At 71.5% G+C, this 109,913-nt stretch carries 122 protein-coding genes, 2 pseudogenes and 2 riboswitches (1 of these 126 running past the window's edge); of the genes and pseudogenes, 63 read left to right on the forward strand and 61 right to left on the reverse strand.

Annotation, left to right across the window (positions count from 1 at the left end):
* Positions 1–213: 213 nt before the first annotated feature.
* The 4 genes and pseudogenes from QWU11_RS39480 to QWU11_RS39495 form a co-directional block, all read left to right on the forward strand.
* Positions 214–503 (forward strand): annotated as a pseudogene (locus QWU11_RS39480) (response regulator transcription factor); the annotation flags it as partial.
* Between the two features lie 141 nt (positions 504–644).
* Positions 645–2,987 (forward strand): annotated as a pseudogene (locus tag QWU11_RS39485) (phosphoketolase family protein); the annotation flags it as partial.
* A 1-nt stretch (position 2,988) separates the two neighbouring features.
* Positions 2,989–4,008, forward strand: a complete 1,020-nt coding sequence (locus QWU11_RS39490; RefSeq protein WP_290119674.1) for an acetate/propionate family kinase — start codon at positions 2,989–2,991, stop codon at positions 4,006–4,008.
* An 88-nt stretch (positions 4,009–4,096) separates the two neighbouring features.
* Positions 4,097–4,936: a siderophore-interacting protein gene (locus tag QWU11_RS39495; protein WP_290119675.1), complete on the forward strand. Its 840-nt coding sequence runs from the start codon at positions 4,097–4,099 to the stop codon at positions 4,934–4,936.
* A gap of 147 nt (positions 4,937–5,083) precedes the next feature.
* Here QWU11_RS39495 and QWU11_RS39500 read toward each other — a convergent pair whose 3' ends face one another.
* The 5 genes from QWU11_RS39500 to QWU11_RS39520 are packed head-to-tail and all read right to left on the reverse strand — an operon-like array spanning position 5,084 to position 9,680.
* Positions 5,084–6,037, reverse strand: a complete 954-nt coding sequence (locus tag QWU11_RS39500; protein ID WP_290119793.1) for a proline racemase family protein — start codon at positions 6,035–6,037, stop codon at positions 5,084–5,086.
* Between the two features lie 44 nt (positions 6,038–6,081).
* Positions 6,082–6,987, reverse strand: a complete 906-nt coding sequence (locus QWU11_RS39505; protein ID WP_290119676.1) for a dihydrodipicolinate synthase family protein — start codon at positions 6,985–6,987, stop codon at positions 6,082–6,084.
* The gene (locus tag QWU11_RS39510; RefSeq protein ID WP_290119677.1) at positions 6,974–8,302 is read right to left on the reverse strand and encodes an NAD(P)/FAD-dependent oxidoreductase; all 1,329 of its coding nucleotides are present in this window, start codon (positions 8,300–8,302) and stop codon (positions 6,974–6,976) included. Before QWU11_RS39510 ends, QWU11_RS39505 begins: the two co-directional genes overlap by 14 nt.
* Complete coding sequence (locus QWU11_RS39515) at positions 8,299–8,547, reverse strand: (2Fe-2S)-binding protein (RefSeq protein WP_290119678.1); 249 nt, start codon at positions 8,545–8,547, stop codon at positions 8,299–8,301. Before QWU11_RS39515 ends, QWU11_RS39510 begins: the two co-directional genes overlap by 4 nt.
* The gene (locus QWU11_RS39520; protein ID WP_290119679.1) at positions 8,544–9,680 is read right to left on the reverse strand and encodes an FAD-binding oxidoreductase; all 1,137 of its coding nucleotides are present in this window, start codon (positions 9,678–9,680) and stop codon (positions 8,544–8,546) included. The genes QWU11_RS39515 and QWU11_RS39520 overlap by 4 nt, the downstream gene beginning before the upstream one ends.
* Before the next feature lie 147 nt (positions 9,681–9,827).
* Between QWU11_RS39520 and QWU11_RS39525 the strand changes: the two genes are divergently transcribed.
* On the forward strand, positions 9,828–11,141 hold the full coding sequence (locus tag QWU11_RS39525; RefSeq protein WP_290119680.1) for a tetratricopeptide repeat protein: 1,314 nt from the start codon (positions 9,828–9,830) through the stop codon (positions 11,139–11,141).
* Positions 11,142–11,189: 48 nt separating this feature from the next.
* On the opposite strand, the gene glgC is transcribed toward QWU11_RS39525, so the two are convergent.
* Positions 11,190–12,425: a glucose-1-phosphate adenylyltransferase gene (gene glgC, locus QWU11_RS39530; RefSeq protein WP_290119681.1), complete on the reverse strand. Its 1,236-nt coding sequence runs from the start codon at positions 12,423–12,425 to the stop codon at positions 11,190–11,192.
* 71 nt (positions 12,426–12,496) lie between these two features.
* On the opposite strand from glgC, the gene glgA reads away from it, so the two are divergent.
* From glgA to QWU11_RS39555, 5 genes are all read left to right on the forward strand, one after another.
* Positions 12,497–13,672, forward strand: a complete 1,176-nt coding sequence (gene glgA, locus QWU11_RS39535; protein ID WP_290119682.1) for a glycogen synthase — start codon at positions 12,497–12,499, stop codon at positions 13,670–13,672.
* 112 nt (positions 13,673–13,784) lie between these two features.
* Positions 13,785–14,153 carry an SPW repeat protein gene (locus tag QWU11_RS39540; protein ID WP_290119683.1) on the forward strand — a complete coding sequence of 123 codons (369 nt, stop codon included), beginning with the start codon at positions 13,785–13,787 and terminating at the stop codon, positions 14,151–14,153.
* 77 nt (positions 14,154–14,230) lie between these two features.
* On the forward strand, positions 14,231–14,809 hold the full coding sequence (locus tag QWU11_RS39545; protein WP_290119684.1) for a TetR/AcrR family transcriptional regulator: 579 nt from the start codon (positions 14,231–14,233) through the stop codon (positions 14,807–14,809).
* A 104-nt stretch (positions 14,810–14,913) separates the two neighbouring features.
* Positions 14,914–16,455, forward strand: a complete 1,542-nt coding sequence (locus QWU11_RS39550; RefSeq protein WP_290119685.1) for a DHA2 family efflux MFS transporter permease subunit — start codon at positions 14,914–14,916, stop codon at positions 16,453–16,455.
* Between the two features lie 104 nt (positions 16,456–16,559).
* Positions 16,560–17,378 carry a PhzF family phenazine biosynthesis protein gene (locus tag QWU11_RS39555; protein WP_290119686.1) on the forward strand — a complete coding sequence of 273 codons (819 nt, stop codon included), beginning with the start codon at positions 16,560–16,562 and terminating at the stop codon, positions 17,376–17,378.
* Here QWU11_RS39555 and QWU11_RS39560 read toward each other — a convergent pair.
* Positions 17,347–17,931, reverse strand: coding sequence for a dihydrofolate reductase family protein (locus tag QWU11_RS39560; protein WP_290119687.1), 585 nt, complete (start codon positions 17,929–17,931; stop codon positions 17,347–17,349). The two genes, QWU11_RS39555 and QWU11_RS39560, sit on opposite strands and share 32 nt — an antisense overlap.
* A 113-nt stretch (positions 17,932–18,044) precedes the next feature.
* Here QWU11_RS39560 and QWU11_RS39565 point away from each other — a divergent pair, with 113 nt between their 5' ends.
* Positions 18,045–20,699: a LuxR C-terminal-related transcriptional regulator gene (locus QWU11_RS39565; RefSeq protein ID WP_290119688.1), complete on the forward strand. Its 2,655-nt coding sequence runs from the start codon at positions 18,045–18,047 to the stop codon at positions 20,697–20,699.
* A gap of 41 nt (positions 20,700–20,740) precedes the next feature.
* On the opposite strand, the gene QWU11_RS39570 is transcribed toward QWU11_RS39565, so the two are convergent.
* From QWU11_RS39570 to QWU11_RS39580, 3 genes are all read right to left on the reverse strand, one after another.
* The gene (locus QWU11_RS39570) at positions 20,741–21,061 is read right to left on the reverse strand and encodes a hypothetical protein (RefSeq protein ID WP_290119689.1); all 321 of its coding nucleotides are present in this window, start codon (positions 21,059–21,061) and stop codon (positions 20,741–20,743) included.
* A 98-nt stretch (positions 21,062–21,159) separates the two neighbouring features.
* Positions 21,160–22,023 carry a hypothetical protein gene (locus tag QWU11_RS39575; RefSeq protein WP_290119690.1) on the reverse strand — a complete coding sequence of 288 codons (864 nt, stop codon included), beginning with the start codon at positions 22,021–22,023 and terminating at the stop codon, positions 21,160–21,162.
* Complete coding sequence (locus QWU11_RS39580; RefSeq protein WP_290119691.1) at positions 21,951–23,087, reverse strand: GTP-binding protein; 1,137 nt, start codon at positions 23,085–23,087, stop codon at positions 21,951–21,953. Before QWU11_RS39580 ends, QWU11_RS39575 begins: the two co-directional genes overlap by 73 nt.
* 210 nt (positions 23,088–23,297) lie before the next feature.
* Between QWU11_RS39580 and QWU11_RS39585 the strand changes: the two genes are divergently transcribed.
* Positions 23,298–24,149, forward strand: a complete 852-nt coding sequence (locus tag QWU11_RS39585; protein ID WP_290119692.1) for an SMP-30/gluconolactonase/LRE family protein — start codon at positions 23,298–23,300, stop codon at positions 24,147–24,149.
* Here the strand turns inward: QWU11_RS39585 and QWU11_RS39590 are convergent.
* Positions 24,146–24,547 carry a nitroreductase family deazaflavin-dependent oxidoreductase gene (locus tag QWU11_RS39590; protein ID WP_290119693.1) on the reverse strand — a complete coding sequence of 134 codons (402 nt, stop codon included), beginning with the start codon at positions 24,545–24,547 and terminating at the stop codon, positions 24,146–24,148. The two genes, QWU11_RS39585 and QWU11_RS39590, sit on opposite strands and share 4 nt — an antisense overlap.
* 107 nt (positions 24,548–24,654) lie before the next feature.
* Between QWU11_RS39590 and QWU11_RS39595 the strand changes: the two genes are divergently transcribed.
* From QWU11_RS39595 to QWU11_RS39625, 7 genes are all read left to right on the forward strand, one after another.
* Positions 24,655–25,161: a universal stress protein gene (locus QWU11_RS39595; protein WP_290119694.1), complete on the forward strand. Its 507-nt coding sequence runs from the start codon at positions 24,655–24,657 to the stop codon at positions 25,159–25,161.
* Between the two features lie 240 nt (positions 25,162–25,401).
* Positions 25,402–26,265: a sigma-70 family RNA polymerase sigma factor gene (locus tag QWU11_RS39600; RefSeq protein WP_290119695.1), complete on the forward strand. Its 864-nt coding sequence runs from the start codon at positions 25,402–25,404 to the stop codon at positions 26,263–26,265.
* A 267-nt stretch (positions 26,266–26,532) separates the two neighbouring features.
* Positions 26,533–26,769: a hypothetical protein gene (locus QWU11_RS39605; protein ID WP_290119696.1), complete on the forward strand. Its 237-nt coding sequence runs from the start codon at positions 26,533–26,535 to the stop codon at positions 26,767–26,769.
* An 18-nt stretch (positions 26,770–26,787) separates the two neighbouring features.
* A complete protein-coding gene (locus tag QWU11_RS39610) occupies positions 26,788–27,681 on the forward strand; it encodes an acyl-CoA dehydrogenase (protein WP_290119697.1) in 894 nt (297 codons plus the stop codon).
* Positions 27,675–28,364, forward strand: a complete 690-nt coding sequence (locus tag QWU11_RS39615) for a PIG-L family deacetylase (RefSeq protein WP_290119698.1) — start codon at positions 27,675–27,677, stop codon at positions 28,362–28,364. Before QWU11_RS39610 ends, QWU11_RS39615 begins: the two co-directional genes overlap by 7 nt.
* Positions 28,348–28,938: an SAM-dependent methyltransferase gene (locus QWU11_RS39620; RefSeq protein ID WP_290119699.1), complete on the forward strand. Its 591-nt coding sequence runs from the start codon at positions 28,348–28,350 to the stop codon at positions 28,936–28,938. Before QWU11_RS39615 ends, QWU11_RS39620 begins: the two co-directional genes overlap by 17 nt.
* The gene (locus QWU11_RS39625; protein ID WP_290119700.1) at positions 28,935–29,558 is read left to right on the forward strand and encodes a glycosyltransferase; all 624 of its coding nucleotides are present in this window, start codon (positions 28,935–28,937) and stop codon (positions 29,556–29,558) included. The genes QWU11_RS39620 and QWU11_RS39625 overlap by 4 nt, the downstream gene beginning before the upstream one ends.
* Position 29,559: 1 nt before the next feature.
* On the opposite strand, the gene QWU11_RS39630 is transcribed toward QWU11_RS39625, so the two are convergent.
* On the reverse strand, positions 29,560–30,003 hold the full coding sequence (locus QWU11_RS39630; protein ID WP_290119701.1) for a hypothetical protein: 444 nt from the start codon (positions 30,001–30,003) through the stop codon (positions 29,560–29,562).
* Positions 30,004–30,134: 131 nt separating this feature from the next.
* On the opposite strand from QWU11_RS39630, the gene QWU11_RS39635 reads away from it, so the two are divergent.
* Positions 30,135–31,115 (forward strand): Ppx/GppA family phosphatase, encoded by a 981-nt coding sequence (locus tag QWU11_RS39635; protein WP_290119702.1) that lies wholly within the window; start codon positions 30,135–30,137, stop codon positions 31,113–31,115.
* 1 nt (position 31,116) lies between these two features.
* Here QWU11_RS39635 and QWU11_RS39640 read toward each other — a convergent pair whose 3' ends face one another.
* On the reverse strand, positions 31,117–31,776 hold the full coding sequence (locus QWU11_RS39640) for a SigB/SigF/SigG family RNA polymerase sigma factor (protein ID WP_290119703.1): 660 nt from the start codon (positions 31,774–31,776) through the stop codon (positions 31,117–31,119).
* On the opposite strand from QWU11_RS39640, the gene QWU11_RS39645 reads away from it, so the two are divergent.
* Entirely contained in the window at positions 31,771–31,905 is a 135-nt protein-coding gene (locus QWU11_RS39645; RefSeq protein ID WP_290119704.1) for a hypothetical protein, read from the forward strand. The genes QWU11_RS39640 and QWU11_RS39645 overlap by 6 nt on opposite strands.
* A gap of 94 nt (positions 31,906–31,999) precedes the next feature.
* Here the strand turns inward: QWU11_RS39645 and QWU11_RS39650 are convergent, their stop codons facing one another.
* Positions 32,000–32,341 (reverse strand): hypothetical protein, encoded by a 342-nt coding sequence (locus tag QWU11_RS39650; protein ID WP_290119705.1) that lies wholly within the window; start codon positions 32,339–32,341, stop codon positions 32,000–32,002.
* 5 nt (positions 32,342–32,346) lie between these two features.
* Positions 32,347–33,360: an SDR family oxidoreductase gene (locus tag QWU11_RS39655; RefSeq protein ID WP_290119706.1), complete on the reverse strand. Its 1,014-nt coding sequence runs from the start codon at positions 33,358–33,360 to the stop codon at positions 32,347–32,349.
* A 150-nt stretch (positions 33,361–33,510) separates the two neighbouring features.
* Here QWU11_RS39655 and QWU11_RS39660 point away from each other — a divergent pair, with 150 nt between their 5' ends.
* The 3 genes from QWU11_RS39660 to QWU11_RS39670 all read left to right on the forward strand — a co-directional run bounded on the left by QWU11_RS39660 (position 33,511) and on the right by QWU11_RS39670 (position 35,628).
* Positions 33,511–34,056: a hemerythrin domain-containing protein gene (locus QWU11_RS39660; RefSeq protein ID WP_290119707.1), complete on the forward strand. Its 546-nt coding sequence runs from the start codon at positions 33,511–33,513 to the stop codon at positions 34,054–34,056.
* Between the two features lies 1 nt (position 34,057).
* Positions 34,058–34,567, forward strand: a complete 510-nt coding sequence (locus QWU11_RS39665) for a DinB family protein (protein ID WP_290119708.1) — start codon at positions 34,058–34,060, stop codon at positions 34,565–34,567.
* 203 nt (positions 34,568–34,770) lie between these two features.
* Complete coding sequence (locus tag QWU11_RS39670) at positions 34,771–35,628, forward strand: chitosanase (RefSeq protein WP_290119709.1); 858 nt, start codon at positions 34,771–34,773, stop codon at positions 35,626–35,628.
* A 54-nt stretch (positions 35,629–35,682) separates the two neighbouring features.
* Here the strand turns inward: QWU11_RS39670 and QWU11_RS39675 are convergent, their stop codons facing one another.
* From QWU11_RS39675 to QWU11_RS39690, 4 genes are all read right to left on the reverse strand, one after another.
* A complete protein-coding gene (locus tag QWU11_RS39675; RefSeq protein WP_290119710.1) occupies positions 35,683–36,489 on the reverse strand; it encodes a MerR family transcriptional regulator in 807 nt (268 codons plus the stop codon).
* A 427-nt stretch (positions 36,490–36,916) separates the two neighbouring features.
* Positions 36,917–37,972 (reverse strand): methyltransferase domain-containing protein, encoded by a 1,056-nt coding sequence (locus QWU11_RS39680; protein ID WP_290119711.1) that lies wholly within the window; start codon positions 37,970–37,972, stop codon positions 36,917–36,919.
* A gap of 90 nt (positions 37,973–38,062) precedes the next feature.
* Positions 38,063–40,663, reverse strand: coding sequence for a LuxR family transcriptional regulator (locus tag QWU11_RS39685; protein WP_290119712.1), 2,601 nt, complete (start codon positions 40,661–40,663; stop codon positions 38,063–38,065).
* A gap of 69 nt (positions 40,664–40,732) precedes the next feature.
* Positions 40,733–41,335 carry a hypothetical protein gene (locus QWU11_RS39690; RefSeq protein ID WP_290119713.1) on the reverse strand — a complete coding sequence of 201 codons (603 nt, stop codon included), beginning with the start codon at positions 41,333–41,335 and terminating at the stop codon, positions 40,733–40,735.
* 69 nt (positions 41,336–41,404) lie between these two features.
* Between QWU11_RS39690 and QWU11_RS39695 the strand changes: the two genes are divergently transcribed.
* The gene (locus tag QWU11_RS39695; RefSeq protein ID WP_290119714.1) at positions 41,405–42,178 is read left to right on the forward strand and encodes an SDR family oxidoreductase; all 774 of its coding nucleotides are present in this window, start codon (positions 41,405–41,407) and stop codon (positions 42,176–42,178) included.
* Between the two features lie 12 nt (positions 42,179–42,190).
* Positions 42,191–42,499, forward strand: a complete 309-nt coding sequence (locus QWU11_RS39700; RefSeq protein WP_290119715.1) for a nuclear transport factor 2 family protein — start codon at positions 42,191–42,193, stop codon at positions 42,497–42,499.
* On the opposite strand, the gene QWU11_RS39705 is transcribed toward QWU11_RS39700, so the two are convergent.
* A complete protein-coding gene (locus QWU11_RS39705; RefSeq protein ID WP_290119716.1) occupies positions 42,496–43,620 on the reverse strand; it encodes a winged helix DNA-binding domain-containing protein in 1,125 nt (374 codons plus the stop codon). The genes QWU11_RS39700 and QWU11_RS39705 overlap by 4 nt on opposite strands.
* Before the next feature lie 20 nt (positions 43,621–43,640).
* On the reverse strand, positions 43,641–45,053 hold the full coding sequence (locus tag QWU11_RS39710; RefSeq protein ID WP_290119717.1) for an MFS transporter: 1,413 nt from the start codon (positions 45,051–45,053) through the stop codon (positions 43,641–43,643).
* Positions 45,054–45,148: 95 nt separating this feature from the next.
* Here QWU11_RS39710 and QWU11_RS39715 point away from each other — a divergent pair, with 95 nt between their 5' ends.
* Positions 45,149–45,574, forward strand: a complete 426-nt coding sequence (locus tag QWU11_RS39715; protein ID WP_290119718.1) for a hypothetical protein — start codon at positions 45,149–45,151, stop codon at positions 45,572–45,574.
* A gap of 140 nt (positions 45,575–45,714) precedes the next feature.
* Here QWU11_RS39715 and QWU11_RS39720 read toward each other — a convergent pair whose 3' ends face one another.
* Both QWU11_RS39720 and QWU11_RS39725 read right to left on the reverse strand, forming a co-directional pair.
* Positions 45,715–46,830, reverse strand: coding sequence for a serine/threonine protein kinase (locus tag QWU11_RS39720; protein ID WP_290119719.1), 1,116 nt, complete (start codon positions 46,828–46,830; stop codon positions 45,715–45,717).
* Between the two features lie 28 nt (positions 46,831–46,858).
* Entirely contained in the window at positions 46,859–47,383 is a 525-nt protein-coding gene (locus QWU11_RS39725) for a hypothetical protein (RefSeq protein WP_290119720.1), read from the reverse strand.
* Between the two features lie 88 nt (positions 47,384–47,471).
* Between QWU11_RS39725 and QWU11_RS39730 the strand changes: the two genes are divergently transcribed.
* From QWU11_RS39730 to QWU11_RS39740, 3 genes are read left to right on the forward strand one after another with little or no spacing between them, the layout of a single operon-like run.
* Positions 47,472–47,786, forward strand: coding sequence for a hypothetical protein (locus tag QWU11_RS39730; protein WP_290119721.1), 315 nt, complete (start codon positions 47,472–47,474; stop codon positions 47,784–47,786).
* 10 nt (positions 47,787–47,796) lie between these two features.
* Positions 47,797–48,132, forward strand: a complete 336-nt coding sequence (locus QWU11_RS39735; protein WP_290119722.1) for a hypothetical protein — start codon at positions 47,797–47,799, stop codon at positions 48,130–48,132.
* Positions 48,132–48,914, forward strand: coding sequence for a hypothetical protein (locus QWU11_RS39740; protein ID WP_290119723.1), 783 nt, complete (start codon positions 48,132–48,134; stop codon positions 48,912–48,914). Before QWU11_RS39735 ends, QWU11_RS39740 begins: the two co-directional genes overlap by 1 nt.
* Before the next feature lie 48 nt (positions 48,915–48,962).
* Here the strand turns inward: QWU11_RS39740 and QWU11_RS39745 are convergent, their stop codons facing one another.
* From QWU11_RS39745 to QWU11_RS39755, 3 genes are all read right to left on the reverse strand, one after another.
* The gene (locus tag QWU11_RS39745) at positions 48,963–50,192 is read right to left on the reverse strand and encodes a serine hydrolase domain-containing protein (protein WP_290119724.1); all 1,230 of its coding nucleotides are present in this window, start codon (positions 50,190–50,192) and stop codon (positions 48,963–48,965) included.
* 121 nt (positions 50,193–50,313) lie between these two features.
* Positions 50,314–51,252 (reverse strand): exonuclease domain-containing protein, encoded by a 939-nt coding sequence (locus tag QWU11_RS39750; RefSeq protein WP_290119725.1) that lies wholly within the window; start codon positions 51,250–51,252, stop codon positions 50,314–50,316.
* A 142-nt stretch (positions 51,253–51,394) separates the two neighbouring features.
* Positions 51,395–52,099 (reverse strand): CDP-alcohol phosphatidyltransferase family protein, encoded by a 705-nt coding sequence (locus QWU11_RS39755; RefSeq protein ID WP_290119726.1) that lies wholly within the window; start codon positions 52,097–52,099, stop codon positions 51,395–51,397.
* A gap of 97 nt (positions 52,100–52,196) precedes the next feature.
* Here QWU11_RS39755 and QWU11_RS39760 point away from each other — a divergent pair, with 97 nt between their 5' ends.
* Genes QWU11_RS39760 through QWU11_RS39780 form a run of 5 tightly spaced genes read left to right on the forward strand, consistent with a single transcriptional unit; the run spans position 52,197 to position 56,399 of the window.
* Complete coding sequence (locus tag QWU11_RS39760; protein ID WP_290119727.1) at positions 52,197–53,174, forward strand: dehydrogenase; 978 nt, start codon at positions 52,197–52,199, stop codon at positions 53,172–53,174.
* A 3-nt stretch (positions 53,175–53,177) separates the two neighbouring features.
* The gene (locus QWU11_RS39765) at positions 53,178–53,576 is read left to right on the forward strand and encodes a 6-carboxytetrahydropterin synthase (protein WP_290119728.1); all 399 of its coding nucleotides are present in this window, start codon (positions 53,178–53,180) and stop codon (positions 53,574–53,576) included.
* The gene (locus QWU11_RS39770; RefSeq protein WP_290119729.1) at positions 53,573–54,613 is read left to right on the forward strand and encodes a glycosyltransferase family 4 protein; all 1,041 of its coding nucleotides are present in this window, start codon (positions 53,573–53,575) and stop codon (positions 54,611–54,613) included. Before QWU11_RS39765 ends, QWU11_RS39770 begins: the two co-directional genes overlap by 4 nt.
* A complete protein-coding gene (locus tag QWU11_RS39775) occupies positions 54,610–55,401 on the forward strand; it encodes a class I SAM-dependent methyltransferase (RefSeq protein WP_290119730.1) in 792 nt (263 codons plus the stop codon). The genes QWU11_RS39770 and QWU11_RS39775 overlap by 4 nt, the downstream gene beginning before the upstream one ends.
* Before the next feature lie 5 nt (positions 55,402–55,406).
* On the forward strand, positions 55,407–56,399 hold the full coding sequence (locus QWU11_RS39780) for a lysylphosphatidylglycerol synthase transmembrane domain-containing protein (protein WP_290119731.1): 993 nt from the start codon (positions 55,407–55,409) through the stop codon (positions 56,397–56,399).
* A gap of 7 nt (positions 56,400–56,406) precedes the next feature.
* Here QWU11_RS39780 and QWU11_RS39785 read toward each other — a convergent pair whose 3' ends face one another.
* Entirely contained in the window at positions 56,407–57,129 is a 723-nt protein-coding gene (locus QWU11_RS39785; protein ID WP_290119732.1) for a DUF2470 domain-containing protein, read from the reverse strand.
* Between the two features lie 50 nt (positions 57,130–57,179).
* On the opposite strand from QWU11_RS39785, the gene rpsD reads away from it, so the two are divergent.
* Positions 57,180–57,788 (forward strand): 30S ribosomal protein S4, encoded by a 609-nt coding sequence (gene rpsD, locus QWU11_RS39790; protein ID WP_290119733.1) that lies wholly within the window; start codon positions 57,180–57,182, stop codon positions 57,786–57,788.
* Here rpsD and QWU11_RS39795 read toward each other — a convergent pair.
* The gene (locus QWU11_RS39795) at positions 57,776–58,324 is read right to left on the reverse strand and encodes a DUF302 domain-containing protein (protein WP_290119734.1); all 549 of its coding nucleotides are present in this window, start codon (positions 58,322–58,324) and stop codon (positions 57,776–57,778) included. The two genes, rpsD and QWU11_RS39795, sit on opposite strands and share 13 nt — an antisense overlap.
* Positions 58,325–58,604: 280 nt before the next feature.
* Between QWU11_RS39795 and QWU11_RS39800 the strand changes: the two genes are divergently transcribed.
* On the forward strand, positions 58,605–60,764 hold the full coding sequence (locus tag QWU11_RS39800) for a discoidin domain-containing protein (protein WP_290119735.1): 2,160 nt from the start codon (positions 58,605–58,607) through the stop codon (positions 60,762–60,764).
* A gap of 93 nt (positions 60,765–60,857) precedes the next feature.
* On the opposite strand, the gene QWU11_RS39805 is transcribed toward QWU11_RS39800, so the two are convergent.
* A complete protein-coding gene (locus tag QWU11_RS39805; RefSeq protein WP_290119736.1) occupies positions 60,858–62,060 on the reverse strand; it encodes a cytochrome P450 in 1,203 nt (400 codons plus the stop codon).
* A gap of 15 nt (positions 62,061–62,075) precedes the next feature.
* A complete protein-coding gene (locus QWU11_RS39810; protein ID WP_290119737.1) occupies positions 62,076–63,332 on the reverse strand; it encodes an ROK family transcriptional regulator in 1,257 nt (418 codons plus the stop codon).
* Positions 63,333–63,461: 129 nt separating this feature from the next.
* Between QWU11_RS39810 and QWU11_RS39815 the strand changes: the two genes are divergently transcribed.
* The 5 genes from QWU11_RS39815 (at position 63,462) to QWU11_RS39835 (ending at position 68,504) form a co-directional block, all read left to right on the forward strand.
* Positions 63,462–64,775: a sugar ABC transporter substrate-binding protein gene (locus QWU11_RS39815; RefSeq protein ID WP_290119738.1), complete on the forward strand. Its 1,314-nt coding sequence runs from the start codon at positions 63,462–63,464 to the stop codon at positions 64,773–64,775.
* Between the two features lie 10 nt (positions 64,776–64,785).
* Complete coding sequence (locus QWU11_RS39820; protein ID WP_290119739.1) at positions 64,786–65,787, forward strand: sugar ABC transporter permease; 1,002 nt, start codon at positions 64,786–64,788, stop codon at positions 65,785–65,787.
* Complete coding sequence (locus tag QWU11_RS39825; RefSeq protein ID WP_290119740.1) at positions 65,780–66,643, forward strand: carbohydrate ABC transporter permease; 864 nt, start codon at positions 65,780–65,782, stop codon at positions 66,641–66,643. Before QWU11_RS39820 ends, QWU11_RS39825 begins: the two co-directional genes overlap by 8 nt.
* Positions 66,640–68,034: a GH1 family beta-glucosidase gene (locus QWU11_RS39830; protein ID WP_290119741.1), complete on the forward strand. Its 1,395-nt coding sequence runs from the start codon at positions 66,640–66,642 to the stop codon at positions 68,032–68,034. Before QWU11_RS39825 ends, QWU11_RS39830 begins: the two co-directional genes overlap by 4 nt.
* A 95-nt stretch (positions 68,035–68,129) precedes the next feature.
* On the forward strand, positions 68,130–68,504 hold the full coding sequence (locus QWU11_RS39835) for a hypothetical protein (protein ID WP_290119742.1): 375 nt from the start codon (positions 68,130–68,132) through the stop codon (positions 68,502–68,504).
* A gap of 34 nt (positions 68,505–68,538) precedes the next feature.
* Here QWU11_RS39835 and QWU11_RS39840 read toward each other — a convergent pair whose 3' ends face one another.
* Positions 68,539–69,150 carry an RDD family protein gene (locus tag QWU11_RS39840; RefSeq protein WP_290119743.1) on the reverse strand — a complete coding sequence of 204 codons (612 nt, stop codon included), beginning with the start codon at positions 69,148–69,150 and terminating at the stop codon, positions 68,539–68,541.
* Positions 69,151–69,262: 112 nt separating this feature from the next.
* Between QWU11_RS39840 and QWU11_RS39845 the strand changes: the two genes are divergently transcribed.
* Positions 69,263–69,820 carry a class I SAM-dependent methyltransferase gene (locus QWU11_RS39845; protein ID WP_290119744.1) on the forward strand — a complete coding sequence of 186 codons (558 nt, stop codon included), beginning with the start codon at positions 69,263–69,265 and terminating at the stop codon, positions 69,818–69,820.
* Positions 69,821–69,828: 8 nt separating this feature from the next.
* Here QWU11_RS39845 and QWU11_RS39850 read toward each other — a convergent pair whose 3' ends face one another.
* Positions 69,829–70,563 carry a TetR/AcrR family transcriptional regulator gene (locus tag QWU11_RS39850; protein ID WP_290119745.1) on the reverse strand — a complete coding sequence of 245 codons (735 nt, stop codon included), beginning with the start codon at positions 70,561–70,563 and terminating at the stop codon, positions 69,829–69,831.
* Positions 70,564–70,673: 110 nt separating this feature from the next.
* Between QWU11_RS39850 and QWU11_RS39855 the strand changes: the two genes are divergently transcribed.
* The 3 genes from QWU11_RS39855 to QWU11_RS39865 all read left to right on the forward strand — a co-directional run bounded on the left by QWU11_RS39855 (position 70,674) and on the right by QWU11_RS39865 (position 73,282).
* Positions 70,674–70,850, forward strand: a complete 177-nt coding sequence (locus QWU11_RS39855) for a hypothetical protein (protein ID WP_290119746.1) — start codon at positions 70,674–70,676, stop codon at positions 70,848–70,850.
* A 124-nt stretch (positions 70,851–70,974) separates the two neighbouring features.
* Complete coding sequence (locus tag QWU11_RS39860) at positions 70,975–71,763, forward strand: alpha/beta fold hydrolase (RefSeq protein WP_354670938.1); 789 nt, start codon at positions 70,975–70,977, stop codon at positions 71,761–71,763.
* Between the two features lie 124 nt (positions 71,764–71,887).
* Positions 71,888–73,282, forward strand: coding sequence for a solute carrier family 23 protein (locus QWU11_RS39865; RefSeq protein ID WP_290119748.1), 1,395 nt, complete (start codon positions 71,888–71,890; stop codon positions 73,280–73,282).
* Here the strand turns inward: QWU11_RS39865 and QWU11_RS39870 are convergent.
* A complete protein-coding gene (locus QWU11_RS39870) occupies positions 73,272–74,114 on the reverse strand; it encodes a CbtA family protein (RefSeq protein ID WP_290119749.1) in 843 nt (280 codons plus the stop codon). The genes QWU11_RS39865 and QWU11_RS39870 overlap by 11 nt on opposite strands.
* Positions 74,115–74,136: 22 nt before the next feature.
* The gene (locus QWU11_RS39875; protein ID WP_290119750.1) at positions 74,137–74,352 is read right to left on the reverse strand and encodes a CbtB-domain containing protein; all 216 of its coding nucleotides are present in this window, start codon (positions 74,350–74,352) and stop codon (positions 74,137–74,139) included.
* Positions 74,353–74,384: 32 nt separating this feature from the next.
* Positions 74,385–74,534: riboswitch (cobalamin riboswitch) on the reverse strand.
* Positions 74,535–74,566: 32 nt separating this feature from the next.
* Between QWU11_RS39875 and QWU11_RS39880 the strand changes: the two genes are divergently transcribed.
* The 5 genes from QWU11_RS39880 (at position 74,567) to QWU11_RS39900 (ending at position 77,930) form a co-directional block, all read left to right on the forward strand.
* On the forward strand, positions 74,567–75,121 hold the full coding sequence (locus QWU11_RS39880; protein ID WP_290119751.1) for a histidine phosphatase family protein: 555 nt from the start codon (positions 74,567–74,569) through the stop codon (positions 75,119–75,121).
* 4 nt (positions 75,122–75,125) lie between these two features.
* Positions 75,126–75,617, forward strand: a complete 492-nt coding sequence (locus QWU11_RS39885; protein WP_290119752.1) for an isoprenylcysteine carboxylmethyltransferase family protein — start codon at positions 75,126–75,128, stop codon at positions 75,615–75,617.
* Between the two features lie 79 nt (positions 75,618–75,696).
* Positions 75,697–76,779 carry a DUF6745 domain-containing protein gene (locus tag QWU11_RS39890; RefSeq protein WP_290119753.1) on the forward strand — a complete coding sequence of 361 codons (1,083 nt, stop codon included), beginning with the start codon at positions 75,697–75,699 and terminating at the stop codon, positions 76,777–76,779.
* A 10-nt stretch (positions 76,780–76,789) separates the two neighbouring features.
* Entirely contained in the window at positions 76,790–77,227 is a 438-nt protein-coding gene (locus tag QWU11_RS39895; RefSeq protein WP_290119754.1) for a hypothetical protein, read from the forward strand.
* Between the two features lie 64 nt (positions 77,228–77,291).
* Positions 77,292–77,930: a hypothetical protein gene (locus tag QWU11_RS39900; RefSeq protein ID WP_290119755.1), complete on the forward strand. Its 639-nt coding sequence runs from the start codon at positions 77,292–77,294 to the stop codon at positions 77,928–77,930.
* An 11-nt stretch (positions 77,931–77,941) separates the two neighbouring features.
* On the opposite strand, the gene QWU11_RS39905 is transcribed toward QWU11_RS39900, so the two are convergent.
* Positions 77,942–78,223 carry a flavoprotein gene (locus QWU11_RS39905; RefSeq protein ID WP_290119756.1) on the reverse strand — a complete coding sequence of 94 codons (282 nt, stop codon included), beginning with the start codon at positions 78,221–78,223 and terminating at the stop codon, positions 77,942–77,944.
* A gap of 49 nt (positions 78,224–78,272) precedes the next feature.
* A riboswitch (cobalamin riboswitch) is annotated at positions 78,273–78,425 on the forward strand.
* Positions 78,426–78,651: 226 nt separating this feature from the next.
* Here QWU11_RS39905 and QWU11_RS39910 point away from each other — a divergent pair.
* Positions 78,652–79,458 carry a siderophore-interacting protein gene (locus tag QWU11_RS39910; RefSeq protein ID WP_290119757.1) on the forward strand — a complete coding sequence of 269 codons (807 nt, stop codon included), beginning with the start codon at positions 78,652–78,654 and terminating at the stop codon, positions 79,456–79,458.
* 3 nt (positions 79,459–79,461) lie between these two features.
* On the opposite strand, the gene QWU11_RS39915 is transcribed toward QWU11_RS39910, so the two are convergent.
* Both QWU11_RS39915 and QWU11_RS39920 read right to left on the reverse strand, forming a co-directional pair.
* Complete coding sequence (locus tag QWU11_RS39915) at positions 79,462–79,941, reverse strand: hypothetical protein (protein WP_290119758.1); 480 nt, start codon at positions 79,939–79,941, stop codon at positions 79,462–79,464.
* A gap of 382 nt (positions 79,942–80,323) precedes the next feature.
* Entirely contained in the window at positions 80,324–80,488 is a 165-nt protein-coding gene (locus QWU11_RS39920; RefSeq protein ID WP_290119759.1) for an FAD-dependent oxidoreductase, read from the reverse strand.
* A 54-nt stretch (positions 80,489–80,542) separates the two neighbouring features.
* Between QWU11_RS39920 and QWU11_RS39925 the strand changes: the two genes are divergently transcribed.
* Entirely contained in the window at positions 80,543–81,118 is a 576-nt protein-coding gene (locus QWU11_RS39925) for a TetR/AcrR family transcriptional regulator (RefSeq protein WP_290119760.1), read from the forward strand.
* 5 nt (positions 81,119–81,123) lie between these two features.
* Positions 81,124–82,065: an NADP-dependent oxidoreductase gene (locus tag QWU11_RS39930; RefSeq protein WP_290119761.1), complete on the forward strand. Its 942-nt coding sequence runs from the start codon at positions 81,124–81,126 to the stop codon at positions 82,063–82,065.
* On the opposite strand, the gene QWU11_RS39935 is transcribed toward QWU11_RS39930, so the two are convergent.
* Positions 82,052–83,443, reverse strand: coding sequence for an MDR family MFS transporter (locus QWU11_RS39935; RefSeq protein WP_290119762.1), 1,392 nt, complete (start codon positions 83,441–83,443; stop codon positions 82,052–82,054). The two genes, QWU11_RS39930 and QWU11_RS39935, sit on opposite strands and share 14 nt — an antisense overlap.
* Positions 83,444–83,538: 95 nt before the next feature.
* Here QWU11_RS39935 and QWU11_RS39940 point away from each other — a divergent pair, with 95 nt between their 5' ends.
* Positions 83,539–84,105, forward strand: a complete 567-nt coding sequence (locus QWU11_RS39940; protein ID WP_290119763.1) for a TetR/AcrR family transcriptional regulator — start codon at positions 83,539–83,541, stop codon at positions 84,103–84,105.
* A 352-nt stretch (positions 84,106–84,457) separates the two neighbouring features.
* Positions 84,458–85,060, forward strand: a complete 603-nt coding sequence (locus tag QWU11_RS39945; RefSeq protein ID WP_290119764.1) for a methyltransferase domain-containing protein — start codon at positions 84,458–84,460, stop codon at positions 85,058–85,060.
* Between the two features lie 73 nt (positions 85,061–85,133).
* Here QWU11_RS39945 and QWU11_RS39950 read toward each other — a convergent pair whose 3' ends face one another.
* From QWU11_RS39950 to QWU11_RS39960, 3 genes are all read right to left on the reverse strand, one after another.
* Positions 85,134–85,703 (reverse strand): MerR family transcriptional regulator, encoded by a 570-nt coding sequence (locus QWU11_RS39950; RefSeq protein ID WP_290119765.1) that lies wholly within the window; start codon positions 85,701–85,703, stop codon positions 85,134–85,136.
* Positions 85,704–85,756: 53 nt separating this feature from the next.
* Positions 85,757–87,172 (reverse strand): MFS transporter, encoded by a 1,416-nt coding sequence (locus tag QWU11_RS39955; protein ID WP_290119766.1) that lies wholly within the window; start codon positions 87,170–87,172, stop codon positions 85,757–85,759.
* Between the two features lie 82 nt (positions 87,173–87,254).
* On the reverse strand, positions 87,255–88,868 hold the full coding sequence (locus QWU11_RS39960) for an AMP-binding protein (protein WP_290119767.1): 1,614 nt from the start codon (positions 88,866–88,868) through the stop codon (positions 87,255–87,257).
* 189 nt (positions 88,869–89,057) lie between these two features.
* Here QWU11_RS39960 and QWU11_RS39965 point away from each other — a divergent pair, with 189 nt between their 5' ends.
* The 4 genes from QWU11_RS39965 to QWU11_RS39980 all read left to right on the forward strand — a co-directional run bounded on the left by QWU11_RS39965 (position 89,058) and on the right by QWU11_RS39980 (position 91,382).
* Positions 89,058–89,795 (forward strand): DUF429 domain-containing protein, encoded by a 738-nt coding sequence (locus QWU11_RS39965; protein WP_290119768.1) that lies wholly within the window; start codon positions 89,058–89,060, stop codon positions 89,793–89,795.
* Positions 89,796–89,819: 24 nt separating this feature from the next.
* Positions 89,820–90,365 (forward strand): GNAT family N-acetyltransferase, encoded by a 546-nt coding sequence (locus tag QWU11_RS39970; RefSeq protein WP_290119769.1) that lies wholly within the window; start codon positions 89,820–89,822, stop codon positions 90,363–90,365.
* 65 nt (positions 90,366–90,430) lie between these two features.
* Complete coding sequence (locus QWU11_RS39975) at positions 90,431–90,691, forward strand: hypothetical protein (RefSeq protein WP_290119770.1); 261 nt, start codon at positions 90,431–90,433, stop codon at positions 90,689–90,691.
* Positions 90,692–90,899: 208 nt separating this feature from the next.
* Positions 90,900–91,382 (forward strand): hypothetical protein, encoded by a 483-nt coding sequence (locus tag QWU11_RS39980; RefSeq protein ID WP_290119771.1) that lies wholly within the window; start codon positions 90,900–90,902, stop codon positions 91,380–91,382.
* Positions 91,383–91,433: 51 nt separating this feature from the next.
* On the opposite strand, the gene QWU11_RS39985 is transcribed toward QWU11_RS39980, so the two are convergent.
* The 15 genes from QWU11_RS39985 to QWU11_RS40055 all read right to left on the reverse strand — a co-directional run bounded on the left by QWU11_RS39985 (position 91,434) and on the right by QWU11_RS40055 (position 102,315).
* Positions 91,434–91,595, reverse strand: coding sequence for a DUF5670 family protein (locus QWU11_RS39985; RefSeq protein WP_290119772.1), 162 nt, complete (start codon positions 91,593–91,595; stop codon positions 91,434–91,436).
* A gap of 103 nt (positions 91,596–91,698) precedes the next feature.
* On the reverse strand, positions 91,699–92,229 hold the full coding sequence (locus QWU11_RS39990) for a DUF6328 family protein (RefSeq protein WP_290119773.1): 531 nt from the start codon (positions 92,227–92,229) through the stop codon (positions 91,699–91,701).
* A gap of 6 nt (positions 92,230–92,235) precedes the next feature.
* Positions 92,236–93,753 (reverse strand): CYTH and CHAD domain-containing protein, encoded by a 1,518-nt coding sequence (locus tag QWU11_RS39995; RefSeq protein ID WP_290119774.1) that lies wholly within the window; start codon positions 93,751–93,753, stop codon positions 92,236–92,238.
* 71 nt (positions 93,754–93,824) lie between these two features.
* Complete coding sequence (locus tag QWU11_RS40000; RefSeq protein ID WP_290119775.1) at positions 93,825–94,151, reverse strand: gas vesicle protein K; 327 nt, start codon at positions 94,149–94,151, stop codon at positions 93,825–93,827.
* On the reverse strand, positions 94,148–94,414 hold the full coding sequence (locus tag QWU11_RS40005) for a gas vesicle protein (RefSeq protein WP_290119776.1): 267 nt from the start codon (positions 94,412–94,414) through the stop codon (positions 94,148–94,150). The genes QWU11_RS40000 and QWU11_RS40005 overlap by 4 nt, the downstream gene beginning before the upstream one ends.
* A complete protein-coding gene (locus tag QWU11_RS40010; protein ID WP_290119777.1) occupies positions 94,399–95,193 on the reverse strand; it encodes a GvpL/GvpF family gas vesicle protein in 795 nt (264 codons plus the stop codon). The genes QWU11_RS40005 and QWU11_RS40010 overlap by 16 nt, the downstream gene beginning before the upstream one ends.
* Entirely contained in the window at positions 95,186–95,614 is a 429-nt protein-coding gene (locus QWU11_RS40015) for a gas vesicle protein (RefSeq protein ID WP_290119794.1), read from the reverse strand. The genes QWU11_RS40010 and QWU11_RS40015 overlap by 8 nt, the downstream gene beginning before the upstream one ends.
* Positions 95,615–95,637: 23 nt before the next feature.
* On the reverse strand, positions 95,638–96,045 hold the full coding sequence (gene gvpO / locus QWU11_RS40020; RefSeq protein ID WP_290119778.1) for a gas vesicle protein GvpO: 408 nt from the start codon (positions 96,043–96,045) through the stop codon (positions 95,638–95,640).
* Entirely contained in the window at positions 96,023–96,292 is a 270-nt protein-coding gene (locus QWU11_RS40025) for a gas vesicle protein GvpG (RefSeq protein WP_290119779.1), read from the reverse strand. Before QWU11_RS40025 ends, gvpO begins: the two co-directional genes overlap by 23 nt.
* Before the next feature lie 3 nt (positions 96,293–96,295).
* Positions 96,296–97,093: a GvpL/GvpF family gas vesicle protein gene (locus QWU11_RS40030; protein ID WP_290119780.1), complete on the reverse strand. Its 798-nt coding sequence runs from the start codon at positions 97,091–97,093 to the stop codon at positions 96,296–96,298.
* Complete coding sequence (gene gvpJ, locus QWU11_RS40035; RefSeq protein WP_290119781.1) at positions 97,090–97,515, reverse strand: gas vesicle protein GvpJ; 426 nt, start codon at positions 97,513–97,515, stop codon at positions 97,090–97,092. Before gvpJ ends, QWU11_RS40030 begins: the two co-directional genes overlap by 4 nt.
* Positions 97,516–97,546: 31 nt before the next feature.
* Positions 97,547–98,929 carry an SRPBCC family protein gene (locus tag QWU11_RS40040; protein WP_290119782.1) on the reverse strand — a complete coding sequence of 461 codons (1,383 nt, stop codon included), beginning with the start codon at positions 98,927–98,929 and terminating at the stop codon, positions 97,547–97,549.
* Between the two features lie 77 nt (positions 98,930–99,006).
* The gene (locus tag QWU11_RS40045; protein ID WP_290119783.1) at positions 99,007–99,666 is read right to left on the reverse strand and encodes a hypothetical protein; all 660 of its coding nucleotides are present in this window, start codon (positions 99,664–99,666) and stop codon (positions 99,007–99,009) included.
* 277 nt (positions 99,667–99,943) lie between these two features.
* Positions 99,944–100,285, reverse strand: a complete 342-nt coding sequence (locus QWU11_RS40050) for a hypothetical protein (protein WP_290119784.1) — start codon at positions 100,283–100,285, stop codon at positions 99,944–99,946.
* A 137-nt stretch (positions 100,286–100,422) separates the two neighbouring features.
* On the reverse strand, positions 100,423–102,315 hold the full coding sequence (locus QWU11_RS40055) for a HAMP domain-containing protein (RefSeq protein WP_290119785.1): 1,893 nt from the start codon (positions 102,313–102,315) through the stop codon (positions 100,423–100,425).
* A 289-nt stretch (positions 102,316–102,604) separates the two neighbouring features.
* On the opposite strand from QWU11_RS40055, the gene QWU11_RS40060 reads away from it, so the two are divergent.
* Complete coding sequence (locus tag QWU11_RS40060; RefSeq protein WP_290119786.1) at positions 102,605–102,763, forward strand: hypothetical protein; 159 nt, start codon at positions 102,605–102,607, stop codon at positions 102,761–102,763.
* A gap of 25 nt (positions 102,764–102,788) precedes the next feature.
* Here QWU11_RS40060 and QWU11_RS40065 read toward each other — a convergent pair whose 3' ends face one another.
* From QWU11_RS40065 to QWU11_RS40075, 3 genes are all read right to left on the reverse strand, one after another.
* Entirely contained in the window at positions 102,789–104,774 is a 1,986-nt protein-coding gene (locus tag QWU11_RS40065) for an ABC transporter ATP-binding protein (RefSeq protein WP_354670939.1), read from the reverse strand.
* Positions 104,771–106,504 (reverse strand): ABC transporter ATP-binding protein, encoded by a 1,734-nt coding sequence (locus QWU11_RS40070; protein WP_290119787.1) that lies wholly within the window; start codon positions 106,502–106,504, stop codon positions 104,771–104,773. The genes QWU11_RS40065 and QWU11_RS40070 overlap by 4 nt, the downstream gene beginning before the upstream one ends.
* A 192-nt stretch (positions 106,505–106,696) precedes the next feature.
* Positions 106,697–107,485, reverse strand: coding sequence for a TetR/AcrR family transcriptional regulator C-terminal domain-containing protein (locus QWU11_RS40075; RefSeq protein WP_290119788.1), 789 nt, complete (start codon positions 107,483–107,485; stop codon positions 106,697–106,699).
* An 81-nt stretch (positions 107,486–107,566) separates the two neighbouring features.
* Between QWU11_RS40075 and QWU11_RS40080 the strand changes: the two genes are divergently transcribed.
* The gene (locus QWU11_RS40080; RefSeq protein ID WP_290119789.1) at positions 107,567–107,956 is read left to right on the forward strand and encodes a VOC family protein; all 390 of its coding nucleotides are present in this window, start codon (positions 107,567–107,569) and stop codon (positions 107,954–107,956) included.
* Positions 107,957–107,977: 21 nt separating this feature from the next.
* On the opposite strand, the gene QWU11_RS40085 is transcribed toward QWU11_RS40080, so the two are convergent.
* The gene (locus tag QWU11_RS40085; RefSeq protein ID WP_290119790.1) at positions 107,978–108,925 is read right to left on the reverse strand and encodes a LysR family transcriptional regulator; all 948 of its coding nucleotides are present in this window, start codon (positions 108,923–108,925) and stop codon (positions 107,978–107,980) included.
* Positions 108,926–109,296: 371 nt separating this feature from the next.
* Here QWU11_RS40085 and QWU11_RS40090 point away from each other — a divergent pair, with 371 nt between their 5' ends.
* Positions 109,297–109,842 carry an EF-hand domain-containing protein gene (locus QWU11_RS40090; protein ID WP_290119791.1) on the forward strand — a complete coding sequence of 182 codons (546 nt, stop codon included), beginning with the start codon at positions 109,297–109,299 and terminating at the stop codon, positions 109,840–109,842.
* On the opposite strand, the gene QWU11_RS40095 is transcribed toward QWU11_RS40090, so the two are convergent.
* Positions 109,837–109,913: part of an SDR family oxidoreductase coding region (locus QWU11_RS40095; RefSeq protein WP_290119792.1), annotated on the reverse strand (this coding region is incomplete at its 5' end). 616 nt of the annotated region lie beyond the right edge of the window; the window shows 77 of its 693 annotated nt. The genes QWU11_RS40090 and QWU11_RS40095 overlap by 6 nt on opposite strands.

Raw genomic sequence — 109,913 nt, forward strand, 5'->3', positions numbered from 1 at the left:
TCGAGACGATCGCCTCCAACAGCGCGTGCACCCGGTCACGAGTGGTCAGGACGGTCGCGAGCCGGCTCTGCAGCTCCGCGAGCAGGTCGTCGAGCCGCAGCTGGGGAAGCACCAGGCGAGCACGGTCGTTCTCGGGGGGCATGGAACTCCCTTCGAGGGGACGGACCCCAATCATCGTGCAATCGACCCACGGGAAGCACTGTCTGTACCGTCGTGCGCTTGACCACCCCCATCAAGGTCCTTCTCCTCGACCACGAGGTCGTACGCCGTGGGGTCGCCGCCCTGCTGGAGTCCGAGTCCGACATCGAGGTCGTGGGCGAGGCCGGTACGCCTCACAAGCCATCGCGCGCGTGCCGGCGCTGCGCCCCGACGTCGCCGTGCTGGACGTACGCCTCCCGGACGGCGACGGGGTGACCGTCTGCCGCGAACTCCGCTCCCGCATGCCCGAGCTCGCCTGCCTGATGCTCACCTCCTTCGCCGACGAGGAGGCGCTGTTCGATGCCGCCACCCTCATCACCCGCCTCAGAGCGGGCGTATCCCGGTCTTAGGTACCGCGATCGGGGGACCTTGGTCCCTCCTCTCCGCCCGGCGCGTGATGGTGCGCTGAAGCGGACCGATCACCCGCCTCGACCGAGGGAGACCACCACATGCCGTCCGATGGGGAGATCCAGGCGATCGACGCCTGGTGGCGTGCGGCCAACTACCTGTCCGCGGGCCAGATCTACCTGCGCGCCAACCCGCTGCTGCGCCGGCCGCTGGACCGTGAGGACATCAAGCCGCGGCTGCTCGGCCACTGGGGCACCTCCCCTGGGCTGAACCTCTGCTACGCCCACCTCAACCGCGTCATCGCCGCCCGCGAACTGGACATGATCTACGTGTTCGGGCCGGGTCACGGCGGCCCGGCGGCGGTCGCCAACGCCTGGCTGGAGGGCACCTACAGCGAGGTCTACCCGCACGTGTCCCGGGACGCGGCCGGGATGGAGCGGTTGTTCCGGCAGTTCTCCTACCCCGGCGGGATCCCGAGCCACGTCGCGCCCGAGACGCCCGGTTCGATCCACGAGGGCGGCGAGCTCGGCTACTCCCTGGCCCACGCGTACGGGGCCGCCTTCGACAACCCCGGCCTGATCGTGGCCTGCGTCGTCGGCGACGGTGAGGCCGAGACCGGGCCGCTGGCCACGAGCTGGCACTCCACCAAGTTCGTCGATCCCGTACGCGACGGCGCGGTCCTGCCGATCCTGCACCTCAACGGCTACAAGATCGCCAACCCGGCCGTGCTCGCGCGGATCCCCGAGGAGGAGCTGGTCGCGCTGCTGGAGGGGTACGGGCACCGGCCGATCCTCGTCGGCGGCGACGACCCGGCGTCGGTGCACCGGCAGCTGGCCGCGGCGCTGGACGACGCGATCGACGAGATCACCGAGATCCGGCGCCGGGCGAGGAGCGCCGGAGCCGTCGGCCGCCCGCGCTGGCCGATGATCGTCCTGCGTACGCCCAAGGGCTGGACCGGCCCGAAGGAGGTCGACGGCGTCCCGGTCGAGGGCACCTGGCGTGCCCACCAGGTCCCGCTGGCCGGTGTACGGGAGAACCCGGCGCACCTCGTCCAGCTGGAGGCGTGGCTGCGGTCCTACCGGCCGGAGGAGCTGTTCGACGCCGACGGGCGGCCGACTCTCGCGGCGCCGGTACCGGCCGGGGACCGGCGGATGAGCGCGAGCCCGCACGCCAACGGCGGTCTGCTGCTGCACGACCTGGAGCTGCCCGACTTCCGCGCATACGCCGTCCCGGTCAAGGAGCCCGGCACGACGTCCACCGAGCCGACCCGGGCGCTCGGCTCGTACCTGCGGGACGTCGTCGCCGCCAACCCGCGCACCTTCCGCGTCACCGGGCCGGACGAGACCGCCTCGAATCGGCTGTCGGCCGTCTTCGAGGTCACCGACCGCGCCTGGCAGGCCTCGATCCTGGACACCGACGAGAACCTCGGCCCGCACGGCCAGGTCATGGAGGTGCTCAGCGAGCACCTGTGCCAGGGCTGGCTGGAGGGCTACCTGCTGACCGGGCGGCACGGGCTGTTCAACAGCTACGAGGCGTTCATCCACATCGTCGACGCGATGTTCAACCAGCACGCCAAGTGGCTGGAGACCACCCGCAAGATCCCGTGGCGGCGCCCGATCGCGTCGCTGAACTACCTGCTCAGCTCGCACGTCTGGCGGCAGGACCACAACGGTTTCACCCACCAGGACCCGGGCTTCCTGGACATCGTTCTGAACAAGAAGCCCGAGATCGTACGGGTCTATCTCCCGCCGGACGCCAACACGCTCTTGTCCGTGGCCGACCACTGCCTCCGCTCGCGCGACTACGTCAACGTCATCGTGGCCGGCAAGCAGCCCGCGCTTGACTGGCTGCCGATGGAGGACGCCGTCCTGCACTGCACGCGCGGCATCGGCATCTGGGACTGGGCGAGCACCGACGACGGCACCGAGCCCGACGTCGTGCTGGCCTGCGCCGGAGACATCCCCACCCTGGAGACCCTCGCCGCGGCCGACATGCTCCGCCGGTACTTCCCCGACCTGCGCGTACGCGTGATCAACGTGGTCGACCTGATGCGGCTGCAGCCCGAGACCGAGCACCCGCACGGGCTGCCGGACGCCGAGTTCGACGCGCTGTTCACCACCGACCGCCCGGTGATCTTCGCCTTCCACGGCTACCCGTACCTCATCCACCGCCTGACCTACCGGCGGCGCGGCCACCAGCACATCCATGTCCGCGGCTACAAGGAGGAGGGCACCACGACGACGCCGTTCGACATGGTCATGCTGAACGACCTCGACCGGTTCCACCTCGTGATGGACGTCATCGACCGGGTGCCCAGGCTCGGCTCGCGCGCCGCCGGGCTGCGGCAGGCGATGGCCGACGAGCGGCTGCGCGCCCGCGCGTACACCCGCACGCACGGCGAGGACGTTCCCGAGATCTCCGGCTGGACCTGGAGCGGGTGAGGTGCGGATCCTCGTGGTCAACGCCGGGTCGAGCAGCCTGAAGCTCAGCCTGCTCGACCACGACGACACCGTCATCGCGCGGCCCGCCGACCTGTCGGCGCTGCGCGGCCTGCCGGAACCGGACGCCATCGGGCACCGCGTCGTTCACGGCGGCGCGGAGTTCACCGACCCGGTCCTGCTCGACGCGGACGTCGAGGCGCGGATCCGCGCGCTCACCGAGCTGGCGCCGCTGCACCAGCCCAAGTCGCTGCGCGGGATCGACACCGTACGCCGGGTGCTGCCGGACCTGCCGGAGGTGGCCTGCTTCGACACGGCCTTCCACGCTCACCTGCCCGAGGCCGCCGCGACGTACGCGCTGCCCGCCGCGTGGCGGCAGCGGTACGGGCTGCGGAGGTACGGGTTCCACGGGCTGTCCCACGCGTACGCGACGCGGCGGGCCGGCGCGATGCTGGGCGCCGTGCCCCGGCGTCTCGTCGTCTGCCATCTCGGGGCCGGCGCGTCCCTGTGCGCGGTCGCCGGCGGGCGGTCGGTCGACACGACGATGGGGTTCACGCCGCTGGAGGGCCTGGTCATGGCGACGCGGTCCGGCGACGTCGACCCCGGGCTGCTGCTCTGGCTGCAGGAGCGCGAGAACCTCTCCCCCGCCGCGCTCGCGGACGTCCTCGAACACGAGTCCGGGCTGCTCGCCCTGGCCGGTACCGCCGACATGCGCGCGATCCACGACGGTCTCGCCCTGGACGTGTACGTGCACCGGCTGCGCGCCGGCATCGCGGGGATGACGGCGGCCCTCGGTGGCCTGGACGCCCTCGTCTTCACCGGCGGCGTCGGCGAGCACGCCGTCGGCGTGCGGCGGCGGGCGGCGGAGGGGCTGGGCTTCCTCGGCGTCGCGGTCGACCCCGCGGCCGAGGACACCGTGGACGCGGACATCAGCGTGCCGGGCGCGGCCGTACGGACGCTGGTCATCGCCGCGCGCGAGGACCTGGAGATCGCCGCCGGCGTGCGGACGGTCCTTAACCGGTGAGTCGTCTCCGGCCCCGGGGGTAGTGATCGCCCGGAAGTGACTTGCGGGGACGAGTTAGGCTTACCTAAGTAACGTTGAGGAGTGATCGATGACAGACAAGCCCGTTCGCAAGGGTAGGAAGCTCACCCGGGGGCAGGTGCTGCGTGTTCAGTGGATCACCCCGCACATGATCCGGGTGGTGATCGGCGGCGCGGGCCTTTCGGGCTTCCGCGCCGACGAGTTCACCGACCATTACGTGAAGCTGCTGTTCAAGGTGCCGGGTGTCGCCTATCCGGAGCCGTTCGACATGGAGGCCGTCCGCCGCGACCTTCCGCGCGAGCAGTGGCCGAAGATGCGCTCCTACACCGTACGGAGCTGGGATCCGCACGCGCTGGAGCTGAGCATCGACTTCGTCTACCACGGCGACGAGGGCCTGGCCGGCCCGTGGGCGGCCGGCTCCCAGCCGGGCGACGAGGTGCTGCTGCAGGGCCCCGGCGGCGCCTACACGCCCGACCCGGCGGCGGACTGGCACCTGCTCGTCGGCGACGAGAGCGCACTGCCGGCGATCGCCGCGTCGCTGGAGGCTCTTCCGGAGGGCGCCCCGGCCCGCGTTTTCGTGGAGATCTCAGGCCCGGGCGAGGAGCAGGAGCTCGTCACTCCGGGCGACGTGAAGCTGGTGTGGCTGCACCGAGGCGACGCCCCGGTCGGCGAGGCGCTGGTGAAGGCCGTGCAGGAGCTGGAGTTCCCGGCGGGCGAGGTGCACGCCTTCGTGCACGGGGAGGCGGGTTGCGTGAAGCGGCTCCGCCGTCATCTGCGCGTCGACCGCCAGATCCCGCTGGAGCGGCTGTCCATCTCGGGCTACTGGCGCCTGGGCGACGACGACGAGGGCTGGCGCGCGGGCAAGGCCGACTGGAACCGCGAGGTCGAGGCCGCGGAGGCCACGGCCTGAGGCGCCGTCGTGACCATGCCCGGGCCGGGCGGCGATCACGCCGCCCGGCCCGGCCGTTTCCACCGGCGGCGATATGGCCGAGACCCGCGACGACTCCCCTGCCGAGAAGGGCCGTCTCCTGCCGCTCGCCGGCCTGTTCGACGGAGCTCAGAGGACGAAGCCGTTCGGGAGCGGGTCGGCCGGGTCGAGCAGGTAGTTCGCCGTACCGGTGATCCAGGCGCGCCCGGAGAACTCCGGGATCACGGCCGGCACGTCGCCGACCGTGGTGGTCTCCAGCAGGCGTCCGGTGAAGCGGGTGCCGATGAAGGACTCGTTCACGAACTCCGCGCCCAGGTCCAGCAGCCCCCGGCTGTGCAGCTGGGCCATCCGCGCCGACGTGCCCGTCCCGCACGGGGAGCGGTCGAACCAGCCCGGATGGATGGCCATCGCGTTGCGCGAGTGGCTCGCGGTCGAGTCCGGGGACAGGAACTGCACGTGTTTGCAGCCGCCGATCGACGCGTCGGCGGGATGGCGCGGCGGGTCCGTCTCGTTGATCGCGGCCATGACGGCCAGGCCCGCCTTCAGGATGTCGTCCTTGCGGGCGCGGTCGAAGGGCAGGCCGACGGCGGCCAGGTCCACGATGGCGTAGAAGTTGCCGCCGTACGCCATGTCGTAGGTCACCTCGCCGACGCCCGGCACCCGTACGGTCCGGTCGTGGGCCAGCGCGAACGACGCGACGTTGCGCAGCGTGACCCGCTCGGCGTGGCCGTCGCGGACCGCGACCCGCGCCTCGATCAGGCCCGCCGGGGTGTCCAGCCGTACGACGGTCTCCGGCTCGGTCACCGCGACCATGCCGGTCTCCACCAGCACCGTCGCCACCCCGATCGTGCCGTGGCCGCACATCGGCAGGAAGCCGCTGACCTCGATGTAGACCACGCCCCAGTCGGCGTCCGCGCGCAGCGGCGGCTGGAGGATCGCGCCGCTCATCGCCGGGTGGCCGCGCGGCTCGTCGACCAGGAACCTCCGCAGCTCGTCCAGGTGTTCCATCGCGTACGTTCGCCGCTCGGCCATGGTCGAGCCCGGGATCGGCGCGACGCCTCCCGTGACGACCCGCGTCGGCATGCCCTCGGTGTGGGAGTCGACCGCGCCGATCGTACGGACCGACCTCACCGGAGCGCCTCGATCGCGCGCTCCAGGTCGGCCAGGATCAGGGCGCGCTGCTCGCCGGACAGCGGGCCGCGCGGCGGGCGGCACGGGCCGCCGTACCGGCCGACCTGGTCCATGCCCAGCTTGATGGCCTGCACGAACTCCGTGCGCGAGTCCCAGCGGAACGCCGCGACCAGCGGCTCGTACAGGGCCCGCGCCTCTTCCAGCCGGCCCGACACGCCCAGGTCGTACAGCCGGGCGGACTCGGCCGGGAAGACGTTCGGGAAGCCGGCGAACCAGCCGGTCGCGCCCATGAGGAGCGCTTCGAGCGTCACGTCGTCCGCGCCGGCGACGACCGTGAGGCCCGGCGCCTTCTCCCTGATCTCCAGCACGCGCCGTACATCGCCGGAGAACTCCTTCACCGCGACGATGTTGTCGATCCGCGCGAGCTCGGCGAGCAGGTCCGGCGTGAGGTCGACCTTGGTGTCGATCGGATTGTTGTAGACCATGACCGGCAGGCCGACCGACGCGACCGCCTCGTAGTGCGCGATGACGTCGCGGCGGTTCGCCCGGTACATCGTCGGCGGCAGGCACAACACGCCGTCCGCGCCGTCCTCGGCGGCCAGTTCCGCCCAGTGCCGGGCCTGGTGCGACCCCGGTCCGTGCACCCCGACCAGGACGACGCCGTCCCCGCCGACCGCCTCGATCGCGGTACGGGCGACGCGGCGGCGCTCGTCGTCGGTCAGCGAGGAGTACTCCCCCAGCGAACCGTTCGGGCCCACGCCGCGGCAGCCGCCGTCGACCACCCAGCGGCAGTGCTCGGCGTACCGGTCGTAGTCGACCGCCAGGCCGGCCGGCGCTCCGGCGTCCTCGCGGTAGGGGAGCGCGGTCGCCACGATGACTCCGCCGAGGTCAGGGGTGTTCATCAGGGTTCTCCTCATCGTCGGCCAGCTCGCTGAGACGGATGGGCTGGGCGATCGGTCTTCGGTGCGGGTCCGTTCGCCCGCCCGTCAGCTCGGCCACCGTCGGGCCGCACATCCGGGCCTGGCACGGGCCGAGGCCGGCCCGTGTGGCGAGCTTCAGCGCGGGTGCGGAGACGTCCTCGGTGGCCGCTCTCCGGATGGCCGCGCAGGTCGTCTCCTCGCAGCGGCACACGACGGTGTCCGGCCGCAGCCAGCCCGCCCAGGCCGCGCCGATGGGATGCGCCGCGGCCAGCCGTACCGCGAAGGCGCGGCCCCGGTCACGGTGGCGGCGCACCGTGCGCAGCGCCGCGGGGGCTCCACCGGCCGCCGCCCAGCCGGCGATCAGGCCCTCGGCCCGCGCGGCCGGCGCGCCGGCGATGCCGGTGACCTCGCCGGCCGCGTACACGCCGGGGCTGCTCGTCGCCTGGTCGCCGTCGACCCGGACGAAACCGTCCCGCAGCGCGCAGCCGGCGGCGACGGGGAGTTCGAGCTGCGGGCCGAAGCCGTGCGTGACGCAGACCGCGTCCACCGCGACGGCCTGCTCGGTGCCGGGCACCACGGACCAGTCGGCGCGCAGCCGCGCGGTGACCGCCTCTTCGACCCGGCCGTCGCCGCGCGCCTCGACCACGGCGCGCCCGGTCCGGTACGGCACGCGGCGGCGGGCGAGCAGGGCGGCGTACGCGGCGAGTTCGGCGCCCTTTCCCGTACGGGCGGCGGGCCGCCAGGGGGCGGCGGCCCAGCCGCGCAGGAGGGTGCCGGCCGGGTTCGCCTCCAGGACCGCGCGGACCCGCGCGCCCGCCTGGAGCAGGGCGGCGGCCACCGGCAGCAGGAACGGCCCCGATCCGGCGACCAGCGGCCGGTCGCCGACGGCGAGGCGTTCGCCCTTGATGAGCGCCTGCGCGGCGCCGGCGGTGAAGACGCCCGGCAGCTCCCAGCCGGGGAACGGCAGCACCCGGTCGAACGCGCCGGTCGCGAGGACGAGCGCGTCGGGTTCGAAGGTGTGCCGTACGCGCCCGGCGCCGTCGGGACCCTGGACGACGTGCACGCGCGGCGGGCGGTTCTCGTCGTGGCGTTCCAGCGCCCAGACGGCGCTCTCCGGCCGCCAGCCGGGCGGCCGCGGCCCGGCGGTCGCGTACGCGTCGAGCGGCATCCGGTGGTACTGCCCGCCGGCCTGGTCCGCCGCGTCGAGCAGCGTGACCCCGGCGCCGGCACGCCGCGCGGCGAAGGCGGCGGCGAGCCCGGCCGGCCCGGCCCCGACGACCACCACGTGCCGGTTCATCGGGCCTGGGTGGTCACGACGTCGCCGTCCTGCGCGCGGCGACGGCAGGCCCGTACGTCGGGCACCCCGTTCACCGTCACGAGGCAGTCGAAGCAGACCCCGATGCCGCAGAAGACGCCGCGCGGCGCGCCCGACGCCGTACGACGCCACGAGCGGCGGCCGGCGGTGAGCAGGACCCCGGCGATGGTCTGCCCGGCCGCGCCGGTAAGGGGCTCGCCGTCCACGGTGATCCGAAGCTCGCTCATCCGCCTCCCGCCAGGGCCGCCGGCCGATCCACGCGGAACGGCCCGGGATCCATTTCCGGCACCCGTCCCATCACCAGGTCGGCCAGCAGCCGTGCGGTCCCCACCGACAGGCCGATCCCGGCACCCTCATGACCGGTCGCGTGCCACAGGCCGGCCAGCCGGGGGTCGGCGCCGATGATCGGCAGATGGTCGCCGACGTACGGGCGGAAGCCTCCGTACGCGCGCATCACCGGCACGTTCGCCAGGCAGGGGAACAGCCGCAGCGCCCGTCCCGCGATCGCCGCCAGCGCCCCGGGCGGTAGCCGGTCGTCGAAGCCGGCGAGCCGCCGGGAGGACCCCAGCAGGATCGTGCCCGCGCGGGTGGCCTCGACCACGGCCGACGCCTGGAGCTCCTCGGCGCCGCTGCCGATCGCGCCCACATAGTCCGCGTCGTAGACCTTGTGGAAGACGGTCGGCGGCTGAGGCGTGGTCACGAGGATCTCGCCGCGGCGGGGCCGTACGGCGATCGGGGCGCCGAGCCGCCGGCCCAGCTCGCCGGCCCATGGACCCGCGGCGTTGACGAACACGTCCGCCGTCAGCACGCCCGCCGTGGTGCGCACGCCGGTGATGCGCCCGGCGCGGGTGACCGCGCCGCGTACCTCGCAGCCGGTGCGCACGGCCGCCCCGGCCCGGCGGGCGGCGGCGAGCAGGACGGACGCCGCCCCGGCGGGCTGGACCTGCGCGTCCTCGGGATAGTGGACCGCCGCCGTGACCTCGCGGGTGAGGCGGGGTTCGGCGGCGGCGAGGGCGTCGGCGTCGAACGGCTCGGCACGTACGCCGGCCTCCCGCTGGCCGGCGGCGAACATCGCCAGCTCGCGAGCGCCCGCCTCGGTGGTCGCGACGACGATGCCGCCCTTCGCATCCCACTCCGCGGCGTCGGCGATCAGCTCGGGCCAGAGGCGGCGGGAGAGCCGGGCGAGGCGGAGTTCGGGGCCGGGCCCCTTGTCGGAGACGAGGATGTTGCCCTCGCCGTGCGCGGTGGTCTCCCCCGCGACGCCGCCCCGGTCGAGGACCGTCACCGCGAACCCGGCGAGGGCCAGCTCGCGGGCGCAGGCGACACCGACGATCCCGGCGCCGATCACAACGGCCCGCACGGCATCACCCGCCCGTTCGCTGGTCCGAACGTAATTGTAGATTTCGGGCGGCGAATTTGAGCTGCCAGACCAGGCCCGCGCGCCCGCCCCTGACCGACTCTGGCCGCCATGATCACCGTCGAAGCCGTTTAGGCGAGCATGTCTGCCATGACGGAGGCGGGCTCAGTGGAAGAGCTCTACCAGGCGGCGCACACCGCGCTGCGGCGAGGACGGTTGCCGCAGGCCCAGAAGCTGTTCGAGGCCTGCGCGGCGAGCGGGGACACCGACTTCGGCGCACGGGCGAACGCGCTGCTCGCCGACCTCGCCGCCGCGCGGGGCGACCTCGACGGCGCGGAGCGGCTGGCCCGTACGGCGGTGGAACAGGGCACCGGGGAAGGCTGGTCGGCGGCGATCCTGTCCCTGGGATACGTTTTGACCGCCCGCGACGACGCCGAAGGCGCCGCGCGCGCGTACCGCGAGGCGATGGCGACGGGGTCACCCGGCATCGCGGCGATGGCCGCCTTCGATCTGGGCATGCTCCTGATCGGTACCGGCGACCTCGAAGGGGCGAAGACCGCTCTCACCACCGCGAGCGACTCCGGCGACCTGGAGGCGGCGCCGCGCGCCGAGGTCAACCTCGGAATCGTCCTGGCGAGCGAGGGCGACGTACCGGGCGCGACGGAGGCCTTCGAGTCCGCGGCGGCCCGGGACGACCCCGAGCAGCAGGCCAAGGCCCGCCTGAACCTCCGTGCACTAAGGAGGCGTCACTCGGATCCGCCACCGGCCGTCACCGACCCGGCCGAGCGTCTGCGGCGGATCAGCGAACTCCAGTCCGAGGCCGCCCGCCTGCTGTTCGCCTCGGCGCGCAACCAGCGCGACCCGGTGCTGCAGTTGGGCCTGTACGTCTCGCTGCTCGAACTCACCGACGACATCTCGGCCCTGGCCGGCGGCCCGGACGAGCTGTCCCGTGCGGTGGAGCCGTGCCGCGGCGCGGTGAGGATCGGGGAGATGCTGGCGAAAAGGTATTCCCTGGACCCGATCCACCTGACGCTGGGCATCAACGCGGCCGACCGCCTGGGCGACCTCCACCTGGCGAGAGACGCGCGCAAGGACGCCGTCAAGTGGTACGAACGGGAGCTCAAGGGCGCGACGAAACTGGCCCAGGCCGCGCCGGACGCCGCGCTGGGGGCCTTGGTCGCCGCCCGCGCCGCCGGCAAACTGGCCGAGGTCCAGGACCGCCCTGAGCGCGTACGGCAGGCGGCGAGGGCGAGCCTGACCTGGCTACGGACGGCCGCCGAACGCGAACCGGCCCACCTGGAGCTCCCGTTCGACCGTTCGATGATCCTTTGGCGCCTGGTGGAGCTGGAGTCGGTCGACACGGCCTATGCGGCGGACCAGATCAACACCGACCTGACCCCGCTGGAGGACCATCTCCCCGCGACGGCCGCCGAGGCCCTCGCCTGGGCCCGCGAGAACACGTGAGGTAAGCCGCCGCCGTGCTCGGGGAGTGGCTGTGCGAGGCCGTCCGCCTCAGCCCGTGATCACCTGGTTCTTCTCGATCACCCGCACGCCGCTCGGGGTGACGGTGAAGCGCTCCCGGTCGTGGTCGAGGTCGACGCCGATCTGGACGCCGTCCGGGACGACGACGTTCTTGTCGATGATCGCGTGCCGTACGACGGCGCCGCGCCCGACGCGTACGCCGTCCATCAGGACCGAGTCGCTGACCGACGCGCCCGATTCGAGGTGGACGTCGGGGGACAGGATCGACCGATCGGCCGTGCCGCCGGACAGGATCGCGCCGGCGGAGACCATCGAGTTCGTCGCGTACCCGCGCCGGCCCTCCTCGTTGAAGACGAACTTGGCCGGTGGCAGCGGTTCGTGCCCGGTGTAGATCGGCCACTTGCGGTTGTAGAGGTTGAAGATCGGGTGCACCGAGATCAGGTCCATGTGCGCCTCGTAGAAGGCGTCCAGGGTTCCGACGTCGCGCCAGTAGCCGCGGTCGCGCTCGGTCGAGCCGGGCACCTCGTTGTCGGCGAAGTCGTACACCTGGGCCTGCCCGGCCTGGACCAGCTTGGGAATGATGTCCCCGCCGACGTCGTGCCGGCTCGACGTGTCGAGCGCGTCCTGCTTCACGATGTCGATGAGCACGCGGGTGTCGAAGACGTAGTTGCCCATCGAGGCGTAGATCTGGTCGGGCGCGTCGGCGAGGCCGGTGGCGTCCTTGGGCTTCTCGCGGAACGCCGACACGCTGACGCCGTCCGCGCCGGCCTCGATCACGCCGAACTGGTCGGCCAGCGACAGCGGCTGGCGGATCGCCGCGATGGTCACGCCGGCGCCGGACGCGACGTGCTGGTCGACCATCTGGCGCGGGTCCATCCGGTAGATGTGGTCCGCGCCGAACACCACGACGTGGTCCGGGCAGTCGTCCTCGATGAGGTTGAGGTTCTGCAGGATCGCGTCGGCCGAGCCGGAGAACCACCGCGGGCCGAGGCGCTGCTGGGCCGGGACCGGCGTGACGTAGTTGCCGAGCAACGTCGACATCCGCCACGTACGGGAGACGTGGCGGTCGAGGCTGTGGCTCTTGTACTGCGTCAGCACAACGATCTTGAGGTAGCCCGCGTTGGCCAGATTTGAGAGTACGAAGTCGATGAGTCGGTACATACCGCCGAAGGGCACGGCCGGTTTGGCGCGGTCGGCAGTGAGCGGCAGAAGCCGCTTGCCCTCGCCACCGGCCAGCACCATCGACAGCACCTGAGGCGTCGCCATGACGTGACGATAACCGCACTGGTCACCCCAGGAACAGACGAAACGGGATGTTTCGCTCTACGCTACGTGACATGCGCGTCGATCTGCTCAGCCGTGAGTATCCGCCGGAGGTGTACGGCGGGGCCGGCGTGCACGTGGAATACCTCGCACGGGAGCTGCGCGCCCTCGTCGACGTACGGGTGCACGCCTTCGGCGGCGACCGGGCCGAGCCGGGCGTCTCCGGCTACCGCGTGCCCGGCGGGCTGGAGTCGGCCAACGCGGCCCTGCAGACGCTGGGCGTCGATCTGGAGATGGCCTCCGCCTGCGCGGGCGCGGACCTCGTCCACAGCCACACCTGGTACGCCAACCTGGCCGGTCACGTCGCCAAGCTGCTGCACGGCGTCCCGCACGTCGTCACCACGCACAGCCTCGAACCGCTGCGGCCGTGGAAGGCCGAGCAGCTCGGCGGCGGCTACGCGATCTCCTCGTGGGCCGAGCGCACCGCCATCCTGGCCGCCGACGCCGTACTGGCCGTGTCCGAGGGCATGCGCCGCGACGTGCTCGCCTGCTATCCGGAGGTCGACCCGGCGCGCGTCTCCGTGTTGCACAACGGCATCGACACGGCGGAGTACGCGCCGGACCTCGGTACGGACGTCCTCGAACGCCTCGGCGTCGACCCCGGACGGCCCTCGGTGATCTTCGTGGGGCGGATCACCCGGCAGAAGGGCCTGCCGTACCTCCTGCGGGCCGCACGGTCCTTCGACCCCTCGGTCCAGCTCGTGCTGTGCGCCGGCGCGCCGGACACACCGGAGATCGCCGCCGAGGTGAACGCGCTGGTCGACGGCCTGCGGCAGGAGCGGGACGGCGTCATCTGGATCGAGCGGATGCTGCCGCGGCCCGAGGTCGTCCAACTGCTGAGCCACGCGAGCGTCTTCGTCTGCCCGTCGGTGTACGAGCCGATGGGGATCGTCAACCTGGAGGCCATGGCCTGCGAGGCGCCGGTCGTGGCGACGGCGACCGGCGGTATCCCCGAGGTGGTCACGGACGGCGAGACGGGGCTGCTGGTGCCGATCGCGTACGACGACGCCGGCCTGCCGGCCGACCCGGAGCGCTTCGTGGCCGACCTCGCCGAGCGGGTCGGCGCCCTGATCGCCGAGCCGGACCGGGCGGCCGCCCTCGGCCGGGCGGGACGCCGCCGTGCGGTCGATCACTTCTCGTGGCCGCGCATCGCGGAGCGTACGCGGGACCTGTACGCCGGACTCCTCTGATCCCACGTGTGACGCATATCACCTGGGACTCTGTGGAATTGATTGACCGGGCGGCCAGTTATAGATGAGCGATTGACCGTCCGGCCAGTCAAACGAGACGGAGGTGGCGTTCATGAAAGCCTGGACTCGATGGCAGGACTGGGTGGCGGTGGTCGCGGGTGTCTACGCGATCCTCTCGCCCATCTGGGTGAGCACGACGCACGAGGGCGGCGCCGTGGCCTCGCTGATCGTGCTCGGTGCTCTGCTCGTCATCACCGGCCTCTACTCACTGGCGCGGGCGACCACGTTGAGCAGCGTCGCGGCGCAGTGGCTCCTCGTCCTGTGGGGAGTGCTCCTCTTCGTCGCCCCCTGGGTGATCACCTACACCTCCCACAGCGGTGCCGCGTGGACCTCCTGGATCGTCGGCGTGATCGGCGTACTGGCCGGTCTGAGCGTCAGCCTCACCGGCGACCTGGCACATCGGCGCGCCATTCCGCACTGACGAACGTAGGCTGACGAGGGGCCGGGCGCTGCGCCCGGCCCCTCGTTTTCATCTGCATCGGGAAAAGGGACCTTCGCATGGCCTCACGAGTCCGTTCGGCGGAAGACAGCCGGGCGCGCATCCTCGACGCCGCGGAGAAACTCTTCGCCGAGGAGGGGTACGACGCCACCCCCACGTCGCGCGTCGCCGAGCGGGCCGGGGTCTACAAGGGCCTGGTCTTCCATTACTTCGCACGCAAGATCGATCTTCTGCTGGCGCTGGTCGAGCGCGTCCCCATCGAGGAGATCGCCTCGCTGGAGGCCGAGGTGGTCCCCGGCGACGTCGCCGCGACCCTGCTCAACGTGGCCGCCGACTTCGACGTCTGGTACAGCCGTTCGTCGGGTTCTCGCCTCATCCTCTTCCGCGAGGCCGCGACCCACCCCGAGGTCAGCGGCGCACTGGCCGAGATGAACGCCCGGCTCATCGGCCTCGTACACCGGGCCCTCGACGGAGCGCTCGGCGACGGCGCCGTCCCCGAGCGGCGGCGTACGGCCGCGGCCACGACGTTCGCCATCGCCCTGCTCAACCACGCACACTGGCGTGACGTGGGCCTGCCGACCTTCGAGCTCTCCGACATCGCCGACCTGCTCGGTGAGGGTCTCGCCATTCGGCATTAACTCGGTTGCCAAACTGTCGGTACCCCCAGGCATGATGTGTGCTGCAGGCTAAAGCTGCTCTAAAGTGCCTGTTCAGGCGAATAATCACGATTGGAAAAGACACATTGAGTACGCTCTCATCACCCGAGGTGGCGGACGACCCGCAGAAGGCGTCCGGTTCGGCGGGAGGACTCGATCGGGGCGTGCTCGCGGTCGCCATGGTCGTGGTCCTCGGCGCCATCATGTCGATCCTCGACGTCACCGTCGTCAACGTCGCCATCAACCGCCTCGCCGGCGAGTTCAAGGCGCCGCTGTCGACGATCCAGTGGGTCGCCACCGGTTACACGCTCGCCCTGGCGACGGTCATCCCGGTCACCGGCTGGGCCTCGGCCCGGTTCGGCACCAAACGGCTCTACATGATCTCCATCGCCCTGTTCGTCTGCGGCTCGGCGATGGCCGGCCTGGCCTGGTCGGCGGAGTCGCTGATCGCGTTCCGGGTGCTGCAGGGCCTGGGCGGCGGCATGATCATGCCGGCCGGCATGACGATCCTCACCCAGGCCGCCGGCCCGAAGCGGGTCGGCCAGGTCATGAGCGTCGTCGGCATCCCGATGCTGCTCGGCCCGATCTGCGGCCCGATCCTCGGCGGCTACCTCGTCGACGACGTCTCCTGGCGCTGGATCTTCTTCATCAACCTGCCGATCGGCCTCCTCGCGCTGTTCCTGTCCGCGCGGATCCTGAAGCGCGACACCCCGCAGCCGGGCGAGCGTCTCGACCTGGTCGGCCTCCTGCTGCTGTCACCCGGCCTGGCCGCGCTCATCTACGGTCTGGCCAAAGGCGCCCAGAAGAGCGACTTCAGCACGCCCGAGGTCCTCATCACCACGATCGCCGGCGCGATCCTGGTCGTGCTGTTCGTCTTCCGCGCCCTGAGCGCCGAGAACCCGCTGATCGACCTGCGCCTGCTGAAGCGCCGCTCGGTCGCCGCCGCCTCGGGCACGATGGTCCTGTTCATGTGCGCCTTCATGGGCGCGATGCTCCTGCTGCCGCTGTACTACCAGCTCGTACGCCAGGAGAGCGCGCTCGCCTCGGGCCTGCTCCTGGCGCCGCAGGGCATCGGCGCGATGTTCACGATGCCGGTCGGCGGCAAGCTCACCGACCGCATCGGCCCCGGCCGCGTCGTCCTGATGGGCCTGGTCGTGGTGGTCGGCTCGGTGGCGGGCTTCACGGCGCTGCTGCAGGCCGACACGTCCTACTGGCTGCTGGGCGCGGTCCTGTTCGTGATGGGCCTGGGGCTCGGCCTGACGATGATGCCGGTGATGGCCGCCGCGATCCAGACCCTCAGCCATGATGAGGTCCCTCGGGCCAGCACGATGCTGAACATCATCCAGCAGGTCTCTGCCTCGGTCGGCACCGCGCTGATGTCGGTGCTCCTGGCCAACAACCTGGCGCACAAGCTCGGCACCTCGTCGGGCGGCGGCCTGTCCGCCACCCAGCACGTGCCGCCGCAGATCATGCAGAAGATCGCCGTGCCGATGGCCCAGTCCTTCCAGAACACCTACTGGTACGCGGTCGCCCTGCTCGCCCTGGCCTTCATCCCGGCGCTTCTCCTCCCCCGCCACCGCCCGGACGTGATGACCTCCCCCACCGACACCCCGATCGTCATGCACTGACCGCCCACCCATGAAACGGCCGCACACCCCTTCTCTGGGGCTGTGCGGCCGTTGACTCCTCGTCGGCCGCGGTGCCTCCGCGAAGAGACGGCCGGAGCGGTCCGTTGACAGCGATCGTCCACGCGTGCCTGCGGGACGGCCACGGCGGCAGCCCCACCGCCGTGCTGGACGACGTGCCGCTGAGCGACGACGAGCGGTGCCGGGTGCCGGTGGCGATGGGGACCTCGCACGCCGTCTTCGTGCAGAGGCACGCCGGCCCCGTCGTCGGCCTGCGCTTCTTCACCTCCGGGGGAGAGCTGCCCGCCTGCGGCCACGGCACCGTCGCCGCGCTCGCGTACCTCGCCGACCACACCGGGCTCGACGACTACCAGGCAACCGTCCAAGCCGGAGGACGCGTCTTCAACGGCCGGGCCGTACGGCGAGGAACCCACTTCGACGCCACCTTCGACGCCGGCCCCGTCGGCCTGCGCGAGGCCACGGCGGGCGAGTGCGCGCTCGTCCTGCCCGCCCTCGGAGACGTCGCCGGCGGGGCCCGCGTCGCCGAGATCGGACGGGAACGGCTGCTCGTCCCCGTCGCCACGCGGTCCGCGCTCGCCGCCCTCACCCCGGACCTCGACCGGCTCCGGGCCGCCTGCGACCGGCTCGGCCTCCTCGGCTGCTACGTCTACTCCCCGCCGACATCTGAGGGCCGCCTCGCCGCCCGGATGTTCGCCCCCTCGATCGGCGTCGCCGAAGACGTCGCCAACGCCAACAGCACCGCCTGTCTCGCCGCCCACCTGGCCGGGCCGGGCGCCGTCGAGATCGCCGTCGACATGGGCGACTCTCTCGGCAGCCCGGCCACGATCACCGCGCGCGGCGCCGCACCGATCCGCGTGGGCGGCGCCGCACGGGTCACCTCTGTACGGCGTACGCCAGGTGGGTGACCCCGTTGCCCTCGACGACGACCGGGTTCGACAGCCGCACCGGCGACTTGGCCAGGCTCTCGAACCACCGGACGCCCGAGCCGAGCAGCACCGGGACCTGGTCGACGTTGATCGCGTCGAGCAGCCCGGCGTCCAGGCACTGCTGGGCGATCTTCGCGCTGGCGACCACCACGTCCTTGTCCCCCGCGGCCTCGCGGGCGAGGGCGATCGCCGACTCCACCGAGTCGGTGAAGGTGAACGTCTCGGTGTGCGGCCAGTCGGCGGGCGGCTCGTGGGTGACCACGACGATCGGCACGCCCAGCGGGTGGGTGCCGCCCCACCCCTGGGCGACGTCGAACAGGTGCCGGCCCGTGACCAGGGCGCCCACCCTGGCCATGCCCTCGCGCATGTACGCGGCGCTGGCCGGCGTCATCCGGAACGTCGCCCAGTCGACCGCGGTCGGCACCTCGACGTCCCCGTTGCCCATCCAGCCGAACAACTGGTCGATCCCGTCCGCCGGGTCGGCGATGAATCCGTCCAGCGACATCGACATGTTGGCGATGACCTTGCTCATTTCGATCTCCTTTGTTCCGATGGCTCAACGCTCTCGCTGACGGCCGTACGGAACATCGGCCAGCCGGCCGATGCCGGCGGCCGTACCGGGTGAGATCGGGCAGACTGGGCGCGATGTCCTCCGAGAACGCCCTCCCCGTGCCGCTGACCAGGTTCGTCGGCCGCGAGACGGAATTGCGCGCCATCGCCGGGGCGCTGGAAACGGCACGGCTGGTCACCCTCGTGGGTCCGGGCGGCTGCGGCAAGACCCGGCTGGCGATCGAGGCGGCGGCCCGCGAGCAGCGGCTCGACGGAGTCCGCTGGGCCGACCTGGCGAGCACCGACGACCCGCTGGTCGTCCCCGACCTCGTGGCCGCCGCGACCGAGGTCCTGCCGGCCGCCAAGGACACGATCTTCCGCCAGCTCGCCGGCCGCCGTCTGCTCGTGTGCCTCGACAACTGCGAGCACGTCGTCGGCGCCGCCGCCGAGGTGGCCCTCGAACTCCTCCGTACGTGTCCGGGCGTGACCGTGCTGGCCACGAGCCGCGAGGCCCTCGGCGTCCCCGGCGAGGTGGTCTGGCGCGTCCCGTCACTCAGCGGCGAGGATGCCGTCGCGCTGTTCGAGGAGCGGTCGGGCCGAGCCGGGTCCGGCCCGGTGCGTACGGCCTGCATCCGGCTCGACGGCATCCCGCTGGCGATCGAGCTCGCCGCGGCGTGGTCCGGCACGCTGTCCGCGCAGGAGATCCTCGACGGCCTGGACGACCGGTTCGCGCTGCTGGTACGGGGCCCGCGCGGCGTGGCGGCGCGCCACCAGACCCTCGCCGCGTCGATGGCGTGGAGCCATGACCTGCTGGAAGAGGCCGACCAGGTCCTGTTCCGACGGCTGGGCGCCTGCCACGGCGGGTTCACGCTGGAGGCGGCGCGCGGCGTCAGCGGCCTCGACCGCGGCGCGGTGCCCGGCGGCCTGCGCCGGCTCGTCGACAAGTCGCTGCTCGTCGCCGACACGGGCGGCGACGTGGCGCGGTACCGCATGCTGGAGACGATCCGCGCGTACGCCGCCGCCCGGCTCGACGCCGCGGGAGAGGCGGAGGCGACCCGTGACCGGCACCTCGACACGTACCTCGCGCTGACCGAGGCGGCCGGCCCGCTGCTCGCACGCGACAAGGACGCCTGGACCTCCGAGATCGGGGCCGAGCGGGAGAACCTCCGTGCCGCCCTCGACTGGGGCCTGGCGCAGGAGGATCCCGAACGCGGCCGGCGGCTCGCCGCCGGGCTGCCCTGGCTGTGGCACCTCGGCGCACGCGGCCACGAGGGGCTCACGGTGTTCCGCCGGGCCATCGACCGCGGCACGGGCGAACGCACCGCGCTGCAGGCCCGCCTGCTGACCGGCCTCGCGCTGATCGCCGACACGACGCATCCGGCGGGGCTGGAGTACGACGCGGCGCAGGCGGCGCTGGAGATCGCGACCAAGGTGGGCGACGTGCCGAGCGCCTGCCTCGCCCGCCTGCTCAGCGCGGTCGGCCTGTTCTCCCAGGACTCCGGCACCGCCTGGAAGCTGGCCGAGACCACGCGCGAGCAGGCGCTGGCGGCCGGTGAGTCCTTCGTGGCCGACGGCGCGACGGCCCTGATGGGGATCATCCTGCACCTCCGGGACGACCACGAGGCCGCCGTACCCCTCATGCGCGAGGCCGCCGAGGGGCTCCTGCGGCGCGGCGACCGCGGCGTCGCCTCCACCACGCTCGGCTTCATGGCGAGCAGCGCCCTCTACACAGGTGATCTCGTACGGGCCCGCGAACTGGCCCTCGACGCCGTACGCGCCGCCCGGCCGCTGGCCGACCTCCACCGCGTGGGGTCGGCCGGGAGCGTGCTGGCCACGGTGGAGGTGGCGGCGGGCCGGCTGGACGCCGCGCGCGAGGCCTTGGACCCCCTGGTCCGGCTGGTGGAGGGCGCCGAGTCGCCGCCGTTCGTACCGGGCCTCGCGCGGGCCATGGGCACGCTGCTCCTTCGGTCGGGTGCGGCGGAGGAGGCGGTCACGTGGTTCCGGCGCGAGACGAACTGGCTGGGCGACGACCTCGCGGCCCAGCTGGCGCCGCAGACGCTGACCGGCCTGGCGGAGGCGCTCCGGTTGACCGGCGACACCGAGGCCGCGGACGAGGCGTGCGTGCGCGCGCTGGAGACGGCCCGTACGGTCGGCATGCCCCGGGTCGCCGCAGACGCCCTGGAGCAGCGCGCTCACCTGGCGGACGACCCGTCGCGGGCGGAGGACCTGCACCACGAGGCGCTGGCGCTGCGCGCCGACCACGGCCTGTGGCTCCCGTGCGCCGCCAGCCTGGAGGCGCTGGCGTCCGGCTCGGCCCCGACCGAGGCCGTACGGCTGCTCGCCGCCTGCGACCGCGCCCGTGAGGAGACGGGCCGCCCTCGTACGGCGCCCGATCCGCGGCTACGGGAGGCGCTGGGCGAGGAGGCGTACGAGACGGCATGGTGGGAGGGCCGCGAGCTGACCCTGCCGGACGCGGTGGAGTACGCCCGGCGGGCCCGCGGCCGGAGGGGCCGCCCGTCGAGCGGCTGGGCCAGTCTCACCCCGACCGAGCGCAACGTCGTACGCCTGGCCGCGGAAGGCCTGAGCAACCCGGGCATCGGCGAACGGCTGTTCATGAGCCGCAGCACGGTCAAGACGCACCTGTCCCACGTCTACGCCAAACTGGGCGTCACCAACCGAACCGAACTCGCCACCCTCGCCGGCCCCCACCTCGCGGACCCGGGCGATTACTCACGCACATTGAAATCTTAGAAAAATGGTCGGCACCCGCTTTGTCGTGCCGGAAGCCGCCGTTATACGCGAGGCGGTTTCGGGGTCCATCCGTACTGATCGAGCCGTGCGCGCGCCTTCTCGCGGTCCTGATCGCTGAAAAGGCTCTCGTACTCGGGGAGCAGCACATGGGCCTCCACGGTGAGATCGAGGCGATGATGAGTCCAAAGTGTCGTGAAGCCGTCGGAAGGTGTCTCCGTGGCGAGTAGGTGCTTCGCGGCCACGACTCCTCCGTGTTCGCTGACCATCTGCAGGAAGCGCGTGGCGTTGTAGCCGATTTCTCTTTTCGCTGTCTCGTAGATGGTCACCATGGCCCTGTTGAATCGCCGCTCGGTCTCCTCCATGGCGAATCTCCTCGAACGTCGCGTCGTTGGCTGTCGCAAGGATCATCCGAAACAGCCACTGGCAGGTTGATCTGACCGAGTCAGGCCATCGAACATATTCACCGGGACGGGCGCGGGCGCTGCGGAGGGCGGCCGCGGATGGGCTCGTAGTGGTCGAAGGCGCACTCCAGCAGGCCCTCGCCTCGGGTCAGGGCCGGTAGCAGGCGTTCCAGGTCGTGTACCGATGCCGCCGGGATGTCCCCCTCCACCGTGCTCGACGGGCCCCGGGACTCGATGGTGCGCGGCACCGCGCGCAGGCGGACGAACGCCGGTGCCAGGGCGCCGAACGTGTCCTCCGGAATCTCCAGGCGGAAGCGCTGCAGCGGCTCGTGCACCACCGTGCCCGCCGACCGGAGCGCGTCCATCAGCACCAGAGGAGTAAGGCTCCGGAAGTCCCCCGCCATACTCGACATCGACGCGTCGAAGGTGCCGTGCGAATGGCTCTGCCGGGGCCAGTAGCCCGAGTGCGTCATCGTCACCGTGCAGTCGACGACCTCCCACCCGTGCAGGCCGCCCTCCCGCAGGGTCTCGTGCACCGTCTCCTCGACCGCGGTGAAGAACGCGTACGGCATGGAGCCCAGTTCGACCTCCAGCCGGAAGACGACGCCGGAGCCGGCCGGTCCCGGGTCGACGCGCAGCCCGACCGTGGCGTGGTACGGGTTGGGCGGCACGTCGATGATCTGGTGCGCCGCGCCGCTGCCGGCCGGCCGTTCGACGCAGATCGTCGTCGTCTCGCGGAAGCCGACCTCGATGCCGTACTCCTCCGCGAGCGTCGCCTGGATGACCTCCTTCTGCACCTCGCCATAGAGCGAGACGGCGATCTCCCGCCGGAGGTCCTGCCGCAGGTCGATCAGCGGGTCCTGCTCGGCGAGCTGGGTGAGCGCGGTGTGCAGCGCGCCCCGGTCGGAAGGCCGGGCGGGCACGACGATCGTCTCCAGGGTCGGCGGGGCGAACAGGCGGTCCGGCGAGGGCCGGGGCTCGCCCAGCGTGTCGCCGATGCGTACGTCCGCGAGCCCCCAGAGCCGGCCGATCCGGCCCGGCGCGACCGCGTCGGCCTGGCCGGAAGCGCCCGGTCGAAGACTGCGATCGCGGTGACCTTGCCCTCGGTGTCGCGGCCGAAGCGCAGCCGCTCGCGCACCCTTACGGTCCCGGAGAACATCCGCACGTACGCGATCTTCTCTCCCGACGGGCCGCGCTCGACCTTGAAGACGGTGCCCGAGACCGGGCCGTCCGGGTCGCCCGAGGAGGCGGGCAGGAACTCGGTGATGCCCGTCGTCAGCGCGGAAACGCCCGCCCCGGTGATCGCCGAGCCGAAGAACACCGGGTGCGCCAGCCCCTGGCCGACCTGTACGGCGAGCGTCTTGCGCAGCCGGGAGTGCGGCAGCGCCGTCTCGTCCTCGACGTACGCGGCCAGAAGGTCGTCGTCGTGGCCGGTGAGCAGGTCGGCGAGCCGGGCCGTGAACTCCGGCGAGGCCGCGTCGTACGGGACGAAATGAGCGCCGCGCGTGCCGAGGTCGCGGGCCGTGCCCATCGGCACGACGGCCGGCGTCAGCTTCGCCGCGATCTCTTCCAGCACGCGGTCGTACGCCGCGCCGCGCCGGTCGATCTTGTTCACGAAGATGATCGTGGGGATGCGCAGCCGCCGCAGGGTCCGCATCAGGACGCGGGTCTGCGCCTGTACGCCCTCGACCGCGGAGATCACCAGCACCGCGCCGTCCAGCACGCTGAGCACGCGCTCCACCTCGGCGATGAAGTCCGGGTGTCCGGGCGTGTCGATCAGGTTGACCGTGACGTCACCGACGGCGAACGACACGACCGCGGACTTGATGGTGATGCCGCGCCGCCGTTCGAGGGCGAGCGAGTCGGTCTGGGTGCTGCCGTCGTCGACGCTGCCGACCGCGTCGATGACACCGGCGGCGTACAGGAGCCGCTCGGTCAGGCTGGTCTTACCGGCGTCTACATGCGCGAGAATCCCGAGGTTCAGCATGGTCACTGAGCGTCATGTCCCTTGGGTCGATGAGAGTTCCCTTCTGTGTGGACATGAACGCTGCGCGCATGGTGTTCTCCTCGGTCGGCCGGTCGTCGCGGCGATTACAACAGGTGACGACCCCGTCAGGCAACCGAATTGTTTCCGCGCGTGTCGATCTGGGCGGGCCTCGTTCGTATGGAGGGCAGGACACGTACCGGAGGAGACGCCATGACCCGCACACTGCTGACCGGACTCATGATCGGCGAGTCGCCGCGCTGGCACGAGGGCCGTCTCTGGTTCTCGAACTGGGGCTCGCAGGAGGTCCTCGCCGTCGACGCCGGAGGGAAGGCCGAGGTGATGGCCCGCGTGCCGACCACGCTCCCGTTCTCCATCGACTGGCTGCCCGACGGGCGGCTGCTCGTCGTCTCCGGCCCCGAGGCGCTGCTGCTGCGCCAGGAGCCGGACGGGTCGCTGGTGCGACACGCCGGTCTCGGGCATCTCGCCAGGATCTGGAACGAGATCGTGGTGGACGGCCGCGGCAACGTCTACGTGAACGGGATGGATTTCGACTTCCTCGGCGGCGGGGACTTCGTCCCGGGGATCATCGCGCTGGTCACGCCGGACGGCGCGGTACGCCAGGTGGCGGGCGACATCATGTTCCCCAACGGCATGGTGATCACGCCGGACGGATCGACGCTCATCGTCGCCGAGTCCTTCGCGAGCCGGCTGACGGCCTTCGACATCGGGCCCGACGGCGGCCTGTCCGGCCGGCGGGTGTGGGCCGAGCTCGGCCAGGGCGGCGACGGCATCTGTATCGACGCGGAGGGCGCGGTCTGGAGCTCGGTGACGGCCGGCGGCCGGCCCGCGTGCGCGCGAGTACGGGAGGGCGGCGAGGTGGAGCGGCTGGTCGAGCTGGACCAGGGCTGCTTCGCCTGCATGCTGGGCGGCGAGGACGGCCGGACGCTGTTCATGCTGACCGCCGACTGGCGGGGCCCGGAGCAGATGGATGAACTGCTCCGGGCCCGCACCGGCAGGCTCGTCACTGCGCCGGCCCCAGTCCCGGGTGCCGGAAAACCTTAGACGCGCTCCAGCACGACGACCGGGATCACGCGGTCGGTCTTGCGCTGGTAGTCGTTGTAGGCCGGCCAGGTCTCGGCCATGGTCTGCCACATCGCCGGCTTCTCCTCCGGCGTCGCCGTACGGGCCCGCGCCGTGAAGCGGTCGCCCCACACCTGGATCTCGACCTCGGGGTCGGCCTCGATGTTGCGGAACCACAGGGGCGGCTCGTCGGCTCCGCCCTTGGAGGCGACGATCAGGTACACGTCACCGTACTTCTGGTAGATCAGCGGCGTCGTGTGCCGCTCTCCGCTCTTGCGGCCGGTCGTCGTCAGGAGCAGGGTGGTCGTCCCCTCCCAGTCGTGCCCGACCTTTCCGTCGGTCTCCTGGTAGCGCTCGACATGTTCACGACCAAAAAGCAACGTCTTCACCTCGTTGAATCGGCTTGTCCTGAGCACAACCGGTTCGCGGCGGCGATCCTTCCCCAACCGTTGTCGCCGGGGAGCGCGCCGTCACCGATACTGGCCTCGTGAGCGCCGACGAGACCCAAAAGGTGCATCTGGTCGAGCAATATGGTCCAGCGTGGTCACCAGGTGTCTTCGAACGCGGCACCGACGGGCCGCGCGTCATCCTGGCCGGGGTGGACGGCTCTCCCACGGCCATGCGCGCGGGCGCGTACGCGGCCGGGCTGGCGCGCCGGCAGCACTCGCGGCTCGTGTTCGTCTTCGTGGCCGCGCCGTCGCTGTGGACCGGGATGTCGGCCGGGCCGGCCGCGGCGGCCCAGGAGCAGTTGTTCGACGAGCTGATCACCGAGCTGCGCGGCCAGATCCAGGAACGCGCTGCGGAGATCGCCGTACCGATCACCTTCGTCGTCCGCCGGGGCGACGCCTTCGTCGAGCTCCGCGACGCCGCGACCGAGATCCACGCCGACATGGTGGTGGTCGGCTCGTCCGAGCAGGCCGGGCACCGCCTCATCGGCTCGGTCGCGACACGCCTGGTCCGCGCGGGCCGCTGGCCGGTGACGGTCGTTCCCTAGACCGCCGAGATGGCCTCGTCGCAGTCGCGGACGACGAGGGTCACCGGCCCGAGAGCGCGCGCCCAGAGATCATCCCCATGGATCCGCGGCGGCGTACGCGGGCCGCCACCTGTCGCGGTGGGCCAGGCGTAGGGACTCGGGGAGCAGGCCGGGGTCGTCTCCAGGCTCGCGCCGTCCCGTCACATCCGGCCGGTCCATTCCGTCATGGCTATGACAGATCGCGACGGAGGTATGTGACCGATGGACGATGAGCAGTCGCTGGCCGGGCGGTTCGAGGAGAACCGGGTGCACCTGCGGGCGGTGGCGTACCGCATGCTCGGCTCGCTGAGCGAGGCCGACGACGCCGTTCAGGAGGCCTGGCTGCGGTTCAGCCGCGCCGGCGCCGGCGGCGTGGACAACCTCGGCGGATGGCTCACGACCATCGTCGCCCGCGTGTGCCTGACCATGCTCCGTTCCCGGACCTCCCGCCGCGAGGACCCGCTGGAGGCGCACGTGCCCGATCCGGTGGTGAGCCTGGACGAGGCCGGCCCCGAGCAGGAGGCGCTGCTGGCCGACTCGGTCGGGCTCGCGCTGCTCGTGGTGCTGCAGACACTCGCGCCCGCCGAACGGCTGGCCTTCGTGCTGCACGACATGTTCGCGGTGCCGTTCGAGGAGATCGCGCCGATCGTCGACCGCTCGCCCGCCGCCGCGCGGCAGCTCGCCAGCCGGGCCCGCCGCAGGGTCCGGGGGTCGGCACCGGTCCCGGACGCCGATCCGGCGCGGCAGCGCGCGGTGGTAAACGCCTTCCTGGCCGCCTCGCGCGCCGGTGACTTCGACGCCCTCGTCGCGGTGCTCGACCCCGATGTCGTCCTGCGCGCCGACTTCGGCGGCAAGGATCTCTCCTCGGTGATCCGCGGGGCGCGGACCGTGGCAGGCCGGGCGCTGATGTTCCAGGAGTACGCGCCGTACGCGCGCCCGGTCACGGTGAACGGCGCGCCGGGCATCCTCGCCGACCCCGAGGGCAGGCCGTTCTCCGTCATGGCGTTCACGATCACCGGCGGGAGGATCGTCCAGATCGACGTGCTCGCCGATCCGGAGCGGCTGCGCCGGCTCGACCTGGTGTGAGGGGTCCCGCCGCCTTGACCGTGCGGAGTACGGGGGCGGTCTCCAAGGTCTGCACCGCCTCCAGGCGATGCGTGAGGTAGCGGTGCGGCGCCCCGGGGTCCGGGCAGAGGGTGTGGGCCACGAGGTTGGTCCGGCCCGTCGTCGCCGCGACGAAGGCCGGCTCGTCGTAGCCGGCCAGGACGCCCGCGACGTGGTCGAGCCGGTCCGGCGCCACGGCCATCCAGAGCAGCGCCTGGCGTCCCGTTCTTCGCCACCGCCCTGCACCGGGTGCGGCCCCACGAGACCGGCTCGGCCGCCGGCCTCCTCAACGCGGTGCGGCAGCTGGGCGGCACACTCGGCGTCGCGCTCCTGGGCAGCGTCCTCCTCGCCGCCCCCGACGCCTTGACCGGTGCGCGGAACGCCTGCTGGATCGGGGCCGGGCTCGTGTTCGCGACCGGAGTGACCGCCGGGCTGATGACCGGCTGCCCCCCGCGACCTGCGACGGCACTGCTAGAAGGTCCATAACAGGGGTAGTAGGGCGCCATGTCCACTTGGGGGAAGCACGTTGAACGCCGGTTCACCGAGGTCAGCGGGCTACAGGTCCCGCTGCCGGGCGGTGGGTCGACGCGTGAGCGCTGGGCGGTGTTCGCCCGGCTCGCGGAGGAGGATCTGTCCCTCGCCCGGCTGAGCGAGGGGCACTTCGACGCACTGGCGATCCTCGCCGAACTGCACGGGCCCGCGCCGGTGGCCGGGGAGCTCTGGGCCGTGTGGGCGGCCAAGCCGCCCGCCCTGGAGGTCGCCGGCGGGCGGGTCCGCGGCGTCAAGCCGTACTGCTCGGGGGCCCGGGTCTGCACGCGCGCGCTGGTCACGGCGGGCGACCGGCTGTTCGCCACCGGGCCGGGCGAGCCGGTCGAGGGCACGTGGCCGGCCACCGGGATGGCGGCCAGCGACAGCCTGGACGTCCGGTTCGACGACGTGGCGGCCGAGGAGGTCGGGCCGCCCGGCGGCTACACCGGCCGGCCCGGCTTCCACCACGGCGGGATCGGCGTCGCGGCGGTCTGGTACGGCGGCGCGCGCGCCGTCGCCCGTCCCCTCCTCGGCGCCGCCGGACCCCACGCGCTGGCGCACCTCGGCGCGGTGGAGATCGCACTGACGTCCGCGCGCGAGGCCCTGGAGCGGGCCGCCGCCGAGATCGACGCCGATCCGCTCGACCTCAAACAACACGCGGCGGCGCAGGCCCTACGCGTACGGTCCCTGGTCGCCGAGGTGGCGGCCGAGGTCCTGGACCGTACGGGCCGGGCGCTCGGCGCGGGGCCGCTGTCCCACGACGAGGCGCACGCGCGCCGGGTCGCCGATCTGACCGTCTACATCCGCCAGCATCACGCCGAACGTGATCTGGCCGCACTCGGCAAGCTGGTCACAGGGGAGGCATGGTGAACCCGATCGACGCACCGGGCACCGACGAAGAGGAATGGCGGGCCTGGGACGGGCTGGAGGCTCTCCCCCCGCTCAACTCCTACCGATGGAACAGTGTCGTGGTGATCGCCGCGCACCCCGACGACGAGGTGCTCGGCGTCGGCGGCCTGATGGCGCTGCTCGCCGACCGCGGCGCGCGCCTGCGGCTCATCGCCGTCACCGACGGCGAGGCGTCCCACCCCGACCCCGGCATCGCCGAACGCCGCGTCGCCGAGTCGGCCACGGCGCTCAAGCACATCGGCGCCGTCGAGACCGTACGCCTCGGCCTGCCCGACAGCGCCGTACGGGACGAGGACCTCCTGCGCCTGCTGCCCGAGCTCGTCGACGGCTTCGACGCGTGCCTGGCGCCGTGGGACAAGGACGCGCACCCCGACCACGAGGCCGTCGGCCGCGTCGCGGCGGCCTGTGACACCGAGGTCTGGCACTTCCCGATCTGGACCTGGCACTGGGCGCGGCCCGCCGACCTCCGCGTGCCCTGGGACCGGGCCGTCCAGGTGCCGTTGCCGTCTCCCGTGTCCGAGCGCAAGCAGGCGGCGATCGACTGCTTCACCAGCCAGTTCGAGGACCCGGACCCGATCCTGCCGCCGGGCGTTCTCGCGCACTTCACGCGGGGCCGGGAGGTGCTCTTTGACGCTCGGCCCTGAGTACTTCGAGAAGGTCTACGCCGCGTCCGGCGACCCGTGGGGCTTCACGACCCGCTGGTACGAGGAGCGCAAGTACGCGCTGACCGTGGCGATGCTGCCGCGCCGGCGGTACGCCGACGCGTTCGAGCCGGGGTGCTCGATCGGGGTTCTCACCGCGCTGCTGGCACCACGCTGTGACCGCCTGCTGTCCTGCGACGTCTCCCCCGAGGCCGTACGCCAGGCGCGCGAGCGGGTGCCCGGCGCGCGGGTCGAGCGGCGGACCCTCCCCGCAGGGTGGCCCGAGGGGACCTTCGACCTGATCGTCTTCTCGGAGTTCCTCTACTACCTCGGCCCCGAGGACCTGCGACGCGTCCTGCGACTGGCCGGAGAGTCGCTCGCGCCGGGCGGCACCCTGCTGGCCGTGCACTGGCGCCATCTCGTACCGGACTATCCGCAGACCGGGGACGAGGTGCACGCCGCGCTCGGCCGTACGGGCCTGTCGCTGCTGGCCGAGCACCGTGAGGCCGACTTCGTCGCCGAGGTCTACGTCAACGGCCCGGCGGTGTCCGTGGCCGCCGCCGAGGGACTGACGTGATCGCCGGTGTCGTCGTGCCGGCGCACAACGAGCAGGAGCACCTCCCCGCGTGTCTGGCCGCGCTCCGCGGCACGCTCGTCATCGTCGTCGCGGACGCCTGCACCGACCGTACGGCCGAGGTGGCCCGGCGGGGCGGCGCGTTCGTCGTCGAGGTCGGCGCCCGCAACGTCGGCGTCGCCCGCGCGGCTGGGGTGAGTGAGCTGCTGCGGCGCGGGGCGTCGTGGGTCGCGACGACCGACGCCGACACGCTGGTGCCGCCCGGCTGGCTGACCACGCAGCTGGAGTACGCCGCGCGGGGCTGGGACGCGGTCGTCGGCACCGTCACGGTCGCCGACTGGACCGGCCATCCGCCCAAGCGCCCGGCGGCGTACGCCCGTCACTACGCGAGCGACCGCGCGCCGGTGCACGGCGCGAACCTCGGCTTCACCGCCCACGCGTACGTCACGGCCGGCGGTTTCCCGGCCCTCGCGACCGGAGAGGACCGTGCGCTGGTCGGCGCCATGGAGCGGGCGGGCCGGCGTGTGCTGCGCACCTCGCGCGTGCGGGTCGTCACCTCGGCGCGGCACCGCTACCGCGCCCCGCACGGCTTCGGGCATCTGCTCACCACCCTGGACGGCTGACTCAGGCGGGGGTGATCGTGCTGCGGGCCTTCTCGATCGCGGCGATGGCGCCGGTGAGCTGCTCGACCACGGCCCGGCGGTGGTCGGCGGTCGCGGCGGAGTCGGCGTTCAGCAGGGCCGGGATCCGGCCGGCGAGCCGGCCGATCAGGGCGGCGACGCCGGTGGCGGTGGGGTCGGCGGTGAAGGTCAGCCGCACCTCGCGCTCGGCGTAACGTGCCATCGCCTCGACGTGCTTGACGACACACTCGTCGGCGAAGCGCAGCGTCATCGGGAAGCTGGAGCCGTTGCCGCAGGTGCAGTCCCAGCCGAAGATCTCCGCCTCGGGGGTGGCGAGTTCTCGCCCGCCGGGCTCGCGTGGCGAAGGCGTGCCCGCGGTCCGGAACTCCGGCGCGCCGGGCCCGATGACCGTACGAGCCCGGTGATCGGGTATCTCACGAATCGTCATGGGCGACATACTGTCCGTAGCGGAGGCCGTTGTCCGCGTAATGCGGAAGATTGCGGGCAGTGGCCACCGGAGAACGCGGCCTGATGTGGCACTCCAGGTGAAAGGGTTTGCTGGACGGGTAGACGTCCGGCATGCGAATCGGTGTGCTCGATGTCGGGTCGAACTCCGCCCACCTGCGCGTCCTGGACCTCCGGTCCGGCGACGCGCCCCGTCCCGTCACGTCGGTGAAGTGCCCCACGCTGCTGGCCGACGCGATCAACGGCGACGGGCAGCTTCGCCCGCCCGCGATCGACCGGCTCGTGGCGGCCGTCGGCACCGCGGCGTGCGCCGCGCGGCGCGAGCACGTCGACGAGCTGATCGCGTTCGCCACCGCGACGGTGCGCGACGCCGCCAACCGCGAGGTGGTCATCGCGCGGGTCGCGGCCGAGACCGGCGTACGGCTCGGGCACCTGACCGGCCGCGACGAGGCGCGGCTCACCTTCCTGGCCGCGCGCGACTGGTACGGCTGGTCGGCCGGGCCGATGCTGCTGATGGACATCGGCGGCGGCTCGGCGGAGATCGCGTACGGCGACGGGGCCGACCCGGTGCTCGCGCTGTCCCTGCCGCTCGGCGCCGGGCGGCTGACCCGCGAGCACCTTCCGGGAGACCCGCCGCGCGGTCGTGACGTACGCCGGTTACGGCGGCACGTGTACGAACGCCTGGGCGCCGTCCGGTGTGAGTTCAGCGACCTGACGGCACCGCGCCGGGTGGTCGCCACGTCCAAGACCTTCAAGCAGCTCGCCCGGCTGACCGGCGCGCCAAAGGATGACCTGCATGTGAACCTGGACCGGCTGCGCGAGCGGCTCCCGATGCTCGCCCGGGCCGACGACCGGCGCCGGGCGAAGATCAAGGGCGTCTCCAAGACCCGGGTGCACCAGATCCTGGCCGGCGCGATCGTGGCCGAGGCCCTGATGACCACGTTCGGCGTCGAGGAGGCCGACGTCTGCCCCTGGGCCCTGCGCGAGGGCATCGCGGTCCAGCGCATGCGGACGCTGCCGCCACTGGCGGTCGCCGCCGAGCTGACCGGCCTCATCCAGCGTTCGTCCGGCCCGCGCCGCCTCACCGCCACGTGATCTACTCCTCTTCGAGCAGTCTCCTCTTCAGGGCGGCGAGGCTGCGGGTGATGAGCCGGGACACGTGCATCTGCGAGATGCCCAGGAGCTCGGCGATCTCGGTCTGGGTCTTGTTGCCGAAGAACCGGTGGATCAAGATGGCCCGCTCGCGCTCCGGGAGCTGCTCCAGCATCGGGCGCAGGGCGTTCCGGTCGACGATGAGCTCCAGCTCGTGGTCGTCGTCGCCGATCAGGTCGCCGAGCGTCGCGCCGCCGTCCTCGTCGGTCACCGGCGAGTCGAGCGACACCGGCCGGTACGCGTCGGAGGCCCCGATCACCTCGACGGCCTCGTCCTCGGTGACGCCGAGGAGCTCGGCGACCTCCGGCACGGTCGGCGGCCGGCCGTGCTCCCGGAGGAAGTCCTGCCGGGCGTTACGCAGCAGCAGCCGGAGCTCCTGGAGTGGGCGGGGCATCCGCATGCTCCACGTACGGTCGCGGAAGTGCCGTTTGACCTCGCCGGTCATGGTCGGCGCCGCGTACGAGAGGAAGCGCTGGCCGACCTCGGGGTCGTAGCGGTTGATCGCCTTGACCAGGCCGAGCATCGCGGCCTGCTCGATGTCCTCCAGCGCCTCGCCGCGACGCGCGTAGCGGCCGGCGATGTGACGGGCGAGCGAGGTGTGCATCACGACGAGCTCGGACCGGATCTCCTCGCGCCGCGGATCTCGCGTTTCCAGCAGCGCCAGTTCATGGAGCAGTGCTTCGGCACGGCCATCGTCATGATCATGTTGCACGAGCACACCGGCATCTTCTAGGGGCTGAAAGATTGTCAGAATGCAACAGTTGCCAGATGACAGTCAACATGGGGCGTGCCCGCCCGCGGCCGGAGACCGCTGACCACGGTTCAGTTCAAGGCGCCCCGGGGGCGGGCCGGCGCGCGCGGAAGAGGCCGCCCGCCGCCAGGCCGACCGCGCCGGCCCCGTCGAGCAGCGCGACACGCCGCCAGGCGGGCGAGAGCGCGACGGCTCCCGCGCAGGTCGCCGCGTGCAGGAGGTCGACGGCGGCCCCGTACCGGAGCAGACCGCGCGTCGGCCGGGCCAGGTCCAGGCCGCCCTGGAGCAGGTGGCGGGTGCCGAGCACGCGCAGCACCCACTCCTGCGACGGCGTCCCCGGACGGCCGGTGACCACCTCCAGCGCCACGCCCGGCGCGGCGACGAGCAGCCCGCCCCACACCAGGCGCGTGCCCTGCATGAGCCTCATCGGGCCGGCCCGCGCAGCAGGCCCAGGCCGACCACGCCCAGTGCGGCCCCGGCGGCCATGGCCAGGACGCCGCGGTGCTGCGCCGCGATCAGCTGGAGACTGCGCGCGTGCGCACGGTCGTCGAAACCGCCGTGCGTGCCGAAGTCCCGGCCGTCCTTGCCGTCGGCGGGCTTCCAGAGGTTCGCCTGCTGGTCCGGGTCGCGCGGCCGGTCGGTCTGCTGCGACCCGAAGCCCGTACGGGCGAGGTAGCGGTCCAGCAGGCCCGGGATCACCCGGTTGGCGAGCAGGGTCGCCACCGTGCTCCCGCCGACCCAGTACTCCCGCCGCTCCGGATGGTCGGCGGCGTAGACGAGCGCCTGCGCGGCCACCTCGGGCTGGTAGATCGGCGGCACGGGCTGCGCGTGGTTCGGGAGCTTGGACTCCACCCAGTCGAACTGCGGCGTGTTGACCGCGGGCATGTGCACGATCGTCGTACGGACGTTGCCGCCCCGGTGCAGCAGCTCGGTGCGCAGCGACTCATGGAAGCCCTGGATGGCGTGCTTGGCCCCGCAGTACGCCGACTGCAACGGGATGCCGCGCTTGGCCAGCGCCGATCCGGTCTGCACGATCGTGCCGTGGTCGCGGGGCAGCATCAGGTCCAGCGCGACCTTGGTGCCGTAGACGAAGCCGAGGTAGGTCACCTCGGTCGTCCGCCGGAACTCCTCCGGCTCGATGTCGACGAACTCGGCGAACACCGAGCTGAACGCGACGTTGACCCACACGTCGATCGGCCCCAGCTCGGCCTCCGTACGCTCGGCCGCCGCCCGTACCTGCTCGTAGTCGGCCACGTCCACCGGGATCGGCAGCGCCCGGCCACCCGCGGCGCGCACCTCCTCGGCGGCGGCGTTCAGCCCGGTCTCCCCCCGGGCCAGCAGGGCGACGCTGGCGCCCTGGGAGCCGAACCGGCGGGCCGCGGCACGGCCGATCCCTCCACTCGCGCCGGTCACGACGACGACACGACTTCCGCTCATGCGAACACCCTTTTAGATCGATGGTTTCCGTCAGGGCTACCCGCCGCCCCCGGCCCCATGCCGCGGGCGGCGGCTCCATATCGAGCGGCATGGCCCCGCGTCTCCGGGGTACCGCGATGGCGGGATGTCCTGATTTGCGGGGAGTTCTAGATGAGTGACGCCTTCCAGGTGCTCAAGATCGACCACGAGGCCATCACGACCGTGCTCCGGCGGCTGTCGGCCGGTCCCGGCGGGGCCCGCCAGCGGCTGGCCGAACGCCTGATCATCGAGGTGACCAAGCACGAGACGGTGGAAGAGGAGTTCTTCTGGCCCGCCGTACGCGAGCACGTCTCCGGCGGCGGCGCGCCGGCCGACGAGGCGACCGCCCAGGAGCAGCACGTCAAGAGCGCGCTTCAGGAGCTGGACGGGCTGAGCGCGGGCGACCCGCGATTCGAGGAACCGCTGAGCGGCCTGATCGGGGAGATCCGCGCGCATCTGACGTTCGAGGAGACGCGGGTGTGGCCTCCGCTCCGCCGGGCACTCACGGGTACACAAGCCGCCGAACTGGGCACCGCACTGATGAAGGGGAAATCGCTCGCGCCGACGCATCCGGACCCCGGCATCGCGCCCGAGCCGGGCATCCTCAAGGCGAGCGGGGCGATGACCGCGGCGGCCGACCGTCTCAAGGACGCCGCCACCGGACGAGGAAGGGACTGAGATGAACACCGCAGGCCTGCTGACCGACGCCTTCGACCGCGTACGCGAGACCGTTCACGCCGTGGTCGACGGACTGACCCCGGACCAGCTCGCCGCACGCGTCGACGGCGAGGCGAACTCCATCGCGTGGCTCGTCTGGCACCTCACCCGCGTACAGGACGACCACGTCGCCGAGGTCGCGGGGACCGGGCAGATCTGGACCACGCGGGTCTGGGCCGAGCGCTTCGGACTCCCGCTGACCACGTCGGCGACCGGCTACGGACACGACTCCGACGACGTCGCGGCGGTCCGGGTCGACTCGCCCAAGCTGCTCACCGGCTACTACGACGAGGTGCACGAACGGACCCTCGCGTACCTGCGCGGGCTCACCGACGAGGACCTCGATCGCGTCGTGGACCGGGCATGGTCCCCGCCGGTGACCCTCGGCGCCCGGCTCGTCAGCGTCCTCAACGACGACACCCAGCACGCGGGCCAGGCCGCCTTCGTACGGGGGATCATCCTGCGCGACTGAGCGCCTCCCTTAATGGCACCATAAGCCGACCTTAAGTAATTCGGTCACCGAGCTGTCCTCTGTTGACAGCCGCTGTTGCGGCATGCTTTTATCCCAGCGCGTTAGGAAACAATCTTTACGAACGCGCGCATTCTCCGCCAGCGCCCCTTATTCAGCGTACGCAGCCCCGGCGTACGCGAATTAGACAGGAACGGTGACCCCCCGTGCGATTGCCCCGGAAATCCATTCGATGGACCGTCCCCGCCGTCCTCGCGCTCGCCGCGGCAGGTACTCCCGTCGTCCTCAACTCCGTCGAGGGCGGCGGGCACGCCGCGTCGGCGTCGCTGTCCGGCCGGGTGACGGCCGCCGCCGTCGACCTGACGGACCCGCACGAGAAGGACATCGCCATGCAGGTGGTCTCCAGCGCGGAGAACTCGTCGCTGGACTGGAAGGCACAGTACAAATACATCGAGGACATCGGTGACGGGCGCGGGTACACCGCCGGGATCATCGGGTTCTGCTCCGGCACCGGCGACATGCTGGAGGTCGTCCAGGCCTACACCGACGCCAAGCCCGGCAACGTCCTCGCGAAGTACCTGCCGGCCCTGCGCAAGGTGAACGGCACCGACTCCCACTCGGGCCTGGACCCGAACTTCCCGGCCGACTGGCGCAAGGCCGCCACCGACACGGCCTTCCAGAAGGCCCAGAACGACGAGCGCGACTCGGTGTACTTCAACCCCGCGGTCCAGCAGGCGAAGACCGACGGCCTGCGGGCGCTCGGCCAGTTCATTTATTACGACGCCATGGTCATGCACGGCCCGGGAAATGACGCGGACAGTTTCGGCGGCATTCGCAAAACGGCGATGAGTAAGGCGAAGACGCCCACTCAGGGCGGCAACGAGACGACTTATCTCAACGCTTTCCTGGACGCTCGGAAGGCCGCGATGAAGCGCGAGGAGGCGCACAGCGACACGACCCGCGTCGACACCGAGCAGCGTGTGTTCCTCAACAACGGGAACCTCGACTTCACCCCGCCGCTGACCTGGAAGGTCTACGGCGACAGCTACACCATCAAGAGCTAGAGACCCCGGCGGCGGGAGGGGATCCCCGGTCTTTTCCCGCCGCCGGCCTTGTTCTCAGCCGGCGGAGGTGCGGAAGACCGGCCAGCCGATCTCCGTCCGCCACGAGGCGGCATCGCCGGTGTCCCGCGGCCCGACCAGGTAGTACTCCCGTACGGGCCCGGCCACGGCGAGCGCGTGCTCGGTGACGTACGTGCCGAGGGCGCCGTAGGTGATGTCGATGTCGTCGTGCGGTCCGCGGTGCACCGTGATCGCCAGCTCGGCCCCGGGCACGACGAAGGGGTGGACGCGGCCGGTCGCGGGCGGCTCGGCGACCGGGACGAACACCACCGCCTCGCCGCGTTCCTCGGTGAAGAGCTCGTTGTCGTAGAGACCGCCGATGGGCCCGGTCCGCGGCGAGCCGCCGAGCGCGGTGTCGAGCTCGGCCATCGCCTCGGCGTACCACCCGAGCACCGCGTCATGGCCGACGGTCGCCCGGATGGCCGCGACGGTCGTGGCGGGGGCGGCCCGCAGCTCGACCTCGGGGGTGACCGGCGTGAGAAGCCTGCGCAGCGAGGTGACGGCGGCCCGCGTACGGTCGAGCTCCTCTTCGAGCCGGGCGAGATGCCCGGCGATGAGCGCACTCCGAACGTCCGGATCGTCCTCGGCGATCACCGCCCCGATCTCCCGTACGGGCATGCCGAGCTCCCGGAACCGCTTGATCACCTGCGCCGTGGGCACCTGCGCGGTGGAGTAGTACCGATACCCGGTGAAGGGATCGACCGCGTCGGGTTCGAGCAGCCCGGCCTCGTGATAACGCCGCAGCGTCTTCACACTGAGATGCGTGATCTGCGAAAAGTCCCCGATGGTCAGCCCCTTGCCCATGGCTGTATCTTCCCAGGGGGGCGACCCCCTGGAACCCCCGGTGTGAGGGGCTCCGCCCCCCACGCCGCCCTGCGGGCCGGCATCGGAGCGTCCGTATTCCCCTGTCCTCGGCGGACCGCCGCGCGGCACCGGCACCTCCGTGGGCGCAACCCGCTTCAGACCTCCGGCGAGCCCCGCCATCACGCACGCCGACCGGCGTGTCCCAAGACCCGGCCAACGTTCGTGGTCACCGCAGTAGCCGATCAGGCCCTGGCTGGAGGTGATGGGCTTCCACAGCGAGACGACCCGCTGCCCGGCCTGTTCGGCCTTTGCGTCGCCGGCCTCGGCCTGCCGTCGGTCGTCGGTTTCGCAGGGTGGTCTCGCCGCGCGACCCCCGCGTCGTCGATCGGCCCGCCCCCGTCGGAGGCCGATCGACGGCGCGGTGGCGTCAGGGCCGGGCCTCGTACACGATGTTGAACGGCGTCTCGGCGACACGGCGGAAGCGGGTGAACCCGGCGTCGGTCGCGAGCCGGTGGATCGGTCGTTCGCCGGCCTGGGCGCCCAGTGAGTAGCCGCCCTCCTGGGAGAGCGCGTTGGGGACGCAGAGGAAGACCGAGAAGGAGTAGTACACCCGGCCGACCGGGTTGAGGTTGTCCGTGACGGTGTCGCCGGCCGCCGGTTCGACGATCATCCAGCTGCCGTCCGGGGCCAGGGACTCGCGTACGTTGCGGGCGGCGCCGAGCGGGTCCCCCATGTCGTGCAGGCAGTCGAAGCTCGTCACCAGGTCGTACGGCCCGCCGGTGAAGGTCTCCGCCGACGCCGTCTCGAACACCACCTGCCCGGGCCCCAGCCGGTCCGCCGCGCGTGCCCGCGCCTGCGTCACCGAACCGGCGTGGTAGTCGAAGCCGGTGAACGCCGACCGCGGATAGGCCCCGGCCATGAGGATCGTGGAGGCGCCGAGGCCGCAGCCGATGTCGGCGACCTTCGCGCCCTCGCGCAGCTTGGCCTCCACGCCGTCGAGGGCCGGCAGCCAGGCCGTCAGGAGGTTCGCGACGTAACCCGGCCGGAAGAAGCGCTCGCAGCCGGCGAACACGTCCTGGTCGTGCTCGTGCCAGCCGACCCCGCCGCCCGTACGGAACGCCTCGGCGATCTCCGGCTCGGCGCGCAGGGCCCCGAGCGCGAGCTGGAACGCCCCCGGTGCGTACAGCGGGCCGTCCGGGTCGGTCAGCGCGAATGCCTGCTCGGCATTGAGGGAGTACGTGCCCGAGGCGGGCTCGAAGTCCACGTATCCGCCCGCCGCCTGCCCCCGCAGCCACTCCTCGACGTACCTCGGCGCGGTCCCGGTGCGCTCGGCCAGCTCCTGCGGGCGCTGTGGCTTCTCGGCGAGCGCGCGGTAGAGCCCGAGCCGGTCACCCACGACGACGCTCCCGGCGGCCATCGTCGCGCCGAGGTCACCGACGAACCGGTGCAGGAACTCGTTGAGTCTGTCCTGGTCGACATCCATGAGAAATCCCCCTTGAAGGTTGTTCCCACGGTTGTACGCCGCGATCGCCGCGCGCCGGATCCGGAGTCACCACGCAGACGGCGGCCGTGACTACCTATCCGGGCCGAGGTCGATACCCAGCTCGGCGGCGCGCGTCACGGCCTCGCGGCGGGTGCGGGCGCCGAGCTTCTTCAGCACCGCGGCCACGTGGTTCTCGACCGTACGGGCGGAGACCACGAGCCGCCCGGCGATCTCGGCGTTGGTCAGGCCGTCGCCGATCATCCGGAGTACCTGCAGCTGACGCTGGGTGAGGCCCAGCGGATTGGCCAGGGTGGCCGCGAGCGGACGGCGCGGCACGCGAGCGACGCCGAGCTCGCGCATCCGGGACCGTACGATGCGGGCCAGCGGCTCGGCGCCCAGCCGGTCGAGCCGGCCGAGTGCCGCCAGCTGGTCGGCCTCGTCGGGGCTCTCGGCCAGCGCGGCGGCGTGCTCGTACGGGCAGCCGGCCCGGCCCCACGCCTCGGCGGCCTCGCGCCAGCGGCCCGCCTGCTGCAGGGCGTACGGGGTGCCTGACGTGTTCGGCGGAACGGATTCGCCTGCCTTGACCAGCCAGTACCCGAGTTCGGCCGCCAGCGTCCGGTGGTCCAGCCGCAGCGCCTCGTCGTGTACGGGCCCGGCCACCGCCCGTACGGTCGCGAGATCACCGGCCAGCCAGGCGGCCTCGGCGCGCGCGGCGGCCACCGGCCCGGTGCGCTGCAGCTCGTTGATGCCGACGGCGAGGTCCCAGGCGCGCCGCAGCAGTTCGTCGCCTCCCGGCAGCCCGCGCCGGACACGGACGCGGCCCAGCACGGTCAGCGCGGGGCACGCGACCGGCGGCTGGCTGCCGACACCCTGTTCCGCCGCGCGTACCGCCTCCTCCCACGATGCGCGGGCCAGCTCCAGCCGCCCGCGCGAGACGAACAGGTAGGCGAGGAAGCCGAAGTGCTCCGACTCCTCCGCGAGATCCACCGCGGCGGTGAGACGGTGGTCGGCCTCGTCGAGCCGGAACTGGTCGAGGAGCCCCCAGATGATGCCCACATAGGTCCGGCAGGCGTGCTCGCTCTCCCCCGCCTCGAGCGCGACGCGCAGGGCCTCGTCGAGCGTCTCCTCGCTGCCCGGATCCCCTCGGCGGAACTGCGACAGGCCGACGTTGGTCAGCGCGTGGGACAGGACCGCGGAGTCGCCGGCCGTACGGGCCAGGGCCGCCGCCCGCTCGCCGAGGTCGATGCTCTCGGCGCTGCGCTCGGCCAGCATGTGCAGCTGGGACTGGTTGCTGTACGCCAGCGCCAGCAGCCGGGGGTCGCCGCCGGCCTCCAGCACCTCGGTGGCCTCGGCGGCCTCGTCCTCGGCGCCCTTCCGGTCGCCGTTCCACCACCGCATGCGGGACAGCCAGCGGAGACCGGCGCCCAGGGTCCGCGGATCGCCGAGCGAGCGCAGCAGGGCCACGGCGCGCTCCTGGACCTCCACCGCCCGCGGCCCGGACCCGATCCGGTAGCACTCGATGGCGTAGCGCTGGAGCAGATCGGCCAGCTCCGCGGGCGGGAACCGCTCCTCTTGCGCCAGGACGAGCTCGTAGTGCGCGGCGGCCTCGCGGTGGGCCCCGGCGTCGGCGGCGTCGCTCGCCGCGGCCGGCCCGTACGTGGCGATGGCGTCCTGGTCACCGGCCTGCGCGGCATGGTGCACGACGCGGGAGAGCGCGACGCCCTCCCGGCCCGCGAGCTCGGCGAGCACCCGCCGGTGCAGCTCGACTCTCCGGGCCGCGGGCAGGGCGTCCACGATGGTGCGGCGCGTGAGCTCGTGGCGGAACGCCACGCGTACCGGCGAGACCACCAGCAGCCCGCGTTCCTCGGCCCGCGCCAGCGCGGTCAGGCCGCCCGGCACCAGAGCGTCCACCAGCCATCGGTCGAGCGCCGACGGCACGACGGCGAGCTGTTCGAGCGCGTCCTGCGCGTCTTCCGGCAGGTGACGCACGCGGGCCAGGACCGCGTCCACGATCGTGTACGGGACCTGCCCCGTGCCGCCGGAGGCCAGCACCTCGCTGACGAAGAACGGATTGCCCGAGGTCACCGAGAAGACGTCCTCGCCGTCGAGCGGGCTGCCGGCGCTCAGGTGCCGTACGGCCTGGGCCGACAGGCGTTTCAGCGGCAGGTGGTGGACGCGCTCGGCGCCCGACGCCTGGCCCAGCAGCTGCCGCAGCGGATGGTCGCGGTCCAGCTCGTCGTCGCGGTAGGTCAGCACGAGGACGGCGGGCAGCCCGGCGATCCGGCGCACGAGGTAGCGGAGCACGTCGAGGGTCGCGGCGTCGGCCCAGTGGACGTCCTCCACCACCAGGACGGTCGGGCGGGCCCGCCAGTCCAGCTCCGCACGCAGCGCCGAGAGCACCTGCTCCCGGTTGTCGCCGGCCTGGAGAGCGCGGCTGAGCTCGGTCCCGACCGAACCGACGAGGTCGCGGAACGGCCCCAGAGTCCCGGGCGTGGCCAGGTCGTCGCAGTACCCGAAGAGGATCCGTCCCTCGGCCGGCAGATGCGCGCGTACCGCCTCGGCGACGGAGGACTTGCCGATACCGGCCTCACCGAAGACGAGCACGACCGAGCCGGCCCCGCCCGCCGCCTCCTGCGCCGCCGTGGCGAGAACACCGAGCTCGTGATCACGTTCGAGGATCCGCCGCCCCATGTCCGGATGGTCCCATAACGACGTTCGTTTCAGTCGATCGCTTTCAGCCGGTCGCGCAGCCGCCGCTGCTCACGGCTCAGCCCGAGCGAACCCACGGACCTCGTCCTCGGTGACCGCCCACTCCTCCGGGCCGTCGGTGATCTGCACCCGCCAGCGGCTTTTCTCGTCCCCGAGGCAGATCAGGCGCAGCTCGTGCTCGTCCCACTCCAGCGGGATACGGAAGGCAATCGGATCCGGTGTCTCGGGCGGGAGCGCGTCGAGGATGCCCCGCCCCTGCCCGCGAAGGGCGTCCGCGCCGACGGCCGCGCCGCGCGGGAACATCCCGTTCCCCCGGCCTGAGGGGTAGACCGCGATCCCGTCCGGATCGCGTGTGACGCCGATGAAGTCGACGCAGTGCGTGACCAGTGTCGGCGAGGGGTGATCGGCCTCGTCGAGAAGGAACCGCCCGAACGCCCGTACGTCGGCCTCGGCCTCGGCCTCGGTGAAGCGCAACTCGATGTCGTCCGGACCGGGGGCGATGCGCGGAGAACGCAGGGCGTCCGCCTCACTGACCGCGAACTCGCTCACCGGCGTCCGCAGCTGAAGGACACCGTCCGGACGCCGGGCCAGCATCGGCAACCCCCGCCCGCCGACGGCGAGCCCGTCCAGCCGGAACACGATCTGATCAGGCACGACCCCTCCGTTTGACCCTCCCCCCGGGGGAGCCTTCACCGTGGGCTGACCACTCGCGGAGGAGGACGTGTGATCAGTATTGATGACTCGCTTGCCGGGCGGCGGGCGCTGGTGACCGGGGGGAGTAAGGGCTCTGGAGCCGCGATCGTCGCGCGGCTGGCTGAGGCCGGGGCCACGGTCATGACCACGGCCCGTACGATGCCGGCCGGCCACCCGGACCCGGAGCGGTTCGTCGCCGCCGACGTCAGCACCGCCGAAGGCGTGGAGACCGTGATCGACCGCGTCGGCGCGGTCGACATCCTCGTCCATACCGTCGGCGGGTCGCATGCGAGTGCAGGCGGGTTCGCCGCGCTCGGTGACCGGCAGTGGCAGGACGAGCTCGACCTCAACCTGCTCTCCGCCGTACGCCTCGACCGTGGCCTGCTGCCCGGCATGATCGAGCGCGGCGAAGGCGTCATCGTGCACGTCTCGTCGATTCAGCGTCGGATGCCGCTGTTCGAGGCGACGCTCGGGTACGCCGCCGCCAAGGCCGCGCTCACCGCGTACAGCAAGGGCCTGGCCAACGAGGTCGGGCCCAAGGGCGTGCGGGTCAACACCGTCGCGCCCGGGTTCATCCGGACCTCGGGGGCCGACGGGCTGATCGACCGGATCGCCCACGGCGCCGGCATCGACAAAGAGGCGGCCCTCCAGCAGGTCATGGACTCCCTCGGCGGTATCCCGATCGGACGGCCCGCCGAGCCCGCCGAAGTGGCCGAGCTGGTCGCCTTCCTCGTCTCCGACCGCGCCAGGTCCATCAACGGTGCCGAGCACGTCATCGACGGCGGCACCATCCCCACCGTCTAGAAAGGACGCGTCATGGAACGAATCCACCGCTACTTCGAGCTCGCCGTCCAGCCCGACCTGGAGGCGTACTACGCGCAGTTCGCCGACGACGCCCTGGTCGAGGACGAGGGCAGGGAGCGCCGCGGCATCGCGGCCATCCGGGAATGGCGCACTGAGGTGCCGCCGGTGAAGTACAGCGTCCAGGAGATCACCGAGAGCGGCGCCGGGCACGACGCGTACGCCGAGATCAGCGGTGGCTTCCCCGGCAGCCCGGTGACACTCACGTTCCACTTCGAGTTCACCGCGGACGGGCGCATCGAGAAGCTGACCATCCGGCCCTAAGCATGGCCACCGACGGTCACCTGGCCGATCGTCAGGTTCGGCACGGCGTCGATGATCTCCCCGACGCGTGCCACCTGCGCGTCGAGTTCCTCGCGGCGGCGGGGCGTCAGCCGTACGAGGGGCTCGACGGTGATGTCGACGCGGCGGCCCGAGCGTCTCTGGTGCCACAGCCCGCCGACCACCCCGTCGACCAGGAGGATCTGGAAGTTGCCCGGCAGCACGCGAGCCCGCGCGGCACCCGGATAGAGCAGGTCCGGCGGCTGGTTGCCGACCCGGTAGGCGTAGCCGTCGAAGTACGGGAGGAGCCGTACGCCCTCGGGCCGTTCGGCGGGGACGTCGAGGTCGCCGGTGGTCACCCACGCGGGCGCGCCGTCGACCTCGACCTTCTGGAGTGAGTCTCCAAGAGAGCCGAACACCTCGGTCGCCCAGCGGACCGGCGCGGTCAGCCAGTGCGCGAACCGTTTCGGCGTGCTCGGCCCGTACGCGTGAAGGTAGGCGTGGACGACGTGGGCCAAGCCTTCCCGCGTGGGCGCGGGCTCGTGGCCGGGGTTGGTGTAGGTGACCTTGCGGCCGCGGCCGGGCCCGAAGCAGAGGACGCCGCGCATGCCGGCGACGTGCATGACCTGGCGCCAGCGCGGCCACATGCCCTGGAAGGCGGGCATGACGAGGTCGCCGGCCCACGAGCCGGTGACGCCGACCACCGCCGAGGTGAGTTCGTCGGCGGTCAGTTCGACGCCGTCCAGCACCGTGGCAATGGCGGCGATGACGGCCTCGGCCTGCTCGGACGTCATCCGCATGCGCTCGGGGAACGGGCTCGGCCCCGGCGGGATCGCCGACAGCGCCGCGGTCCACAGCGGGAGGTCGCGGGCGGGCAGCAGGTGGACGGTCCCGCGCGGCCCGAACGTCTTGACGAGCGTGCGGTCGGTCCAGAGTGCCGTACGGACGTCGTCGCGCGTGGCCCCGTCGACGCGGAGCGCGACGGACAGCTCCGCGGCCGACATCACCTGCGCGTGCGTGCCGGCCATCGCGGCGACGACGTCCTCGGGACCCGCGCCCCCGGGCCCTGCCAGACCGTGCCGTACGAGACGCCGGGCGCACACCTGGGACCAGTCGAAGTTCATACTCGTACGGTAGGGACGATTCAGGACGGTTTCTGGCCTTTATTGCGCGGCAACAGCTGGACGAGCCCGGCCGAGGCGGCACAGAACCCGGCCAGTACGGCGAGGCTCGCGACGAACGCCGCGGTGAAGCGGCCGGTGCCAAGGACGTCGTAGAAGACGACCCCGATCACGGCGACGCCGATCGCGCCGCCCGCCTGCAGCGAGGTCGAGACGACCCCGGCGGCCGAGGCGGCGTGCCGCGGCTCGACGCCGTTCAGCGCGATGGCCGGCAGCGGCGCCATCACCAGGCCCATGCCGCAGCCCGCCACGAGCAGCCCGGGGACGAGCCATCCGACGCCGCCGGACGTACCGGCCGCGAGCAGCCCGTACCCGAGACCCAGCGTGAGCGCGCCGACGGCCACGACCTGCCGCCCGAGCCGCGCCGCGACCTGCGCCGCCCGCGAGGAGGAGACGAAGTAACCGGCGCCGAGCGCGAGGAAGATCAGCCCGGACTCGAGCGGTGACAGTCCGCGGCCCTGCTGCAGGTAGAGGGCGAGGACGAGGAAGAACGAGGCCACCGCGAGCTGCCCGACGAGCGCGATCACCGCTCCGACGGCGAACGCCCGGTGCCGGAAGAGGTGCAGGTCGATCAGCGCGCGTTCGCCGCCGATCCGGCGCTGGTAAGCGGCGAAACCGGCCAGGACGAGCGGCGCGGCGGCCAGGCAGAGCCACGTCCAGAGCGGCCAGCCCTGCTGACGTCCTTCGACGAGCGGCAGCACGATCAGTACGAGCCCGGCGGAGACGAGCAGAGTCCCGCGTACGTCGAGCCGCGCCCCGTACGCGGCCCGCGACTCGGGCACCAGCCGAAGCGCCGCCGGCACCGCGGCGATGCCCACCGGAACGTTGATGAGGAAGACGGCGCGCCAGCCGAGCCCGGCGATGTCCGCCTTGATCAGCAGCCCGCCGATGAGCTGCCCGAACACACCCCCGAACCCCATGGCGAGCCCGTACGCGTTGAAGGCGCGGGCCCGGTGCTCGCCGGTGTAGACGGTGGTGACGATGGCGAGCACCTGCGGCATGAGCAGCGCGGCGGCGGCGCCCTGCGCGACGCGCGCTCCGATGAGCACACCGGCGGTGGGCGCGACCCCGCAGGCGAGCGAGGCGAGGGTGAACAGGCCCAGCCCGAGCGCGAACATCCGCCGCCGCCCGTACAGGTCCCCGAGGCGTCCCCCGGTGATGAGCCCGGCGGCGAGCGCCAGCCCGAACCCGGCGACGATGAACTGCACCACGGCCGGCCCGGCCCGCAGGTCGCGCTGGGTGGCGGGGATCGCCACGTTGACGATGAAGAAGTCGAGTGTCGTGATGAAGGTCCCGCTGAGCAGAACGAGCAGCGCCCCGAACCCCGGCGCGGCCTTCGGGTCCCCGGTGGCCCGATCAAGAGTGGTCGTCGTCATGCGCCAAGATTCGAGCCGCCCGGGTCATCCGGTCGATTACCCGTGAGGTAGGCCGTGTGAGACCGTGGCCCTCTCCGCCGAGGATGGGGCGATCGATGGCGATCAGGGTCATGGTGCGGTTGGCCGCCGGGGTGCTGGCGGTCTGTGCGGCGGCCGGGCTCTACGTGCTCGGACGGGCGAGCGTTCCCGATCGGCAGGACGCCGCGTACGCTCGCGGCCTGGACGACGGGCGGGCCCAGGGCGTGCGGGAGGGGCGGGCCGACGAGGAAGTGCAGGCGCTGCCCGCCGGCGCCCGTGACCCCGCGAAGACCGCCTTCGACGACGGTTACCGCGCCGGGGCGAACGACCTGTTCAGCGGGTACGACGGCGGCTGGGACTACAAGGTCCCCTACCTCATCACGCTCTCCCCCGGCGGGCGCGGGATCACCTACCGGCCCGCCTCGCGTACGCCGCTGCACCCAGGCGTCGACTACTACCTCTGCCCGCACTCACAGAGCCTCTGCCAGGAGCCGCACAGCTAGCGGTAGCCCCGCTTGAGCAGGTACTTCGCTCCTGCCTCGAAACCGAAGGCGCTGCTCGCTTCTCATCCGGCACGGCGCCCTCCTTCGCAGAACCTGACCGTCCGCCCTCATAGACGCGTGACGCTCCGAAGACGTGACGCCTACCGGCAGGCCGGGCGGACCCACGAGCCCAGCACCCAGCCGCGGTGGCCGTCCGGGGTGCGGATGTAGGCCCAGCGCTGGCTGCCGTCTCTCCTCAGGACGCTCACCACGTCGCCGTGCTCGAGGGTTCCGGTCTGGACGCCGCGCGGGCGGTCGCGGAGTTCGAGGTCCTGAGCGCACACGACGCGCCGTAACGGGCGGGTGCTCGAATGCGCGGTCCACGGGTGCCAGCCCAGCAGGCCGCACACGCCGACCAGCAGCACGACCGCGGACGCCAACCACAGGCGGCGCGTCGGCCGGCGGGGCAGCGCCGGCTTGCGGCCCTCGGCCACGGCGCGCAGCGCGGCGGCCAGGTCCGCCGCCGACCGTACGCGCTCCGACGGGTCCTTGGCCATCGCGGCGGCGATCACCTCGTCGTACGCGCCGGGGACGCGAGGGGGCGGTGCCATCGCGACGGCGTGGGCGAGCTCGGGCAGGCTGTCCTTCGGATAGGGGAGTTCGCCGGTCAGCGCGGTGTACAGCACGCCGCCGAGGGCCCAGATGTCGCTCTGCGCCGTCGCCGTCGCGTCGCTCCACTGCTCGGGCGCCATGTACGCGTAGGTGCCGGCGCGGGACGGGCCCGGCTCCGTACGCGCCCAGTCGCTGGCCTCGGAGAGGTCGTCCGGCGGCGGGCCGGGCGCGGCGATGCCGAAGTCGGTCAGCCGTACGGCGAGTGCGCCCTCGCTCTCGTCCAGCAGGATGTTGGCCGGCTTGACGTCGCGGTGCACGAGCCCGGCGGCGTGTACGGCCGCGAGCGCGTCGGCGGCGTCCGCCACCACGCGTGCCGCCAGGGAGGGAGCCAGCGGCCCGGTCTCCTCGATATATCTCCGCAGGTCACGGCCTGGGACGAGGTCCATGACGATCCAGGCGACGTCGTCCGCGGCACCGTGGTCGCGGATCCGTACGACGCCCGGGTGGTCGACGGCCGACGCGCGCCGCGCCTCGTCGAGCAGCGGGTCCGTCAGCGGGACGACCTTGATCGCGACATTCTCCCCCGTGGCGTCCTCGACCGCGGACCAGACGGTACCCATGCCGCCGCGGCCGAGCTCGGCCCCCAGGGTGTAGCGAGGGATCACCGGTTGTGAGGATGACACGGCCGCCACGCTAACCCTCTTCCGCGAAGTCCGCCCCGCCAAGGGAGCCATAAAGGCTTTCGGCGAGCAGGGGCATCCGCTCGACGAGGGCGGCGAGCAGCGCCTCCGGATCATCGTCGCCGACGAGCGGGGCCATCACCTTGAGCAGCGCGACGGCGATGGCGTTCTGCTCGGCGGCCTCGACCTCGGGCAGCAGGTCAGCGGCCTCGCGCAGCGCCTGCTGGATCAGGCGCGGGCGGCGGTCGCGCTCCAGCAGGAGGGCGATCAGCCGCAGGAGCCGCCGCCCGATCTTGTGTACGGCCTCGGTGCTCAGTGGGACCGCCGCCTCGGCCCGCCCGGTCAGCCGGATCTGGTCATCGATCCAGGGTTCGATCGTGTCGCCCTGCCACACCGGGCCGGAGGCGAGCTCGGCGTCGGGCTCGGGCATGCCGCGGGTGCGCCGCCGCCGCCACACGGTGACGAGCTGGCGGGACTGGCCGAGGGCATCAGCGATCTCGGCGATGCCGTACAGCTCACGCCGGGCCGATGGGGTCATCGGCTCATCCTAGCGACCACATAGATGACACCCCTTGACTTCCAAGATGACACTTGCCAGACTCCGAACACACCCAAGGTTATTCCACATGACACCGGAGGTAATCTTGAAGTACAACGTGAAACTCCTGACGGCCGTCGCCGCGGCGGGCCTGGTGACCGCCCTCGGCGCCGGCACGGCGCACGCGGACGCCGGCATCGGCCTGCACAAGGTCAGCAACGCCCAGGGCGCGGACGTCCACCAGGGCGACGCCGGTCTCTACCTCGGCCACCTCGCCAAGGACGACAAGTTCGAGACGACCAGCCACGACAGCCGGGGCGTGTGGTGCACCGGCCACGCGTACGGCAACGTCCACCAGGACGGTTCCGTCCTCTGCGAAGACCTCACCCCGACGAGCTGGTAAGGAGCCTCAGATGTCCCTCACGACCCCCCGCCGCCTCCGGCTGGCCGGACAGACCGCCGCACTCGCCCTCGCGGTCGGCGCCATCGGCGTCGGCGCCGCCGGCACCGCCCACGCCGGCGACGGCGCGACCTTCCACTCGGTGATGGTCGACTGCTCGAGCACGTACTTCTACCGCAACTACAACCCCGCCACGGACGACTTCAGCGACCCGTCCGGCGCGCCGTACGTCTACGGCCAGCTCGTCAACATCCGTACCGGCGACGAGCGCTCCGGCGAGCGCGGCACCCGCGCCTACCAGAACGAGTGGGGCTGGTTCTCCCGCATGTGCCTTCAGGGCTACCACTGATGAGCACGCGCTTCCGCGTCGCGGCGCCGCTGGCCCTGCTGCTCGCGGCCCTCTTCGGGTCCGTGCTGCTCGGCCCGGCGCCGCGGGCGCACGCCTACACGATCGGCTGGAACGACGTGGCCACGGCCACCGAGTCCAGCTCCTGGGGCACGGGGTACGGACCCGGCTGGGTCGCGCTCACCTTCGACACCGGCGGCGCGCCGCACGGGCCGATCGTCGGAGTGCTGTACGCGGCCGGGGTCGCGGGCGAGCCCGGCACCGACCACATGGACGTCTACAGCACGCACGGCCCGGCGGCCAGCGTGGACGGCCCGTTCGCGGGCGGCTACGCGTACGGCGGCTTCGGCGGCTGCGCCTGGGCGTACTGGACCGGCAAGCTCCGCGCCGACGGCGCCCACCACAGCCCGTCGTGCACCACGCCCCCGAACCACACGACGAAGATCTTCTGCTATGACCAGGCGGCCGACCGGCTGTGCAACGACGGCGTCGTGCAGCAGTCGACCGAGCCCGAGGCGGGGGTGTGGAAGGACATCACCGCCCACCCGGCCACCATCGACCCGGGCGGCTGCGACGCGTGGGGCAACGTCGGCGCCTCGGCGATCTACAACGGCACGGCCGTGGCGTACCAGAACAGCCTGGGCCACATCGCGTCCGGAACGGTGAAGGTCCGCTACGTCACCAAGGACGACCACGCGGTCATGGCCCTGGTGGCGGACGGAGCCCTCCCGGCCCACATGCGCTGGGCGTTCCTCCCGCGTACGTGCCTGACCCCCGCGTTCTGACCGTGTCTTCCGAGAACCGGCCGGCCCGTCCTCGCGACGGGCCGGCCCTCAGTCGGTGAGGGCCTGAGTGACCAGCTGGTGTAGCCGGGTACGGATCGGGTGGGTGCTCGACGGGATCAGCTGGGTGAGGAAGACGACCGTGATCTGCTCGGCCGGGTCGACCCAGAAGGCCGTGCTCGCGGCGCCGCCCCAGAGGTACTCGCCCTCCGAGCCCAGGCATCGCGCCTTGACCGCGTCCTGGACGACGCCGAAACCGAGCCCGAACCCGACACCCGCGTAGGAGACCTCGGCGAACACCGGCCGGCCGAACTCATCCAGGTCGGCGGCGCCCGGCAGGTGGTTGCGGGTCATGTACGCGACGGTGCGCGAGCCGAGCAGCCGTACGCCGTCGAGTTCGCCGCCGCGTAGCAGCATCTGGGTGAACCGGTGGTAGTCGCCCGCCGTGGAGATCAGCCCGGCGCCGCCCTGCAGCGCCCGCGGCCGGCGGAACTCCGAGCCGCGCATGTCGACCGGCACCGCGTGCCCCACGCCGTCCGGCATGTACAGCGAGGCCATCCGGTCGGCGTCGCCCTCGTCGATGAAGAACCCGGTGTCGTTCATGCCGAGCGGTTCGAAGATCCGCTCGGCGAAGAACCGGTCCAGCGACTGCCCGGAGACGACCTCGACCAGCCGCCCGAGCACATCGGTGGCCACGGAGTAGTTCCACTGCGTGCCGGGTTCGAAGAGCAGCGGCAGTCCGGCGAGCCGGTCGACCATGCCTTCGAGGTCGAGCCCCTTGGGCGTGCTCCGGTCGAACCCGGCGGCGCGGTAGATCTCATCGACGACGCTGACGTGCTGGAACCCGTACACGAGCCCGGCCGTGTGCGTGAGAAGGTGCCAGATCCGGATCGGCCCGGCCGCCGGGCGGGTGATCGGCTTCATCGCCGGCCCCTGCTCATAGACCTGCATGCCGGCGAACGCGGGGATGTAGCGGCTGACCGGGTCGGTCAGCTCGAAGGCGCCCTCTTCGTAGAGCATCATGGCCGCGACCGAGGTGATCGGCTTCGACATGGAGTAGATGCGGAACAGCGTGTCGGTCTCGACGGGCGCCGTGGACGCGAGGTCCCGCGCGCCGTACGTCGACAGGTGCGCGATCTCACCCCGCCGGCTCACGAGCGCCAGCCAGCCGGGCAGCCGCCCGTCGTCGACGTAGGCCGCGAAGTGGCGGTCGATGCGCCGCAACCGCTCGGCGTCGAACCCGACCTCCGCCGGATCACACGTGACCTTCAGCTCGCCCACCGCGCCGCCTCCCGCCGGTTCATGGAAGCTTTTTCTAGAACAGAATTCTACGACCGCCGCCCCACCGGCGTGAACCCTCGGCACCGCCGCGGTGCCGAGGGTGGACCGCTCGCGCCGTGGATCAGCGCGGGACGGGACGGAGGTCGCCGGAGGACGTGATCGGCAGGTCTCCGAAGTGGTCCGGCAGGCCGAGCGCCTGCGCCGCGCGGTACAGATCTCTCGCCTCGGCCGGGGTGATGACGCCGTCCGAGGCCGCGACACGATGCATGCCCTGGAGCGTCGCCCGGTGCACCTCCTCGACCTCGGCCCGCGACATCCCCGCACGGCTCGCCTGGTCCGCCAGGGCGCGCGCCTCGACGCCGGTGATCTTCCCGTCGGCGAGGGCGGCGGTCAGGAGCTCGACGTACGCGGCGGCCATCGCCGGGTCCGCGGCGCCGGCCGTGCTGATCGGCAGGCGCTCCATCAGGCAGGCCATCCAGCCGCGTTCACCCTTGCGCAGGCCGCTCGCGCGTGGCTTGAACCGGCGCGGGCCGGGCACAAAGGGAAGCGCCGGATATTCCGGCGAAACGGTCAATCCGCGAGAATTCTTGAGAAGATGCGCCAGCAGTCGCCCGCACGCGCGGGCGTCGTCGAGGGCCGCGTGCGACGCCATCCCGGGCAGTTCCAGCTCGCTCACCAATGTGCCGAGGCGGTAGTTCGGCATTGTGAGATGGGTACGGGCCGCCTGGAGAGTGCAGAGCCCCGGCAGACGCGGAACGTCCAGCCCGAGCCGGGAGAGTTCGTGCGCGAGGAACCTTTCCTCGAATGGCAGGTTGTGCGCCACCACCACGCTGTCCTGACAGAACGCGAGCAGCGCCCCGACCACCTCGGACGTCGGCGGAGCGCCCTCCAGCCTCTCGCGCGTGATGTGGTGGATCCAGGTCGCGCCGAGCTCGACGTCCGGCCCCGGATCGGCCAGGCTCGACAGTTCTCGTACGACGCTGCCGTCCGCCCTCATCCGTACGGCGCCGACCTCGATGAGACGGCCCGGCGCCAGTCCCGTGGTCTCGAAATCGACCACCGTGAATTCCGCGTCTACCCGACCATTCAGACCTAATGAAATAGGAACAAATATCCCCATATCCCCCTGCCTCCATCGTGAACCTTTGCCCAGCAAAGACGCGCGACCAATGACCGGGGTTTACCAGGACCTAAAAGGCCCTTTAAGGCCGGGCACGCCAGAGGCGGCCGACGTCACGCGTGAAGGACCACGTCAGCGACGACAGCGCCACGGCGAGCAGGGCGATCGAGATCCAGCGCGGCGTGACCTGGGCGGCGGCGACCACGAGCACGATGCCCTGCAGGGCCGCGATCGTCTTCCCCTCCCGCGTCGGGCTCAGCGGCCCGCGCAGGAACGGCAACCCCCACCCCGCCGCCACGAACGCGTACCTCATCAGGCCGATCGCCAGCACCCACGCACCGAACGAACGGCTCACGAACACGCTCAGCACCAGGATCAGGAACGCGTCGACCTCCATGTCGAAGCGCGCCCCCAGCGCGGTGGAGGTCCCCGTACGCCGGGCGACCTTGCCGTCGACCGCGTCCAGGGCCAGCGCGACCCCCGCGATGACGACCAGCGCGGTGACCGGCTCTCGCTCGGCGAGGGTCTGGGCCACGATGGCCGTCACGCAGCCGACCAGCGTCGCCCGCGCCAGCGTCACCCCGTTCGCGGCGCCGAACCTCGGCGGGCACGACCGGCGCAGCCCCGAGCGGAGCGCCGCCCACACGACCACGGCGTACGCCGTGCCGGCGAGCCATCCCGCCACGCCCACGCAGACGCCGGCCGCCCACAACAGGGTCAGCAACACCAGTTGGGCGCCCAGTCCGACCATGGGTGCGGTACGGCGGGAGGCGGGCAGAGTGACCACCGGTACTCCTCGAACAGCGGGGTGAATAAAGTGCCGCGTAGCGTACCCAAGACCTGCAAATCAGCGGAAAAACCCTATCGGACCTGGAGAAACACCCATGGAGTATGACGCCTTCTGGCTCCGGAAACCCGGGCAGGGCGAGATACGAACCGCGGAGCTGCCTGCTCCCGGCCCCGGCGAGGTGCTCGTCCGCACGCTGTACTCCGGCGTCAGCCGCGGCACCGAGACCCTCGTCTTCACCGGCGGCGTGCCCGCGAACCAGTACGCGACGATGCGCGCGCCCTTCCAGGACGGCGACTTCCCCGCCCCGGTCAAGTACGGCTACCTCAACGTCGGCGTGGTCGAGCAGGGACCGCAGGACCTGAAGGGCCGCGCCGTCTTCTGCCTCTACCCGCACCAGACCCGGTACGTCGTCGCCGCCGGCGCCGTCACACCCCTCCCCGACGCGGTGCCGCCCGCGCGCGCCGTGCTGACCGGCACCGTCGAGACCGCGCTCAACGCGGTCTGGGACGCCGAGCCGAGAGTCGGCGACCGGATCACGGTCGTCGGCGCGGGCATGGTCGGCTGCTCCGTCGCCCGCATCCTGACGGGGATCCCCGGCACGAAGGTCCAGCTCGTCGACGTCGACCCGGCGAAGGCGGCCGTCGCCGAGCAACTCGGCGTCGACTTCACAGACCCCGGGAACGCCGAGGGCGACCGCGACCTCGTCATCAACGCCAGCGCCACCGAGGAAGGCCTCGAACGGTCGCTGGAGCTGCTCACGAGCGAGGGGACCGTGGTGGAGATGAGCTGGTACGGCGACCGCCGGGTCTCCCTGCCGCTCGGGGAGTTCTTCCACTCGCGCCGCCTGACGATCAAGGGCAGCCAGGTCGGCGCCGTCTCCCCGGTCAAGCGCACGCACCGTACGTACGGCGACCGGCTCGCGATCGCCCTCGACCTGCTCGCCGATCCCGCCTACGACGCGCTGGTCACGGGCGAGTGCGCGTTCGGCGAGCTCCCCGCCGTGATGCCGAGACTCGCCTCTGGTGAACTAAAGGCGCTCTGTCTCCGTGTCGTATATGACCGAGGAGAGTGATCCGTGTTCAGTGTCACCGTCCGTGACCATGTGATGGTCGCGCACAGCTTCCGCGGCGCGGTCTTCGGCCCCGCCCAGAAACTCCATGGCGCCACGTTCGTCGTGGACGCCACCTTCCGCCGGGCCGAACTCGACGCCGACAACATCGTGGTCGACATCGGCCGGGCCACCGAGGAACTCGGCGCCGTGCTGGCCGGGCTGAACTACCGCAACCTGGACGACGAGCCCGCGTTCAAGGGTGTGAACACCTCGACGGAGTTCCTCGCCAAGCACATCGCGGACCGTCTCGCCGACCAGGTGAACGCCGGTGCCCTCGGCGAAGGCGCGCGCGGGTTGTCCGGCATCGCCGTCAGCCTCCACGAGTCGCACGTCGCGTGGGCGAGCTACGAGCGATCTTTGTGAACCCCGTCCACGTCGTCCTGCCCGGCGACGTCGACGACGCGACGGTGCCGAGCGGGGGCAACATCTACGACCGCCGCGTCTGCGAGCGGCTCGACGTGCGCGAGCTGGCCGTACGGGGAACGTGGCCGCGACCGGACGACGCCACCCGCGAGGAGCTGGCGCGCGGGCTCGCCGCCCTGCCCGACGGCGCGGTCGTCCTCGCCGACGGGCTCGTCGCGTGTGGCGTGCCCGAGATCGTCGTCCCACAGGCGGACCGGCTGCGGCTCGCGGTCCTCGTGCACCTGCCGCTCGCCGACGAGACCGGCCTGGCCCCGGACGTGGCCGCCGACCTGGACGTACGCGAGCGGGAGACGCTGAGCGCCGCCGCCGCGGTCGTGACGACCAGCCCGTGGGCGGCGCGCCGGCTGGCCGAGCGCCACGCGCTCGCCTCGGGCCGGGTCCACGTCGTGCCGCCGGGGACCGACCCCGCGCCGCTCGCGCCCGGCACCGACGGCGCGTCCCGGCTCCTCTGCGTCGCCTCGGTCACGCCCCTCAAGGCGCAGGACCTGCTCGTCGAGGCGCTCGCGACCGTCGCCGGGCCCTGGGAACTCGTCTGCGCGGGCGCGCTGAGCCGCGCCCCGGACTACGTCGCGCGCCTGCGGGACCTGATCACGCGGCGCGGGCTCGACGGCCGCGTACGGCTGGCCGGCCCGCTGACCGGCGAGGAGCTCGACGCCGCGTACGCCGAGGCCGACCTCGTCGTCCTCACCTCACGCGCCGAGACGTACGGGATGGTCGTGGCCGAGGCGCTGGCGCGCGGGATTCCGGTGCTGGCGACGGCCGTCGGCGGCGTGCCCGCCACGCTCGGCTCGGACGAGCCCGGCATCCTGGTGCCGCCCGGCGACGCGGAGGCGCTCGCCGGCGCGCTGCGCGGCTGGTTCGGCGATCCCGGGCTGCGGGACCGGCTCAGGGCCGCCGCGCGCCGCCGCCGTACGGAGCTGGACGGCTGGGACACGACGTCGCGTCTCATGGCCGAGGTGCTGGAGGCCGTCCGATGAGCATGGCCGCCGCCTCCCACTGCCCGCCCGAGTGGCTGGACCTGCGCGAGGGCGCCGACGCCGACGCCCGCGCGACCGCGCTGCTCCCCCCGCTGCGCGCGTACCTCGGGGACACCGAACGCCTGGTCGTGCACGACCTCGGCTGCGGCACGGGCTCCATGGCCCGCTGGCTCGCGCCCCTGCTCCCGAACCCCCAGCACTGGGTCATGCACGACCGCGACCCGGTGCTGCTCGCCCGCGCGACCGCCGGGCCGGGCGTCACGGTGACGACCGACTGCGGGAACCTCGCCGACGCGGACCTGACCGGCGCCTGCCTCGTGACCGCCTCGGCGCTGCTGGACCTGCTCACCGCCAAAGAGATCGGCGGGCTCGCCGCCGCGTGCGCCGGACGCCCGGCGCTGCTGACGCTCTCGGTCACCGGCCGGGTGGAGCTGACGCCGGCCGACCCGTTCGACTCCGTGGTCGAGTCCGCGTTCAACGCCCACCAGCGCCGGGTCGCCGCGGGCCGGTGCCTACTCGGGCCGGACGCGCCCGAGGTCGCCACCGCGGCGTTCGAAGGCCACGGCATGGCCGTACGGGGGCACGAGAGCCCGTGGCGGCTGGGTCCGGACCGGGCCGAGCTGATCGCGGAATGGCTCACCGGGCGGGTGGCCGCGGTCCGCGAGCAGTGGCCCGACCTCGCCGTACGGGCCGAGGCGTACCTGGATCGCCGGCTCGCGGCCAACGCGGCCGGTGAGCTGCACGTCGTCGTCCACCACCGCGACCTGCTCGCGCTGCCGGGAGCGTGAGCGCGATGAAGCGACTCTGGCCATGGCTGCGGATCCTCATCGGCATCGGCATCCTCGCGCTGCTCGTCTGGAGACTCGGCAGCGGGGCGTTCCTGGACGGGCTGCGCGTGATCGACGGCCCGGCGATCCTGGCCGCGCTCGCGATCGGCCTGGTCACCACGGTGGCGAGCGCCGCGCGCTGGTGCCTCGTCGTACGCCGCCTGGGCCTGCGGCTCTCGCTGTGGACGGCCGTCGCGGACTACTACCGCTCGGTGTTCCTCAACACCGTGCTGCCCGGCGGGATCCTCGGCGACGTGCACCGCGCGGTACGCCACGGGCAGGACGCGGGCGATGTCGGCCGGGGCGTGCGCGCCGTGGTGATCGAGCGCACCGGCGGCCAGGTGGTCCTGGCCCTCGCGGGTGTCGCCGTGCTCCTCGCCCGCCCCGGTACGGTCACCGAGGTCCGGCACGCCGCGACGCCGGTGGCCGTCGCCGTGCTGTGCGCGGGCGTCGTCGCGTTGATCGCCGCGATCGGCCTGGCCCGGCGCACCGGGATCTGGCGGCGGCTGGTCACGCCCGCGCTGACCGACGTTCGCCGGGGGCTGCTCGCCCGCGACACGTGGCCGGGGGTCATGGGCCTGTCGGCGGTCGGCCTGGCCGGGCACCTCGCGCTCTTCCTGATCTCCGCCCGCGTGGCCGGGTCGGCCGCGCCGGCCACGCGGTTGCTGCCGCTGATGGTGCTGGCCCTGTTCGCGATGGGCCTGCCGGTGAACATCGGCGGCTGGGGCCCGCGCGAGGGCGCCACGGCCTGGGCGTTCGGCGCCGCCGGGCTGGGTGCCGCCCAGGGGGTCACCGTCGCCGTGGTGTACGGGGTGCTGACCTTCGTCTCCGGCCTGCCGGGCGCCGCCGTGCCTCTGCTCGGGCCCGCCCGCCGCGCCTCGGCCCCGGCGGTACGGACGGCCGAGAACCCCGCCCACGCCCGTGGCGGCGAGGTCGTACGCGCCGGCGGCCGGTTGTAGCGCCGCCTCACATCCGGGTTCGGCGGCGGGGGCAGGCGCGGGCCCGGGCGAGGAGGGTGCGGAGCTCCACCACGCCGTGAGCGGGGTTGCGCAGCGGGGAGGGGAAGGCCAGCCGTACGTCGTGCGTGCCGCCGGCCCGCTGCAGCCGGAGCACCACGCCGTAGCGGTCCAGGCGCAGCGGGTCCACCCGCGTGACGCCGTTCAGCAGGCGTGCGTCGACCAGCTGCGCCAGCAGCTCGATGGCGTCGCTGTGCGCGCCCGCGAGGTGGGTCAGGATCTCCGCCTCCGTCTCGGCGAGCGGGTCCGGCTCGGCGACCGCGAACTCGTCCGGGTCGACGTCGACCCACTGACCGCCGTGTTCGAGCTCGACGGTCGCCGCCTCGAAGCTCAGCGGGGTCAGGTCCGGCTGGGTCGCCGGGCCGCCGTCGGCGAGGGCGATCCAGCCGCCGAGCACCACGCGGGCACGGATCCGGTCCGGTACGGCGACCGGCGCCACGTCGGTGAACTCGATCGTCGCCGTCACGTCGCCGTACGGCGACGCGGCGACCTCGCTGCTCAGGTGCGTCTCCGACGGGACGTTCAGCAGCAGGCGGCCGGGCGCCTCGAGCGAGTGCAGCCCGACCAGCTCGACGCGATGGGCCTCGGTCGTCAGGGTCAGGGACCTCGCCGCCGCGAGCACGGAGCGGACCAGTTCGGCCGCGGTCGGCTCGGGGGATTCGATGGCGGACATCCAGCCTCCTTAAGTAAGGTAAGCCTAACCTTAATCACTTGGAGGCCTTCGTGAACAGATCACGGCCGAAAGCCAAGCGCTCCCGCGCGCTGGGCATGCCGCTGACGCCGAAGTGCGTGCGGTACTTCGAGCGCCGCCCGTACCCGCCCGGCGTGCACGGGCGCGGGCGCAAGCAGCAGTCCGACTACAAGACGCGCCTGCTGGAGAAGCAGCGACTGCGCGCGCAGTACGACGTGAGCGAGCGGCACCTGCGCCGCACGTTCGACCGCGCGACGCGCGCGGCGGGCAAGACCGGCGAGGCGCTGCTGGCCGACCTGGAGACCCGGCTCGACGCGCTCGTCCTGCGCTCCGGCCTCGCCCGTACGATCTACCAGGCCCGGCAGTTCGTCAGTCACCGGCACATCCAGGTCGACGGCAGGCGGGTCAACATCCCCTCCTACCGCGTACGGCCGGGCTCGGTGATCACCGTCGCCGACAAGAGCCGGAAGATGACGCCGTTCCTGGAGGCCGCGGCGGGCGCGCACGCTCCCGAGCACGTCCCGGCCTACCTCCGCGCCGACCACACCGCGCTCGTCGCGCAGCTCGTGCGCCTTCCCGAGCGGCACGAGATCCCGGTCCGGTGCGACGAGCAGCTCGTCGTGGAGTACTACTCGCGCTGACCCCGCAGCACGGGCGGCACGGGGGCGCCGAGGTACCCCAGCAGGTCGGCGAGCCGGTGGTCCAGCTCCCGGCCGACCTCCGCGACACGGGGGTCACCGAAACTGGCGAACTTCGTGCTCGGCTGGTCCACGGCGAATCTCGTCGTGCCCTCGGCGTCCTCGTAGACGACGGTGCGCAACGGCGCGTACATCATGATCGCCGGCTCGTGGGTGTACATGCGCTGGGCGATCGTGTGGTTGCCCATGAGGTACTCCACGCACTTCCAGCGGTCCCCGGCGAGCCGCATGACGGCCGTCGCGTCGAACTCCCAGTAGCGCATGAACACGTGCGGCGCGCTCTCCTCGGTCACCCGGAGGACCTCGCTCCAGGAGGCGCCGTCCCGTACGAACTCATAGAGCCGCCCGGCGTCGAACGCCGGCACGGCACGTTCGTACCGCTCGCGGAAGTCGCCGAAGCCGGCGCCGACCGCGACCTCCAGCCGGCGCACCTCGTGGGCGACGGTCCGTACGAGATCCGGTGAGGGCAACGTCATCATCTCCACTCCGACACCGGAATCCCCCGGCGCAGGTCTCATACCCCGCTGACGTGCCCAGTCCTCCCCGCGGAGGGAACAACACCGAGGTCAGCCGCCCAATGCTGACTTCACATCTTTAATCAAGGTAATTAAGAAGCCTTTCACCAGCACCGCCAGGCTCTTGACGGGTTCATTTTCCACAGGTTAAATCACGCCATGAATTAAGCCCCCGACCGAGGAGGTCTCCTCGGCCCCGCCAGCCGAAAACGATCTCCGCCCCTCCCGCCAGGAGACGAACCTGATGAGATCGCTCCCCCGCCCCCGCGCCGCCGCGGCCCTCTGGGCCATGGTCCTGGCGCTGACCGTCCTGGTGATCGCGCCACCGCACCATGCCCTGGCCGCGGACACCCTCCTCTCCCAGGGCAGACCCGCCACAGCCTCCTCCACCGAGAACGCCGGCAGCCCGGCCTCCAACGCGGTGGACGGCAACACCGGCACCCGCTGGTCCAGCGCCTTCAGCGACCCGCAGTGGCTGCAGGTGGACCTGGGCTCCTCCGTCGCACTCAGCAAGGTGGTGCTCAACTGGGAGGCCGCGTACGCCTCCGCGTACCAGATCCAGCTCTCGACGAACGGCACGACCTGGACCACCGCCTACTCGACCACGACCGGCGCCGGCGGCACCGAGACGGTCACCATCAGCGGCACCGCCCGCTACGTCCGGATGTACGGGACGGCCCGGCACACCGGCTACGGCTACTCCCTGTGGGAGTTCCAGGTGTACGGCCCCGGCGGAGGCACCACGCCACCGCCCGGCGGCGGTGACCTCGGCCCCAACGTCAAGGTCTTCGACCCGTCGATGTCCAGCGGCACCATCCAGAGCCAGCTCGACTCGGTCTTCAGCCAGCAGGAGAGCAACCAGTTCGGCACGCAGCGGTACGCGCTGCTGTTCAAGCCGGGCAGCTACAACGTCAACGCCAACATCGGCTTCTACACCTCGATCGCGGGCCTCGGACGCAACGTCGACGACGTGAACATCAACGGCGCCGTCAACGTGGACGCCGGCTGGTTCGGCGGCAACGCCACACAGAACTTCTGGCGTTCGGCGGAGAACCTGTCCGTCACCCCGACCGGCGGCCAGGACCGCTGGGCCGTCGCCCAGGCGGCGCCGTTCCGCCGCATGCACATCCGCGGCGACCTCCGCCTCGAACCGAGCGGGTACGGCTGGGCCAGCGGCGGCTACATCGCCGACTCCAAGATCGACGGTTCGGTCCTGCCGTACTCCCAGCAGCAGTGGCTAACGCGCGACAGCCAGATCGGCGGCTGGGGCAACGGCGTCTGGAACATGGTCTTCTCCGGCGTACAGGGCGCGCCCGCGCAGTCCTTCCCCAACCCGCCGTACACCACGCTGAACACCAGCCCGGTGACCAGGGAGAAGCCCTACCTCTACGTCGATTCATCCAACAACTACAACGTGCTGGTGCCGAACCTGCGCAACAACTCCAGCGGCACCACCTGGTCGGGCGGGTCGACGCCCGGCACCTCGATCCCGCTCAGTCAGTTCTACGTCGCCCACCCCGGTGACAGCGCCGCCACGATCAACGCCGCGCTGGCCTCGGGCCTGAACCTGCTGTTCACGCCCGGCATCTACCACGTCAGCCAGTCGATCAACGTGACACGCGCCAACACCGTCGTGCTCGGCCTCGGCTACGCGACGATCATCCCCGACGGCGGCGCGACCCCCATGACGGTCGCGGACGTCGACGGCGTCAAGATCGCGGGCCTGCTCTTCGACGCGGGCACCACCAACTCGCCGGTGCTTCTGCAGGTCGGCCCGAGCGGCTCGGCCGGCACCGGCCACGCCGGCAACCCGACCACGATCCAGGACGTCTTCTTCCGCATCGGCGGCGCCGGCGCGGGCAAGGCGACCAACAGCCTGGTCGTGAACAGCAGCAACACGATCATCGACCACATCTGGGCCTGGCGCGCCGACCACGGCAGCGGCGTCGGGTGGACCACCAACACCGCCGACAACGGCTTGACCGTCAACGGAAACAACGTCACGGCGTACGGCCTTTTCGTCGAGCATTACCAGAAGTACAACGTCGTGTGGAACGGCCAGGGCGGCAAGACGATCTTCTTCCAGAACGAACTGCCGTACGACCCGCCCAACCAGGCGGCCTACATGAACGGGAGCACCCGCGGCTACGCGGCCTACAAGGTCGCGGACAACGTCACCAGCCATGAGGCCTGGGGCGTGGGCAGCTACTGCTACTTCAACGTCGATCCCTCGATCGTCGACGAGCACAGCTTCGAGGCGCCGAACAACGCGGGTGTGAGGTTCCACGACCTGCTCACCGTGTCGCTCGGCGGCAACGGAGTCATCAACCACGTCATCAACAGCACCGGCGCCGCGGCGCAGGGCACGGACACCGTCCCGGTCAACCTGGTCAGCTACCCCTGATGAGAGACGCCGGCCGGGTGGCGGGGCCCGGCCGGCGCACACGTCCCCGCCCAAGACCACGGTCCGCGCCCTCCATGGTGGGGCGTGGGCCGGTCAGGCGGGCACGGCCCGCCGTACGGGGAGGACGGCCAGCCGGTTGATGAGCAGAGAGGGCAGGCGTTCGAGGGTCCCGTCGGCCGGCTCCAGGTCGCCGAACCGCTCCAGCAGCCCGCCCAGCGCGATCCGCGCCTCCAGCCGCGCCAGCGGCGCACCCAGGCAGTGGTGGATGCCGTGCCCGAACGCCAGGTGACCGGCCACCTCGCGGCCCACGTCGAACACCCCCGCCTCATCGAACCGCGACGGGTCGCGGTTGACCGCCAGCAGCGCCACGACGACGTTCTCCCCCGCCGGGATGAGCTGACCGGCCACCTCGACCGGCTCGGCGGTGATCGCCGGGATCGTCACCTGGGTCGGGGAGTCGAAGCGCAGGATCTCCTCGACCGCGGCGGGCAGCCGCTCCGGCTCGGCCCGCAGCAGCGCGAGCTGGTCAGGGTGGGCGAACAGAACGTTGACACCGTTGGCGATCAGGTTGACGGTCGTCTCGTGCCCCGCGATCAGGAGGAGATACACCATCGAGGTCAGCTCGTCCTCGCTGAGCCGGTCGCCGTCGACCGTGACCAGCGCGGACAGCAGATCATCGGCCGGAGCGCGGCGCTTCTCGGCGGCGAGCCCGCGCACGAGCTCGACGATCTCCTCCGCGGCGTGGGAGAACGCCTCATACCCGGCGAACCGCCCGGCCAGCAGCGGACCGGCCCAGGCGCGTACGTCCGCGTGCGAGGCGGCCGGGACGCCCAGCAGCTCGCAGATGACCGTGATCGGCAGCGGTCCGGCGAAAGCGGTGATCAGGTCGGCCTCGCCGTCGGCGGCGAGCCGCGCCTCCAGCCCGTCGAGCAGGTCCGCGCAGATCGCCTCGATCCGCGGCGTCAGTCCCTCGACGCGGCGGCGCGTGAACGCGGCCGAGACGAGGCGGCGCAGCCGGGTGTGGTCGGGCGGGTCGGTGGTCAGCAGGTTGAAGGAGAGCGCGCGGAGCAGCTCCGGCGGCATCTCGTCGCCGAACGGCATGTGCGACGCACCGCTCCTGACCACGCGCGGGTCGGTCAGCACCGCCTTCGCCTCGGCGTGGCCGGTCACGACCCAGGCGTCCGCGCCGGTGGCGAGCCGCATCCGGTGCACCGGGCCCTTCGCGGACAGCTCGGCGAGCGCGCGGTGCCGCGCGCCTTCGGGGACGGCGAGGAAGGGGTCGTCGGCGGTGGTCACGGGGGGCGCCTTTCGTCAGCGGATGGTGGTGGCGGACTCGCGGCCGCGGCCGCCGCGGCTCAGGAAGTCGGCGAGGGGGAGCGTCGCGGCCCCCACCGTGACGGCGTCCGGCCCGAGTCTTCCCAGCTCAATGGTGGTACGTTCGGCGGGATGACGGAGCGCGTACGCGGCCGCGGACCGGCGTACGGCCGGCAGGAAGTGCCGGCCGAGCAGCAGCCCCGCCCAGCCGCTGATGATGATGCGCTCGGGGTTGAAGAGGTTCACCAGATCGGCGATCCCGGCACCGAGATACTCCGCGGTCTCATCCAGCAGCGCGACGGCCTTGTCGTCGGGGGTGCCCGACGGGCCGGGCGCCGCCCGGGCGAGCAGCGCGGCGAGCGCGCTCTCCTCGTCGTCCCCGCCCGGGTCGCCACCGATCTCGGCCCAGCGCTCCAGCACCGCCTCGGCGCTGACGTAGGCCTCCAGACAGCCGAGCGCACCGCAACGGCACTCGCGCCCGCGCACCTGCAGCGTCGTGTGGCCCCACTCGCCGGCGCTGCTGTGCGCGCCGCCGTACAGGCCGCCGTCGGTGATGATGCACGCGCCGACGCCGGAGCCGATCAGCGCGATGACCGCGTGCCGTGCGCCGCGCCCGGCCCCGAACCACACCTCGGCCTGGCCGAGGGTCTTGGCGCCGTTCTCGATGAACAGCGGCACCTCGGGCGGGAGCCCGGCGCCACCGCGCAGCAGCGACTCCAGCGGCACCGCGTCCCAGCCGATGGTCTGGCCGTGGACGACCGCGCCGCCGGGCGAGCTGCGGTCCACGATGCCGGGCACGCCCACGCCGACGCCGAGCAGCCGGTGCGCCGCGACGTCCGCGTCGCGCAGCACGTCGGCGAGCGCGCTGCGGATGTGCCCGACGACCCGGTCGACGTCGTAGCCGTGCGCGGCGAGGGGGCGCTCGGCGCGGGCCAGCTCGGTCAGCGCGAGGTCGAACAGCTCCACGCGGATCCGGGTCTCGCCGACGTCGACGCCGATGAGGTACGCGCTGCGGCGCGCGACGCGCAGCAGCGTGCGCGGCCGGCCGCCGTCGGAGTCGACCGATCCGGCCTCCTCCAGCAGCCCGTCCGCGGTCAGCTCGGCCACGACGTTGCTGATCGAGCCCGAACTCAGCCCGGTGGCCGGGGCGAGCTCCTGCCGGCTGAGGGGACCGTCGAAGTAGAGCTTGCGCAGCACAGCCGAGCGGTTCGTGCGCCGAAGGTCGCGCACGGTCCGCTTCTCCCGATCACTCATCCGGACCATCCTCCCCGATCACAATCACGCAACCTACCTGCCGCCGACTCTTGACGCGGATCTTCTGTCACGTCTTAACTCATAACCTAAATTAAGCTTCCTGGCCTAAGCCCCGGAGGGCCCCTGATCATGCGCAGGACCTCGATCACCGCTGCTATCGCAGCCGTCTCCCTCGCCACCGCCGCCCTTGCCGGATGTGGCGGCGGGTCCGCCACCGGCAACGGTGGGAACAAGAATCCCAAGACACTCACCTACTGGGCGAGCAACCAGGGCAAGAGCCTGGATGATGACAAGCAGAAGCTCACGCCCGAGCTCCAGAAATTCGAGAAGCAGACCGGGATCCACGTCAAGCTCGAGGTCGTCGGCTGGCCGGACCTGCTGAACCGCGTCCTCACCGCCGCCTCCTCCGGCCAGGGCCCCGACGTGCTGAACATCGGCAACACCTGGTCCGCGTCCCTGCAGGCCACCGGTGCGCTGCTGCCCTTCGACGACAAGGCGTTCACGGCGATCGGCGGCAAGGACCGCTTCGTGGCCTCCGCTCTCGGGTCGACGGGCGCCGCGGGCAAGGCGCCCGCGGCCGTGCCGCTCTACTCCCTGGCCTACGGCCTGTACTACAACAAGAAGCTCTTCAAGGCGGCCGGCATCACCAACCCGCCGGCGACCTGGGCCGACCTGGTCGCCGACGGCAAGAAGCTGACCGGTGGCGGCAAGTACGGCCTGGCCGTCGAGGGCGCGAACAACGCCGAGAACATCCACCACGCCTACATCTTCGCCAAGCAGCACGGCGGTGACTTCTTCGACGCGTCGGGGAACCCCACATTCACCTCACCCGGGGCGGTCGCGGGCGTCAAGCAGTACGTCGACTTCATCGCCAGCGACAAGATCACCGCGCCGGGCGACGCGGAGTACGCGCAGAACCAGTCGCTGCAGGACTTCGCCACGGGCAAGGCCGGCATGCTGCTGTGGCAGGCGGCGGGCGTCCAGCTCGCGCAGCGCGGCATGAAGGCCGAGGACTGGGGCGTCGCCCCGGTGCCGGTGCAGTCCGGGGCTCCCGGTCAGGGCACCAACGTCGACACGATGGTGGCCGGCATCAACATGGCCGTCTTCAAGAACAGCCAGAACCAGGACGGGGCGCTGAAGTTCGTCAAGTTCATGACGAGCGATGAGGAGCAGAAGATCCTCAACGGCAAGTACGGCTCGATCCCGCCCGTCAGCGCGGCCCAGTCGGACCCGCAGTTCTCCAACCCGGAGCAGGCCGTCCTGCGCGAGGGTCTCGCCAAGAGCGCCGTGGCCCTCCCCCAGGTGCCGAAGGAGTCGCAGTTCGAGGACCTGGTCGGCACCGCGCTGAAGGACCTGTTCGCCGACGCCGCCGCAGGCAAGGCGATCACCACCGAAACCGTCCAGAAGCGCCTCGAGAAGGCCCAGCAGCAGATGACGGGCTGAGGTCTGATCGATGGCCGCAACCACCGGCACGACCGCGCCGAGCCAGGGGGAGGAGACTCTCCCCGGCTCGGCGCGGGCGCGCAAGAAGCCCCGGCGCAGCTACAAGGTCGGCCGGGGCGCCGTCCCGTACCTCCTCGTCCTGCCCGCCCTGCTCATGGAGCTGCTGATCCACCTGGTGCCGATGGTCGTCGGCGTGGTGATGAGCTTCAAGGAGCTGACGCAGTTCTACATCCGCAACTGGGGAGCGGCGCCCTGGAAGGGGCTGGGCAACTACCGCGTCGCCGTCGACTTCAACGGCGCGATCGGGCACGCCCTGCTGCACTCGTTCCTCATCACGTGCGCGTTCACCGTGCTCGCGGTGGGGTTCTCCTGGCTGCTCGGCATCACCGGGGCGATCCTCATGCAGGACGCCTTCCGTGGCCGCGGTTTCCTGCGCGCGCTGTTCATGACGCCGTACGCGCTGCCGATCTACGCCTCGGTCATCATCTGGGCGTTCATGCTGCAGCACGACAACGGCCTGGTGAACCACGTTCTGTACAACCAGCTGCACCTCGGCTCCAAGCCGGCGTTCTGGCTGATCGGCAACAACAGCTTCGTGTCGCTGGTCGTCGTCTCGATCTGGCGCAACTGGCCGTTCGCGCTGCTCGTGCTCATGGCCGGGATGCAGAACATCCCCGACGAGCTGTACGAGGCCTCGGCCATCGACGGTGCCGGGGTGTGGCAGCAGATCCGCCGGATCACGATGCCGTCGCTGCGCCCGATCAACCAGGTCCTGGTGCTCGTGCTCTTCCTGTGGACGTTCAACGACTTCAACGTGCCGTACGTGCTGTTCGGCGCGTCGGCACCGGCGGCGGGCGACCTGATCTCCATCCACATCTACCAGGCATCGTTCCTCACCTGGAACTTCGGCTCCGGCTCGGCCATGTCCGTGCTGCTGCTGCTCTTCCTCCTCGTGGTGACCACGGTGTACCTGGCGCTGACCTCGCTGAGGGGCAGGAGGGCCCATGCCTAGCGCGTACCGGTCGCCGACCGCCCGGCCGATGTCGTTCATCTGGACGCGGCGGATCGTGCTCACCCTGATGGCGATCTTCGCGGCCCTGCCGGTGTACGTGATGATCAGCACGTCGCTGAAGCCGCTCCAGGACGTCACCGGCACGTTCCAGTGGATCCCGGCCCACCTCACGCTGCGCCCGTACGTGGACATCTGGCACACCGTGCCGCTGGCCCACTACTTCCTGAACTCCACGATCGTCGCCGGCGCGGCCACGGGCCTGTCGGTGCTCATCGCGATCTTCGCGGCGTACGCCGTGAGCCGCTACCACTTCCGTGGCAAGCGGGTGTTCACCATCACCGTCCTGTCCACCCAGATGTTCCCCGGCATCCTGTTCCTGCTCCCGCTGTTCCTGATCTTCGTCAACATCGGGAACGCCACCGGGATCGCTCTGTACGGCTCGCGGGCCGGGCTCATCATCACCTACCTGACCTTCTCTCTCCCCTTCTCCATCTGGATGCTCGCCGGGTACATGGAGTCGATCCCCCGCGGGCTGGACGAGGCGGCGATGGTGGACGGGTGCGGCCCGCTCGGCGCGCTGTTCCGCGTCGTGATCCCGGCCGCGATCCCGGGCATCGTCGCCGTCGCCGTCTACGCCTTCATGACGGCGTGGAGCGAAGTGCTGTTCGCCTCGGTCATGACCAACGACGCCACCCGGACGCTCGCCGTGGGCCTTCGCGGCTACTCCACCCAGTACGACGTCTATTGGAACCAGGTCATGGCCGCCTCGCTGGTCGTCAGCGTGCCGGTCGTCGCGGGGTTCCTCCTGCTGCAGCGCTACCTCGTCACCGGCCTCACCGCCGGGGCCGTCAAATGAGCGGCATTGCCGCCGAACAACCGGAAGGGCAGTCCGTGCACGACCTCACCTCTCTCCCCCCCGACTTCACCTGGGGCGTGGCCACCGCCGCCTACCAGGTCGAAGGCGCCGTTTCCGAGGACGGCCGATCGCCGTCCATCTGGGACACGTTCTCGCACACCCCCGGCAAGATCGATGGAAACGACAACGGCGACGTGGCCTGCGACAGCTACCACCGCTGGCCCGAGGACATCGCGCTCATGAAGGAGCTGGGCGTCGACGCCTACCGCTTCTCGGTCGCCTGGCCGCGCGTCGTCCCCGGCGGCGACGGCCCGGTCAACCCGCCCGGCCTCGCCTACTACGACCGCCTCGTCGACGCCCTCCTCGAGGCCGGCATCACGCCGTACCCGACGCTGTACCACTGGGACCTGCCCCAGGTCCTGCAGGACCGCGGCGGCTGGGCCTCCCGCGAGACGGCCGAGCACTTCGCCGCGTACTCCTCCCACGTCGCCGCGGCGCTCGGCGACCGGGTGACCGAGTGGACCACGCTGAACGAGCCCCTGTGCTCGGCGTGGATCGGCCACCTCGAGGGCACGATGGCGCCCGGCCTGACCGACATCGCGATCGCGGTGCCGGCGTCGTACCACCTGCTGCTCGGCCACGGCCTCGCCACGCAGGCGATCCGCGCCGTGGTGCCGAACGCGCAGGTCGGTCTCGTCAACAACCTGGGCTACGCGGAGCCGGCGTCGGACTCGGAGGCCGACGTCGCCGCCGCCCGGCGCGCCGACGGGCACACGATCCGCTGGTTCCTCGACCCGGTCCACGGCCGCGGCTTCCCGGCGGACATGCGCGAGGTGTACGGCGTCGACCTGCCCGAGCGCCCCGGCGACCTGGAGACGATCGCCGCGCCGCTCGACTGGCTGGGGCTGAACTACTACTTCCCCACCGTGATCGCCGACGACCCGACCGGTCCGACGCCGTTCTACACCGAGGTGCAGCGCCCCGGCGTACGCCGGACCGCGATGGACTGGGAGATCCGCGACGACGGCCTGGAAGGGCTGCTGATGCGGATGACCGAGGACTACGGCGCGCAGCGGATCTACGTGACCGAGAACGGCTCCGCGTGGCCGGACGTCGTGGGTCCCGACGGGCAGGTCGACGACCCGGAGCGGGTCCGCTACCTGGAGGAGCACCTGGCCGCCTGCGCCCGCGCGGCACGCCGGGGCGCGCCGCTGGCCGGCTACTTCGCCTGGTCCCTGCTGGACAACTTCGAGTGGGCGTACGGGTATGACAAGCGCTTCGGCCTCGTCTACGTCGACTACGAGACGCAGCAGCGCATCATCAAGGGCAGCGGCCGCAGGTACGGCGACCTGATCCGCGCCCACCGCCGCGACGGCGAGCGCGCCGCCTGACCCCGGGCCCGGCGGCGCCACCCCGCCGCCGGGCCTCGGCCGTCGCGCTCAGGTCGTGGCCGTCATCGTCGGCCCGCGTCGGCTAATTTCGTGGCATGGACGAGAACCGAGCACGACGGGTCGTGGACGCGCTGCGCGACCGGGGCGTCAACGCGCATCTGCTGAGAGCCGGCGTCGGCCAGTTCGGCGTACGCGTGTCGCTGCCCGGCGGGCGCGAGGCCGAATGGGACACCGACGGCACGGCGGGCCTGGAGGCCCAGGTGATGCGCGACGGGATGCTGGTCGGGTTCGTACCCCGGATCGACGGCTCGGCCGACTTCGACGAGCAACAGGTCGTGGACGCGATCGCCCGGACCGACTACGACCAGCCGATAGCCCGGCAACGGGACGTCGCACCGCCGCCGTCCGCGCCGCTGCCGCGCGAGGGCGGCCTGTTCCGGCGCTTCCTCGACGGCTTCCGCTACCGGTGACCGGCGGGAGCGCCCGCCGGCCACCGGTCCGGGCTCAGGTTCCGGCGTACGGGTCCGGGCCGTCGGCCTTCACCACGTAGGTCTTGGCGACCTTGTCGTGCAGGGCCTGCTTGCGCGGGTCCCACAGGATCCACGCGATGTCGAGGAGACCACCGATCCCGAAGGTGATGATGGCGAGCAGGTACTCGAAGACGACACGCCAGGCGGCCGTGCCGTACGAGATCGGGCCCTCGTCCTGCGAGCGGACGACGCGGATGCCGAGGGCGCGTTTGCCGATCGTCTGCCCCCACTTTCCGTGCTGGAAGGTGTAGTAGACGATGGCGATGATCGCGGTGATGCCGTCGGCGGCCAGGCGGTGACCCAGATCCTTGGTGCCGGCGCTGAACATCGCACCACCGCCGACCAGCGGGGCGGCGATCGCGATGCTGATGATGTTGGTGATGATGCCGTCGATGATCGCGGCGAAGAGCCGCGCCCAGCGGCCGGCGAGGTCGGCGGTGATGCCGGTCGGCGGGGCGTTGCCGTACGGCTCGGAGATCGGCGGGGCGGAGGGGTAGGGAGTGGCGGCGGGCGGCGGAGGAGGAGCCTGCGGAGGCGGCCCTTGAGAGCGCTCTCGCTCTTCCGGGTGATCAGGCGATTGCGTCATGCGACGACAATAAGGCCGCGAACCGGGGTGTGACCGAAATCGTTGTGAGACAGTTTCATTCGGCGGGGTGCGGGCGATAATCGCTTTCCGCGGGGCGGATAAGGTGCGGCGCATGACCGCAGCCGACGACTCCGACCGGCTCCGGTGGAACGCCCGCCACGCGGAGCGCGCGTCCTTCAGCGCCCACCGCCTGGCCGAACGGGCGCTGTCGATGCCGCTGCCGAACGGACCGGTCCTCGACCTGGCGTGCGGCACGTCGGGCAGCGCGCTGCTGGCCGCCGCGCACGGACGGCACGTGACGGCGGTGGACGTCTCCGACATGGCGCTCGGCCTGCTCGCCGACGAGGCGCGCCGCCGTGGCCTCGGCGACCTCGTCACGCCCGTCCACGCCGACCTGACCGAGTGGCGGCCCTCGTCGTCGCATGCCCTCGTGCTGTGCACCGGCTACTGGGACCGTGCCCTGTTCGGCCCGGCGGCGGAGGCCGTGCTGCCCGGCGGCGTCCTGGCGTGGGCGGCGTTCACTCTGGAGGCACGGCGCGAACGCCCGCACCTGCCCGCGGAATGGTGCCTGAGCGAGGGCGAGCCCGCCACCCTGCTTCCGCGCGGCTTCGCCGTACTGGACATGCCGGACTTCGGGGCGACGCGGCACCTGCTCGCCCGGCGCCTGTAGCCGGCTCTCTAGCGTTCCTTTCGTTCGAGCCGGATCGCCAGGCCGTCGAGCAGGCGTTCCAGGCCGAAGTCGAAGCTGTCCTTCTGGAGTTTCTCGATGTCCATGCTCTTGTTCTCCGACCACCACGTGACGTAGCTCGGGTAGTCGGAGGCGACGCGGTGGAGGTAGGGGTCCATCTCCTCGACCAGTTCGGTCACGGTCTTGCCGGACCGTACGGTCGCCATGTGCAGCGCCGAGTCGGTCGTGGCCGAGCCGATGGCCAGGGACATCAGCAGCGAGCTGGCGTAGGCCACCTCGGCCCCCTCGAACCCGGCCGCGGTCAGCACCGCGACCACCCGGTCGCTCATCCGCATCGCCTGGGGGCCGATGGCGGGGCGGAACCCGAAGACCGAGGTGATCCACACATGGCGCAGGATCACCGAGCGGAGCCCCTGGATCACGCCGCTGACGGCCGCCCGCCAGCCGACCACCGCGGGATCGGGGATGTCGACCTCTCCTAAGATCTCGTCGACGGCCAGCTCGAGGAGTTCGTCCTTGTTCGCGACGTACCAGTAGACCGACGTGGCGCCGGCGCCCAGCTTGGTACCGAGGCGGCGCATGCTCAGGCCCGAGAGGCCCTTGGCGTCGAGCAGCTCGATCGCGGCGCTCACGATCTGGTCGCGGCTCAGCGAGGGCTTCCCCCGGCGTGATCTCGGCGGTCGCATCCAGACCGAGTTGGTGATCGGGTCGGTGTTTCGCGGCATTCGACGTCCTTCGAACGGGGGAAGGTCTCCCCAGGCAACCGTCCTCGCACACTGTTCCCTTCGATGGTACGTTGTACGAAAACCCTCGCACGGCGTGCGAACGGAGACTCATGTCCACCCCCTCGGCCACGTCAGCCCCCGGTTCGCGCCGATGGCCGATGCGCCCGAGCCTGCCCGTCGCCGGCATCCCGAGGGTTCTCGACGCCCGCGTCGCCATCTTCCCCGGACTGCTGCTCACCGCGGGCGGCCGCGCCGTCGCCCGCGCCCAGCGTCCGCTAGACGTCTAGGGCGCCTTAGTCCTAGCGGCGCACCAGCGGCGACGCCCACCGGAGCGGGCGTCGCCGCTGATTGTGCGTTATCCGGCGCGTGGTCTGTTCGTCTGGTCATAGCGCCCAAAGACGGGAGACAGTCATGACCACAGAACCGCCCCCCTTCGCCCGTACGACTCGTGGATCAGGGCCCGGGCTCGTGCTCGCCCACGGCGCGGGCGGCACCGTCGAGACCAACTTCGGGCCGATCCTCGACCACCTCGCCGCGGCCCACACCGTCGTCGGCGTCGACTACCCGGGCGCCGGTGACACCCCGAGAAGCGACACTCCCCTGGTCGCAGACGACCTGGCCGACCAACTGGTCGCCGCCGCGACCGCCGAAGGCCTCGACACCTTCGCCGTCGCCGGATTCTCCCTGGGCGGCCCCGTCGCGATTCGCGCCGCCACCCGCCACCCCGACCGCGTGACCGCCCTCGTGCTCACCGCCACCTTCGCCCACGCGAACGCCCGGCTGCGCCTCGCCGCCGCGGTCTGGCGGCAGCTCCACGAGGCCGGCGACAAGCTGCTCCTGGCCAAGTACCTCAGCCTCGCGACCTTCAGCACCTCGTTCCTGGAGAGCCTTCCTCCCGAGTTCCTCGACGCCGCCCTCCAGGAGTTCGCCCGCACCGTCCCGGAAGGTACGCCCGAGCACACCGACCTCGTCCAGCGGATCGACGTCCGCGACGACCTGGCGGCGGTCCGCGTACCGACGCTCGTGATCTCCACGACGCAGGACCCGCTCGTCACCCCTGACCTGCACCGGCGGCTCGCCACCGACATTCCCGGCGCGCGGCTCGTCGAGGTCGACTCCGGCCACCTCCCCTTCGCCGAGTGCCCGGAAGAGTGGCACCGGCTCATCACCGACTTCGTGGCCGAGCACCAGAAGGTGTAAGGAGCGCTAACCGAGGCCGACAGAAAACCGCGCTGGTCGAGGGCGGCGGGTATCCCTACCGTCGAGGGATCCGTCGCCTCCGGCGGTATTCTCCCACGTCACCCGGCACGCCGAGGAGATCGTGATGGCCCTCACCCCCGAAGCCACCCACCGTACGGCTCCCGTGTTCGACGTCGGGATCGACGAACGGTTGCCCGTCTCCAGCGCGATCGGGCTCGGGGTGCAGAACATCCTGGGCATGGCCGGGCTGCTCATCTTCCCGGCGCTGATCGGGACGGCGTTCAAGCTGTCCCCCTCCGACACCGCCTACCTGTACGGCGTCACGTTCATGACCTCCGGCCTGGTGGTCATCCTCCAGTCGGTCCTGCTCCTGCGCCTGCCCATCGTGCAGGGCCCGTACGCCGGGTCGCTCGCCGCCCTGCTCGCGGTCGGGCACGCCAAGGGCGGCGGTCTCGGCGCGGCGTTCGGGTCCATGGTCGTCGCCGGGCTGATCTGGTGTGTGCTGTCGATACCGCTCAGGAGGTTCGGGCTGGTCACCGTGCTCAGCAGGTTCGTACGGGACCCGATCATCTCCGCCGTCATCGTCTTGATCCTCGCCACCCAGCTGACGAGCACCGCCCTGCCGAACTGGCTCGGCACGCCGCAGAGCCCCGGGTTCCCCAGCGTCAACCTGGTCGCCGGCGCGGTCGGCGCGGTGCTGGTCATCGTGCTGACCGTCCTGCCGCGGGGCAAGCTGCTGCGGCGCCTCGCGGTACTGATCGCCGTCGTGGCCGGCACGGTCGTGTACGCGGTGTTCGAGCCCACCTCTTTCGGCGAGGTCGGCCGGAACGTCGGCGTCATCGTGCCGCGGTTCTTCCCGTTCGGCTTCGAGGTCCACGGCGACCTCGTCCTCATCTTCTTCATCACCCTGTTCCCGGCGATCGCCGAGAGCATCGCGACGTACGACATCGTGGCCGGCTGGGGCGCGCAGGACCTGCCGGGACACCGCGTCGCGCAGGGGGTGTTCGGCGAGGTGCTCGGGAGCACGATCGGCGCGATCTTCGGCGGCATGTCGACGCTGGCCTATCCGGACAACATCGGCCTGCTGCGGGCCACCCGCGTCGGCTCGCGCTACGTCACGCTGACCACCGGGATCATCCTTCTCGCGCTCGGCGGCCTCGAACCCTTCGACCGTCTCCTGGAGGCGGTGCCGCTCCCCGTACTCGCGGCCGTCGGGACCATCCTGTTCGGCGTCCTGTTCGCCAGCGCGATCGACGTGCTCGGCGGGGTCCGCTGGACGCGGGAGAACCTCATGCTCGCCGGTGTCCCGTTCATCACCGCGATCGGCGGCCTGTTCATCTCCGAGCCCACCCTGCAGGCGATGCCGATGACGATCCGGCTGGTCTTCGGCCAGCCGATGATCCTGGGCACCGTACTGCTCATCGTGATGAAGGCCGCCTTCGGCCTGCGGCACCTCGGCGACCGCGAACTGGAAGAACAGGTCCTGGCCGCCGAGGCGCCGGTGGAGGTCAGACCGTGACCGGCACCTGGGCGGGCTTCGGCGCGAGCAGGCGTTCGGCGAGGGGGGCGAAACAAAGGCCGATCGCGCCCCACATGATGGCCTGCGCGCCCACCGAGTACAGGCGGAACTTGAACAGCAGGTCGGCCGGGAAGCCGGGATAGACGATCTGTCCCTGGGCGTTGCGCAGGGGCAGCGGCGTCTCGGTCGAGTGTCGGCCGTACTCCTCGACGTTCGCGTGCAGGTGCCCGAGCTGCGGCAGGACGAGCATCACGATCCCCAGCGCCACGGCGCACGCCAGGCCCGCCAGCAGCGTCGCGTTCCACGTGCCGAACCGGGCGCTCAGGCGCTGCCCTAGCCAGACCGCCAGTACGAGGAAGACGATCGAGACGAGGACCATCACCAGGTAGAGACCGCTACGGTCGCGGATCGTCTCGGGATGGCCGACCGAGGGCGGGTTGGCCGGGTACTTGAGGAACGGCAGCAGGTAGAAGCCCAGGAAACCGCCCAGCGCGACCAGCAGGGCCAGGCTCCGCGGCCCCACATCGCCCGTACGGCCACAGGCCAGGGCGTACGCGACGGCGTACAGGGCACCCATCGCGGCGCCGAACAGGATGATTCCGGCGCCGATCCCGACATTGGCCTGGATCGTACGGCTGAAAAGGTCGGGGTCGGCCGCCTCGGCGGGCAGTCCGGCCGCGCGGTCGAGTACGGCCTGTGCGGCGTCGCGGCCGCTCTCGTAGTCGATGGCCGCCTGGATCTGCGGCTCGGCGAAGATCCGGGCGAAGACGAACGCCAGGACTCCACCGATCGCGCCCACGAGCAGCCCACGGAGAATGAAGCGCCGTTCCACGGCTTACTCCTCGGGGTTCGGATCAGTGGCAGGGGAAACCGAGGAAGTGCCGTGCGTCGTGGACGAACTCGTGGATGTACATGTTGTTGCCGAAGACCGAGGTCGCACCCTGGTCGAGGCCGATGAAGTAGTACACCGCGAGAGCGAGGGCGACGGTGCCGAAGAGCCAGAGGGCCGCCCGCGTCCCGGGTACGACAACGGGCGTGGTGCGGGTGGTGGGCAGCGTGGACGTGGTCATCGTGGTGCCTCCTCAGGGATCCTGCGTCCCTCGTTCGGGCCTTAGACGGTGGAGGGTCTGACTCGCCGCCCCGCTGACGGGGTGGCACACAGTGGCGCGACCGTGCCGGTTTCTCACCGGCTTCCTCCTACCATCACGTTCGCCCGGATCGTACGGGCGCGTTCAGCAGCCGTCAATGCACAGGAAGCCGCGGACAATGACGATTCGCCTGGTAATGATCACTCACGCGTCCACCGCGGCCACCCAGGAGGCGCGTTTTCCCGGCGACGAGCCGCTGGACGTCCGCGGCCTCCGGACGGCCTCGGCCGCCTCGATGCCGCGCCGCTTCGACGGGGTCCTCCGCGGCCCGGAACTCCGCTGCGCGCAGACGGCGTCGGCGGTCGGCCTCGACGCCGTCGCGGACCCGGCCCTGGCCGACCTCGACCTCGGAGCGTGGCGCGGCCGTACGCTGACCGAGCTGGAGCCCGACCTCGGCGCCTGGCCGACCGATCCCGCGGCGGCCCCGCACGGCGGTGAGTCGCTGACGGCGCTGGCCGAACGTGTGGCCTCGTGGCTTCTCGGGTTGCCCGGCGAACGCTCGCTGCTGGCGGCCGTCACCCACCCCGCCGTCGTACGCGCCGCCGTCCTGCACACGCTCGGCGCGCCGCTCACCGGGTTCTGGCGCCTGGACTCCGCGCCGCTGACCCAGACCTGGCTGACCCGGCACGGCGGCCGCTGGCAGGTGCGCGAGACCGGCCATCGCCTGGGCGGTCGCGATACGTCATCCTGACCCTGTGCGAAGATCAGCGGCGGCGGTCGGCAGCTCGGCGTTCATGGCACTCGCGCCCGGTACGGTGGCGGGCCTCGTGCCCTGGCTGCTGACCGGGTGGCACGCGGGCCACTGGTGGCCCCCGCTGCGCGTGATCGGCCTCGTTCCGCTGCTGGCGGGCGCCTGGGTGCTGGTCCACGCGTTCGCACGCTTCGTCCGCGACGGGCTCGGCACACCGGCGCCCGTCGCCCCGACCGAGCACCTGGTCGTGACCGGGATCTACCGGTATGTGCGCAACCCGATGTACGTCGCGGTGGTGGCGGCGATCGCCGGCCAGGCACTGCTGCTGGCCCGGCCGGTTCTCGTCGTGTACGCGCTGGTCGCGCTCGTGGTGATGGGGGCGTTCGCGCGCTGGTATGAGGAGCCCACGCTCGCCGGCCGTTTCGGCGCGGAGTACGCGCGTTATCGCCATGCGGTGCCGGGCTGGTGGCCGCGGGTACGCCCATGGCGCGGATGACCGTGTTGTGGACAGATGTGGTCGTGGTCTGTCACCATTTCCCCATGGTTCATGGAAAGGATGACGTCACCTTCATCTGGTGAGCGTCGCCACGCAGCTTGAGGCTGCTGAAATCCGCGAAGAATGGCTGGGCTCGGCGTTGTCCACGCGGCCCGCCGACCGTCCGGCCGCAGAGGCCGCCATTTCCGGCCTGTACCACCTGATCGGGCTCGCTCCCCCGCGATTCCACTGGGTGTCCTCGCCGGTCACCGCCCTGCAGACCGTTCCGCCCGGCGTACCGCTCCGATCTTCGGAGTCCGTCTCGCGCCTCGCCGAATGGCCACTGCCCCGCCGTTTCGCCGCGCTGCTGACCGCATTGTGGACCGAACTCGAAACCCGCTTCCGATGTTTCGACCGGCAGCTGTCCGTGGTGCTCCAACGCGAGGTCAGCGGCCCGCTGTGGCAGTCCTGCCGCAGTTCCCTGTATCCGTCGCTACGAGCGGCGGACGACTCGGTTTCGCACCGGGGAAACGGCTGGTACGACCTGCAGTGCGTTTCCCGAATCGCCCACTATGACGCCGTACGCAGGCTGACGGGCGCGTCCTTCGGCCCGTCGCGCACGCGGCTGTTCGACCTGTGGGCGGCGCAGGCCCGTACGTGCGGCTGGTGGTGGCCGCGTGAGCACGTCTGCGTCGTGTCCGAACGGCCGGTCGAGCTGCACACCGAGGTGTGGAGCGCGACGGGCGCCGTACGGCTGCACCGTGCGGACGGCCCGGCCCTGCGGTACACGGACGGGTGGGACCTGCACTCCTGGCACGGGACGCAGGTGCCCGCCTGGGCGATCGAGGAGCCGCGCGCCTGGCGGATCGCTCAGGAGCCCAACGTCGAGGTCCGCCGCTGCGCGATCGAGAACCTCGGCTGGGGCACGTACATCGAGGAGGCCGGCCTGACCCCGGTCGCCTCCGTCCCGGACCCGGGCAATCCAGGCGCCGAACTCCTGCTGTACGCCTTCCGCGAGGGGACGAAGGTGTTGCTGGCGGTCAACGGTTCCGTCGAACGCGACGGGCAGCGCCGCCGTTACGGGCTGACCGTGCCCGGTTTCCTTACGGACCCGCTCGCCGCCGCCGGCTGGACGTACGGACTGTCCGCCGAGCAGTACTCCCGTCTCGTCCGCCGAACCTGAGGTGATCTCCATGAACATGACTCTCGCCGCCCTGGCCCAGCAGACCGGTCTCGCCGTGCTCGACCACCTGGAGCAGTCGATGACCATCCCGGTCGTCGACGGCCTCCAGGCGCAGGGCGACCTCATCGTCATCCCGCTGGCTCTCGTCTCTGTTTCTGTACGGCTCCTGCCGGTCGCGGGCTGGAGCCACGTCCCGCCGGAGGGGATCGAGCTGCTGCGCGGCGAGGCGGGAGGCAACCCGCACACCTTGGTCGCCGACCCGGGAACGTGCCGGTGGACGACTTTAGTACGGGACGAGGACGGCCTCGCGCTGGGCGTCTTCGACGCGACGGCCATCGCGTACCTGCTGCACCCGGAACACGGAGCGACGGGCTGCACCCCGGGCACGTACGTGGTCCGCCGCCAACGCGAACAGGAGGGCCGCCGCGCTCGCCTGGTCGCCGACTGATTGTTCTTTTGTGAGGGATGCCCGACGATAGTCGGGGGTGTCGGGCACCCTTGGGAGGCTGCTGATGTCGGCTGAAAAGCTCCGCTCGAAGGCGGCGTCGCATATCGGTGTCGCGGAGGCCCATACGGAGGCCGGCCGGTACGGCCCGGCCCTTTCGGAGAACATTTCCGCGGCACGGGTTGTGAGGCGCCTCCTCAAGACGGAGCCGGACTCACGCCGGCATCGCGCGGTCCTGGGGTCGCTTTACTACAACCGGGCCCTGCTGCTGGAAAGGGTCGGACGGGGACCGGACGCCATCACCGCCGGACGTTGGTCGGTGGCGTTCTATGAGTTCCTCGACCCGACGCTGCGCGGGGAGAGAAGCGTCGCCGACGCGGTGCGCGACGCGCCGCCGGTTTCGGGGGCCGCGGAGCCGATCGACGCCGCCCAGCTCATCGCCCACCTGGCCGACGCCCAAGCGAGACTGGCCCGCCTCCTCGGCACGTACGGGCTACGGGACCGGCGACGCGACCGTGAACTACGACGCTTCAACCGGGACCCGGAGCTCACGCTGAGGCACGAGATCAACGTCCTGGACTCCCAGGCATGCCTGACGTACAAGGCATTGATCGGCTGCTCAAGCTACACAGAGGCGGATTTCCAGCGGGTGCTGCGGCAGAGCGGCGAGGGCCTTACGAAATACCACGCTCGCTTCCCCGACTAGCCGACGACTTTTCACCTGTTGATCGTGTTGAACGTCGCCGGGGCGACGATGACCGCATCGGCCGCGGGCAGTTGCTTCGGCTCGCCCGGAAGCCGGTAGTCGCTGCGCACCGGCTCTCCCGTAAGGCTCGCGAGCCGGTCGACATCGGCGAAACGCCGTCCCGCCGGCGAGGTGAGCACGTACACACGCCAGCCGGCATCCAGTGCCAACCGTGCGAGCGACTCGACGTCGGCGGCCGCCGGAGCCGCGCAGACGACCAGATACAGCACCCGCTCTTCGAGAGCACCAGGCACAGAGCCGACCCTAGCCCGCCCGCTTCCGCGCGAAATCGGGGTGCGGCTTATACTCGCCGGTGCGAATGGTTCACCCCGGCTTTTTGGCCGGGGTGTCGTAAGAGGTCACCCGGCGGGAATCCGGGACTGCCCCGCAGCGGTATGCAGGAACGACCGCCGTCATGCGCACGAGGCCGAGGCCGCCCTTCGCAACATGACCGCCGCCGCGCGCCGCGTACGAGGCGACGGCTAGGCGAGTTGGTCCGGGGAGAGACGCAGCGCACCGGCGGCCACGTTCTCGACCAGATGATCGGGGTCGCCGGTGCCGGGAATCTGGGGCCCTGGTGCAGTGTCCAGGCGAGCCGCCGAGATCCTCCTCAAGGTCACGTCCGGCTAAGTTAGGGTAGCCTAACTTAGCCGCAACCCCCCGTACGAGAGAAGGCATCGCCATGCCCACGGCGCCCTTCCGGTTCTTCGACGTGCGTGTCGTACGCGTGTCGCGGCTCGGGCCGACGATGGTGCGGATCACGTTCGGCGGCGACCTGGCGGGATTCGTCAGCGGCGGGCGGGACCAGCGCCTGAAGCTGTTCCTGCCCCTCCCCGGCCAGGAGGCGCCCGTCGTGCCTTCCGGCGAGGACTGGTACGCGGGGTGGCGGGCCCTGGATTCGTCGGTACGGCCGCACATGCGGTCGTACACGGTGTGCGGGCAGCGGCGTGACCCGGAGGAGTTCGACGTCGACTTCGCACTGCACGGCGACGGCGGCCCGGCGTCACGCTGGGCGGCCCGAGCGCGCCCCGGCGACCGGGCGGCCGTCCTCGGGCCGTCGGTCGAGGACAACGGCGGCATCGACTTCCGCCCGCCCTCGGACACGGGCTGGCTGCTGCTGACCGCCGACGAGACGGCGCTGCCCGCCGTCGCCGGCATCCTCTCCTGGCTGCCGGCCGGCGTGCCGGTGCGTGCCTGGATCGAGGTCCCTCATCCTGAGGACGAGCGGCCGCTGCCCACCGCGGCCGACGCCGAGGTCACGTGGCTGGCCGGCGGCGCGCGGGGGTCCGTCCTCGACGCCGTACGCGCGGCCTCCTTGCCGGCCGGCGTCCCGTACGCGTGGATCGCGGGCGAGTCCTCCGCCGTACGCGCGCTACGGCGGCACCTGGTCGGCGCGCGCGGGTTCGACCGTCGTCGCGTGGAGTTCACCGGCTACTGGCGGAAGGGCGCGAGCGAGGAGGACCTGCTCGCCGAGGCCGCCCGGGCGTAGGGCCTAGCCGCCGATGAGGTCGACGTACCGCTGCGCCTCCGTACGCGAGAAGTTGCCGGTGATCATGATCACACCACCGGGAATCGGCTCGATGACCTGAGGCGCGGAGACGACCTTGCCCCCGACGACGATGGCGAGCTGGTTCCGCGGCTGCTGCTCGCGCGCGACCTCGCCCGTGAGCGACCCGAGGCGGCCGGAGTCCTGGGGCAGCAGGTCGATCTGAATGGAGTAGCCGGAACTGGTGGCCTGGGGCGCACGCAGCGCGATCCGCTTGACCTTGGAGACGGTCAGCCCGTCACCGAGCCGGTAACAGGCGTCCCCGCGTACGGAGGCCGTCTGCCCGGTCTGCCCGGCGGGGCAGGCGGCGTTCGTCACCTCGACCACTTTGAGAAACCTCAGCCCACCGTGGACGGTGTGACCGGAGCTTTTGTGGGAGGTCGCGAGCACGACGACGATGGCGGCGAGCAGCAGGAGCAGCAGCACCCCGGCCCCAAGCCCGACGAGAAGAGCCTTGTCACTACGCCGACCAGACGGAGGCGGCGGGTAGGACGGCTGCGAGTACGGCGGCTGCACGGCTCTCCACTCAGGCGGCACTCTCCCCTGGAACGCCACGATAACCCGGCACCGCACCCTCACACCGGCGAATCGGCTCCCGCCGGGACGCTGCGTTGATCGCGTCATCACATGTTCTTGTGAACTCCGGGCGAGCGTCTGACCATCTTGTCCATATTCGGATCCGAGACTCCGTGCTCGTGCTGATCCCAGACGCCTTTGAGCTTGCGCCGCGTCCGCTTCAAGGAACGGGGCTCGCCCTCAATGACCTCAACGGCGGCGCAGGCCGGCCAGACCCTCATCCGGGGCGCCCTCACCCGCGTTCACCGCGGCGAATTCGGCCACACCGACAGGCCCGCGCCCACCTCGGTGAACTCCTCCGCCTGTTCGAGCAAACCTCGACCCGGTGGCCCTGCCGGGTCAGGGCGACCGCGGCGGTGAGTCCGCCGATTCCACCTCCGACGACGATGACGTCCATCAATTTCCCTCTACAAGTGTAGAGAAACTATACGGTCGTCGCGGAGGTGTGCGGATGGCACGGCGGACCGAGGTCGCCGACGCGGCGATCGCGACGCTGGCGCGTGAGGGCATGCGCGGGCTGACGCACCGTGCCGTCGACCGCACCGCGGGTCTGCCCGAAGGGTCGACCTCGTACTACTTCCGCACCCGGAACGCCCTGCTCAAAGCCGTCGTCGAACGTCTCGCCGAAGTGGACGCCGCCGAGATCCCGGCGCTGCCCAATGGCGATCTCGACGCGTTCGCCGACGCGGCCGCCCGGCTCGTCCACGCGTGGCTGACCATCGGGCGCGACCGGCAGCTCGCGCGCTACGAGCTGACCCTGGAGGCGACACGCCGGCCGGAGCTCCGCGAAGTCCTGGTCACCGCGGGCGCGAAGGTCCGCGGGATGGTCGCCGACCGGCTCGGCGCGGCCGGCGTCGCGGAGCCGGACTCCCGGGCCGCCGACTTCGTGGCCCTCGTGGACGGGCTGGTCTTCGACCAGATCGCCGGCGCGGGCGACCGCGAGCTCACCCCCGCGCGGCTGCGCGCCGTACTCCGCGCTCTGTTGGCCGCCATCGGCGGAATGGCATCCGATCCGGACAGGTTGTGAAGATCATGAAAGCTGTAGGCGTTCAGCGGTTCGGCGGGCCCGAGGCGCTTGAGGTGTTCGAGGTCGAGGAGCCCCATCCGGGCCCCGGCGAGATCCGTATCCGGGTGCACGCGGCGGCCGTGAACCCCACCGACACGCTCTTCCGCAACGGTACGACCAGCGCCGAGGCGCTGAAGGACCGCCGTCCGCCGTATGTCCCGGGCATGGACGTGGCCGGGGTCGTGGACGAGGTCGGCGAGGGCGCGCGGCAGTCGGTGGGCGACCAGGTCATGGCGATGACCATGCCCCGCAGCCCGCTCGGCGGCGGGTACGCCGAGCACGTCCTCGTACCCACCGAGTCGGCCACCGCGATCCCCAAGGGCGCGAGCTACGCCGAGGCGGCCACGCTGCCGATGAACGGCCTGACCGCGCAGCTCAGCCTCGACCGCCTCGCGCTCGAACCCGGGAGCACGCTCGCGGTCACCGGCGCGGCCGGCGCGTACGGCGGCTACACGGTCCAGCTCGGCAAGGCCCGCGGCCTGCGCGTCGTCGCGGACGCCTCGCCCGAGGACGAGCCGCTCGTACGGCGGCTCGGCGCGGACGTGATCGTCGCCCGCGGCGAGGGGCTCGCGCTGCGCATCCGGCAGGCACTGCCGGACGGCGTGGACGGTCTCGCCGACGGCGCCGTGATCGGGGCGCCGCTCCTGCCGGCCGTACGCGACGGAGGCACCATCGTGTCCGTACGGAGGTTCGGTGCCGACTCCGAGCGCGGGATCACCGTCCACAACGTCATGGTCAGCGACTACACGCGCGAGTGGGACAAGCTCGATGAGCTGCGCAGACTCGCCGACACCGGCGCCGTCACGCTCCGCGTCGCGCACACCTACCCGCCCGAGGGCGCGCCCGACGCCCATCGCGCCCTGGAGGCCGGCGGCGTACGCGGGCGCTTGGTGATCATGTTCGACTAGCGCGGGCCGGTAGCAGGAGCGCCACCGGTACGGCGAGGGCGGTGAAGCCGAGCGACCACCAGAAGGCCTGGTCGAAGGCTGCCGCCTCGCTGTGCCCGGCGAGCCCGCGCTGCAGGATCACGGCCAGCACCGCGGCGCCGAACGAGCCGCCGACCTGCTGCATGATCCGCGTGGTACTGCTCGCGTGGGGGATGTCGGCCCGGTCCAGTCCCTCGTACGCGGCGGCCATCACCGCGATCGTCGCGCCGCTCAGCCCGGCGCCGCGGACGACGAGGGAGAGGGCCAGCAGCAGTTCGCCGGTATGCGGGCCGGCTTCCGCGTACGCGACGGTGCCCAGGGCGGTGAGCACGGTGCCCGCGAGTACGACCGGCCGGGCGCCGACGCGGTCGATGATCGTGCCCAGCGGGCGGCGGGTGAGCAGGCTGCCCAGGCCCTGCGGTGCCAGCAGCAGTCCCGCGGCGACCACGCCCTGGCCGCGCACCTGCTGGTAGTAGAGCGGCAGCAGGAGCATCGCGCCGAACATCGACAGGCCCGAGAGGAACAGCAACGCCGAGGACGCGGCGAAGGACCGTACGCGGAAGAGCCGCAGGTCCACGATCGATCCGGTGCCGGTGGTGCGCAGGGCCCGTACGGTGAACGCGGTCAGCAACGCCAGGCCGGCCGCGAGCGGGACGACCACGGCAGCGTGGCCGAAGCCGCCGAGCGCGCCCACACGCGACAGCCCGTAGATGATCGCGGCGAGCGCGGGCGACAGGAGCAGCAGGCCCGGGAGGTCCAGCGGCTGGGGGCGCTCGTCGTTCGGGGTGTCGTCCGGGAGACCGCGCCAGGCCAGCGCCAGGGCCACGAGGCAGACCGGGACGTTGACGTAGAAGATCCAGCGCCAGCTCGAACCGCCGACGATCAGGCCGCCGATGACCGGGCCGAGGATCGGTCCCACCAGCGCCGGAATCGTGATCGTGGACATCAGCCGGCCGATCTGCCGCCCTCCGGCGGCCTGCATCAGCAGCGTCTGCAGGATCGGCAGCATCAGGCCGCCGCCGATCCCCTGCACGACCCGGAAGAAGATCAGCGATCCGGCGTCCCAGGCGACCCCGCACAGCACCGACCCGGCCAGGAAGAGCGCGAGCGAGAGCAGCCACATCCGTTTCGCGCCGAACCGCCCGGCGAGCCACCCGGTCGCCGGGATGGTCATCGCCAGCGCCAGCAGGTAGGCCGTGACCACCCATTGGACCGCCGCGAGCGACGTGTGCAGGTCCCGGCCGAGCGTGCCGAGCGCGACGTTGACGATCGTGCTGTCCAGCAGCGGGGCCATCGCGCCGACGATGAGGATGCCGGCGAGCTTGAGCAGTGCCGGGTCCAGCCGTTCCGTTCGCGGCATGTGTTTTCTCCTCAATAAGAGACGGGACGTCTCTAGTGCCGGGAGTGTAGGCTGCTTTCAATAGGAGACGCAAGGTCTCTTAAGGAGGGGTCGCGGTGAGCGAAGACCTCAGGCGACGGCGGCGCGGCGTGGAGCTGGAGGACGCGATCCTGCGGGCCGCGTGGGACGAGCTGACCGCGGTCGGCTACGCGCGCCTTTCCATGGAGGGCGTCGCCGAGCGGGCCCAGACCGGCAAGCAGGTGCTGTACCGCCGATGGCGCAACCGGGCCGAACTCGTCGTGGCCGCGATGCGCCACCATGCCGCGTCGATCGCGGACGACGTCCCCGACTCGGGGGAGCTACGCGGCGACGTCCTGGCGGTGCTCCATCGGATGACACGGCGCTTTCGGGAGGTCGGCCCGGAGGTCGTTCACGGGTTGATGGCGGAGGCCCGCGACCTCGGGCCGGAGTTCCTGTCGGTCATGGCGGACGTGATGGGCACGATCTTGAAGCGCGCGGCCGAACGCGGCGAGATCCGGACGGCGGCGGTCGGCCGCCGGGTCGCGACCCTGCCGATCGACCTCATGCGCCACGAAATACTGCTGAGCGTCGGCCCGATTCCAGAGAACGCCATGACCGAAATCGTGGACGCCGTCTTCCTCCCCCTGATCCGGTCCATTTAGGACGCCAGCACGGGGATGATCAGTGTGAATACGGCCGCACGGCAGCCCTCGCAGCAGTAATCTCCCGTTAAGAACAATCGGGGGAGGTCGGCATGGGCCAGCACGGGAACAAAAAGGCATGTGGCACATGCGGAGGAAAGGGGACGATACAGATAAATTTAGATGGCAAGAAACAGACGGTGTCATGTAACGCCTGCGGCGGGTCAGGGAAGGCATGAGCGGAATTTTCGGATTTCCCGGACTTCCACCCGTGGACCGGCACCTATTCATTCCTGATGATATCTGGATAATTCAGGATGGAAGATTTGTAAAACTGTCCCGCGGCGACGCGCGGGAAGAGTGGGAGCGTGTCGTGGCCTCCGACGAGGCGATCACGACGCAGCTCAAGGACGGCATGTGGCCGACCTCGTCATCGTCGGCTCCGTGGGTGATGGCACAGATGATCGACGCCCTGAAGCTCAGGCCCGGCCTCCGCGTCCTGGAGATCGGTACGGGCACGGGATACAACGCCGCGTGCATGGCGGAAGCGGGTGCTGAAGTCGTCTCGGTGGAGATCGACGAACGAATCGCCGAGCAGGCCCGGCGTAATCTACGGATTTCCGGCCATTCCGGCGTAGAGGTGATCACCGGTGACGGCGAAGACGGCGCACCGCGAAAAGCACCGTTCGACCGTGTCATTTCCACCGGCGCCGCCCAGAACATCCCGTACGCCTGGGTCGGCCAGACCCGCGACGGCGGTCTGATCGTGCTTCCCTACACGGGCGAAGCACACGAAGGGGCGATGGTCGTCCTCTCGGTGAGAGATGGCGTGGCCACCGGCGACGTTCAAGGTGAGGCGATATTCATGCCTCTCCGGGGCCAGCGCATCGGTCAGCGTGAATTGCAGGCCCTTGATTCACGAAAGTACTTTCAGATCGAGGTGAGCAGGTCAGGGCAGCGCATCACCACGGACTGACGTCATCTTCCGGTCGTGACGCGGCAGGTCGGACCGACGGCTTACGGGCCGCTGATCTCCAAGGCCGCCGCGGTCATGACCGCGGAGCCGTCTTGCGGAGCCGTTCCGTCAGACCCTGCTGCTCCTGACGGCTCAGGGCGTTCCACTCATCCCCCCTCTTCTCGCCGAGCGCGGCGAGGTCCTCCTCCCGTACGTGCCGGCGCAGCTTCTCCTTGAGTTCCGCGAACCGCTCCGGGGTCATCGGCTCGTTAATCATCACGGTCTCCTCGATGAGTCTCAGGAGCTGCCGGGCGGAAGGCTCGGCGCCCAGGTCGTTCAGTACGTCCACAAGCCGCGTCCGCACCTCGGTGGCCTTGCGGATGCGTGACTCCACCTCGTCCAGCTGGCGGTGGAGCAGGCCGACGGGGTCGATCTCGCCGTCCAGGAGCGTTCCGATCTCCTCCAGCGAGATGCCCAGACTGCGCAGCGCGACGATGCGGTGCAGGCGCCGGACGTCGTCACCCGTGTAGCAGCGGTGGCCGCCCTCGGTCCGCGACTGCGGCGACAGCAGGCCGAGCCGGTCGTAATGGTGCAGCGTCCGGACCGTCAGTCCCGTCTCTCGGGCCAGCGAACCGATCCGCCACATCCCGTCATCTCGTGACATGTCTCGAACGTAGAACATGCCCCAACGTCAGGTTCAAGGCCGGCGAACAGCGGCTACGGCGCCGGACGACGGCGGGCGAACACGTCGAACACCGCGGCGCACAACGCGATCAGCACGAACGCCGTCACGACGACCAGTCCATGGCGGAAGGCCTCCGCCCAGTCGCCGTGGGTGGTGCCGACGGCGGCGAAGAACACCGCGCCGACCGCCGCGATGCCGACCGCGGTGCCGATGCGCTGGCCCGTCTGCAGGACGCCGGCCGCGCTTCCGCCGCCCTCCGGTGGCACCTCGGACAAGGTGATCGCCTGGTTCGGTGAGATCACCAGGCCGCTGCCGATGCCGCCCACCAGCAGCGGGAGCGCGGTGGCCAGTGCGGCATGGTCGCCGGGCACCGCGCGTACGGTCAGGAACGTCGCGGCCAGGCCCAGGGCGACGAGTGCGAGGCCCACGGCGATCAGCGGCCGGCCGAACCTCGCCACGAGCCGCCCGCCGACCGTGGACCCGAACGCCGACCCCAGCGCGAACGGGGTGATCGCCAGGCCCGCGAGCAGGGCGCTGTAGTGCAGGCCGTTCTGCAGGTAGAGCGTGAAGATGAAGAAGATCGAGGTGAACCCGGCGAAGTAGAGCAGCGCGATCGCCGAGCCCAGCGCGTACGAGCGGAGGCGGAACAGCGACAGGTCCAGCAGCGGCTGGCGGTGCCGCCGTTCCCAGCCCAGGAACCCGGCGAGTACGACGACGGCGGCCGGGACGAGCAGCCACTTCACGCTGCCGTGCCACTGCTGCTCCTGCACGAAGGGCAGGAGCAGGGCGACCACGCCGACACCGAGGAGGATGACGCCGACCGGGTCCAGGCTCTCGCGCCGCCGGCCCTCACCCGGCGGGGGCAGGAGGCGCCAGGCCAGCGGCAGTGCGACCAGGCCGACCGGCACGTTGACGTAGAACACCCAGCGCCAGCCGTCCTGCGTACCCGCGAGGGAGATCAGCAGGCCGCCGAGGAGCGGGCCGGCCGCGGTGGCGATGCCGATCGTCGCGCCGAGGGCGCCGAAGGCCCGGCCGCGTTCCCGGCCGCGGAACAGGACCTGGATCAGGCCGGCGATCTGCGGGTTCAAGATGCCGGCCGCGACTCCCTGCACGAGCCGCGCGACGACCAGCCAGAGGACGGTACGCGCGAGCCCGCCGGCGGCGCTCGACAGCGTGAACAGCGCCAGCCCGGTCATGAACACCGCGCGGCGGCTGCGCGCGTCACCCAGCCGCCCGGCGGGCACGAGCGCCAGCCCGAACGCCACGGCGTACCCGCTGAGGATCCACTGCAGACCGTCCGGGGACGCGCCGAGGCCCGACCGGATGGACGGCAACGCGACGTTGACGATACTGACGTCCAGCAAGGTCATGAACGCCGCGACCAGGCAGATCGTCAGGGCCTGCCAGCGGCGGTCGGGCGGCGTGCCGTCGGGCGGGTGAGCGGACACGCTGCCCCCAAACGCGTTATGTACGGATTCGTCCCCCGCAAATACCCCTACCCGTACGACGCGGCCCATCCCGTTGCGTAGATCACCCCGGCGGGGCGAAGCGCTCCTTCAGCTCGACCTTCCGCGTCTTGCCGGTCGGCGTCTTGGGCAGGGTTTCCACGATTTCCAGGCGCTGCGGCCAGTACAGTTCGGCCATGCCCGCCCCGGCGAGCGCGCGGTGCAGGTCTTCCAGCGTTACCGGGGACTCGGGCGAGACCGGTACCACCACGACGCAGACCGTCTCGTCCAGGTCCTGCTCCGGCAGGCCGACGACCGCCATCTCGCGCACCCCCGGGTGCCGGCCGATGATCGTCTCCAGGTCGGCGACCGGGACGATGTTCGCGTGCCGCAGGATCATGTCCGTGGCCCGGCCGGTGACACGGATGCCGCCGCGCCCGTCGGGCCGTACGAGGTCGTCGGTGTTGAACCAGCCGCCGGCATCGAGCTTGGCCGCGTACAGGCCCTCGCGCCGGTAGTAGCCCAGGCACTGCGTCGGGCCGCGCACCCACAGCACCCCCACACCGTCGGACCGCTCGGACACCGGGTCGATCCGCAGCTCCATGTCCGCGATCGGGCTGCCGTCGCTGTGCGCCGCCCAGTCGTCGGGGTCCTCTGGCCGGCTGATCGTCACCGGCCCGTTCTCGGTCATCCCCCACAGCGAGAACAACCGCGTCTTGAAGACCTCCCGTACGTCGTCCACGAAGTACGGCGGGACCGGCGAGGAGCCGCAGACCAGCCACCGCAGCGCGGACAGGTCGCGCGGCGCGCGCCGCTGCTCGTCCATCAGCTCCTGGAGGGCGGGCGGGGCGATGTAGAGGAACGTGACGCCGTGGCGGGCCATGACATCGAGCACCACTGCAGGGTCGCGGGAATCCTGGAAGACCATCGTCCCGCCGAGCATCAGCGGCATCAGCATCCCCTGCGCTACACCCGTGTAGTGGGAGTACGACGCCGAGGTCGTCATCACGAGCGACCCGTCGAGCCCGAACACGCCGGCCTCGCCCCTGATCGCGGCGTGCAGAGTGTTCTGGCTGTGCAGGACGCCCTTGGACTCGCTGGTCGTACCCGAGGTGAACAGCAGGAGGTACGGGTCGTCGGGCCCGAGCTCGCGGGCGTCCAGCTCTCCGCCGTGGCTCTCCTCCCACGGCGTGTCGAAGAAGAACGATTCGAACGGCCGGGTGCCGTCCAGAGCGGGCCCGTCCGCGACCAGCACGCGTTCCAGGTCCGGCAGCCCGGCGGCCAGTTCGAGCCCGATCTCGGCCGGCCGGTCGCCGGCGTGCTCGGCCATGGTGACGAACACGCGGGCGCCGGAGACGCGGAGCATGGCCTCCAGCTGCCACCGGCGGTAGATCGGCATCAGCGGGCAGAACCGTACGCCGGCCCGCATGCAGCCGAGCGCGAGGACGGCCAGCTCCCAGCGGTCGGTGAGCTGGACCGCGAAGAAGTCTCCGGGCCGCAGGCCCAGCTCGACGAGGGCGGACGCGCACCGGTCGGTGAGCCGGGAGAGCTCGGCGTATCCGAGCACGCGGGTGCTGTCACCGGCGCCCCGGTGGACCGCGACGGCCGCCTTGTCCGGATGGTCCCGCGCCCCTCGCCGCAAGTCGTCGAGGAAGGTCTCGTCGCGCCACCAGCCACGGCGACGGTACGCGTCCGACATCGCTGCCTCCCGTTGAGCGATCCCGGGCGATTATCGCGGCTGGGTGATCACTTGAACACCCCGGCCCTTGTGACCGCCCGATGCCAGGCCAGGACTTGTCTCGCGGTCTCCGTTCGTGGCGAGCGGCGTCCAGGCGGTGCGTCGCGCAGCCGGACAGCGGCACCTCGGGGCAGGCCCTAGTGTGGGGCGATGCTGACGGTGGGGGTCGACCTCGCCGCGCAGCCGCAGCGGACGGCGGTCGCGTGGGTGGACTGGACGGCGGGCTCGTGCGAGGTCCGCGACGTACGGCTCGGCTGTGACGACGACGCCGTCGCGGGCGCACTGCGAGACGCAGACAAGTCCGGCGTCGACTGCCCGCTCGGCTGGCCGGTCCCCTTCGTGGACTTCGTCCGCGACCACGGCGCCGGTCACGTGGCGATCCCCTCCGGCGGCGACTGGCGCCGGGAGCTGACGATGCGGCGGACCGACCGCTTCGTCCAGGACCGCATCCGCATGACCCCCCTCAGCGTCTCCGCCGACAAGATCGGGCACGTGGCGATGCGCTGTGCGGCGCTGCTGGCCCGGCTGGCGAGCGAGGGACGGCCGGTCGACCGCGCGGGCGGCGGCCCGGTCGTCGAGGTGTACCCGGCGGCTTCCCTGCGCCTCTGGGGCCTCGACCACCGCAACTACAAGCGCGCGGCCAACGTCGTCCGGCTCGGCACGCTGGTCGACGCGCTGTGCGCCGCGGCGCCCTGGCTGGACCTCGGCCCGTACGAGGGGCTCTGCCGGACCTCCGACGACGCCACGGACGCGGTCGTCGCGGCGCTCACCGCGCGTGCGTGCGCCCTGGGCCGTACGACCGGCCCCGGGCCCGAAGCCGCCGGCGTAGCGCGGGTCGAAGGCTGGATCGCACTGCCCGAGGGCGGCCTGGACGCGCTCCGGCCCTGACGGCACCCGTCCTACTCTGGGCGCATGCGCACCCTGAGCACCGCGCGGCTCGAACTCCCGCCCTGGCGCGACGACTTCGAGGCCGACCTTCTCCGGCTCGCGTCCGACGAGCGGGTGGTGCGCTTCATCGGCGACGGACGGCCCTGGACGCGGGAGCGCACGGCCGAACGGCACCGGAACTGTCTGCGGCACTGGGCCGAGCACGGCTTCGGCTGGCGCGCCATCATCGACCAGGGCGGGTTCGCCGGCGTCGCGGCGCTCAACCGTCTCGGCTCGGTCGTGCCCGGCATCGAGGAGGACGTGGTCGAGATCGGCTGGTGGGTCGACCCCCGCACGTGGGGACGGGGCGTCGCCACCGAGGCCGCCCTCGCGCTGCGCGACGAGGCGTTCGGCGGGCTCGGCGCGGAGCGGCTCGCGGCGCGCTACCAGCTCGCCAACCCCGCCTCCGGCCGGATCATGGCCAAGATCGGCATGCGCGTCCACAGCGACCTCCCGGTTACGGAGGGACGGCCCGTACGGGTGTACGAACTCGGGCGTACGGACTGGCAGGAGCTGCGAGCCCAGGTTTGACACCGGACCTAACGGGCATTCCGGAAGCTTTGATCGAGCCGACCGTACGACGAGAGGAGGCTCCTATGAGCGATTCGACACCCGGCGGGCCGGCACCGTTGAGGCGCGAGCCGCAGGTTCTGGGCGCCGACGAGATGATCGTGTACGAGGCGATCGCCACGCTGCGCAGGCCCCTGGGCACCGGGGACCTGACCGCGACCACGGGTCTGGACGAGGACGTCGTCCAGGCCGCGGTCGACCGCCTGACCGAGCTGGAGATGGTCGAGAACGGCGGGGACGGCGTGCGCATCGGACAGAACGACTGGGACGTGAGGGGCGCCCGGTAAGACGCGTGGCCGCGGCGGTGTGCCGCACCGCCGCGGCCGCTCACGTCGTACGTACGCCGATATCGATATGCCGTCATGTGACAAAAAGTAGTTGCTCAATGACAGAATGTAGCCGATGGGCTCGGAGACGTCGGCGGGGCGCATCACGGCCCTGACTTCTTCGTGGGGTTCGTTCCTGATCCCGGCGTAACGCGACAGGAAACCCCCCATGACACAGAACGTACGGAGAACGGTGCTCTGGTCGGCGGCGATCGTGGCCCTCGCCTCGTCCGGGCTCGGACCCGCCCGCGCCGAGACGACGCGCACGGCCGCCGATGACCCGGCGCTGACGTCGGTCGAGGTGCTCTATCACACCAACGACGACAACAAGGATCACGACACCAAGCTCCTGACGAGCGTCCGTGACAACCGCGGTGTCGAGATCGCAACCCTCGACGAGCACTTCGGGGACGACACCTTCGACGACAACGAGGACGATGGGCCGTACGGTCTGCGCCTGACCAACCCCGCCACCCTGGCGTCCACCGGTCACGGCCGCCTCGTGGTGCGGATCGAGCCCAACGGCAACGACACGTGGAAGTTCAACGTGTTCGCGACCCTGTTCTTCTCCGACGGCAGCCGGCGGGTCGCCCAGGAACGCAACAACTCGCTGGATCAGGACCGCCGGCAACGGGAGTTCGAGATCCTCTGAGAACGCGAGCGGGCCCGCCGCGCAGAGCGGCGGGCCCGTCATTCGGTCAGCTCACCATCGATACCAGCGGCCGCGCCGTCCGCCCGCACCAGCACCGCGGAAGACGAAGCCGAGGAGCCAGAGAACGAGCAAGATGATCGCGATCCACCACAGCGCCTTCAGCGCGAACCCCGCGCCGAACAAGATGAGCACCAGCAGCAGAACAAGTAGCACCGGAACCATTGTCAGTCACCTCCGGTCCGCATATGCCCGATATATGGCGTTCATACCCAAATAGATGATCTAGTTTCAGCGGACGGCCGGCCGACCCGCCGGGCTAGGCCTCACCGCCGTTGACCGGCTCGTTCTTCCGGCGGATGACCTTCGGCAGCAGGTACCACAGCACCAGGTAGAGCCCGAGGAGTCCCGCGCCCAGCCCGGCGGCCCAGCCGAAGCCCGCCACCACGTCCAGTACGAGGAACACCGCGCCGATGATGGCGAGCAGCAGCGCGCCCAGGCCGCCCTGTGCGAGCAGCGACGCCACCCGTACGAGCTCGGGCTTGTGCCCCTGCCGGAAGACCTGCCGATGGTCGCTGACCGGCGCGATCAGCAGTGCCGTCGCCGTCGCGGACGCGACCAGGGTGATCACGTACACCGCCTTGTCCAGGTCGCTGACGTCGCCGAAGCGGTTCGTGAACGGCAGCGTCAGCAGGAAGGCGAACAGGATCTGCACGCCGGTCTGCGCGACGCGCAGCTCCTGCAGCAGCTCGATGAAGTTGCGATCCCAGCGTTCGAGGCCGGTCTCGTCGCGCTGGGAATCCGGTGAGTCCGAGGAGCCGGCCGAGCCCGCGTTCGAGGAGTCTCCCATCGCCGCCTACTTCTTCCGCAGCGCCCGGAGCGGCTTGCGCCTGGCGGCCTTCTTGCCGGCCGCCGGCAGGCGTTCGAGCACGCGCTCGCCCTCCCGGCGCTCGACCTCGGCGAGCCGGCCGGCGACGAAGGTGTCCGCGGCGGGGCTGTCCGGATGTTCCACGGAGCCGGCCAGCCGCTGGATCGCGACGACGCTGTCATGGTGCGCGCCGAGGATGTCCTGGAGCCGTTCGGCGCGGCGGGCCAGCTCGGCCGCCGGCGAGCCCAGCGCGGCGGAGGCGGCCTCGGCCGTGTAGCGCGCCCGCTTGGCCGACTTGCGCGTGCCGTGCATCGCGACGTCGCGGTCCTGGCCGGACGGCAGCCGTACCGCCCGGTCATACCTCCGCAGCATCTTGCGCCACGCCCTCGCCACCAGGTCCGGCGTCTCCTTCGTGGCCTTGCGGCCGGCGCGGGCGTTCAGCGGCGGCGCGGCGAGGAGGGCGTCCAGGGCGTCGAGCAGGTCGTAGTACCGCTGGGTCAGCAGCGTCTCGCGTACGCGGTCGCGGGCGCGATGCTCCTCGGCCGCCATCGCGAGAAGCCAGCCGGGACTCCGGTGGGCGCCGGGCAGGTCGGCCAGGCGGCGCTGGAAGCGCGCGCCCTGCACCTCCAGGTCGCGCACCTCGCCGAGTGAGTCGGCGAGCCACTTGAGCTCGGCGTCCAGCGTCCGGATGCGGGCCTGGTCGACCAGGCACCGGTGGGTGCGCAGGATGCTGCGGGTCCGGCGTACGGCGACCCGCATCTTGTGCACCGAGTCGTCGTCCTCGTCGGCCAGCCGGACCAGCGGGTCGTACGCGAGCAACTGCTCGATCTGCTCGCCGAGGTAGGTCACCAGGACCTCCCCGGCGGTACGGGTCGCGGTGTGCCGCTGGACGAGGACGAGGTCGTCGTCCAGGGCTCGCTGCAGCTTGGAGGCGACCTCCGACTCGCGGGCGCCGGACTCGCGCAGGTGCCCGCCGATGCTCTCCAGCAGCTCGCCGGAGGCCTCGACGGCCTCGACCTCGATCTCCCGCCAGCGCATCAGGCCGACCTCGTGCCCGTCCCGGCTGAGCCGGCGCGCGCTGACCGTGTCGTCGGCCAGTTCGGCGAGGACCCTGCCGTCCTCGGCCAGCAGCTCGCGCTCGACCCGGTGGGTCTCCAGCTCGGCGACGCGAACGAGGACGCGTCCGCGTACGTGGGCGGCGACGAGCGCGGCGAGGTCCGCGGGCACGTCGGGGGCGCCCGCGTCGAGCGGCGCCCGGATCTCCTGCCTGGTGTGCGCGGCCATCGGCAGCTTGAGGTGCCAGCCCTCGTCCCCGCCGCCCTCGCGGCGCCGCAGCGTGATGCCACGCGACGCGAGCCGCAGGTCCTCGGTGTCGTAGTAGGAGGCACGGAGCGTGTGCGTCTTCGGCGGGCCGACCCCGGCGCATCCGGCGACCTGCCGCAGATCGGGGAGCGCGACGTCCGCTCCCGCGTCGTACTTGCGCTCCAGTTCGATGTGGCGTGCCATGACAACTCCTTCACGGGTGGTTACTTAGCGCCCTACCCGCGCACGCCGCACCAAAAGTGAACTTTTTCCGGTTACTCAGGAGGCAGGAGAGGCCCGAGTGGCCCCAGATCGAGGTTGAGGTCCTTCGCCTCGATGTCGAACCTCTCCCGCAGCTCCGTCATCGCCTCCTCCAGGCGCATGAGCGCCAGCCCGAGCTCCTCGACCTTGTCATCGGACAGCCCACCGGTCTCCACCCGGCGCAGCGCCTGCCGCTCCATCAGCTGGCGGACCAGCTCGATCACGGTCAGCACCAGGCGTACGAGGTCCCGCTGCACCTCCTCGGCGTCGGTGTCGAGGCGGCGCGGGAGCCGATGGCTCCGCCGCTCGTCGCCGACGTGCCGTGGGCGGTACGGGCTCACGGCGGCAGGTCCTCACGGACCACGACGCCCTGGATCGGCTCGTCCTCGCCCTCCAGCATCTGGTCGATCTCCGGGCGGATCGAGCCGATGATGGCGCGCAGCGAGATCTGTACGAGATCGACGTCCGCGATGGAGATGGTCACGTCGCCGGTGATCACCACACCGCCCGCGAGGAGCCGGTCCAGCAGGTCCACCAGGGCGATGCGCTGCCCGCGGGCGGGCGCCGGCGACCGTGGTGTCGGCACGCTCAGACTTCGGTCCACGCCTCCTCCTCTGTGGCCTCTGTGGCGAAGGAGTACGGCGCCCACGGCCCGGTGAGCTGAAGGCGGATCGCCGGGCGCTCGCCGGCCAGGCGCGAGACGGCGGCACGGAACTCCTCCGCGCGCTCGTCGTCGACGAGATAGGCGGCGTTGAGGATCATCCAGCCGCGTTCCCCGGACAGCTGGGGGTCCTGCGGCCGGTGCAGGCGCCTGGTGGCGGCGATCTCCAGCAGCTCGTCGTCGATGCTCTCGGCCGCCATCAGCACCTCGCGCCGGGACTCCTCCTCGGTACGCCGCTGCACGCCGCGCCGCCGCAGGTACGACGTGCCGGGACGGCCGCTCGAAGGTTCCTCTTCGGGCTCCTCGGCGGCCGTGACCGCGGCCAGGTCCGCGTACGCCTTCACGCCCCACTCCGTACGGCCGGCGATGCGGTTCAGGGCCTGGGAGAACTCCTCGTGCCGGTCCCTCAGCGCCTGCCGCGCGCGGTCCTCGCCGCGGTAGACCGTGGCCAGGCCCAGCGGTACGGTCACGGCGCGCCCCGCGGCGGCGTCCACCACCGCGTGGTGCGCGCGTGCGGTGGACTCCAGCCAGCCGAGGTCCTCCAGGTTCCGCTTCAGCGCCTCCTCGCCGAAGTCCCCCAGGCTCACCGCGCTCACGACCGCGGTCAGCCCGTGCTCCTCGACGAGGTGTACGGACGCGCCCCCGACGCCGCCGACGCCCTCCACCGCCTCAGGCGGCAGGTCGCGGCAGACGGCGTAGACGTAGCTCCCGGTCTCACTCAAAGTCGTCGTCCTCCTCCGGCGGGCGGCTCCGTGTCCTGCGCTCACGACGCTCGCGCTCACGGCGCTCGGGCCGGTCGGCCGATCTCGGCGCGCGGCGTTCGGGGGTCGGCTCGTCCTCTTCCGCGTCGCCCTCCAGGGCGGCGAGCCGGTCGCGCAGCAGGCGGTTCTCCTCGGCCATGTCGGTGTGGCGGGAGGACAGGGTGGGATCGTGCTCCCACCAGTCGATGCCCATCTCCTTCGCCCGGTCGACCGAGCAGATCACCAGCCGCAGCTTGATGGTCAGCAGCTCGATGTCGAGGAGGTTCACCTGGATGTCGCCGGCGATGACGATGCCCTTGTCGAGCACGCGTTCGAGGATGTCGGCGAGGTTCGCGGACTCCGGGCGCCGTACCCCGGAAGGCTGCCGCCCGATCCCGGTCAGCCCCCGGCCCGGCGCGGGGCCGGTCACGACGTCTCCTTCAGCTGGCATCGCGAGTAGCGTTTGACGCGCCGGCAGGCGATCAGCTCGCCCTCCGCGTCCAGCTCGGTCTCGTAGACGGCCAGGATGTCGGTGGAGTCGGGGATGCGCCGGGTCTCGACGACCTCCACGCCGACCTGCCAGCGGCCGTCGCCGGTCTCCTCCAGCGAGACGATCCCCTCGGCCTCTCTCCCGGCCATCTCGGCGACGTAGCCGGCCGCCAGCCGGGCCATCTCGGAGGACTGCCTCCGGGCCGTACGGGGACGCTCGTGCCGTTCGGGCGGACCCCGGTCGGAGCCGAACCGGCCGGCCCGCTCACCGGGCGCCGGCCCGGACCGCTCCGGCCCGGGTCTCCGGCTCGGGCGTTCCCGGTCACGGGGATCGCGGGAAGCCACGATCTCCCTCCGCCCCGGCGGCGCGCCGCGTCATCATCCGGCTCAGCAGCTCGTTCTCCAGCTCCGTCGCGTCCTCCTCCGACAGCTCGCCGGCGGTCACGGCGGCCTCGATCTCGGCCACCTGCCGGCGCACCGAGGCCGGGTCGTACATCTGCTGTTCCGCCTGCTCCAGGAGTTGCTGGGCCAGCCAGGAGACGCCGCGTACGGGCGCCAGCGGCAGCGTGAGCAGGCCGGTCAGGAGTCCCATCGGTCAGGTCCCTTCCTCCGGTGCGGGCGGGACGAAGTCATACGGTGCGAGCGGTCCGACCAGGCGCAGCCTGATCCGGCCGGCCCACCGCTCCCCGAGCTCGTCCACGGCCTCCTCGAACCCGGCCACGTCCTGCTCGGCGACCAGGAACGCCGCGTCGGCGGCGGTGTCCTCGCCGGCCGGCGCGCGCGCCGCCACGGCGGACGCGTGCGGTTCGAGGGTGTTGACCAGTTCCTCGGTGTCCACCTGGCGCTTCTCGTCCAGCGCCTTCACGATGAGCTCGCCCAGGCGGATCCGGTCGTAGTAGGCGGCGTCTTCGGGAAGCTCGCGGATCCGCTCGCGCAGCCGCGCGGCCTCCGGGTCCTCATCCAGCACCTCGCGGATGACGGTGTCCTCGACGTAGCTGCCCACGACGGCGTACTCCTGCCCGCCCCGCAGGTCGTCGAGCACCTCGGAGAACCAGTCGTGGTACGGGATCAACATCTCCTCGACCAGCGCGTCGGCCGTGGTGACCACGGAGCCGAAGCGCAGCGGCAGCGTCGTCGTCTCCGCCGCGAGCGCCTCGACGACGTCCTCGTGCGCGAGCAGGTGGTCCCGTGTCCCCAGCGGCTGCTGGATGGAGATCTCGCTGACCACGCCCGCGAGGTCGTCGTGCCGGACCAGGGACACCGGGCCGCCGCCGACGCCGGTCAGATCCTCGGGCACCCTGGTGTCCGCGGGGACGATCCCGTACACGTAGCAGGCGTGCGCGCGATCGCTCGCGGGACGCCGGGCGGTCTCACTCTCAGGCCGCGTCTTCACCGGTCACGCTCCCTTCGCGGTGCCCGGCGACGGGCCTCCCGGCGTTCCTCCCGGTCGTCTGAGCGCTCCTCCAGTACCTCTCCGACGGTCTCCTTGGCCGCGTCGAGGATGCCCTTCGTCTTGCCCTTGGCCACGCTCTTGGTGCCGCCCTCGGTCAGGTCCTTCATGACGGTGGGCAGGTCCTTGCCGCCCTTCTCGTACAGGTCCAGGCGGTTGGTGGCCTCGGCGAAACGCAGATAGGTGTCCACGCTCGCCACGACGATGCGCGCGTCGATGGTGATCAGCTCGATCCCCACCAGTGACACCCGGACGAAGGCGTCGATGACGAGGCCCTTGTCCAGAATCGTGTCGATGACGTCCACCAGTCCGCCCCCGGACGAACGCTGGACGGCTCCCGGTCCTTCGTACCCCGAAACAGTCATGCGGCCTCATCCCCCGATCGGCTACGCGTGGTCACGTGGGCTCCTCACCGCGATCACGCGGCGGCCGGCGCCGCGGCCGCCGGATCGGCGTCGGGCGCTCCCCTTCTTCCTGCTCGCCGCCCTCCTCGGCGGCGGGCCGCCGTCGCGGACGGCGCGGACGCTCCTCGTCCTCAGGGCCCTCGTCGTCCTCTTCCGCGGGCGGACGCCTGCGCGAGCGGCGCGGGCGGTCCTCGTCCTCGTCGCCGGGCGGGCGCCGGCGCGCCGGACGCGCTCGTTCGCCTTCGGCGGCCGGGCGGCGGCGCGGGCGTCTCGGCTCGTCGGGCTCCTCAGACTCCTCGGGCTCTTCCTTGTCGCCCTCCGGCTCCTCGTCGCCTTCTTCCTTGCCCTCTTCGCCCTCTTCGCCCTCTTCGCCCTCTTCCTCGTCCTCTTCGGGCTCGCCCTCGGACTCCTCGCCCTCGGACTCCTCGCCTTCCTCCTCGTCGCGCGGCGCCTCTTCCTCCGGAGCCTCGCCGTCGGAGCTCTCGGCATCCTCGCGGCTCTTGCGCTCTTCCTCCTCCTCCATCGCCTCTTCGTGGGTCTTGACGACCTCGCCGTCCCGGATCTCGCCCCGCCAGCCCTCGATCTCGTCGGGATTGAGGATCGCGTGGGCCATCACGTGCCGCCGGAAGTGTTTGAACTCCAGGCGGGTACGGCGGCCCGGGGCCCGCCAGAGGTTCCCGGTGCGCTCGAACAGCCCCTGCGGGTGGTACTCCATCACGAGGCAGATCCGGGTCAGGTTCGGCGCGAGCTCGGAGAAGGACACCGCGCCGTCGACGTACCCCTTGGCGCCCTTGGCCCGCCACACGATGTGGTCGTCGGGCACCTGCTCGACGGTGTTCGCCTCCCAGGTGCGGTGCGACCAGAAGACCTGCGCCTTCCAGTTGGACTTGTCCTCTTCGGGCCGCTCGACGTTCTCGACCTTCTTCATGAACTTCGAGAAGTCCTCGTACTGGGTCCACTGGTTGTACACGAGGCGCAGCGGCGCGCCGACGTCGATCGTCTCGACGATGTTGATGAGCTTCAGGCCGCCTTTTTTGCCCTTGCCACCCTTGAAGAAGCCCTTGACCTTCTCCTTGATCCCGGTTCCCGCGGCGCCCAGCATGGCGCGGAACGGCCCCTTGCCCTCGTTGAGGGCCTTCACCCCGGAGATCGCGGCCTTCACCCCGGGGCCGCCGCCGTCGGCGCCCTCGGCCTTCTCGAGCAGCCCGTGGCTGACCTCGTTGACCTTGTCGCTGACCTTGTCGCCCACGGAGGCCAGCATCTTCTCGGCGAAGGCCTGCAGCAGGCTCTTGGCCTCCTGCGCGAGCCGCTGTGTCGGCAGCTCGTCGGTCAGCTCGGCGCTCTCCTTGCCCAGCTCATCACGCTGAGTCGTCATACCGCCTCCCTCCCCTGGGCGTTCGCCCAAGGTCGTGGGTCGCGCACAACCAGACGGGTCGGCAATGCCGCGTCTCGCTACCGGGCCGACCTGCCCCTCGGACGGTCGTCGTCGCGCGTCCGGCGGCGGGACTCAGGGCGCGTGGACCGGGCCGGAGGACGCCGGCGCCGCTCAGGCCCCGGTTCGGGCTCCGGTTCGGGCTCGGGTTCGTCATAGTCGTCGCGGTCGTCGTCGTCACGCTCGTAGTCGTCGTCCTCCCCTTCGCCCTCGTCTTCGTCGTACTCGTCTTCGTCGTACTCGTCCTCGTCGTACTCGGGCTCACGGACCCGGCGGGGCGGTTCCTCCCGCCTGCGCCGCGGCGGCGCCTCGCGGTCCCGGCGCGGCCGGGAGCGCTCCTCCCGCTCGTCCTCGTCGGTGTCCTCCGCCGCCTTGCCACCGGTGCCGCGCAGCGTCTCCGCGCGCTCCTGCAGCCGGTCGCTGAGCGAGTCGATGCGGCTGCTCGCCGCCTTCTTCGCCACGTTCATCCCGGCGTCGACGAGCTGGCCACGAAGATCACTGGTGAGCTTGTCCAGCGGACCGCCCAGAGGCGTCTTACGCAGCAGGTCCTCGGGACCGATGGGGAGCTTGCCGCCTCCCGCCGCCATGAGCGCCAAGAGGATCGCCATCCGGGTCTTGCGGCTCCGCCCTAGGACGTAGCCGCCGACGACGGCGACGGCTATCTGACTTCCGCACTTCATCCGATCTCCCCCTCGCGCGACACCAGAATCGGCAGGACCTGGCGGCAGAGGCGAAGCGCTCTTCCGGGCCGTGGCCGCCGTAGGCCGCGGAAGACGTCGCGGCCCCGGCCGGCACGCTGGTCAGGCCGTACCGCGGCACGGTTTCCGATCACCGCCGGAGGCCCGGCGCACACATCGCCACCGGCCGCCCGTCGCAGTCTCTTTTGTAGTACCTCTACCCACGGGCTCCCCGTTCGAGCAGGTCAGCGCGTGATCGACGGGTTTCTTTGCATGCTCTTCACATCGAGGGCGGCCGTGGCCCCGGTGACGGGTGTGAGTCCTCGCCGGGCGGAGGGCGGCGAGAGACCGCGACGAGCACGGCCGGGCCCGTACCCCGGTTGTTCAGCGCCCGGAGCGGCAGCTCGTCCAGCCAGAGGATCGCGCCGCTGCCGAACGAGCGGCGGACGCCCGCCGCGCTCTCCAGCTCCACCTCGCCGCACTCGACGACCACGATCGCGTCGCGCCACTCGGAGGCGTCGTAGGCGCGTGAGCACCCGGCGGCGACCGTGACCACCCGGGTCACGAAACCGGACCCGGGCCGCCTCCAGGACCGCGGAGACGGCTCGTGGTCCTCCGACATCAGGGCGTCCTGACCAGGCCGTACGCCAAGGAGGACCGGAGGCGGACACCGCTCGCGTACTCGGTGGTGGTGTGCACGATCTGCCTCCCGTGGCCGGCACTGACCTCCTGGGTTATGACCTCCGGGAGCCCGAGAAGTCATCGGTCCGGCAGCGGGATGTGCACGAGGACGGACGTGCCGCCGCCGGCGGGGCTGAGCACCTCGATGGAGCCGCCGAGCGCCTCCACCCGGTCCTTGAGGCCGACGAGCCCGGACCCGCCGGCGAAGTCGGCGCCGCCGCGCCCGTCGTCGTGGACCGACAGGCATACGGTCCGGTGTTCCAGGACGAGGTCGACGCGCACCTCGGAGGCGCTCGCGTGCTTGACCACGTTGGTCAGCGTCTCCGAGACGGTGTAGTAGACCGCGACCTCGACGCTTTCGGGCAGCCGCCCGGCGACGTCCGCCTGGAGCGTGACGGGCACCGGCGAGTGCCGCGCGAGGGACCGCAGGGCCGGGCGGAGGCCGCTGCGCGTCAGGATCGGCGGGACGATGCCGCGGGAGACCTCCTGCAGGTCGTCCAGGACGTTGGACAGGTCGTGCACGACGTCGGACAGCTCGCCCCTCAGCCGGTCCTGGCCGGGTGCCACCGCCGTGGTCTCGAGCGTCCGCAGCTTGAGGGTGAGCGTGACGAGTTGCTGCTGCGCGCCGTCGTGCAGGTCGCGCTCGATGCGCCGGCGGCTCTCGTCCGCGGCGGCGACCACGCGGGCGCGCGAGGCGAGCAGGTCGCTGCGGCTCTGCGCGTTCGCGATCGCGGCGCCGACGAGGTCCATGAACTCCTGCATGCGGTCCTCGGTGACGCCCGGCAGCGGCTCGGCGTCGAGCGAGTGGATGAGCATCGCGCCCCAGACCCGGCCCTCGACCTTGATCGGGCAGCCCACGACGCAGCGGATGCCGGCCGTGTGCGCCCAGATGCCGATGGCGCTGGTGGCGCGCTCGTAGTTCTTCATCCGCGCCGGGCGTTCGGTGGTCAGCACGGCGGACGTGACGGTGCCGCTCTCGACCGGCCAGTGGCCGTTGAGGGGCGGCATGACCTCCGGGACGCGCGGGTCGCTCCAGTAGCCGACCACCCGGGCCGTGTCGTCGGACTCGAACCGGATGATCTCGGTGTGGTCGACCCCCAGCAGGTGGCCGACCTCGGCGGCCACGGCGTCGAAGACCTGCGTCGGCGACACCCCGCAGGCGACGAGCGTCGCGACGCGCCGCAGCGCCCCCTGTTCGCCGGCGAACTGGCGGAGCCTGTCACGGCTCATCTTCAGCGAGCCCACCATGGAGTTGAACCGCGTGCCGATCGTGCCGAGCTCGCCCGGCGAGGTCTCCGGCATCCGTACGGCGAAGTCGCCCTCGGCGAGGGCCCCGGCCGCGAGGGCGGCGCGGCGTACCGGGTGGACGATCACTCTCGTCAGGTACACGACGAAGCAGCACACCAGCAGGAGCGCGCCCCCGCCGGACATGCCCGCCGTGATCGCGGCGTCGCGGGCGGCGTCGATCGAGTGCTGCTCCGACCTGGCGGCGATCGTGCGCTGGGCCGACGCGAAGGCCGCGCACTCGGCGCGCAGCGCGCTCAGGCGCTGCGGGCCCTCGCCGCCCTGCAGCATCGACCGCGCCGCGGCCGGGTCGGTCCGCTCGGCGTCGACCAGCGGCGCGACGTAGCCGCGCACGTACGCCTCGCCGGCCTGGACGATCCGCCGGGCCCGTACGGCCTGGGCGCCGTCTCCATGGGCCACCAGGCGGACCAGATCGGCCTCTTCCGCGGGCATGGCGGCCTTCTCGAGGGTGTAGTCGCGCAGGAAGCGAGAGTCTCCGGTGAGGACGAGCCCACGCGCCTCCTCGTCGAGGTCGGTCACGGACTTCTCGAGCCGGTCGGAGGAGATCAGCACGGCCTCGGAACGCCGCTCGGTCACGCCGGCGTCGCGCAGGCCGAAGATCGTCGTGAGCAGCAGGGTGAAGGCGCCGATGAGCAGGACCGCCACGACGCCGCCGGCGAGTGCCATGCGGAAGGTCAGCCCTCGCCGGGGGGCGTCTCGCCCCCTCCGGTTCGGCATCCGCACTCGCACAGCTCATCTCCTGACCGTGTCGGCCTCCCCCACCGACGGCGATGTCGAGGAGCATGACGCCGGGACCGGTGTCGACCGGTCCGGCGATGAGCTGCAGTTCTCGTCGGGGCGGGGGTCCGCTTCGAAGCCGTCCGGCTGACGGCGATGCTGTAATCCTCATGTGATGAGCCCCTGCGCGGTATCGGCCACCCGGGCAGTTGTTCGCGCGCGGCCGTGACGACCGGGGGTGACGGGTGCCGCCCCGGCCGAGACCCACGGGTGTCCCTCGCAGGTCCGGCCGGGCCCGTACGGCCCGGCCGGCCCCACTGGCGCGGCGGCCGGCGCCCTCGCCGCCGCACCGCCGATCGCCGGTTTTCGTGCGGACCTGCCCGGATGGCTGGTGTGAAGGCCGCCCCGGACCGTGTAGACGGCTAGTCGATCTCCACGACGGCCTGGGCGAACTGGGCGGTGTAGAGGCGGGCGTACGCGCCCTCGGCCTTCAGCAGCTCGTCGTGGGTGCCCTGTTCGACGATGCTGCCCGACTCCATGACGAGGATCAGGTCCGCGTCGCGGATCGTGGACAGCCGGTGGGCGATCACGAAGCTCGTACGGCCCTCGCGCAGGGAGCTCATCGCGCGCTGGATGAGCACCTCGGTGCGTGTGTCCACCGAGCTGGTCGCCTCGTCCAGGATGAGGATCGACGGCCGGGCGAGGAAGGCGCGGGCGATGGTGATCAGCTGTTTCTCGCCCGTGCTGACGTTGGTGCCCTCGTCGTCGATGATCGTGTCGTAGCCGTCGGGCAGCGTACGGACGAACCGGTCGACGTGCGTGGCCAGGGCCGCCTCCACGATCTGCTCCTGGGTCGCGCCGGCGGCGCCGTACGCGATGTTCTCCGCGATCGTGCCGCCGAACAGCCAGGCGTCCTGCAGCACCATGCCCGTACGTGCCCGCAGGTCTTCTCGCGTCATCTCGGCGACGTCCACGCCGTCGAGCGTGATCCGGCCGCCGGTGACCTCGTAGAAGCGCATGAGGAGGTTGACCAGCGTGGTCTTGCCGGCGCCGGTCGGGCCGACGATGGCGACGGTCTGGCCCGGCTCCACGGCCAGGGACAGGTCCTCGATCAGCGGGATGTCGGGGTTGTAGCTGAACGAGACGTGCTCGAACGCCACCCGCCCGCGGACGTCCTGCGGCCGTACCGGCGTGATCGGGTCCGGATCCTGCTCCTCGGCGTCCAGCAGGGCGAAGACGCGCTCGGCCGAGGCGACCCCCGACTGCAGCAGGTTGGCCATGCTCGCCACCTGGGTGATGGGCTGGGTGAACTGCCGGGAGTACTGGACGAACGCCTGCACCTCGCCCAGCGAGAGCGAGCCCGAGGCCACCCGGAGGCCGCCGACGACCGCGACGATGACGTAGTTCAGGTTGCCGATGAACATCATCGCGGGCTGGATCATGCCGGAGATGAACTGGGCCCGGAAGCTGGAGGCGTACAGGGTCTCGTTGTGGTCCTCGAAGATCTCGCGCGACTCCTTCTGGCGGCCGAAGACCTTGACCAGCGAGTGCCCGGTGTACATCTCCTCGATATGGCCGTTGAGGCGGCCCGTGGTGGCCCACTGCTTGACGAACTGCGGCTGGGCCTTCTTGCCGATCCTGCCTGCGACCAGCACCGACACGGGTACGGTCACCAGCGCGACGATCGCCAGCAGCGGCGAGATGATGATCATCATGGTCAGCACGCCGACGATCGTGAGCAGTGAGGTCAGGATCTGACTGAGGGTCTGCTGGAGCGTCTGGGACAGGTTGTCGATGTCGTTGGTGACCCGGCTGAGCACCTCGCCGTGCGGCTGGCGGTCGAAGTAGCCGAGCGGGAGCCGGGCCAGCTTGGTCTCGGCCTGCTCACGCAGGCGGTACATCGAACGTTGCACGATGGTCGTCGTCAGGCGGGCCTGGACCAGGCCGAAGACGGCCGCCACCGCGAACAGCGCCAGGACGGTCAGCAGGACCATGCCGACCTTGCCGAAGTCGATGCCGTGACCGGGCACGAAGTCGATGGAGTTCAGCATGTCGGCGAGGGTGCCCTGGCCGTTCGCCCGCAGGCGGGCGACCATCTGGGCCTTGGTCACGCCGGGCGGCGCGTCACGGCCGACGACCCCGGCGAAGATCAGGTCGGTGGCCTGTCCGAGGATCCTCGGGCCGAGCACCGTCGTCGTGACGCTCGCGACGGCCAGCAGCAGCGTGGCGACGATCAGCGGGCGCTCGGGCCGCAGCATGCGCAGCAGCCGCCGGCTGGACCCGCTGAAGTCCAGCGACTTCTCCGTCGACCGGCCGGCCATGAACGCGGCCGGCCCGCGGGTCGTCCCCGGCGCCGGCCCCGGTCCGCGGCCGGGGACCGGGCGTTCGCCGCGTGCGGGGGAGCTCATGCGGCCTCCTGCTCGGTGAGCTGGGAGAGGACGATCTCCCGATAGGTGTCGTTGGCGTCCATCAGCTCGTGGTGCGTGCCGACGCCGACCACCCGGCCCTCGTCGAGGACGATGATGCGGTCGGCGTGCCGGATGGTGGAGACGCGCTGGGCGACGATCACGACGGTCGCCTCGGCCGTCTCGGCGGCCAGGGCGGATCGCAGCGCCGCGTCGGTCGCGTAGTCGAGGGCGGAGAACGAGTCGTCGAACAGGTAGATCTCGGGCCGCCGTACGAGGGCGCGGGCGATGGCGAGCCGCTGGCGCTGACCGCCGGAGACGTTGGTGCCGCCCTGGTCGATCTTGGCGTCCAGGGCGCCGTCCATGCGCTCCACGAAGTCACGCCCCTGCGCGATCTCCAGGGCGTGCCAGAGCTCCTCGTCGGTGGCGTCGGGCTTGCCGTACCGCAGGTTGGAGGCGACGGTGCCGGAGAACAGGTACGGCTTCTGGGGTACGAAGGCGACCGCCTCCGACAGCACGTCGGGATCGAGTTTTCGCACGTCGACGCCGTCGACGAGCACCTCGCCGCCGGTGACGTCCATGAGACGCGGGATGAGGTTGAGCAGCGTGGTCTTGCCGCTGCCCGTCGACCCGATGATCGCGGTGACCTCGCCCGGCCGAGCGTCGAGGCCGATCGCGCACAGCACCGGCTCCTCGGCGCCCGGGTAGCGGAACTCGACGTCCCGCAGCTCCAGGTGACCGTGGACGGCGAGCGTCCTCACGGGGTCGGCCGGCGGCACCACGCTGGACTCGGTGTCCAGGACCTCCTGGATGCGCTCGGCGCACACCTCGGCGCGCGGCACCATCATGAACATGAAGGTCGCCATCATCACCGACATCAGGATCTGCATGAGGTAGCTGAGGAACGCGGTCAACGCCCCGACCTGCATCGATCCGCTGTTGATCAGGTGGCCGCCGAACCACAGCACCCCGACGCTGGAGACGTTCACGACGAACATCACCGTCGGGAACATCAGCGCCATCAGCCGTCCGGTGCCGAGCGAGACCTCCAGCAGCTCGTTGTTGGAGACGGCGAACCGCTCCTGCTCGGGCTTGTCCCGTACGAAGGCCCGGATGACCCGTACGCCGCCGATCTGCTCGCGGAGGATCCGGTTGATCGTGTCGATGCGGTCCTGCATCAGCCGGAACAGCGACCGCATCCGGCGGATGATCAAGCCGATGATCACACCCAGCACCGGGACGATGATCAGCAGCAGCGACGAGAGCTCGACGTCCTGGTTGAGCGCCAGGATGATGCCGCCGATCCCCATGATCGGGGCCGACACCATCATGATGAACGTCATCAGGGCCAGCATCTGGACCTGCTGCACGTCATTGGTGGTCCGGGTGATCAGCGACGGCGTGCCGAACCGCCCGACCTCGCGGGCGGAGAACTCCTGGACCCGGTTGAAGATGCCGGCCCGTAGGTCGCGGCCGACGGCCATCGCGGTACGGGCGCCGAAGTAGACGGCGCTCACCCCGCAGACGATCTGCACCAGAGCCACGATGAGCATGACGCCGCCGGTGCGCATGATGTAGCCCGTGTCGCCTTTGACGACGCCCTGGTCGATGATGTCGGCGTTCAGCGTCGGCAGGTAGAGCGTGGCGAGGGTCTGAACCAGTTGGAGCGCCACCACGAGCGCGAGCGGCTTTCGGTACGGGCGCAGGTAGGCGCGAAGGAGTCGGATCAGCACACGCGGGCTCTCTCTGTCGATATGAAACCAGGCCGATTTCCCCGGGGGCTCTGGGGGACAGACAGGAAAAGTACCTCTAATCACCCCGGACGTGTGCAGATTATTTACGGCGCCGGCTAACGACCGGGTGGCGTCTCACCAGTTCAGAGCGGGTGCGTGGCACGTTCCGTACTGTCCGGGGGTGGCCGGTCGTCACGAAGTAGTTGCGCCGGAGCCCTCAGGCTGACCATCGATCAGGACACCCAGGCCGTCGAGGACACGTTCCAGGCCAAAACGGTAAGCGTGGTCGGGGCTGTAGGCCGCACCGTGGGCGGCGCCCGCGGCGCTGCCGACGCGGGCCGCCGTGGGGTAGCCGTCCTGGTCGAAGACGCGGCCGAGGAGAGGGGCGTTGGCGGCCCACCACTGCTCCTCGCTCATCGCACTGTCCCGGCGCACGGCGACCGCCTCGGCCGCCGAGCGCGCGGCGGCGCTGACGAAGCCGAGCAGGAAGGTCAGGGCCGCGTCCATGGCGACGTCGTCGAGCCCGAGGCCCTCGAACGCCCGCAGCTCGTGCTCGTACTTGGCCATGAGGCCGGGCCCGAGCGGGGGCCGGCCCGTGGCGACCTCGGCCACCCAGGGGTGCCGGTCGAAGAGCTCCCGATTCGCCTGCGCGACGGCGGTGAGGCGCTCACGCCAGGGCTTCCCGGACAGGTCCTCGCGGGACATCTGCCCATAGACCGTGTCGAGCATGAGGTCGAGGAGCTCCGCCTTGCCGGGCACGTAGGTGTACAGCGACATCGGCACCACGCCAAGGGCGCCTGCCACCTGACGCATCGTGACGGCGCCCAGGCCGTCGGCGTCCGCCAGATCGAGCGCGGCCGCGACGACCCGCTCGACGCTCAGCCCCTGACGCGGCCCGCGCCGGGTGTCCGCGCCGGGCTCCCGCCAGAGCAGCCTGAGAGTGCGTGCGGGGTCGCCGGCGCTACTGCGTTCCGTGGACATGAGGGCATTCTCCCGCCCAAATTCTCTGTACGTTGTACATTGTACGTCGTACAGAGTTATCGAGCCTGTCGGGAGACCCCTGTGAAGATCACCACATCGGCCGTTTCGCTCAACGTCGAGGACGTCGAGACGTCCGCCGCGTTCCTGACCGGCCACTTCGGCTTCCGGCAGGACCTGGTCGCGGAGGGGTTCGTCTCCCTGAGCCGGGAGGACGCCGGCATGAACGTCGTCTTCCTTCGCCGCGGCCTGGCGACGTTGCCCTCCGACCAGCGCGACGACCACGCCGACGGGGTGATCCTCGCCTTCGTCGTCGACGATCTCGAGGGCGAGCTGGCCCGCCTGGCCGGCGAGGGAGTCGCCATCACGATGCCACTGCGGGAAGAACCCTGGGGCGAGCGCGCCTTCCAGGTCACCGACCCCAACGGCGTCATCGTCCAGCTCGTGGACTGGAACGCCCCTGCCGCCATGTGAGCCCACGATCGGCACGCGCGATCACCGGTGGGAGGCCTCTGTCATCGGCGCACGGGCATGATCCTGGCTGGGAACGAGCTTGGGGCCGAGGTCGCGGGCGAGGGTGGCGGCCAGTGTGCGGAAGGCTCGTACCTCCGGGCGGGTGTCGTCTCGGCGGGTTGCCAGCGCGCTCTGTTCCCAGGGGGCGTCCAGGACCGGGACGAAACTGATCCCCGGCCAGCGGTACAGCCGCGCGAAGGAGTACAGGCCCGCGCCCGTACCTCGGCCGGCGGACACGCAGGTCAGCACGTCCTGGATGGTCGTGGCCCGGTCGACCCCGCAGCGAGGGGGGGTGCCGTTGCGGGCCGCGGAGAAGTACAGGTAGTCGGTGAACACCCGGGGCGCGTTCTCCGGGAGGCCGACGAACTGCAGGTCGAGCACGTCGTCCAGGCGCAGTGTGTCCGCTTCGCCGACCGGGTTGGCCGACGGGACGATCAGGACCCTCGGTTCGGTCGTCAGGACGTCGACGAGGATGCGGTCGTCGACCGGGGGCGGGCGTACGAAGGCGACGTCCACCCGGTGCTCGGTCAGCGCGGTGGTGTGCTCGGCGAAGGTCAGGCTCTCCACGCTCAGCAAGGTGTGCGGCTGCGCCTTGCGGAACGCTCGCAGGATCGCCGGGGTCAGCTCGGCCGAGCCGGGCGCCATCACGCCGATGCGCAGCGGCGCGGCGTCCTCGGCTCGTATGTCACTGATCGCGTCGGCGGCGGCGTTGGCCGCGGCGAGCATCGTACGGGCGTGGGGCACCAGGCGTTCGCCCGCCGAGGTCAGCGCGATCGGGGAACGCTCGAGAAGCCGTACGCCGAGCTCGCGTTCGAGTCGCTGGATGTGCCCGGTCACCGCGGGCGGAGACAGGAACAGCCGGGCGGCCGCCCGGGCGAACTGCCCCTCCTCGACGACCGCCAGGAACGACGCGAGCTGCCGAAGTTCCACAGCTTCAACGTACGCGATCCAATATCCGATTCATGCCCTCAAGTTAAGGTTTCGTGAACTTTGCCCGAATCGCTGGCACTGTCCGGCTATACCGGAGACGTGACCGCGAACGCTCTCCCCGAGCAGGACGCCGCCCCTCCACAGGGGGCGGCACCGAGCACGCTCGCCATCGCCGCCCACCCCTGGCAGTCCCCAACGGCGCCCCTGCCCCCGGACCGCCGAACCCAGGGTCCACCGCACGTGGTGGCGGTGGCGAGCGTTCCACTTCCATGAACCCTTGGTAACCGAATGATCACTTAATGGCCGCCGAGTCCATCACCGTGCATAATCGTGCATGTACGTAAAGTCACCATCAACGCAGAGGTGGAGAAATGGCCGGCGAGTTCCAGCGGAGGAAGATCGGCTTAGTGTTCGGCGCGATGGACTCCGACGGCGACGGGTTCCTCGAAGAGGCCGACTTCGCGGCCCTCACCGCCCGCTGGATCGCGATCCGCGGCGACGGTGACCACAAGCGGCTACGTACGGTCATGATGGGCTGGTGGACCACTCTGCTGACCGCCTCGGACCGCGACCGCGACGGCCGGGTCACCCTCGATGAGGTCCTGCTGGTCGTCGACCGGCTCGGCGGCATGCCCGACGCGGTGACCGGCACCGCCGAGGCGATGTTCGAGGCGGTCGACGAGGACGGCGACGGCCGCGTCTCCGCCGGGGAGTACCACCGGCTCATCGAGGCCTGGAGCGGCCGCCCGATGGACACCGACGCGACCTTCCCCCTGCTCGACCTCGACGGCGACGGCTTCATCTCCCGCCCGGAGTTCGTCCGCCTGTGGACGGAGTTCTGGGCCGGTGACGACCCCGAGGCCTCCGGCACGTGGGTCTTCGGCCCCCTCCTGGCCCACCGGAAAGCCGGCTCATGAGAGCACCCAGCCTCCGTCCACGCAGAGCGTCTGGCCGGTGATGAAGGCGCTGTCCGGGCCCACGAGAAAAC

The organism is Actinomadura sp. DC4 (genome assembly GCF_030406325.1).
Taxonomy (GTDB): domain Bacteria; phylum Actinomycetota; class Actinomycetes; order Streptosporangiales; family Streptosporangiaceae; genus Actinoallomurus.

Coding starts and splice junctions, on each gene's coding strand:
- QWU11_RS39495 (WP_290119675.1), top strand. CDS start 4,097: ATGACAGACAAGCCCGTTCGCAAGGGTAGGAAGCTCACCCGGGGGCAG.
- QWU11_RS39500 (WP_290119793.1), bottom strand. CDS start 6,037: ATGCCGACGCGGGTCGTCACGGGAGGCGTCGCGCCGATCCCGGGCTCG.
- QWU11_RS39505 (WP_290119676.1), bottom strand. CDS start 6,987: ATGAACACCCCTGACCTCGGCGGAGTCATCGTGGCGACCGCGCTCCCC.
- QWU11_RS39510 (WP_290119677.1), bottom strand. CDS start 8,302: ATGAACCGGCACGTGGTGGTCGTCGGGGCCGGGCCGGCCGGGCTCGCC.
- QWU11_RS39515 (WP_290119678.1), bottom strand. CDS start 8,547: ATGAGCGAGCTTCGGATCACCGTGGACGGCGAGCCCCTTACCGGCGCG.
- QWU11_RS39525 (WP_290119680.1), top strand. CDS start 9,828: ATGACGGAGGCGGGCTCAGTGGAAGAGCTCTACCAGGCGGCGCACACC.
- glgC (WP_290119681.1), bottom strand. CDS start 12,425: ATGGCGACGCCTCAGGTGCTGTCGATGGTGCTGGCCGGTGGCGAGGGC.
- glgA (WP_290119682.1), top strand. CDS start 12,497: ATGCGCGTCGATCTGCTCAGCCGTGAGTATCCGCCGGAGGTGTACGGC.
- QWU11_RS39540 (WP_290119683.1), top strand. CDS start 13,785: ATGAAAGCCTGGACTCGATGGCAGGACTGGGTGGCGGTGGTCGCGGGT.
- QWU11_RS39545 (WP_290119684.1), top strand. CDS start 14,231: ATGGCCTCACGAGTCCGTTCGGCGGAAGACAGCCGGGCGCGCATCCTC.
- QWU11_RS39560 (WP_290119687.1), bottom strand. CDS start 17,931: ATGAGCAAGGTCATCGCCAACATGTCGATGTCGCTGGACGGATTCATC.
- QWU11_RS39565 (WP_290119688.1), top strand. CDS start 18,045: ATGTCCTCCGAGAACGCCCTCCCCGTGCCGCTGACCAGGTTCGTCGGC.
- QWU11_RS39570 (WP_290119689.1), bottom strand. CDS start 21,061: ATGGAGGAGACCGAGCGGCGATTCAACAGGGCCATGGTGACCATCTAC.
- QWU11_RS39580 (WP_290119691.1), bottom strand. CDS start 23,087: ATGCTGAACCTCGGGATTCTCGCGCATGTAGACGCCGGTAAGACCAGC.
- QWU11_RS39585 (WP_290119692.1), top strand. CDS start 23,298: ATGACCCGCACACTGCTGACCGGACTCATGATCGGCGAGTCGCCGCGC.
- QWU11_RS39600 (WP_290119695.1), top strand. CDS start 25,402: ATGGACGATGAGCAGTCGCTGGCCGGGCGGTTCGAGGAGAACCGGGTG.
- QWU11_RS39610 (WP_290119697.1), top strand. CDS start 26,788: ATGTCCACTTGGGGGAAGCACGTTGAACGCCGGTTCACCGAGGTCAGC.
- QWU11_RS39615 (WP_290119698.1), top strand. CDS start 27,675: ATGGTGAACCCGATCGACGCACCGGGCACCGACGAAGAGGAATGGCGG.
- QWU11_RS39630 (WP_290119701.1), bottom strand. CDS start 30,003: ATGACGATTCGTGAGATACCCGATCACCGGGCTCGTACGGTCATCGGG.
- QWU11_RS39635 (WP_290119702.1), top strand. CDS start 30,135: ATGCGAATCGGTGTGCTCGATGTCGGGTCGAACTCCGCCCACCTGCGC.
- QWU11_RS39640 (WP_290119703.1), bottom strand. CDS start 31,776: ATGCACACCTCGCTCGCCCGTCACATCGCCGGCCGCTACGCGCGTCGC.
- QWU11_RS39650 (WP_290119705.1), bottom strand. CDS start 32,341: ATGCAGGGCACGCGCCTGGTGTGGGGCGGGCTGCTCGTCGCCGCGCCG.
- QWU11_RS39655 (WP_290119706.1), bottom strand. CDS start 33,360: ATGAGCGGAAGTCGTGTCGTCGTCGTGACCGGCGCGAGTGGAGGGATC.
- QWU11_RS39660 (WP_290119707.1), top strand. CDS start 33,511: ATGAGTGACGCCTTCCAGGTGCTCAAGATCGACCACGAGGCCATCACG.
- QWU11_RS39665 (WP_290119708.1), top strand. CDS start 34,058: ATGAACACCGCAGGCCTGCTGACCGACGCCTTCGACCGCGTACGCGAG.
- QWU11_RS39675 (WP_290119710.1), bottom strand. CDS start 36,489: ATGGGCAAGGGGCTGACCATCGGGGACTTTTCGCAGATCACGCATCTC.
- QWU11_RS39680 (WP_290119711.1), bottom strand. CDS start 37,972: ATGGATGTCGACCAGGACAGACTCAACGAGTTCCTGCACCGGTTCGTC.
- QWU11_RS39685 (WP_290119712.1), bottom strand. CDS start 40,663: ATGGGGCGGCGGATCCTCGAACGTGATCACGAGCTCGGTGTTCTCGCC.
- QWU11_RS39700 (WP_290119715.1), top strand. CDS start 42,191: ATGGAACGAATCCACCGCTACTTCGAGCTCGCCGTCCAGCCCGACCTG.
- QWU11_RS39705 (WP_290119716.1), bottom strand. CDS start 43,620: ATGAACTTCGACTGGTCCCAGGTGTGCGCCCGGCGTCTCGTACGGCAC.
- QWU11_RS39710 (WP_290119717.1), bottom strand. CDS start 45,053: ATGACGACGACCACTCTTGATCGGGCCACCGGGGACCCGAAGGCCGCG.
- QWU11_RS39715 (WP_290119718.1), top strand. CDS start 45,149: ATGGCGATCAGGGTCATGGTGCGGTTGGCCGCCGGGGTGCTGGCGGTC.
- QWU11_RS39725 (WP_290119720.1), bottom strand. CDS start 47,383: ATGACCCCATCGGCCCGGCGTGAGCTGTACGGCATCGCCGAGATCGCT.
- QWU11_RS39730 (WP_290119721.1), top strand. CDS start 47,472: ATGACACCGGAGGTAATCTTGAAGTACAACGTGAAACTCCTGACGGCC.
- QWU11_RS39735 (WP_290119722.1), top strand. CDS start 47,797: ATGTCCCTCACGACCCCCCGCCGCCTCCGGCTGGCCGGACAGACCGCC.
- QWU11_RS39740 (WP_290119723.1), top strand. CDS start 48,132: ATGAGCACGCGCTTCCGCGTCGCGGCGCCGCTGGCCCTGCTGCTCGCG.
- QWU11_RS39760 (WP_290119727.1), top strand. CDS start 52,197: ATGGAGTATGACGCCTTCTGGCTCCGGAAACCCGGGCAGGGCGAGATA.
- QWU11_RS39775 (WP_290119730.1), top strand. CDS start 54,610: ATGAGCATGGCCGCCGCCTCCCACTGCCCGCCCGAGTGGCTGGACCTG.
- QWU11_RS39780 (WP_290119731.1), top strand. CDS start 55,407: ATGAAGCGACTCTGGCCATGGCTGCGGATCCTCATCGGCATCGGCATC.
- QWU11_RS39785 (WP_290119732.1), bottom strand. CDS start 57,129: ATGTCCGCCATCGAATCCCCCGAGCCGACCGCGGCCGAACTGGTCCGC.
- QWU11_RS39795 (WP_290119734.1), bottom strand. CDS start 58,324: ATGATGACGTTGCCCTCACCGGATCTCGTACGGACCGTCGCCCACGAG.
- QWU11_RS39800 (WP_290119735.1), top strand. CDS start 58,605: ATGAGATCGCTCCCCCGCCCCCGCGCCGCCGCGGCCCTCTGGGCCATG.
- QWU11_RS39810 (WP_290119737.1), bottom strand. CDS start 63,332: ATGAGTGATCGGGAGAAGCGGACCGTGCGCGACCTTCGGCGCACGAAC.
- QWU11_RS39815 (WP_290119738.1), top strand. CDS start 63,462: ATGCGCAGGACCTCGATCACCGCTGCTATCGCAGCCGTCTCCCTCGCC.
- QWU11_RS39820 (WP_290119739.1), top strand. CDS start 64,786: ATGGCCGCAACCACCGGCACGACCGCGCCGAGCCAGGGGGAGGAGACT.
- QWU11_RS39825 (WP_290119740.1), top strand. CDS start 65,780: ATGCCTAGCGCGTACCGGTCGCCGACCGCCCGGCCGATGTCGTTCATC.
- QWU11_RS39830 (WP_290119741.1), top strand. CDS start 66,640: ATGAGCGGCATTGCCGCCGAACAACCGGAAGGGCAGTCCGTGCACGAC.
- QWU11_RS39835 (WP_290119742.1), top strand. CDS start 68,130: ATGGACGAGAACCGAGCACGACGGGTCGTGGACGCGCTGCGCGACCGG.
- QWU11_RS39840 (WP_290119743.1), bottom strand. CDS start 69,150: ATGACGCAATCGCCTGATCACCCGGAAGAGCGAGAGCGCTCTCAAGGG.
- QWU11_RS39845 (WP_290119744.1), top strand. CDS start 69,263: ATGACCGCAGCCGACGACTCCGACCGGCTCCGGTGGAACGCCCGCCAC.
- QWU11_RS39850 (WP_290119745.1), bottom strand. CDS start 70,563: ATGCCGCGAAACACCGACCCGATCACCAACTCGGTCTGGATGCGACCG.
- QWU11_RS39855 (WP_290119746.1), top strand. CDS start 70,674: ATGTCCACCCCCTCGGCCACGTCAGCCCCCGGTTCGCGCCGATGGCCG.
- QWU11_RS39860 (WP_354670938.1), top strand. CDS start 70,975: ATGACCACAGAACCGCCCCCCTTCGCCCGTACGACTCGTGGATCAGGG.
- QWU11_RS39865 (WP_290119748.1), top strand. CDS start 71,888: ATGGCCCTCACCCCCGAAGCCACCCACCGTACGGCTCCCGTGTTCGAC.
- QWU11_RS39875 (WP_290119750.1), bottom strand. CDS start 74,352: ATGACCACGTCCACGCTGCCCACCACCCGCACCACGCCCGTTGTCGTA.
- QWU11_RS39880 (WP_290119751.1), top strand. CDS start 74,567: ATGATCACTCACGCGTCCACCGCGGCCACCCAGGAGGCGCGTTTTCCC.
- QWU11_RS39895 (WP_290119754.1), top strand. CDS start 76,790: ATGAACATGACTCTCGCCGCCCTGGCCCAGCAGACCGGTCTCGCCGTG.
- QWU11_RS39900 (WP_290119755.1), top strand. CDS start 77,292: ATGTCGGCTGAAAAGCTCCGCTCGAAGGCGGCGTCGCATATCGGTGTC.
- QWU11_RS39910 (WP_290119757.1), top strand. CDS start 78,652: ATGCCCACGGCGCCCTTCCGGTTCTTCGACGTGCGTGTCGTACGCGTG.
- QWU11_RS39920 (WP_290119759.1), bottom strand. CDS start 80,488: ATGGACGTCATCGTCGTCGGAGGTGGAATCGGCGGACTCACCGCCGCG.
- QWU11_RS39925 (WP_290119760.1), top strand. CDS start 80,543: ATGGCACGGCGGACCGAGGTCGCCGACGCGGCGATCGCGACGCTGGCG.
- QWU11_RS39930 (WP_290119761.1), top strand. CDS start 81,124: ATGAAAGCTGTAGGCGTTCAGCGGTTCGGCGGGCCCGAGGCGCTTGAG.
- QWU11_RS39935 (WP_290119762.1), bottom strand. CDS start 83,443: ATGCCGCGAACGGAACGGCTGGACCCGGCACTGCTCAAGCTCGCCGGC.
- QWU11_RS39950 (WP_290119765.1), bottom strand. CDS start 85,703: ATGTCACGAGATGACGGGATGTGGCGGATCGGTTCGCTGGCCCGAGAG.
- QWU11_RS39960 (WP_290119767.1), bottom strand. CDS start 88,868: ATGTCGGACGCGTACCGTCGCCGTGGCTGGTGGCGCGACGAGACCTTC.
- QWU11_RS39965 (WP_290119768.1), top strand. CDS start 89,058: ATGCTGACGGTGGGGGTCGACCTCGCCGCGCAGCCGCAGCGGACGGCG.
- QWU11_RS39970 (WP_290119769.1), top strand. CDS start 89,820: ATGCGCACCCTGAGCACCGCGCGGCTCGAACTCCCGCCCTGGCGCGAC.
- QWU11_RS39975 (WP_290119770.1), top strand. CDS start 90,431: ATGAGCGATTCGACACCCGGCGGGCCGGCACCGTTGAGGCGCGAGCCG.
- QWU11_RS39980 (WP_290119771.1), top strand. CDS start 90,900: ATGACACAGAACGTACGGAGAACGGTGCTCTGGTCGGCGGCGATCGTG.
- QWU11_RS39990 (WP_290119773.1), bottom strand. CDS start 92,229: ATGGGAGACTCCTCGAACGCGGGCTCGGCCGGCTCCTCGGACTCACCG.
- QWU11_RS39995 (WP_290119774.1), bottom strand. CDS start 93,753: ATGGCACGCCACATCGAACTGGAGCGCAAGTACGACGCGGGAGCGGAC.
- QWU11_RS40025 (WP_290119779.1), bottom strand. CDS start 96,292: ATGGGACTCCTGACCGGCCTGCTCACGCTGCCGCTGGCGCCCGTACGC.
- gvpJ (WP_290119781.1), bottom strand. CDS start 97,515: ATGACTGTTTCGGGGTACGAAGGACCGGGAGCCGTCCAGCGTTCGTCC.
- QWU11_RS40040 (WP_290119782.1), bottom strand. CDS start 98,929: ATGACGACTCAGCGTGATGAGCTGGGCAAGGAGAGCGCCGAGCTGACC.
- QWU11_RS40045 (WP_290119783.1), bottom strand. CDS start 99,666: ATGAAGTGCGGAAGTCAGATAGCCGTCGCCGTCGTCGGCGGCTACGTC.
- QWU11_RS40050 (WP_290119784.1), bottom strand. CDS start 100,285: ATGTCGGAGGACCACGAGCCGTCTCCGCGGTCCTGGAGGCGGCCCGGG.
- QWU11_RS40055 (WP_290119785.1), bottom strand. CDS start 102,315: ATGGCACTCGCCGGCGGCGTCGTGGCGGTCCTGCTCATCGGCGCCTTC.
- QWU11_RS40065 (WP_354670939.1), bottom strand. CDS start 104,774: ATGAGCTCCCCCGCACGCGGCGAACGCCCGGTCCCCGGCCGCGGACCG.
- QWU11_RS40075 (WP_290119788.1), bottom strand. CDS start 107,485: ATGTCCACGGAACGCAGTAGCGCCGGCGACCCCGCACGCACTCTCAGG.
- QWU11_RS40090 (WP_290119791.1), top strand. CDS start 109,297: ATGGCCGGCGAGTTCCAGCGGAGGAAGATCGGCTTAGTGTTCGGCGCG.